The following is a 115,343-nucleotide window of genomic DNA, read 5'->3' as shown; positions in this document are numbered from 1 at the left end:
TTTCAATACAGGTGGTTGGGGATTGTATATCCAAAGTGAATCTTTGGCAAAATTCGGACTATTGTTACTGAATCATGGTATATGGGAAGGAAAGCAACTTATTCCTGCTTCTTGGGTGGAGCAAATGATGACTCATCAGATAGATATCGGTGGCAATGGTTATGGTTACCACATGTGGCTTTGTGAATATCCCGGTGCAGTGCGTGCCGATGGTGCTTTGGGGCAATATGTTTTGGTTATTCCGGATAAGGATATGGTAGTTGTTATCACTGAATGTACTTTACTAGATGGTCGTACCCAACGTAGATTGGTTTGGAACTGCCTATTACCGGAAGTGGGTGATGAGTCATTGACTCTGGGTAAGGACTATGAATTATTGCAGAAAAAGCAAAGTTCTTATCAGTTGCCGGTAGTTCAGGGTAAAGTCACTTCTTCTGATGCAAGACAATATGCGGGTAAAACTATTGTACTCGAGTCGAATAAATATGGTTGGGAGTCTCTCAATCTTCATTTTAAACGGAAAGAAATAGTGATGGCCATAAAAGAAGAAGAGATTGCGTATGATCTTCTGTTTGGATATAAGCAATGGATGAAAACTGCAATTAACGCATATCCACCTTATTCCATTTCTGCAAAAGAGCATTTTAAAGGTATAGAAGGACCGTTTTGGGTGGCGGGTAGCTATGCCTGGCTATCTGTATCTACTTTATGCTTAAAAGTACATTATGTAAACTGGATAAGTGCACTGGAACTTAGATTCCGTTTTGAGGGAAAACAGGTGTTCCTGAACGTGAAGGAAAATTTTTCTTCAGGAGAAAGTGTGACTATTAAAGGTAGTGTGAACGACTGAATAAATTATTTGTTATTATGAACCGTCTTGTTCTTGCTTTGAAGCGTCCTTTTATTTGGATATACCGTTTTCGTCACCGTTGCGGCTACGGAGTGCATTCTCCTTTTGCTTTTAATCTGATTACTCATGTAATTTATGAAAATACACCTTATTATAAATACAAGGATTTGGTGGTGGCACAGAAGAAATTGGCGTTGGAAAAAGATAAATATTGGAAGTATGAATCCAAGAAAATAAAACAACTCTTGTTCCGCCTTGTCAACTATACACAGCCGGACACAATTGTGGATGTGGGTACACTCTCAGCTTCTGCCCTTTATCTGAAAGCAGGTAAGGAAGGTGCCGATTATACTTCTGCTTCCGAACTTTCTGAGTTGTTCTTGGAAGCCGATGTACCTGTAGACTTTCTCTATCTGCACGATTATCGGTGTCCGGAATTTATGGAAGAGGTATTCCGAATCTGTATGGAACGTACAAGAAACCGGTCTGTATTTGTGATTGAAGGTATCCATTATACTCCGCAGATGAGTGCTTTGTGGAAACGTATGAAACAATATGAACAAATAGGTATTACTTTTGACCTATATGACCTTGGTATTATCTTCTTTGATAAAACTAAAATAAAACAAGACTATGTTGTAAATTTTTAAGGATTGGCTATAAAAATACAGTGATTTGAATAAGAGAAATGAAGAAGTATACTTCTTCATTTTTTTGTTTTGTAAATGAGAATGTTAGAGTACCGTTACTTTGTAGGTAACGGAATATTTTTCGGTGCAAACATAAGTGTTTTCCCATAAATGAGCAAATAATATCGTTGTTATTTTACAAAAAAACAAAAAAGAATTTATTCAATTGTGTCGATTATGCGAATTAGGATGCTTGATTCATAAAAACCTATTAAAATGAAAAAGATAATTTTACAACAAGTTATGACAATTGTCATTAGAGAACTACGTGAAAACGGACAGTGGGGGACAAGTCATATTTATCAGTCGACTTTAAATGCTTTTTCTGCATTTAATAGTTATCAGGAACAACCTATTAATAAAATAACGGTTTCGTTATTGAAACGTTTTGAACTATATCTACGACAGCGAGAATGTAGTTGGAATACGGTTTCTACTTATATGAAAACACTCCGTGCCGTCTACAATCGTGCTGTAGACAGGGGATGGGCTAAGTTTTCACCCAGATTGTTTGAACATGTATATACTGGTACACGTACAGATAGGAAGAAAGCATTGGATGTTTCGGATATTGGTGGGCTGGTACGTGATATGGAAAATAAATTGCTAAAGTCTATGTTAACTTCAAACCAACAAAAGACAGAAGCATTTTTCGTTCTTATGTTTCTGATGCGAGGTTTACCATTTGTTGATTTGGCTTATCTACATAAACAAGATCTACAAGGAAATATTTTGTCTTATCGGAGACAGAAGACAGGACGCTATTTGCGAGTGACTCTTTCGGATGAAGCTATGCAACTAGTTCGTTTGATGGCAAATAAGGATGAGACTTCTCCTTATTTATTCCCTATATTACATAGTGAAGAAGGGACTGAAGCTGCCTATCGTGAATATCAGACAGCACTACGAAGTTTTAATCATCAACTAGCAATATTAGGGAAGAAATGGGGTATAAGGTCTATCAGTAGTTACTCAGCCCGCCATACATGGGCTACAATGGCTTATTATTGCGAAATCCATCCCGGTATCATTTCGGAAGCGATGGGGCATTCTTCTATTACAGTTACTGAGACCTATTTGAAACCGTTTCATGATAAAAAGATAGATGAAGCAAACCAGTTGGTTATCTCTTTTGCAAAAAATAATGGAATGTTAGAGAAATAGTTCCAAATTAATCTCTTCAAGCGGGTAGAACTTTACTTTGTTTCTTCTTTTGCTTTTCGCATGTTTTCCAGAGTACTATCCTTTGGAACAGGATACCTTTTACCTTCAAGTTTATCTTTTAGCTATTGATCCTTCAGCTGATATTATTATCAGAACCATTCTTTTCTTACTATTTCTTTGATTTTGAGTTTCTATTCTCTGCTTTTTGGGGGAATAAACCTCTTATTAATCATTCAAATGGATCATTATCCGTTACCTACAAAGTAACAGAAAAAATATGTATATGTTTAGTAAGTTTTGAAATCGCAAATAATATGTATCTGATTTAAATTAAATGAGTTTTTAATAATATATTATTAATTTAATTGAAACAATTTTTATGAACAAAAAGTATCTCAATGTGATCCTGTTCAGTGCTTTAATGATGGGTACTGCAGGAACATTTACGTCTTGTAAGGACTATGATGATGACATCGCAAATCTGAACGAACGTGTTGATGCCGTAGAAAAGGGACTTGAAGCGTTGAAGAACGACTTTGGTGCTCTTGGGTATGTAAAAGATGTAACATTTGCAAATGGAAAGTTAACAGTTACAAATGCTAGTGGTACTCCGGTTACTTATGATATTCCGGATACCAATACTACTTATTCATTGGATGTTGCTCAGAATGGTAACTCTGTTACGATTACACTGAAAGGTAGTGATGGAACTACTACGACAAAAGAAATCAAGTTTACTGACACAGACACTAAGTTTGATGCTTCGAAGTTGACTTATGATGCAAAAACCGGTGTTATCTCTTACGACGGACAAGCAACCGGTGTTAAAATTACAATTCCTGAACCTGCAAAAGCTACAGTCGTAAAGTATGTTGAAGATGGTATTGTCTTAGGTTGGCAGATTGACGGAACCAAACTGTTGATTAGCGATGCGCTACCTATTACAAGTTTTGAATATATCCCAGAAAAGATATTGGCTGATTGGGGCGAAAGAGTAATTGTTTTTGAGGAAAACTCATATACAGAGAAAGTAATAGCTAAAGATGCTGTAACTAAAGGGAGCAAAACTCTTTATATGCCAAATCAGGCTACTCCTCAATATCATGTAAATCCGTCCAGCGCAACAATTGCTCAATTGGCTGAAGAAGGAAAACCTGAAGTGTTGAAAAAGACCGTTGAACAAGTAACGAGAACTCCGGGTAACTTCATTGAGTGGAAGAAATCTGAGATCAAAGATGGTGTAATGACTGTTACTTTGGAAGCAGATCCGACCTTGTTTGAAAAGGATAAGAACAAATTGGATGAAATTGCTCTCCAATTCACTGCTGCAGAAGCTAAAAATAAGATCACTACTGAATATGTAGGGGTCATCAACAAAACAGCCGAAATCGATTTGGTTTTGACAGATAAGGAAGTAACCGTATTGGATGCTAAAGATGACAAATGCCACTATGCTGATTCAAAAGCTGATGCTATAGCTCAGGCTGCTTTAATTGACGCGTCAAACATGCCACAAATAACCAATCATCATTTGGTACAAAATGTGGTTTATTCTCAAGCTATTGCAGGTATTGATTTGAATGAGCTTGTACATGCATGTGACATCAAGGCTGCTGCAGGTCATAAGTACTTTGATTATGCTGCTCATACTAACTTGACATTGTCGTTCAAGCCTGTTGATTATGAAGTTAATAATACTCCGCAACAACAGTATATGAAACTGGAAGGTACAAATAATGCTACTTTCAAAGCTGTGAACTATGGTGATGTAAATGAAAGCTGTATTGGTAAAGCTCCGATGGTATTGGCTGAGTTGCGTGATTCTCACAATAGCGATGCATTGGTTGCTGCTGCTTATATCAAACTGTTGATTGTTGGTGATGAAGCTGCTGAACCGGAAGAAGACATTACTATTGACGAAACAACTACAGTGGGTATTGGATGTAATAATCCTAAACTTGAATGGACAACAGATGATAGATTCATGAGTACTCAGGTTTATACATTTACATCTAACAGCAACCTGAAAGCATTGAGTAAAGAACAATTCCATACTATTTATACATTTGCGGGCGCTCCTGTTGCTGGATATGATAATAAGGGTGCTTGGACAGTGACAGAAACTATCAATAATGTGGATGGTAAAGCCAACCATGAGGTTAAATTTGTCTTGAATACACAGCCGTTGAGTGCGGGTCAGTACTATGCTTATGGTATTTATCAGAGAACTACAGCCGATGATGATCTGAATAAGGTAGATAACAGCCGTAGTTATCCGATGAACGTGGTTATCAAGTACGTTGTAAATGTAAATGCTGTGAACTTTACTGCAACTTCTGCAGAAAGAGTAAGCAATGCTTGGAACGCAGACAAGACAGCTGCTTCTATCTATTGCCAGACTCCGGGTACAGGTAATACTACACAGATTGTTGGTGATTTGAACGAACTCTTTGACGGTGGTAAGGTTGTATTTACTTATAGTAGTGAGTTTAATGCAACTATGTATCCGAGCTTCGTTAATACTAATATGGACTACAATTTCGTATTCTCTGAAAAGAATAAGAAAGCTGTCCGTGGTACTGTAACTGGCGTTGACGGCACTAAGTATCAATTGGCTTTGAATGCTGCCAAGACTGAATTGCATGCTGTAGATCCTGCTATTGTAAATGTAACTAACGCTGACTTGACTGCTGATAATTTGGTTGCAAGCTTGTCTGGTACAAACAATAAGGATGTTAAGTACGCAAATACAGAGGTGGCTAAGAACTTGCTGAATATTGCTAAACGTGATGCTGGCAGTTTCTATGCTGTAATGGATATTGAATACTTCAATGGATGTGATCAACTTGTTGAGGTTACTAACGGCGAGTTCAACCTTCTCTTCATCCGTCCGGTCAATGTATCTGCTAATGCAGACAAGCATTTCACTGACGGTTTGAACGTAGGTGATCCTGCTAATACTTTGAATTTGGCAGAATTGGTAATCTTCAATGACTGGAGATATGATAATGAGTTGAACAGCTTCGCTAAGCACTTGAATTATTATAAGTACTATGGTGTAACGAAGATTGATTGTCCTGATTTGATGAAGGTTCAGACTAACTGGGGTGGTAAAGGTAAGAGAACTCTTGCAGAAGCATTCGGTGAAGAACAAGCCAAGAAGATCCTGTCTATCAATTCAAAGGTTGCTACTCCTGACGGTACTACTTTACCCGATTATGGAACAATCTCTTATATCAAGACCAGCAAAGCTGAAATTTCAAGCTACGAACTTTACATTCCTTTGACCATCACTTATACGTGGGGTACTATTGTTGAGGAAATTACTGTAACAGTTCAGGAAACAAAATAATTCTTAGATAATACGTACCGGAGTCTTCCGGTACGTATTATCTAAGAATTAGCAAATTGAGTTCTGATAGATTTTATGAATGGAGTTCCTTCTGCGCATAGATCGGGCTTTAAGAATTCAGAACTTTTTGTTTGTTTGCTTTTGAGAAAGAGCACTTTGTGAAAAGTGCTTCTTTCTCCCTTTTCAAACAGAGAGCGAAAATTCCGGAACGAAATTTCTTTGAGTGGAATTACTTCATTTTAAAATTGATTTATGGATAGAAAATTTACTGGTTGACACATAATCCTTGATAAACCAGTTATAGACATCTGTCTGTGAAGATAGGTACATTTTCACAACCGTGAAAATAATAGTGTTGAAGAAGGAGAGTGTGATTGGTACATACTCTCCTTCTTTTTTATTAAAGTTATATATCATAAAAATATTTGATTATGGACATGAAAAAAAGTTTGCTTTTCGTGGCTTGCGGGTTCAGTGCGGTGATTGCTTTTGGACAAAGCGAGTTCCATTCCTTGGATAAAACAAAGGATGATGGTAAAATTGTTTTTAATCCACATTGGCAAATGCAGTTACAGATGGGAGCTGCACATACCATTGGTGAGGCTGGTTTTAAAGACCTGATATCTCCTGCGGCCGCTCTGTCTGCCGGATATCAGTTTACTCCTGTATGGGGATTGCGTGCCGGAGTAAGTGGATGGCAAGCCAGAGGCGCTTGGGTAACCCCTTTCAGTAAGTATAAATTCAATTATCTACAAGGTAATGTAGACGCTACGCTTGACTTGAGTAACCTGTTTTGTGGATATAATTACAAGCGTTTTTTCGACGCTTATTTGTTCTTAGGTATGGGTATCAATGGAGCTTTCAACAATGATGAGGCTGTAGCCATAAATGATGCCGGATGTCATCTGGAATATTTATGGCGTGATAATAAAATAAGCGTTGCGGGTAGAGGAGGTCTCGGTGCGAATTTACGTCTGGCAGAGCGATTATATCTCAATCTGGAAGTAAATGCTAACCTGCTTACGGATAAGTTCAACTCCAAGAAAGCAGGTAATTCTGACTGGCAATTCAATGCTTTAGCGGGATTTACCATTAAATTTGGAAAGACCCATAAAAAGATGACCCCTGTTCGTCGTGAAGAACCTGCCCCTCAACCTCCCGTAGAAACTAAACAGGTAGAAAAACCTGTAGCATTGTCAGAAAATAAAGTGGAGGAGAAAAAGGCGGAACTACAGTCTGTGAGACAGAATATTTTCTTTGCCATCAATTCGGCTGTCATTCGTCCTTCGGAAAAGAGTAAAATTGATGAATTGGTTTCTTTCTTACAAAAGAACGAAAAAACAACAGTCACTATCTGTGGATATGCAGATGCCGCGACAGGAACAGCCACCATCAATGAAAGACTTTCTAAACAACGCGCACAAATCGTAGCGGGTACTTTACAAGCTAAAGGTATTACAGGCGATAGAATAAAAGTTGACTTTAAGGGAGATAAGGAACAACCTTTCCCTGTTGTAGAAGAAAATCGTGTAACAGTCTGCGTTGCAGAGTAAGTAGTATACTGTTTAGGAAGGTTGCCTATTGCGTTGTTTTAGGCTGCACATGCAATGAAATATTGGAATATATTTTTTTAGTACAGGCAACCTTCCTTTCTCAACTTTTCTTCCCTCTTTTTGTTCATTCAGAAAGAATAAGTTACATTTGTGAATAATGTCATAATGAACAAAAGTTTTATGAAAAAAAGCCTTATATATACAAAGACCGGAGATAAAGGTATTACTTCTTTGGTGGGAGGTACACGGGTAGGTAAAACCCATATTCGGTTGGAAGCCTATGGTACGGTGGATGAGCTGAATTCCAATTTAGGACTTCTTGTCACATACCTGTCCGATGAACGTGATCGGAATTTTGTGCAGCAAGTACAGGATAAATTATTCTCTGTAGGTTCGTATCTTGCCACCGACCGTGAAAAGACCGAACTCCATCAAGCCAGTATTATCAGTTCCGAACTGGTGGAAATCATGGAACATGAAATAGACCGTCTGGATGGAATGTTGCCTCCTTTGTCTTTTTTTGTACTTCCCGGAGGGAGCCGTGGAGCGGCGGTTTGTCATATTTGCCGTACAGTCTGCCGACGTGCAGAACGTCGTATTCTTACGTTAGCCGAACAAGTAGAAATCTCCTCTGAATTATTGGCTTATATCAATCGTTTGTCTGATTATTTATTCGTTCTTTCGCGTAAAATTAACCAAGACGAGAAAAAAGGTGAAATATTTTGGAATAATAGTTGTAAGTGAGAGATTTTATTATACTTTTGCCGAAAAATAGAAGATAGGAATTAATATTCACAATTTTAATACTTAGAGACTATGTATTGGACATTGGAATTAGCATCTAAATTGGAAGATGCTCCTTGGCCGGCAACTAAGGACGAACTGATTGATTATGCCATGCGTTCAGGTGCTCCGCTTGAGGTGATAGAAAATCTGCAAGAGATGGAAGATGAAGGCGAGATTTATGAAAGCATTGAAGATATTTGGCCCGATTATCCAAGCAAAGAAGATTTCTTCTTCAACGAGGAAGAGTATTGATATGCTTTGAACGAAACTTGTTCTTGAATTCAGGAACAAGATGAAAAATAGAAGGAGGTAGTTTGAAGGCCCTTACTATGGCTGGATAACTACTTTTTTTCTTTATATACCCCCCCATAATAGTTATGATAGAAACACAAGTAGAAACGGCACGTCGCTTGCCTTTGTTAAAAGAACGGCATTTGTCCGATGATTGTCGGAACGAGATAAAAGAACTATTGAAAGATACATACGGTTACGAACAGTTTCGTAATTTGGAAATCTATGATGATTTGTTCAAAAACAAGGAGACCTTATACATTTCACAAGGCCAGTTAATTGAAAATGTGATTCGTGAAGTGGAAAAGGCGCAAAATGGTGAGACTACGGTGGATAATATACTGTTGACAGCTCCTACAGGTTCAGGAAAATCATTGCTTTTTCAACTTCCCGCCATCTACTTGGGAAATGAATATAACTTACTGACTATTGTGGTTTCTCCTCTGAAAGCCTTGATTGTAGACCAGGTGGAAAGTTTGCAGGATATAGGCTATAAGCGTGTGGCGTATGCCTCTTCCGATCTTTCACCGGAACAAAAGGCCGATGTATACAGGCAGGTACACGATGGAGAAATTGATTTGTTCTATCTTTCGCCTGAGCTGTTGCTCTCATACGATATCAAGCATTTTGTGGGTGAACGCCGTATCGGGCTGGTTGTAGTGGATGAAGCGCATACAGTGACTACATGGGGTAAAGAATTCCGTGTGGATTATTGGTTTTTGGGACGCTATCTGAACTTGTTGAAACAGAACCTCGGATATAATTTTCCTTTGTTTGCATTGACTGCTACGGCAGTATGGAACCCTAAGGGTGGTAATGATATGGTATTTGAAACCATCCGTTCATTGCAGATGGAACCCTGTGTGCTCTATGTCGGCACGGTGAAACGACGTAATATCGGTTTTGATATCCGTCAACTTACGATGGAAGAAGGTGAAACCTACGATAAAGCGAAACAACGGGCTATAGCGGCGCGTGTAGAGGGCTTTTTGGATGGACATAAAACGTTGCTTTACTATCCTTTTGCCGGGGGTATCGATATGCGGTTGAAAACATGGGTTCGTTCTACCGATTGGCATTTGGTGGCTTCTTACTATGGAAAGAAAGATAAGGAGCAGAAAGCTGCGATTGTCCAAGAGTTTAAAGAAGGCAGCAAACGGATGATTGTAGCAACAAAGGCCTTCGGTATGGGTGTGGATATCAGCGACATTGATCGTGTCTATCATGTGGCTCCTTCCAGTACTTTTGTAGATTATATCCAGGAGATAGGACGTGCCGCCCGTGATTCCGATGTGCAAGGTGTTTCGGCTGCAGATTACCATGAACGTGATTTTTACTATATGAAGCGTCTGCATCAGACGGGGAATATTGCGCAGGAACAGTTGGGACTTATCCTGAAGAAACTTATGGAAGTGCACAAGATGAAAGGTGATAAACCGGAAATGTTGGTTTCTTTGTCCGATTTTGAGTTTGTTGTAAAACTGCCGCGTACCAAGAATAAGCTTGAATATGAAGCCGAATTGGGACAGCTGATCAAGACTGCGCTACTGTGGCTGGAGGAAGACCTTGCACATCGCTACGGGGAATATCTGTTGGAGGTAAGTCCCCAAAATCTGTTGACCGAGGGATACATACAAGATAAGACGGGTGATATCTTTATCCGTGAGTTCTCTGATTATCTGACGAAAATAGAAGGTGAAGAAGGGGTGTACAGGGCACGTTTGGAGAAGATTTGGGAAGAACGTTTCCCGGAACTGGGATATAAGGAATTTAAACAAAAACTGAATAACGGAACTCTATGGGAAGGAGCCCGTGCCGTATCCGTAGGTAAACATGAAGTCTTGCTAAAAGAAGATACGGCAGTTATCCGTCAGCGTATGGATGCCCTTTTCAGTAGCTTGATTGCCATGTTGAAAACTGCCTTGCTGAAGAGTAAAGGCCGTTTTGATGAAGAAGAACTGCGTGCCGTTTTTGCCGAGCATGGCATGGACGTACCGTCTGCCAAACGTTTCATCGGTTCTCTTTTGGAGAGCCGCACGGAAGAAGGACGTAGCGTTAGTTACATTAGCAGTGTGAAGAAGAAAGACTCCAACGAACTTTCTTTTACCGTAACCAAAGGTTTTGATTTGCTTCTTTCACGCTATCAGAAGTTATTTACTCAGCGCATCGTAGGCAGTAAGGGAGATCGGTTGTTGTTCTATTGTACCCCGTTCTCCGATTTGAATATGCTGCTTAACCTGCTTTCCATGCTCGACTGTCTGTCGTTTAGCGTAGAGGGCGGTGGTACGCCTTGCGTACATATCAGTTTCTACAATCCGGAACTTTTACATCAATTGGCCGATTCCGGTGAGTATCATAATCTTATCCTGGATACCAACGAGCAAATATTTGAAGAACAGATTGAACTATTCTCTTTCTTTTTCGGTACTGACCGCCTGACTAATGAGCAACGTTGGGGTTTTGTAGAAGACTACTTTACAGGTATGAATGTGAAAGATCTGAAGAAGAAGTATTCTTGAAGTAATATCCATTTTTAGATTATTTCCTTGTAGGAATGGAATTTATTGAAGGTGAGTCTGCAGGAACTGCCGGAGAATGAGTAATATCCTTTTCCCCATGCATCATATTTCAGATACTACTTTTTCATGCCGCGAGGCTACAGACGGTCTACCAATACACGGTAGCCGTCTGTGGTCTCGGGAGTCTCATATACCCGTCTGATATTAATCTGTGTCATGACCGTTCTTTTAATTCTTTTTCCAGAAGGATGGCACGTGGAAATACGATATTTTTTCCAGATGAATATGTCGGTGTAATGCCGCTTCGAAATCCTTTAGCTGTTTGAGCACGAACCGATAGCTGTTGCAGGCATCTTCTGGGACTTTATATCCGTTAGTCAGCTTCTCGATATGGTAATAACGTTCACCTTCGGTATCATGTTCCGCCATCATTACATCAATAGGAACTTTGATACTTTCCGCATGGAAAGGAGGAATTCTTTTTTTAACTTTTATATTTCCTGCTGAGCAGTGGAACTTTTTGTTCTATCTACAATTCGGGAGCATGGAATGTCTGAAAGATTAGCATTATTTGAGTTAACTTATCCTGTCTTGGTTCTCTATTTTCTGGAAAGCCAGTCTCTCATCTCCGTTGGCGAGGAAGATGATACCACAATATTGAAAGCCATGTTTCTTCAAGATATATTGCAGTATATGATTGTCCCTGTGTGTATCGGCGCGCAAGTTAGGTATTTGTTCATAGCACCATTGCAAACAGGCGGCAGATACCCCTTTACTGTCCTCCGTGCTGGCCAGACGATGAATGACGCCGTATGGTTGTGTATCTTCCACCCATGCCCCGTCATAAATACGTGCGTAGGTAGGGTCGTTTCCTTTGATAAAAGTAAAAGTCCCGGCAATTGTTCCTTCATCAATGCATACGTAACTGTTTCCGCTCTGAATATCTTTCGTAATTAGTTCCACGGAAGGATAATTCCCTGTCCATTGTTTCATATTTCCATCTTTCCTCATGATACGTTTGGCCTGTCCGAAGATGTCCATAAGCGTACTTATTTCTGTAAGTTGCGTCTTTCTGATTGTTATCATGGCTATGTCTTTAAGCAGAATATTGGTTACTCCGTTAATTATTGCCGTAATATCCTTTTCCGGGCATGTATATCGGTTGTGTCAATCCACCTTGGTTATCCAGTTTCCCTTCGCTACGCAGGCGGCGTAGATGGCGCATGGCAGTACTCTTCGGCATTCTACACAAATCTTGAAAATCCGTTCTTCTCAAAAATTGGTGGGTTTTGAAGTACTCCGTCAGTTGCCGGTCAATTTCTTCATTTGACAGGCGTTTGAACTCTAGGCTTCCTTTCAGACATTTCACTTTTAGGATACCGAATTCACTTTTCAATGTCCGGTCTGCACGAAATTTGATAGCTTTCAACTTTACTTTTGCCAACTTTCGTTTGGTGGAAGCGGTCACCGGTTCGGTAGAGGTCAGGCAAGGATAGAAGTAGCCGATCCCGTCCAGATGTACTTGTCTGCCTTCGGCAAGTTCTTTGCCCATGATATGCGAAAGGGCATCAAGCGCTGCAGAGACATCAGTCTCAGTCAGCGAACAACGTTCCTGAATGCGATGGCGTAGTACGTCGGTTCCTACCGAACCGTTCAGTTTGATGCGCGGATGCAGTGTTTTTTCTTCTTCTTTGTTAGCGGGCTTAGGATCCTCGTACCAGTCAAATAGTATTGCCATTGTTTTTGTTTTTTAATAACATGTATTGTTAATGTCAAGTCCTGATACGAAAGGTGTCAGATCCTGTACTTTGTTCTTGTTTCACTTTAGTGAACGATCCTGTTCACTGCAGTGAACAGTTCTGTCCATTGAGGTGAATAGTTCTGTTCACTGTAGTGGAGCGTTCGTGAAGACAAAGCAAAGTTACGATAACCTTAAAGGATAAACAAATAAATTCCTGTCATTTATTCCATTATCCTTACCCTGTTGACCTTCTCCAGCCAGAAGCGGCTACGGTTCCAGTGCAGTGGTTTATATTCGTTGTTATATTTGATGATGTTATTACGGAATATCAGACCGTCCACCGACTTGGCATACAGGATGGGTGCATCGAACGTATCGAATTCGTTCGCTTCGATGAGGATACTGCCTTCCTTGCCACCGTGGAAAAAGAGCTTCTGTCCTTCCAGGTCCGGAATTTCGGGATAGATGGAAATGATGGCGTTGGTGAACTGAAACTGGTTGGTCAGCGCATTGATGAAACGGTTCTTGCGGATGAGTACGTCACGGCAAGCGCCGGTTTCATACCAACCGTTGCAATCGCCGCATAGCAGGATGGCAGCCCCTGAGGTGTGATCAAAGAGATTGTTCTCTACCACTACTTTCTGCGGGGTACTGAAGAGGGTGCCACGGGCACGGTTGTTGCGGATAGTATTTCCACTGAATTCTACTTCGGGAGTCCAGGTGAGATTTTCAATGCCGAAACCTTCCTGTGCGCTGATTGTCGGGTCGATAGCGTCGCGGAAGGTTATCTTGAATTCGCGGGCTCCTGCCACTTGTTTCCGGTCAAAAGGAACGATGGCGGTAATACGGTTGGGACGTCCGGTTATCTCCATGGTTTTGGAACGTACAAACTGGACACTGTCTCCTGCTTCACCCCATTTGAAACCCCATGACTGACTGTGCATGTAGCGGCCTACGAGAGTGTGGTTATCAATTTGTTTCACTACTTTCAGATAAGTACCGTGTACGTTGATAGCATCGTCCATCATTCCTTCGTACAGGCCGTTGCGGGAAATGATTTTTCCTTTGCAGCCCGAGAAGTGAGTGGCGTCTGCTTGCGTGGTGAAATAGCGCGGGTCGTTGTCTCCTTTCAGGCAGATGCCGAAACCTTCAAGTGTAAGGTTGTCGCATAACTGGGCGAGGAGTCCCATGCCTTCGGCATAATGTACTTTTACATTATTAATAAGAGTATTACGGTTTTCGCTGAGGAAGATACCCGGAGTGGGACGGGACCATATACGCATGGCTACTGTAGTACCCGGTATAAGGCGGCTGTCTTTCCAGCGAGGAGCGATGAGAGTGCCGTCTTTGGTGACGGAAACTCCTTTTGTAGAGAAAGACAGGTCGCTGGTATTGTAAACAATGTGACGGGTTTCCTCTTCAAAAGCAATACCGGTAGAAGGTTGCGCAGTCCAGCCATTACCATAGGACTCGAAGATCGAGTCTTTGGTGATACGCCAATTCACCCAGGGAGCAGGTTTGAAGGTGATACCTTTTTCTGCATTGTTTTCCAGTATTTGTATCTGGGTGATGTGCGGGATAGCGAAGTCGATGCTGAAGTCACGCAACGTACAGTTTTCGGAATGGAGCAAAGAGAGCGGCAGCATTCGTCCGTGGAAGATAAATTCGGCACCGTTCCCCTCCAGAGTGAAGTGTTTGAAACCTTCCAATGCAATCCCCACTCTCTTGGGATTGATCTGGTCGTGATTGGAGATGTAGTAGATGCGTTCGGCGGAACCTGTTTCGTGGAAGTTGTATTTTCCTTTGGAAAAACGTAATACGATACTATCTTCGGGAGCGCATTCAGACTGGATATGCTTGATGACTCGTTGCAGGACGGGGCTGGCATTTTTCTTACTGTCGGCTTTCAGTCCCATTCGTGAGAGGTCGTAGATACGCTCGGCGGCGTTTAGGCTGCTCATACTGCCTGCAATGACGAGACAGAGGTATAAGGCTTTCTTGAAGTTCATTTTATTTAATTGATAGTTGATAATTGGGGGACTTGTAATTAGTAACCGGTAATCTTTACGGTCTCTATGCAATCCCCTTCTTTTACAGGGGAATAGAAATTGTGTTGTAAAGTCCAGGGTTCTTCCAGCGAATAGTAATCTATTTCATGGGCGGGGTCATTGTCGGGAAGATTGTTGAGACGGTCGAGCCAGGTTTTCCAACGTAGATAATAGAAATCTTTCAGTAAACCGTTCCATTCCTTGTGGGCATAGTCGTGCAGACCTCCATCATCGGATGCCAGGCGGTTACCCCATGTGGTGATTTGTACACGGGCGTTCCACTCCAGCCAGTCTTTCTCTTCCGGAGTGTGACCCAGGTTGCGGGCTTGTTCTATCCATCGGCCTACCTTGAATTCGGGACGGGTGGCAAGCAGGCGGTCTTGCTGCAAGAGCAGTTCGAGGAAACGGTCGGAAGCCAAGCGAAGCAACGGTTTGTCTCCGGCATCGTATGCCGCTTGGATTACTTTGTAAATCAGACGTCCTTTTTCGGCTACGGCCTGGCGGGTGATGTCAATCAGATCGTATTCAAAATTATTGTTCCCTTTGAACTGTCGGGCTTCTTCCAGAAATAGGCGTGCGGCACGGAGCACGTCGTGGGGATTATAGTAGTCGGACATTTCGGACCAGCTGGAGACCTGATAAACATTCAGAGCGGGGCGGGCACAGAAGATGGATTCATGCGTGCCTTGTTGGGTGGAGCGGGGCGGGCAGTTGTAGACGGAGTTGCCCAGCAATACCCATGCTTCCAATAGCCGGGGGGTACATTTGCCATAGCGGGCGGAAATATATCCTTCCAGCCATTCGTCTTTGGAGAAACCGGAAGGCCGCCAGGGCAGTTCGCAGAGCAGTTCGTACATCACGGGGTTGTTTTCCGAGCCTTCCATGGTCATTCCTATTCCTTTCATTGTACTTCCGAAGGGGCTTTCAACGGCTTTATAGTATTCATCGATGACGTGTTGCATCTTGCCGTGCAAGCCTACATTGCCACCGTAGTTCAGCAGCATGCAATAGAGCCATTGATGGTTGTCGAAACCGTTCTTCCGATACCAGGCGGAGTTGGGGTCGCCCCATTGCGGACGGCTTTCGGAGTAAAGGTCGAGTACAAGCATATCGCCCCGGGGAATGTTCTTTATCATCTGCGCGCGTGGGTTGGCGCCCCATGCCTGTATTACCCAGATGGAATTCCGGCTGTTCTCTTTCATTGCTTGCCAGATGGCTTGTCCGGCTGCATCCAGATTGACACCCGCTACATTGCCTCCTTCGTGAAAGGGATCCATGCTGTAAAAGTCTGCTTTACCATACAGACGGTTCATTTCTTTATAGTACAAAGCGGCTATTTCCTTGAAACGGGTATCAGTAGGTTGCAGGAAAGCAGGACGGTGGTATCCGTTCCATTTACCCGGATTGGCCACGTTCACTCCTAATTTTTCTTTGGCATTGTGTGGAAGCATACCCGAATATCCCGGCAGTACGGGATGGATACCGTACTCTCGCATACGTTTCAATATTTTCTTTTGAAGGGCGATGCGGTCTTCATACCAGGAGTCGGTATTCGGTCCGCCCCATCCTTCGAGATTGTTCATCAGCCACCAGGCCTGGAAGGCGGGACCTGCCACAAACTCGTTTACTTCTTCTTTGGAGTAACCTAACTTTGAGAGTACGTTGCGCCAGACGGCATCCGTTCCTACCAGTGCCAAAGACAGGTTGATACCGTGCAAGGCCATCCAGTCAATCTCTTGTTCCCAACGCTTCCAGTCCCAGAATGCCATGGTATAAGAGAAAGTGCAATAGTTGAAGTCATAGCGGTAGATGGATTTTGTATCGTGTCTTTCTTTATGGAGGACGGGAGGGAGTATGGCGGGAAGTTCGGCAGTCATATTGTTCCAAGAAAGATGGATACCTGCATGGTATTTAAGATACCAGTTCAGCCCTACGGCTATACTGATATAGTTGTTCCCACGGATGACAACTTTTGAGCCTTTTTGATCCAGCTCAAAGAAATCTTTATCTTCGTTGTTGGAGGACGAAAAAGGGGATGTAGCCTGTTCAATGATGAATTTACCGGAAGACCCTGGCGCAATTCTTTCTAACAGCCCCTGTACAGGAGACATGGCAGAGATAATGGGAAGAAGGCAAGACAACAAAATACAAGATATGGATAATCGTTTCATAATCAATTTAGTCTCAGGGTTTATCTATTAATTAAACTATTTTTCCCTTAGGCGAAATGCTTTGAAATATACTTTCTGTTCATCGCCGGAAATGTTGGTTAATTTAATCTTTCGTATTTTCATGTCTGCCACAGCAGCTTTCAGCTGTGTGTTTCTTGCTGCTGATTGCAATTCCACGGTTTGCCATTCATTGCCGTCGGGGCTTATTTCCAGTTTGAAGCGTGAACCGATATTTTCCGTTGTCCCCAAGTCTATAGTGAGAGAGAGCAGCCGACGGGCATAGTCCATGGAGAGGGTGAGTGAACCACCGGCTTGCCAGTTGATGACTTCGTTGGACGGAGAGATATTACCCGCTTTCCCTTTTCGTTGCACCGGGAGCTGAGCCAATTGGCTTACATCACTTTCCAGGGTGTAGGGCGTATAAACGGCTTGTGTATCCAGTTGCGCGTAGTTTTGCTTGTTATAGCGTATCGTGGCGATTTCAAACAGTGCATTGAAAGTAGGCACCAGATACTTGCTGCCGCTTTTTATTCCTGATGGATAAGCGGCATCTGTTTCACTCATCAGGGTTTGTAAGGCTTGTGCATGTGCATGACTTCGGACGAAGATATCCTTCTGTTGTTGCAGGCGCATCATGTTCAGTACTTCCTCGCCGTACTCACCTACGAGTTTAAATTGCGTAAGCCAAGGTTTGATTTCGTTTATCAGCGGACGGTTCTCATCTCCGGAGGCCGTTAGCATATCGGCGGAGGTCACGATTTTCCGGCATTCCTCAGCTACCCGGTTATAGGCCGATTCATCTATTTTTCCATTCTCACGGTAAGTTCTCAGCAATGTGGAAAGTGCGGGTTGGATGTCCGCTGACTCATCACGCCGGAAGCCATGTCCGTTCTTACCCAGGTCGGAATTGTGGGAGGCAAAGATCTTAAGATACTCAGCGTGGAGTGGCATAAGGTCTTTGATGGCATGTTGCCAAGAAACATCGCTGTTATAGCTGTACATATTCCATGTGTAATCGGCTATGCTGTAGAGTGCAATCTTGGAAGCTTCGGCATGTTCCATCGGATTGGAGACGAAAGCAGCCATATCGTCTTTGATGTCGAGTCCGTTTCCGTAGACAGCCCCCAACAAAAGGTGGTCGCGTACATAGTCTGAAACAGGGAAGTTCCACCAGATGTAGGCTTTCCGTTTCAGCAGGGGAGTGATAAATTCCAAGGTCGGTTTATCGATATTAGAAACGACACTGTTACCGGTCCACATGATTTCTATACCTTTGTTCAGTTTCTCACCGAGGGTGGTGAGATAACCGCCTTTTATATTTGCCCATGATTTATTATATTCTGTAGGACACATTATCAGAGGAGCTACATCTTTCTTTACCTTTACAAAATGGTCATCGATATAATTCAGTAATTCAGCCTGTCTATCCGCTTTTGTCCCTTCCCCTGAGATATCGTCAAAGAAAACAGCGAAACCACGTACGCCGAGCTGGTACATGCTTTCGAACTTCTGCAACAAGAGTGAGCGGTCTTCTTCGTTCCATCGAATGTCTTGTCCCGGATGGATGGCCCAATAGAAGATAACATTGTTTTCTTTGGCCTTGTCTACAAGTTGTTTTAATTGTTCGGCTTCTTGAGGAGGATAAGGTTTGCGCCAATTGGGAGTGCTATGGTAAGGGTCGTCCTTAGGACCGTAAAGGTAGACATTCATTTTGTTTCGTCCATAGAAATCAAGTTGACGCATACGGGCTTCCTGGCTCCAAGGTGTGCCATAGAAGCCTTCTACTACACCACGATAGGGGATATCGGGATAATCTGTGATCTCTGCCAAAGGTAATTTGTTGAGAGTGAGCAGTTGGGCAAGCGTTTGGACACCGTAATAGGTCCCCCGTTCGTCGGCTCCGGCAATAATAATGCGGTCTTTTTCTATTTTCAGGTAATAGCCTTCCGGCTTTTGTGGAATATGGCGGTCATATTTCTTGATGATTTTATCTCCCTTTATACCTATATATAGAGAGAATGTAGCATTGGATACTTCACCCGGCATTAATGAATGTAATAATGTCAGAGTAGCCCCGCCATGAAGAGAATTGCCGGATAGTACTTGATATTGTTGGGGAATGTTGATTGAATCATCCTGAGTGATATATGCTTGGGGAAGGGGATGTAATTGAAACTCTTGCGCATGAAGCGTTGTAGTTGCCAACAGACTGGAAATTCCCAGTAATAGTAGTTGTTTTCTCATAATAGATATTTTTAAGGATAGTGAATTATGTTACAAAGATGGAGAAAATAATGAATATTATACAATTATTTTAGAATAAATAAAAAGGCCGCTTCTTCACAGGAGCGACCTTTCTTTAAGTCTAATTTCACCAATAAGAAGTATCCCTACTTCCGGTTTCTTTAGTCATGGGGCTGTGGATTAGGGTTTGTATTCTTTTCGTAGATCTTGAAATCGGCCAAATACAAAGACTCATCCTTGATGCCACTGGTAGGGAATTTTCCATTGAAATCTTCCTCTAGTTTACCACCGTAACTACGATAAATACCGAATTTGTTCCGGATATTGGTTGCACCTTTACGCCACATGTCAATATCTGTAAACTTCTTTTCTACAAGCACTTTACCGTCACTGATACGTACCATCTTGATATAATACGAACCATTGTGCGTATAGTAGATTTCAGATGTGACTTGTATCCATTCATCTTCAAAATCGCTTAATGGCAGGTTGTCAATGATCGTTCCTTTGTTGGTATCTTTATTGTCTCCGTTATGGATGACCTGCACACGCGAGTTCTTACCGTTTGTATCGCTGGCACGAGGAGTAATAGTGATGAGTGGAGAACCATTATTACCTTCCTGCGCCTTCAGCTGATGGATGTGAGTGAAACTTTTGGTGGGACGGAACCCTTTAGGTATCTTGAATTTCCATTCTATTCTTTGCCATTCTTCCCAGTTACCATTCATATGATATTTCCCGTCTCCCGTACGCGATTTCATTTCGTTACGCATACGGTCTTCTATTTTACCGCGGTCACCATCTAATATAATGATGTTGCCATTAGCATCACCTGAGGCATGAGAATTAAACTTGAAGACCCATTGCCCCAGTCCTTTGTCTTCTACCACTTCAATATGTGTATCATCGTTATGATCTTTTCCTCCACCATTGTTGGGATGTTCTGTATATTCGAAATTATATTTCTTCATATATGTATCTACGGCTTGCCATCCGATCAATGAGGCGGCAGCTTGCATTTCTGCTTTCAATTCCCAGGGGACTTCTCCGCTGGTGTTAACTGTAATCTGGGTCGGTGCGGCTTTGACTTCGTCAATGGCTCCATTGGGTAGGTAGACAGTAGTTATTTCTAATTTTCCATTTTCAGGAAATTCCTGCAGTGTTACAGTTCCTGCTTTATCAGATTCAGATGTCACCTCTTTCTGCTCACCGTTTACATTGGTATATTTCAAGATATACCTTACCACATCCTTATAGTTATCTGACCAGCTGAAGTTTAAGATATAATTTGTAGGATTCCACTCAACATTGGTTATAGCGGGATTCTTCAGGCCGGAGATATATTTATTACCATAAACATTGACAGGTGATCCTATCCATTTAGGGGAATTCATCTTTTTATCTTCAGAGTAAGCGACGAAGCTGAAAGTGAGTGTACCCTCTTCTATGTTATCGATGTAGAATTCATTGGACTTTTCTGCTTGTGAAACAGTCATTGCAACCACAGCAGACTTCTTTTCACTTCCTGCAGCCCAAGTTACTTCGCATTGTTTTGCACGTGAGTCAGAATACTTATATTCCACCTTTATCCGTTGATTTCCGGGATATACCTTAATGTCATCGAACTTCTCCAGACTGACTTTTTCTTCCTCTTTCGGGGGAGTGACCGGCTCTTCCGGTTCATTCTTCGAGTCTGAACAAGCTAGTACCAGACATCCGGCAATCCAACCTATTAACAACTTCTTGTACCAGTTTCTCATATACTATCTCCCTTTTTATGGTTATATAAAATATTGTGCAAGGTCTTAAAAAAAGAAGAGTGTCAAAAATTGATAACATTATTCCTTTTGTCTATTTTTTGACACTCTTCAAATTTATTTTACGAGTTTACTAAGGCTTTACTGCAACCGGATTGTCATTGTTCTGGTTTTTCTCAAAGATCCTTATACCGTCCAGATATACAGATTCTGTTTCAATACCGGTAGTCGGGAACATACCTTTAAAGTTATCTTTGATTTTACCTTTGAACCATCGGCGGATACCGAAGTAAGCACGCATATCGATACAGTTCTCACGCCACAATTCAACATTGGTCTTTGAATAATCTACGATAACCTTACCATCGCTGACGCGTTCCATCTTGACTTTCAATGTGCCTTGATAAGAATAAAGAACTTCAATGGTGATATGTACCCATTCATTTCTGAAATCGTCCATATTTAATTTGTCAACCAATTTTGCATTGTTTCCGTTTGCTTTCAAATTACCGTTATGCACAATCTGGAAACATGCATTCTTTCCGTTTTTATCATCTCCATTAGCGTTAAGAGCGATTACGGCATTACCTTTTCTCTCTCCACCATCTTCTTTGGGAATAAGATAGAAAAGATGATTACGTTCATTAATAGGCTTGAAATCTGCCGGTATCTTCATGTACCAATCATAAATCACAGTTTCACCATAGTTACCACAAACATCATGGTTACCGGCACCGCTTTGCGGACTAAACTGATTGACTTGGCGGTCTTGATTGTTACCTGCATCCATGGCATCATCCAAGCACTTGATACTTCCGTCTTCGTTGGCTTCTGCATGTGCTGTAAGTTTAAATACATACTTACCTCTGGCTGCATCGTTCACGAATTCAATATGGCTACCAATATCGCTAGGGCTATTTTTACTTGCATTATTTCCTTCCGGATGTTCAACATAGTCATATTTGAACTGTTTCATGTAAGTATCTGCATCTTGCCAGGTTGTCCATGTAGCAGCCTCTTGGGGTACTGTCATGTTAGCTGTTAGAGCCCAAGGCTTTTCACCTTCTGCTGCTGTACTGAACGGTTTACTGAATGGAGTGATAAACTCATCAATGGCACCTTCTGCAGGAAGATAGACTGTAGCGTATGTGAAGGAACCGAATTCGGGGAAATCAGGTAATACGGCCTTTTTTTCCTTATTTACTTCTGCTCTTACTTCACGTTCTTCACCATTTACGTCAGTATATTTAAGTATATAGGCTACTGCACCTTCATAGTTGCTGGTCCAGTACAGAGTTAGTGCCTGTTCTATCGGACTAAAACTGTAGGAACTAACGTTTGTGTTTAGTAATGTAGATACATAATTGTCTCCATAAACCGTAGCACTAACACTTGTTTTCAATGAGGGATACTCTAAATCTGCTGTACAAGTATTGAAGTCAAAACTGATGGTTGTTTCTTCCAAATTTTCTATAAAGAAAGAATTGGGTGTTTCACCGGTTGTGTTGGTTATATCCACTACTTTAGTTTCTTTACCCATATTCCAGGAGATTTGGCACTTAGCTACTTTAGGGTCAGTTACCCAATAGTCCACACGTACCCGATATCGTCCGGAGAAGATTTTTACAGAATCAAATTTCGCTGAATAAATTGTTTCTCCTTGTTGTAGATATTTGTCATGCAGATCGTTCATGTCCGAACAAGCGACAATGGCCACTCCTGAGAGGACAAACATCAACATCTTAATATACCATTTTTTCATAATGTCTTACTTTTAATTAATTTGGCTTATTCTGCACTCTCTTCGCCGTTTCCCTCGCCGTATCCTTCGGGTTGCCCCCACATTTCCAATTCGGAAATGTGGATCATTTCCGTACCGCCCCAAGTTTCAAGAATATCGAAACGAATGTAACGTACATCTGTAGCAAGTTCTACAGGAAATGTGAATTCTTCACCACCTGGGCCACGTAATTCATCCTCTTGAGAAGCCTGTTCTAAAGGAAGTCCAGAAGGTTTATATGATTCAAAATAACCTAAGAAAATCCATTGGTCATCAGGATTTGTTGCCGTCATAGATACATTTTGGCTCTTCGAACCATATACCTCGAACCGTTTCGGGTTACCATGTTCATAGGCCCAACCATTACCACGTTGGTAAACTTTCATACGGCTCAATGTATATACTTGTCTCATATCAAATGTAAATCGTACGGGGAATGGTTGACCACCTGGAGTATGGAAAAAGTTATTGCTGGCTCCTTTAGCTGCCATATTGATACCATCCCATAGTTTCGTAATAGGATAACTATTTGAATATTGCATATATGGAATATTCGGATCTCCATTCCATTTTTTCCAATATTTGGTTCCATCAATCTTTTCTTCATAAAGAGGGAGGCAATCTTGTGACAATGCGTCTGTTTTATTACCGTATTGATCAGAAATAGTTACAAAAAAAGTAACAGGCTTTGCTTCGAAGCCACGTACAGCTGCCAAACCATCAGCTCCTGAGGAATAGAAATTCTGTACATCTTCCAATACGTCACTCCCTTCAGTAATCGGGGTAGAGACAGAAACGATGATGTCCTTCATTTCCGGATTTTGCCAAGTCAGTTTGGCACCACCAAAGTCACTTGTAACTTTCAAAGTCTCGTATACATCAAAAATCGGTGCACGCTTAGGTGTGAATTTTACGGTTACCGCTTCGGATAAATTTTGACTCTTATCAATGGCATACAATATAGCTGAATGTTCCGTTGCTGAAGCGAAACCCTCCAGGGTGATCTCACGGGCATATCCGGATACCATTACTGACATTTCTTTACCAGTATCTAGTGTATATTTAGCCATTACACCCATTAAATCGGGATCATCGGGAATTGTGTAAGCTAAAGTTACACCACCGCCGAATACTTCTTTTGTAGTGACATTACTTACAGGCCCCGGAGCGATATTGTCAATTGGATATTGTCCGACACTTTCTTCATTGCATGAAGTCATAAAGGCAAGTGCCAAACCTAAAAATAATATATGTTTTTTCATCTTTCTACATTTTAAAATTTTAATAGCCAGGATTCTGAACCAAATTGGGATTGACGTTAATGTCACCCTCTTTGATGGGCCATAAATAATCACGTAAGGAGAAGGATACATTATAAACAGTACGAACCGTATAATAGGATGCATTGTCGGCTCCGTCACAGTTCCATCCTTTGATAGGTTTATTCATTTCTTGCATGATATCATAGCGGTCTACTCGTGAACCACCACTCCAACGTCTCATGTCGTAGTAATAGTGTCCCTCCAAGGCTAACTCAATACAACGTTCCTGATGAATGATATCACGCAGGCCGTTTTTAGTTCTAAATTTATCAGGTTTTGTTGAATATTTTGTCCAACTATCTGCTACACCCTCTAAACCTGCACGTTTACGGATTGGATCAATCCAATTTTCCCAAATATCGGCAGTTGGTTGATCCATAGTTTCATTTAAAGCTTCAGCATATAATAAATAAAGGTCTGCCAAACGCATGTTAGGCCATTGGTAACCAGAAATTGACCATCCGGTTTGGGCTGTATTGAGAGTGGTTTTATAGTTTATCAGCTTTTTAGTGAAATAACCAGTTACTGAATAATACTGTTCACCGCTTCGTCCTGCCGGATTACTTGCCAAATCATCAGGAGTAGACAAACAATGCAGTGTATATTGATAGTTTTCAATACATTCTCCAGAAGGAGCGGTTCCCTGGCTACCTAATCCAAGCCATTTACCACCATTAAATCCCATACTCCCATAAAAACGGGATTCACGATGCATATGTAAATTTGGTACAGTCATACCTGGTTCCATTTCCAGATAGTCTTTTTCAGGAACCGTAGTAGTCATATAGCGATTTTCGTACCAACCGTTTTCGTCCCAGTCTTTATCTTCCTCGATAGGTACTCCATTTTCAGTGTAGAAATTTTCGGCAGTAGCTAAAGTCGGTGTCAACTGTGCTCTTGGATTACGGGCACGAATGGGTAAGGTTATTGCTGGCATAACATAAGTTTGGACATTATTCGTACTGTTTTTAGGATCAGCCCAAATAATTTCCTTATTGTTTTCTTCCTCCGTTATAATCGTAGAAGTTTGTAAGATAAGACGCATCTCCTCCGAAATATTAGGTACGATAGTCAAATCTGGATTATAATCAAACAATTGATGACCTGCTTGATGACAGATATCAACAGCTTCTTTACATGCCTTGGCTGCATCTGCCCAACGTTTTTTTCTTTCTTCCTCTGAACAAGCTGGGAAAAGTTTTACACCACGTGAATCAACAAAATTTTCGTACATTGTATTCTCAGCAAAAAATGGACTGGCAACATGTACCATAATTTTGGCGCGCATAGCTGCAGCAATGGGCAGGGTAATACGTCCGGTTTGGAAGGCGTCGTCGGGGATCAACGGTAATGGAGGTTCCACTATATCCAAGTCTGGATCCTCTACAGCTTCGCCATAAACAGCTTCATTTAATAACTGTATAACATAATCGATACATTCATTTATTGGGGAACGAAATTGGAGTACCGCTTCGGGAGAGGCATCCATTGACAGGTTTTCCTTTTGTAATATGATAGGACCATAATGTTGAATTAATATCCAATGATAATAGGCCTTCAAAAATTTTACTTCAGCTATCCAACGATTGAGTTCAGAGCCGTTTAAATCACGTATTAAGTGAACATTCTCGAGAAAAGTGTTGCATGCTCGAATAGCTTTGTACATATTGTCCCACTGTGCTAGTTTAGGACTGGATACACTATTACCTTCCAAAGTGATTTTTACACCATTCTCACGATTACGGTAATAAGTCGTTACTTCTGTTCCACAAGAACGTCCTATAGAACTTGATTCACTCCCCAAATAGGGTAAATAGGAATAACAGGTAGCTAAATAATTTTCTGCACTGAGTTTGTCACGAAATGCATATTCAATAGTTCCTACCTTCTCAGGAACTACATCCAGATAATTACAGGATGTCACTGTTCCTAATAAAACTAGAATAATCAGATTTTTTATTTTCATAAAGTTTATTGTATTAGAGAGAGAAGTTTATACCTACAGAATGTGTGCGCTGGAGAGGATAGTTAAATCCGTTTCCTGCCAATTCAGGGTCCCACAACTTGAATTTGCTGAAACAAAGCAGGTTAATTCCCGAATAATAAATTCGGATTGAGCTGAAACCGATTTTCTTAAGAAACTTTTTGGGTAGAGTATAACCGAAGTCAATTTGTTTCAGACGGAGGAAAGAACCGTCACGCATAAACCATGTACTACGTTGGCTGTTGTTCTTATTTTCAGCAGTAGAAAGGCGCGGCCAGAAAGCATATGGATCGCGGTTGTTTACAGACCAGTGATCATCGGAGATGACAGTAAGTAATTGGTTTACGGCGACTGTTCCATTGGCACCTCCTGAATTATAGAATGGAGTGATAGCATTATAGTCGAGCCAGAAAGATTCACGGGCCAAACCGTTGAAGAAGAAAGAGAAATCAAAACCTTTCCATCCCATGGAATAACCAAAACCATAGTTTATTTCTGGAGAAGTAGGATATCCGATGGGCACCTGGTCGGCATTGGTAATCTGTCCGTCACCGTTGATATCTTTATATTTAATGTCTCCTGGCTTGTAGTCACCGAATGTTTGCTTGGGTGAATTGGCGATATCAGCTTCATCAATGAACAAGCGTTCGGCTACATATCCCCATGCTTGTTTCACGGATTGCCCGATACGTGAACGCCAAGGGGTACTACTATAGTCGGGTTCTTCATAAACCTTATATTTTCCACGTCCATAGGTAAAGTTCAGACGTCCGGACATCCATAAATCTTTGTTGATGGATTGGTTATAGTCCAAAGAAAGATCTATACCCTGGCTGCGGGCTTCACCTACGTTGGACTTAGGCTTGGCTTCCAAACCTAATGAACTAGGAAGGTTAGCACGTTCCATTAAGATTTTTGAACGGTCATCACGGAAAATATCTACTTGTAATTCTAATTTGTCAAATAATCCTAATTCAACACCTATATTGGTCTTTTTAGAAATTTCCCAAGTTACATTCGGATTAGCATAGCGACTGATGGACACACCATTTGCGCTATGACGGTCATTTAAACTTCCCCAAGTGTATCCCATACCCGAATCTTTCAAATTTACAACAGATAAATAATAAAAGCGATCACCAGAATCACCAATCGCATCATTACCCACTAGACCATAAGTAGCCTTGAATTTTAATTTACTGATCACTTTTTTCAAGTCTGCATTCCAAAACCGTTCGTTAGACATCAAGTAACCCACACCTGCAGAAGGGAAGAACCCCCAACGTTCTTTATCTGCAAAACGCTCCGAACCATTATAACCAAAATTGGCTTCAATAAAATAGCGATCATCATAAGCATAAGTGAAACGTCCGGATAAACTCATATTCCGCTTAGGAAGAGACTTTTGAATATTATCTGTATTAGCTGATGAACTAACTCCTTTGGATTCCAATTTATTATTCATGGTGAATACCATCAAACCACTGACAGCGTGCTTGTCTTTGAAAGTACGGTCGTAATTGACTGCTGCCTCTAAATAGGTGTTGACTTCAACCTCTTTTGTAGAGACATTTGGTGACAAAAAGTCTGTACCATCTTCTGGATTCAAAGCACTCAAAATATATGTGTCACTTAATGCATCGTAACTACCCATTGAAAAATAGAAAGGATCATATTTTCGTTGTACAGTATAGTCAGAACGTCGGTTCGTATTAAACATAAAACGAGCTTTTAAACCTTTTGTGATGAATTTTAAATCTTGGTTTAATTCAACCTGAGCCATCATTAACGAAGTGCTAGTATCTCTATATCCACGCGTCATCTCTGCATAAGGATTTAAGTAATTACCGGTATCATAATTACCATAAAGTAAATATGGAGTTGTTTCATTTATTTTATCTGGTTTATAATAGGGAGGATAAAGCACAGGAGAAGTCTGGGTAATCATCTTGTAAATCTCCTTACCGGTATAGATAGGACCTGAATAATCATCCATAGTTCCATGTAAACGTACTGTTGCTTTTGTGGTTTTAGAAACATTAACATCTACATTGGCACGCAATAAATAACGGTTAAGTTTGATATTATTATTAAAATTGTTTTGTTTAGCAGATTTCAAATTACCCGAATCGCTGGAATAAGTTCCGGCGATGTAATATTTGGCAATATTTGTACCACCCTGAACATTCATGTTGGCGCTATAGTTTACATTGGACTTCTTGAATAATTCATCATACCAATCTACAGCGGGAAATACATTAGGATTTAATCCAGCCATCGTATTGGCTATTTTCTGCTGACTGTGCATCAATCCATTGCCATCATATAAGGATGCTTCATTGTGCATGTTCATATAGGTAATAGGATCTGCCCATTCAGCAGTTTTTGTAGGGGACGAATGAGTTACTACTACACGAGCGGATATTTTTGCTGGTCCTTCAGTACCACCTTTAGTGTTTACCAGAATTACGCCGTTAGCACCACGTGAACCATAAAGTGCTGTAGCCGTTGCATCTTTCATTATGGAGAAACTGGCGATGTCATCTACCTGTAGACGAGAAAGATCGCTGGATGTCATTTCTACACCGTCAATCAAAATCAATGGATCTGTTTTGTAACCGAATGTAGTGACACCACGTACAAAGAAGTCTGCATTATCTGCTCCCGGTTCACCACTACGCTGATAGGAAATTAGACCTGCAACACGTCCAGACAAAGCTGCTGTAAGATTACTTGCAGGTGTTTTCAATTCTGCTGGTTTCACAGTTGAAACAGAAGCCAACACACTTTCTTTCTTCTGTTTGGCAAAAGCAACAATGGTAACTTCATCCAACTCATCCACTTTTTGAGCCATAGTAATAGTCAATGGTTTGGAATTTTTTACTGTGATGATTTGGTCTTCCATACCAATATACGAAATCATTAATTTCGCACCTACTTCTACGTCAATAGAAAAAGTACCATCCACATCGGTAGTAACACCTCGTGGGGTACCTTGAATCACAATTGTAACACCTGGAAGAGGTTCTCCCATTTCATCAATAACCCGTCCTGTAGCTTTGATAGGAGCGGGGACATTTATTTCTGTATTATACAGAGGAGAAGTGTTCGTCGTAACAGTGGCTTGCAATGTCCCTTGAACAATAGTTGCACATATAAGCAAACTACAAAAGCGTTTATACTTTGTGCTTGGAAGAAAAGAATGATAAATATTCTTCATCATTTAATTAGATTTAATTATTATTAGATAAACAAAAGGCCTTTGTGTCCCCAAAGATAAGAGGATAATTACTTATATAATTTTATAAATATTCTCATTTCTTTGTAAAATCGTATCAATTTTAGCTAAAAAATGGATAATGAGACTGTGGAAACAAATTAAGAGATATTATTGATAGGTATTGAGTATCAGATGTTTGTTATAGAAGAATTGTGTCGTAATTCGTGTTAAACCCATATTAATTCTACGATTCTATCATAGGAATGTATTATAAATAGGAAAAGTACAAATTTGGTATAAAGTATGGCTTAATAAAAATTAAATAAAAACTTTGCGGAAAGACAGAGATTCGAACTCTGGGAACGGTTACCCGTTCACCGCATTTCGAGTGCGGCCCGATCGACCACTCCGGCATCTTTCCTTGAAGTGATGTTGCAAAAGTAATAACTTTTATGGTTAGTTGTTCTTGTGAAAATGAACAAATGGGAATGGTGATTGTTCTTTTTAGGAATATTTTACATATATTTGTCCCGAAATTTTAAACATATTGAATTATGAAGAAGATTTTTAGTGTTTTTATGATAGCTATATGCTGTTTGGCGGTAGCTATGCCTGCACAGGCTCAATTAATTAAGTTTGGTGTAAAGGGTGGTGTTAATTTGTCAAAGATTGATTGGGATGGTGGATATAAAGGTAATAAAGATAATGCTACCGGTTTTTTCATCGGTCCGATGGCTGAAGTCACTATTCCTATCGTAGGTTTGGGAGTGGATGGTGCTTTGTTGTTTTCACAAAAAGGAAAAGATGATGGTAAGCAAACAGGTCTTGATATTCCTATTAATTTGAAATATACTATCGGTTTAGGTAGTTTGTTTGGTGTCTATGTGGCTGCCGGTCCTGATTTTTATTTTAATTTTAAGGGGGATAAGAAATACATTGATGAAGCTGTTGAATTGAAAAATAAAAAAGCTCAGGTTGGTATTAATTTAGGTGCTGGTGTGAAGTTGATTAAACACTTACAGATTGGCTTTAACTATAATATTCCATTTGGTGACTCCTATACTTTGAAAGCTGCAGGAGAAGCTTTAGGGGCTAAGAATAAAACTTGGCAAATCTCTGCTGCTTATATTTTCTAAGTAATTTAAACTATATATTATAGGAATAGCGTTACCGATTAAAATCGGCAACGCTATTTTTTTATTCTCTTTCCTCCTTCTTCTTGAAAAATACTATCTTTGTTGCCACGATGGAGAAGTTTGTTGATGTTATATTACCTTTGCCTTTGCACGGTTGTTTTACTTATTCCTTGTCTGAAGAGATTGCGGAAGAAGTACAGATTGGTTGTCGGGTAGTAGTACCTTTCGGACGAAAGAAGTATTATACGGCAATTGTGCGGAACATACATAATGCCGCTCCCACGGCGTATGAGGTGAAAGAAGTGACTGCCCTGTTGGATGCACATCCTATTTTGCTTGCTGAACAGTTTAAGTTTTGGGAATGGTTGGCTGATTATTATCTTTGTACACAAGGCGATGTGTATAAAGCGGCTTTGCCTTCAGGCTTAAAATTGGAGAGCGAGACGATGGTGGAATATAATCCTGATTTCGAATCGGACATACGGTTACCCGAACGGGAGCAAAAAGTATTAGATCTGCTTTCTGTGGAATCAGAGCAATGCGTCACGAAGTTGGAGAAGGATAGTGGTATTAAGAATATACTTTCCGTAATTAAATCTCTATTGGATAAAGAAGCTATCTTTGTCAAAGAAGAGTTGAAACGTACTTATAAACCCAAGGTTGAAACTCGTGTAAGGTTGACAATTGCTGCTCGAGATGAACAGCGATTGAAAGAGTTGTTTGAAGAGTTGGAGCGTGCACCTAAACAACTTGATTTATTAATGAAGTATATTGAACTTTCTGGAGTTTTAGGAAATCAACCTAAAGAAGTGACGAAAAAAGAGCTTTTGCATCGTGCTTCCGTATCGCCTGCGATATTCAATGGTTTGGTAGATAAAGCGATATTTGAGGTGTATCAACAAGAAATAGGCCGTCTCAATTTGATACAGTCATCCATTTCCCCCCTGCATCCGCTAAATGATCATCAGCAGAGAGCTTACCATGATATCATGGAGGTTTTTCGTGAAAAAAATGTCTGCCTGCTTCATGGAGTAACAGCCAGTGGAAAAACGGAAATCTATATTCATTTGATAGAAGAGATCATCAGTCAAGGTAAGCAAGTGCTGTATTTATTGCCGGAAATAGCCTTAACAACGCAAATCACAGAACGTTTACAACGAGTATTCGGCTCTCGGCTAGGTATCTATCATTCCAAGTTTCCCGATGCAGAACGGGTGGAAATCTGGCAGAAACAACTTTCAAGAAAAGGATATGATATTATTTTAGGGGTCCGTTCGTCTGTATTCCTGCCGTTTCGTAATTTGGGATTGGTGATTGTGGACGAGGAACATGAAAATACATATAAGCAACAAGATCCGGCTCCACGTTATCACGCACGAAATGCGGCTATTGTCTTGGCTGCTATGTATGGTGCCAAAACATTATTGGGTACCGCTACTCCGTCTATTGAAACTTGGCATAATGCCATTTCGGGTAAATATGGACTGGTAGAACTGAAAGAACGCTATAGAGAAATACAATTGCCGGAGATTATTTCAGTAGATATCAAGGAATTGCACCGTAAAAAACGGATGAATGGTCCGTTCTCGCCTTTGTTACTTCAATATATACGTGAAGCTTTAGAGCAGAAAGAGCAAGTTATTTTATTTCAGAACCGTCGTGGTTTTGCCCCTATGATTGAATGCCATACGTGTGGCTGGGTACCCAAATGTAAGAATTGTGATGTGAGTTTAACTTATCATAAAGGTTTAAATCAGTTGACGTGCCACTACTGTGGTTATAGCTATCAAGTACCCCGTGTTTGTCCGGCTTGTGAAGGGGTTGATTTACGTAACCGTGGTTTCGGTACGGAAAAGATAGAGGATGATATCAAGACGTTGTTTCCCGAGGCAACCGTTACCCGTATGGATTTGGATACTACTCGCACGCGCTCGGCATACGAGCGGATCATTGCTGATTTTGAGCAGGGAAAAACCGACATCCTTATTGGAACACAAATGGTATCCAAAGGATTGGATTTTGATCATGTCAGCGTGGTGGGTATCTTAAATGCCGATACAATGTTGAATTATCCTGATTTTCGTGCATATGAACGTGCTTTTCAGCTGATGGCACAAGTGGCCGGGCGTGCAGGACGGAAAAATAAACGAGGTAGAGTAGTATTGCAAACTAAAAATATAGATCATCCTATTATTCCACAGGTAATATTGAATGATTATGAAGGTATGGTTGGCGGGCAACTTGCCGAACGGCAGATGTTTCATTATCCTCCCTATTATCGCTTGATATATGTTTATCTGAAAAATCGTAATGAAACTTTACTTGATTTGATGGCGCAAACCATGGCGAACAAACTTCGTTCTGTTTTTGGAAGTCGTGTGTTAGGACCTGATAAACCACCTGTTGCCCGTGTGCAAACTTTGTTTATCAGAAAAATTATTGTAAAGATTGAAGTAAATGCTCCTATGGTTCGTGCACGCGAATTGTTGATGCAAGTACAAAAAGAAATGATTGCAGAAGACCGCTTTAAGTCCTTGATTGTATATTATGATGTAGATCCGATGTAAGGTATCAAATTTATGATGTAAATATATAGAATTAGTTTATATGAAGAAAATCCTTTTTGTCTGCCTCGGTAATATCTGTCGTTCCTCTTCTGCAGAAGGGGTGATGAAACGTCTGATAGAAGAGGCAGGACGTGAAGATGAATTTATGATTGATTCAGCAGGTATACTTTCTTATCACCAAGGAGAATTACCTGATAGCCGGATGCGTGCTCACGCTGCCCGTCGTGGATATAATCTGATACATCGCTCTCGTCCTGTCCATACTGAAGACTTTTATAACTTTGATCTGATAATCGGTATGGACGACAGGAATATCGATGATCTGAAAGATCGTGCCCCTTCAATTGAAGAATGGAACAAAATACATCGGATGACGGATTACTGCAAAAAATTTACTCATGCCGACCATGTACCCGATCCTTATTATGGAGGTGCCGAAGGTTTCGAGTATGTGCTTGATGTTCTTGAAGATGCCTGCTCTGGTTTATTGGAAAGCTTGGATAAAGAAACTATCGGCTAGTCATCTAATCGGTCTTGATAGAAACGTTTTTTATCGTTGAGACTACAGGTTGCATCTACTCCGACTTGTTGTAGCCGATTGGCTATTTCATTTAGTTTTTTCCGTGATACTCTGCCGATATAGAATAATCGGTAATGGTAGTCCTTGTCCAGTAATTCCATGATATGGGTAAACGTTTGTTCGCGGGCAAAATCAAAATTTACTTTCCGTAAATCCGTATAAAGATAACGGATGCTTCTACCTACGCTGTGTATGACAAGGGCATCATTAGTTAGAGTCAGATAACAGAATCGCGTCATTAGCATACTTATAAAGAAAAGGCTCAGACTGAAAGAAATGATAGCAGGAATAAATCTCCACCATACATTGCCACTCATGGAATAATAGCCCAATATCAGGAACATGAGGAAAAGCACAAAAAAATAGAACATATATAATGAGGGCCGGTGGTAGGTTTTGGTAGGAAACTCTATTACCGTTCGTACTTGCGGAATATAATTATCGAAAGATACTCCCTGAGATATCAAGAAACGTATGACGGAAGAAGGGTGGCGAAAAGGAGAGAGGTAAATGACTTTGTTTTTTCCCTCCTTCAGATGTAGGGTTAATATCCCTGGACCATATTTGTCTTTAAACATGAGGCCGTTTGAAGGGGACACTTGATGATAGCGTTCCATGAAACTGAAACTCTTGATCTGTTGTAGCCCTATCCGTTGGTTTTGGAGCAATTCTTTGGCTCTTTTCTGTTCTTTAGCGGTCACTTCCATAGCTCTTATTTTTTAAGTTCGGGATAACTGATACGAGTATGGTAAATTGTTTTCAGCTTTTCCTTGAATACTGCTTTTATGGTTGCTATGTCCTTGAAAGTAATGGGGCATTCTTTAAAATACCCTTCTTCGACTTGAGAGTCTATAATCTTATCAACAAGGTTACTGATACTTTCCTCTGTATATTCGGGTAGACTGCGTGAGGCTGCTTCCACAGAGTCTGCCATCATTAGGATGGCCTGTTCTTTAGTGGACGGATTGGGTCCCGGATAGGTAAATAATTCTTCATTAGGTTCTTCACCGGAATGTTCATTTTTCCAGGAAATATAGAAATATTTGGTTTTTCCAAGACCGTGGTGGGTTGTGATGAAATCTTTAATCACTTTAGGCAGATTATTTTTTTCGGCTAGTTTTAACCCGTCCGTCACATGGCTGATAACCACCTGGGCACTTTGTTCATAACCAAGGTTCTTATGTGGATTGACACCACCGGATTGATTTTCTGTGAAAAAAACCGGATTTTCCATTTTCCCGATATCATGATATAAAGCGCCGGTACGTACTAATTGGCTTTTGGCACCGATCCGGTTGGCGGCTTCAGCGGCAAGATTAGCCACTTGCATGGAATGTTGGAATGTACCCGGTACGGTTTCCGACATGCGGCGCAACAAGCTGTTGTTGATATTGGACAACTCTACCAGAGTGACATTGGATGTAAAACCGAATGTCTTCTCCACCAGAAAAAGAAGTGGGTATGTAAAAAGCAACAGTACTCCGTTGATGATAAAGTAGGTGTACATACTACCATTGAGTTTCGACAAGTCATTTTCTGTAATCAGTTCGAATGCAAAGTAAACAGTAACATATGTCAATATCACAAGAAATGCTGTACGGAATAGTTGTGAACGTTGTGATAGCTCTCTCAAACTGAAGATTGCAACGAGTCCGGCAGCAAGTTGCAACAAGATAAACTCATGCGGATAGCGCAGGCAGATGGAACAAATCAAAATAGTAACTACCTGGGTAAGAAATGCCGTACGCGAATCAAGGAATACCCGTATGATAATAGGCAACATAGCGTATGGCAAAATGTAAACGTTAAAGATATTGTTTGTCACCATCAGTGCCGTCACCACACAATAGAACATGATGAGTGAGAATAACAGAGATAAACTTCCTTTACGGTTATAATAATCTTTGCGGAATAAGTCCAGATAAAGCATGAAACACAACATGAAGATGCTGACATATAATATTTGCCCCCCCAGCATCAAACGCTTTTGACCAATGGATTCACTGCGTTCAATAGATTCTTTTCGCAGACTTTCTAGAATGTTATATGTCTCCTGGCTTACAATCTCACCCCGGTCAATGATTTTTTGTCCGCTCAACACAATGCCATTTGCCCATGAATAGTTGTCAAGCGCTTCTTTCTTGGCTGTTTCTGTACGTTGCTCATCGTATGTCAGGTTAGGATACAGATATTCGTTGAGTGAACATTGGCGTAGTATATCCGGACGATAATGCAGGGTGTCGGCAGTGAGCAGATAAGTATAGGCACTTTTTACGGAATAAAGTTCATTGATATTTTGTTGGTTGGCGAGCTTATCATTTATTACCATGATGGCTGATGTGCTGTCTTTTTGTAGCTTGGTCAGTTCTTCTGTCGAGAGTATTCCTGCCTGGTATATCTCCGAAAGAATTTTTTCTATATAGTGAATGTAGTCAGTAGAAGGAAGTATTCCCCGTAAATGGGTTTGATAATCAGCCTTCAATTTTTTGAATATATTATTCTCAATATTCTTATTCAACTGGAAATAAGGTTGAAAAGAAGCGAGGATGCTGTCTTGCTCCCGCTTCACAACCTCATCATTTTTATAAATTGGAAAGTCGAAAGTTGCCATCAATTGTCCATATTTCCATGGCTTGTTTATGTCAAACTGGTAATTGAACTTGCCGTCACGAGGTAAGAAATAAACGATAATTGTTACAGTCCCAATAAAAATCAGTACCTTATATAACAAATCTCTGTACGAGAACTTTTTCCTTTTTCCATTGAAATAACCCATATCCGTTGAAATTTTTGCGAAAAGTACAAAAAAAAACAGTAGTATGGAAAAAAAGGTTTAATTTTGCCATCTAATTTATTCATAAGTAAGATAGATTATGACAGAAAGAAGAGTCAGAGTCCGTTTTGCCCCAAGTCCTACGGGGGCGTTGCACATTGGTGGTGTGCGCACTGCTTTATATAATTATCTCTTTGCGCGTCAGCATGGAGGAGATTTAATTTTTCGTATAGAAGATACCGATTCTAATCGGTTTGTACCGGGTGCGGAAGAATATATTCTGGAATCTTTCAAGTGGTTGGGCATTCCTTTTGATGAGGGTGTCGGTTTCGGTGGAGAACATGGACCATATCGTCAGTCGGAACGTCGTGATATATATAAGAAATATGTACAGATATTGCTTGATGCCGGAAAGGCTTACATTGCTTTTGATACTCCGGCAGAACTTGAAGCAAAACGTACGGAAATAGCTAATTTTCAATATGACGCTTCTACCCGTATGCAGATGCGTAATTCGTTGACGTTGCCTAAGGAAGAGGTGGATGCGTTGATTGCCGAAGGTAAGCAATATGTGGTTCGTTTCAAGATTGAGCCAAATGAAGATGTACATGTAAACGATTTAATTCGCGGCGAGGTTGTGATCAACTCTTCTATCCTCGACGATAAAGTCCTTTATAAATCGGCGGACGAGTTGCCTACTTATCATCTGGCAAATATTGTGGACGACCATTTGATGGAAGTTTCTCATGTCATTCGTGGTGAAGAATGGTTGCCTTCCGCTCCGCTCCATGTGTTGTTATATCGGGCTTTTGACTGGGAAGATACTATGCCCGTTTTTGCCCATCTGCCGTTGTTGTTGAAACCAGAGGGTAATGGTAAGCTTAGTAAACGTGATGGTGACCGTCTTGGTTTTCCTGTGTTTCCGTTGGAGTGGCATGATCCTAAAACAGGTGAAGTCTCTTCCGGTTACCGTGAATCGGGTTATTTACCTGAAGCGGTAATCAATTTCCTGGCCCTGTTGGGATGGAATCCTGGTAATGACCAGGAACTTATGTCAGTGGATGAGTTGGTGCAACTCTTCAACCTGAGTCATTGTAGCAAGTCGGGTGCTAAGTTTGATTATAAAAAAGGTGTGTGGTTTAATCATGAATATATCATGATGAAACCGGATGAAGAAATTGCCAGCCTTTTTAAGCCCGTATTGAAAGCTAATGGTATAAATGTGGATCTTTATAGTGACGTGTTCCTTACGAAAGTCGTTTCTCTTGTGAAAGGTCGTGTCAATTTTGTGAAAGAATTATGGGAGCAGACTCGTTTCTTCTTTGTTGCTCCGACTGAGTATGCAGAGAAGGATGTAAAGAAACGTTGGTCTGAGGATACTCCCCGTATTATGGGTGAGTTGATGGAAGTGTTGCGTGGCATTGATGACTTCTCTTCAAAGGCTTCGGAAGACATCGTGATTGGCTGGATTACTGAAATGGGCTATCACATGGGTAATGTGATGAATGCTTTCCGCCTGTCGGTAGTGGGAGAGTGTAAAGGCCCTCACATGTTTGATATTACCGAACTGCTTGGTAAGGAAGATACATTGGCTCGTATACAGCGTGCTGTTGAAACATTGAAATAAATAATCAAGAATGAGGAATTTCCTGTTATACAGTTTTTATTTTTCATTCTTCTTTATTCATTCTTAATTAAGATAGTATGCTTTACGATTTGGCAATAGCAATCTACGATATCCTGGTGCACTTGGCTGCTCCGTTCAGTCGTAAACCCCGCAAGATGATGAAAGGGCATTGGGTGGTTTATGAGCTTCTCCGTCAGCAGTTGGAGAAGGATGTAAGGTACATCTGGTTTCATGCGGCTTCTTTGGGAGAGTTTGAGCAAGGACGTCCGTTGATTGAGAAAATCCGTGCCAGATATCCGGATTACGGTATCTTACTGACATTTTTTTCACCTTCTGGTTATGAGGTTCGTAAGAACTATCGGGGAGCTGATATCGTTTGTTATCTGCCTTTTGACAAGACGAGGAATGTGAAGAAGTTTCTTGATTTGGTAAATCCCTGCATGGCATTTTTTATTAAATACGAGTTTTGGAAAAACTATCTGGATGAGTTGCATAAACGGCGTATTCCGGTGTATAGCGTGTCTTCTATTTTCCGTCGTGGACAGATCTTTTTTAAATGGTATGGCGGTACGTATAGAAATGTGCTACGTAATTTCGATCATCTGTTTGTACAGAATGAGCGTTCCAAACGTTTTTTGTCGAAGATTAATATCAACCGGGTTACGGTGGTGGGTGATACCCGTTTCGATCGTGTGTTGCAGATACGTGAGGAAGCTAAAGACTTGCCGTTGGTAGAACTTTTTAAGAACAATACGATGACTTTCGTTGCAGGGAGTTCCTGGCAACCGGATGAAGATTTGTTTATCGAATATTTCAATCAGCATCCGGAGGTGAAGTTAATCATAGCTCCACATGTGATTGATGAAAATCATTTGGTAGAAATTATCCGGAAACTGAAGCGTACGTACGTACGTTATACCCGTGCCGACGAGAAAAATGTACGTAAAGCCGATTGTTTGATTATAGACTGTTATGGATTACTCTCGTCCATCTATCGCTATGGAGAAATCGCTTACATTGGTGGAGGTTTTGGAGTAGGTATTCACAATACTTTGGAAGCGGCGGTTTATGGAATTCCCGTTATTTTTGGTCCGAAATATCAGAAGTTCCAGGAAGCTGTTCAGTTATTGGAAGCCAAAGGTGGATTTTCTATCAAAGATTATGAGGAATTAAGGGTATTGCTCGACCGTATGCTGACGGATGAAGTTTTCTTGCGTGAAGTAGGTATAAATGCGGGGGCGTATGTAACTGACAATGCTGGAGCAACGGATAAAATATTAAATATGATAAACTTCTGAAAAAGTAATAAGGGTAAAATGATAAAGTGGTAAGGTGATAATATTCTACCACTTTATCATTATATTGTCTTTCTATTTATACCAGTTCGAGTACATCAAGTAATTGTGTGCAATTTTTTGGTTTAATTCCTTGGCTTGTTCCGGATCTACTTTTTTGATAAATTTTGCAGGTACTCCGCCCCAGATACTTCCGGGCTCTATCACTGTATTACTCAAAACTAATGAACCGGCAGCAACAATAGCTCCTTCTCCCACGATGGCATGGTCTAATATGGTGGAGCTCATTCCTATCAGGGCATAGTCTTTGATGGTAGCTCCATGGATGGTTACATTGTGCCCTACCGATACATGGTCTCCTATTTCGATCGTTGACTTCTCGTATAAAGTATGCAGTACGCTTCCATCCTGAATATTCACTCCATTTCCGATACGGATAGAATTGACATCACCACGAAGTACCGTGCTGAACCAAATACTACAATCGCATCCTATTTTCACATCTCCGATGATAACCGCATTATCTGCTAAAAAACAATTTTCTCCAAATTCGGGAGTAAAACCTCTTACTGATTTTATTAGTGCCATTTTTTTTAGATTGATTAATGTTGGATGATTGCTTCACACGCTTCTTTTAACCATTCCTGCTCTTCTTTGTTCAGGTCGGGAGCAAGTTTGTCATAAACCTTTCTGTGATATTCATTCAACCACTCTATTTCTTCTATTGTCAACATCTCTTTGATGATACCTTTTTTACAGATAGGACAGAGGGTAATTGTCTCAAATTTTAGATAATTTCCGAACATACCTTCTCCGGCAGGGATGGTTAATATCAGATTTTCAGTACGTATACCATGGTTACCTGCTTTATACACTCCCGGTTCATTAGATGTAACCATACCTGCTTGCAGGCCAACTGGGTTTTCATTCATACGAATACTTTGAGGCCCTTCGTGCACGTTCAGGAAATGCCCTACACCATGTCCGGTACCATGTAAAAAGTTCATACGGTGTTTCCATATCGGCATGCGAGCCAACACATCTAATTGTGCACCTCTGGTTCCTTCAGGAAATACTGCCATAGCGAGGGCTATATGTCCTTTCAATATCAGGGTATAGTCTATTTTTTCTTCTTCGGTCAATTTGCCTAGCGCAATGGTACGTGTGATATCGGTTGTCCCATCAAGATATTGGGCGCCCGAATCCAGTAGCAGGAAACCTTTAGGCTGTAAGGGAACATCCGTTTCGGGGGTAGCCTCATAATGTACAATAGCCCCATGTTCTTTGTAGCCGACAATAGTATCGAAACTTTCACCCATATAAAGAGGTTGTGCTGCACGGAGTTCATGTAATTTCTTATCTACGCTGATTTCTGTTTCCTTGCCTGTGTGAATAGCTTCTTCCAACCATTTCAGAAACTTTACCAGGGCTACACCATCACGTTGCATAGCCGCATGGATGCCAACAATTTCTTGTTCATTACGAATGGCTTTGAGAAGAGTTACCGGCGAAGCACCTTCGATAATCCGGCAATCCGGACGGACAGCGGAATAAACGGCATAATTTGTTTTGGAAGGATTAAGCAGGAGAGTATCGGCTGACAGACTATTCAGAAAATACTCAATATCTTCGTAGGAGTGAATGGAGACGCCAATCTCTTTTAAGTAGATAGACAATTCCTCAGTCACTTTTTGAGGATGAATGAAGAAATCTACATCGTTACTACTGATCAGTAAATAACTGACAACTACAGGATTGCAATGTACGTCATTACCACGTATATTCAGCGTCCATGCTATTTCGTCCAATGCAGAAATTAATAATGCCTCTGCACCTTTTTTTTTCATTTCTTTACGAATAGCCGTTAGTTTTTCTCCACAACTTTTTCCGGCATACTGGGTTTCGTAAATAAAAGCAGGATCTTCGGGCATGGCAGGTCGGTCTTTCCATATCTTGTTCATAGGATCGTTGATGCATTTTATGATAATCCCATTTGTTTTCAACTCATCCTGCAATTGTTTTGCTGCCTCTGTAGAAAATACTTTTCCGTCAATGCCTACTACCGCACCGGTTCCTAAATATGTTTTTATAAATGTAGAAATGCTGGGCGTTTCGGGCAACATTTCTTTGTATAAATCGATATCCTTGCCTTCCAACTGACGGGCGGCTTGGAGAAAATAACGGGAATCTGTCCATAGCCCTGCCCGCTTGGTAGTAACCACGACTGTACCTGCCGAACCGGTGAAACCTGATATCCATTCTCTTGACTGCCAGTGTGGTGCTACGTATTCACTTAGGTGCGGGTCTGTGCTGGGAATGATAAACGCATCAATACCCTCCTCTTTTAGTAATGTTCGAAGCGCGTCTATACGCTGATTGGTTGTTCGATTCATATCTTCTCTTTTATTATATAAATAAGTATATTTTCTTCTCCAAAGTTACTTACTTTCTTTTAATAACCAGCTATCTCTTATGATTTAAGTGCCTATTTTCATGAATTGTTCTGGTGGATTTCATCCCATAATATACCCATGGCTAAGGAAAATGCAGCTTAATTTTTATCCATTCTATCATGGCGAAGTTTTTGTTCCACCATGGTAGAACGAAACTTTCCCCGCGGTAGAATGAAACTTTCTCCATGGGAGAACGATTTAATATTGGGCACTTTCCCTCTTAACCTATGTAATTGAGCTGTACAAATATGCCTGCCTGTAATGATACTGCTGTAACTGTCAGCAAACAGTCATTTTAGGGTTTCAAGTGTAATATCAATCGTGTATTGTAAATTGCCAAATCGTAAATTAGATAAATTATCATTTTTTTTGCAGAAAGTTTTGTGAATAAAGAAAGTATGTGTAATTTTGCCGCTCAAATTTAATCGTGAGATTTTCAAACCATTAACATTTTAAAAATAAAAAAATGATTGTAGTTCCTGTAAAAGAAGGCGAAAACATTGAAAAAGCGCTGAAGAAATTTAAAAGAAAATTTGAAAAAACCGGTATCGTTAAAGAGTTGAGACGCAGACAGCAGTTTGATAAACCGTCTGTAACTAAAAGACTTAAGAATGAACGTGCCGTTTATGTTCAAAAGCTTCAGCAAGTAGAAGATTAATAATTCGTAAATTCCTTTGAATTATTGAATTCTTTTTCATACATTCGTTGCACGATTTAGATGTAACGATATGTTGTTGATAGATTCTTTCCTTGATTATCTTCTGCGTGAGCGGAATTATTCTGAAGGTACCGTTAGGTATTATCGGTCGGATATCCTTGAATTGCAGAAGTTCGGAGAGGGGATGTTGGGAGATTTAACTCCGTCGGATGTTGATGCTGGGCTTGTTCGTGAATGGATTGCTTCTTTGATGGACAGGGGTTGTGCTTCGAATACGATAAATCGAAAGTTGAGTTCAATCCGGGCATATTATAAGTTTCTCTTGAAGAGGGGGGAGGTTGCGATGGATCCGTTGCGAAAAATAACGGGACCTAAAAAAAAGAAACCGCTTCCTGTATTTCTGAGAGAGGGAGAAATGAATAGATTGCTGGATGATATGGACTTTGGAGAGGGGTTTGAAGGGTGTCGTGACCACATGATTATTGAAATGTTTTATGCCACCGGCATGCGGCTTTCGGAATTGATGGGGTTGGCTGATAAGGATATTGACTTTTCGGCTTCTCTTATCAAGGTGACGGGGAAACGGGACAAACAACGTTTGATACCTTTTGACGAAGAGTTAAAGCGCTCAATGCGAGAATATATCAATATGCGGAATGATGCGGTTCCGGTCAGGGCAGATGTTTTTTTTGTCCGGAAGAGTGGAAAGCAGCTTTGCCGTAGTATCGTTGCAGATATTGTGAAACGAAACCTTTCGAAGGTAGTGACTGTAAAAAAAAGAAGTCCTCACGTGTTGCGGCACACCTTTGCGACGGCTATGCTGAACAATGGTGCCGATTTGAGTTCGATAAAAGAGCTTCTTGGACACGAAAGTTTGGCGACGACGGAAGTTTATACGCATACTACTTTTGAAGAACTTAAAAAAGTGTATAATCAGGCTCATCCTCGAGCCTAAAGAAAAGGAGGTAAGTATGGATGTTAGAATTCAATCGATTCACTTTGATGCATCAGAGCAATTGCAAGCTTTTATTCAAAAAAAGGTTGTTAAATTGGAGAAGTTTTACGACGATATACAGAAAGTAGAGGTGTCATTAAAAGTTGTTAAGCCAGAGACTGCTGAAAATAAAGAAGCCGGAGTGAGGGTGTTTGCTCCTAATGCTGATTTTTATGCGAATAAAGTCTGTGATACGTTTGAAGAAGCGATAGACGTTTGTTTGGAAGCTTTGGAAAAACAGCTGGTTAAATATAAGGAAAAACAACGGAGCAAATAAAAATCCGCTAAAATTTTGCGGGTAAAAAATAAATGCCTAAATTTGCAGCCGTTTCGCTCGCACTAGAACGTTACGGTTGCATTTTTTAAGTCTGCCTCTTTAGCTCAGTTGGCCAGAGCACGTGATTTGTAATCTCGGGGTCGTTGGTTCGAATCCGACAAGAGGCTCAAGAAAAAGTGCGAGTGTGGATTAAGAGACATTCGGTGAAGTTGAAAACCGGTTAGGATAACAAAAATCCTGTAGGGGTTCAGACGGAAGATGAAAGAGCTCTTAATTTAATAGGGGCAAATACCAGAGTGGCCAAATGGGGCAGACTGTAAATCTGCTGGCTTACGCCTTCGGTGGTTCGAATCCATCTTTGCCCACTACTCTTTTTCTGCTGTTATAGCTCAGTGGTAGAGCACTTCCTTGGTAAGGAAGAGGTCCCGGGTTCAAATCCCGGTAACAGCTCATGGATATGTAAAAGCTGATTATTAATCAAATAAATAACAAGTAAAGCTATGGCTAAAGAGAAATTCGAACGTACCAAACCGCACGTAAACATTGGTACAATTGGTCACGTTGACCACGGTAAAACCACGTTGACTGCTGCTATCACTACGGTGTTAGGCAAAAAAGGTTTTTCTGAAGTAAAATCATTCGATCAAATTGACAACGCTCCTGAAGAAAAGGAAAGAGGTATTACTATTAATACTTCCCACGTTGAGTATGAAACTGCTAACCGTCACTATGCTCACGTAGACTGTCCGGGTCATGCCGACTATGTAAAGAACATGGTAACTGGTGCTGCTCAGATGGACGGTGCTATCATTGTAGTTGCTGCAACTGATGGTCCGATGCCCCAGACGCGTGAACATATTTTGCTGGCTCGTCAGGTAAACGTTCCAAGATTGGTCGTTTTCATGAACAAGTGCGATATGGTAGACGATCCCGAAATGTTGGAACTTGTTGAAATGGAAATGCGTGAGTTGCTTTCAGCCTACGAATTCGATGGTGATAATACTCCTTTCATTCAGGGTTCTGCTCTTGGTGCATTGAATGGTGTTGAAAAATGGGAAGAAAAAGTTATGGAATTGATGGATGCTGTTGATAACTGGATTCCATTACCTCCGCGTGATGTTGATAAACCATTCTTGATGCCTGTTGAGGATGTATTCTCTATTACTGGTCGTGGTACTGTAGCAACTGGCCGTATCGAAGCTGGTGTTATCCATGTAGGTGACGAAGTTGAAATCCTTGGTTTGGGTGAAGATAAGAAATCAGTTGTAACTGGTGTTGAAATGTTCCGTAAACTGTTGGATCAGGGTGAAGCTGGTGACAACGTAGGTTTGTTACTTCGTGGTATTGACAAGAACGAAATCAAACGTGGTATGGTTCTTTGTAAACCAGGTCAGATTAAACCTCATTCTAAATTCAAGGCTTCTATTTATGTTTTGAAAAAAGAAGAAGGTGGCCGTCACACTCCGTTCCATAACAAATATCGTCCTCAATTCTATCTGCGTACTATGGACTGTACAGGTGAAATTACTCTTCCGGAAGGAACTGAGATGGTAATGCCGGGCGATAACGTAGAAATCAATGTAGAACTGATCTATCCGGTAGCATTGAACGTAGGTTTGCGTTTCGCCATCCGTGAAGGTGGTCGTACAGTAGGTTCTGGTCAAATTACTGAAATTTTTGACTAATAGCCAGATATCTTATCAGTTCCCAGTAAAAGCTGGGAACTGATTATGTTCAAACGGGAGTAGCTCAGTTGGTAGAGCACCGGTCTCCAAAACCGGGTGTCGGGAGTTCGAGCCTCTCCTCCCGTGCTAATATTTTTGAAATGAAGAAGATTGTAGCTTATTTTAAAGAAACTTACGACGAACTTGTTCATAAAGTATCGTGGCCTACGTATTCTGAACTTACTAACAGTGCAGTAGTTGTTTTATATGCTTCCCTGCTTATTGCATTGGTAGTATTTGCGATGGACTTCTGTTTCCAACATTTAATGGAATTTGTTTATCCACATTAAAAAGTAAGGAGAAATGTCTGAGATTGAAAAGAAGTGGTACGTTTTGCGTGCTATTAGCGGAAAAGAATCTAAGGTAAAGGAATACCTTGAAGCTGACATTAAAAACAGCGACCTTGGCGATTACGTATCTCAGGTATTGATTCCTACCGAAAAAGTATATCAGGTTCGCAATGGTAAAAAAATTGTGAAAGAGAGAAGTTATCTTCCTGGTTACGTTTTGGTGGAGGCTGCTCTGGTGGGTGAAGTAGCTCATCATCTGAGAAATACTCCTAATGTGATTGGTTTCTTAGGTGGATCTGATAAACCCGTTCCTTTGAGACAGTCGGAAGTGAATCGCATACTTGGTACGGTTGACGAATTGCAGGATGCCGGTGAAGAGCTGAATATCCCGTATGTAGTTGGTGAGACCGTAAAGGTGAATTACGGTCCGTTTAGTGGATTTAGTGGTATCATTGAAGAAGTGAACACCGAGAAGAAGAAGCTGAAGGTTATGGTTAAGATATTTGGACGGAAGACTCCGCTCGAATTAGGCTTTATGCAAGTTGAAAAAGAATAGTACAGGTGTTACGCTGTAGTATTCTTCATTAATGTTTATATATAAATCAATTAAAAAATGGCTAAAGAAGTTGCTGGACTAATCAAATTACAGATTAAAGGAGGCGCGGCAAATCCATCACCTCCCGTTGGACCTGCTTTGGGTTCTAAGGGAATTAATATCATGGAGTTTTGCAAGCAATTCAACGCCAGAACCCAAGACAAAGCAGGAAAAGTTCTTCCTGTGATTATTACTTACTACGCAGATAAGTCTTTCGATTTTGTAATCAAGACTCCTCCCGTTGCTATTCAATTACTTGAATTGACTAAGGTAAAGAGTGGTTCTGCTGAGCCTAATCGTAAGAAGGTTGCCGAGATTACTTGGGAACAGGTTCGTACGATTGCTCAGGACAAAATGGTTGACTTGAACTGTTTTACTGTCGAAGCTGCTATGAAAATGGTTGCTGGTACAGCTCGTAGTATGGGTATCGCTGTAAAAGGGGAGTTCCCGGTTAATAACTAATAAACTTCAATTAGAATGAGTAAACTGACAAAAAATCAAAAGTTAGCTGCAGAAAAAATTGAAGCAGGGAAAGCATACTCTCTCAAAGAAGCCGCTACACTGGTAAAAGAGATTTCTTTTACTAAGTTTGATGCTTCTCTGGATATAGACGTACGTTTGGGCGTTGACCCACGTAAGGCTAACCAGATGGTGAGAGGTGTTGTATCACTTCCTCACGGTACTGGTAAAGTTGTACGCGTTTTGGTGCTTTGTACACCGGATGCTGAAGCTGCTGCAAAAGAAGCCGGAGCTGACTATGTTGGTCTTGATGAATATATTGAAAAGATCAAAGGTGGATGGACTGATATTGATGTAATTATCACTATGCCGTCTATTATGGGTAAGATTGGTGCGCTCGGTCGTGTGCTCGGTCCTCGTGGATTGATGCCGAATCCTAAGAGTGGCACTGTAACTATGGATGTTGCTAAAGCTGTAAAAGAAGTAAAACAAGGTAAGATCGACTTTAAAGTTGATAAGAGTGGTATCGTTCATACTTCTATCGGTAAAGTTTCATTTAGTGCTGATCAAATTCGCGATAATGCGAAAGAATTCATCTCTACTTTGAATAAATTGAAACCGACTGCAGCCAAGGGTACATATATTAAGAGTATTTATCTTTCTAGCACGATGAGTGCGGGTATCAAGATTGACCCGAAATCAGTAGAAGAAATCTAATAAAACGGAGTAATAATGAGAAAGGAAGATAAAAGTACGATTATTGAGCAGATTGCTGCTACAGTTAAGGAATTTGGTCACTTCTACTTAGTGGATACTACTGCTATGGACGCAGCTACAACAAGCGCGTTGAGAAGAGAATGCTTCAAGGCTGACATCAAGTTGATGGTAGTTAAGAATACATTACTCCACAAAGCACTGGAAAGCCTTGAAGAAGATTATTCTTTGCTTTATGACTCAATGAAAGGCACTACTGCCGTAATGTTTTGCAACGTTGCAAACGCTCCGGCTAAGTTGCTGAAAGATAAAGCTAAGAACGGTATTCCTGGATTAAAAGCTGCATATGCAGAAGAAAGCTTCTATGTTGGTGCTGACCAGTTGGATGCTCTCGTAAGTATCAAGAGTAAGAATGAAGTTATTGCCGATATTATCGCATTGTTGCAATCTCCGGCTAAGAATGTTATTTCTGCTCTGCAATCAGGTGGTAACACCCTTCACGGAGTTCTCAAGACTCTTGGTGAACGTGCCGAAGCGTAAATTTCGGATAAAAAATTATCAATTTATTTAGTATTTAAACAATTAAAATCATACAAAAATGGCAGATTTGAAAGCTTTTGCAGAACAATTAGTTAACTTGACAGTAAAAGAAGTTAATGAACTTGCAACAATCCTGAAAGAAGAATATGGTATTGAACCTGCTGCTGCAGCTGTTGCTGTTGCTGCTGGTCCTGCAGCCGGTGGTGCTGCTGCCGCAGAAGAGAAATCTTCTTTCGACGTAGTATTGAAGAGCGCTGGTGCAGCTAAACTTCAAGTAGTTAAAGCCGTTAAGGAAGCTTGCGGTCTTGGCTTGAAGGAAGCTAAGGACATGGTAGATGGTGCTCCTAGTGTAGTAAAAGAAGGTTTGGCTAAGGACGAAGCAGAATCATTGAAGAAAACATTGGAAGAAGCTGGAGCTGAAGTTGAACTTAAATAACATTAGCCTGTAAATCAGGTAATTCGGTTAGGAACCCTTCGTGAAAAGGGTTCTTAACCTTTTTGTGTATATATTTAAAATTAAGTTCTACAAATCCATTAACAGATGTCTTCAAATACTGTAAATCAAAGAGTTAATTTTGCTTCGACTAAGAATCCGTTGGAATATCCGGATTTTCTGGAAGTACAATTGAAGTCATTCAAAGACTTTTTACAACTGGACACTCCGCCCGAGAAGCGTAAGAACGAGGGACTGTATAAAGTATTTGCTGAAAACTTCCCCATTGCCGATACAAGAAATAATTTTGTTCTTGAGTTTTTGGACTACTATATTGATCCGCCGCGTTATACTATTGATGAGTGTATAGAGCGAGGGCTTACATATAGCGTGCCTTTAAAGGCTAAATTGAAATTATATTGTACCGACCCCGATCATGAAGATTTTGACACGGTTATTCAGGATGTGTTCCTGGGACCTATCCCATATATGACGGATAAGGCGACATTCGTCATCAATGGTGCAGAGCGTGTTGTTGTGTCACAACTCCATCGTTCGCCAGGTGTATTCTTCGGGCAAAGTGTACATGCCAACGGTACTAAGTTATACTCAGCCCGTATTATTCCTTTCAAGGGATCTTGGATTGAGTTTGCTACTGACATTAATAATGTCATGTATGCTTACATCGATCGTAAAAAGAAACTGCCGGTAACCACATTGCTGAGAGCTATTGGTTTTGAGAATGACAAGGATATTCTTGAAATCTTTAATTTGGCAGAAGACGTGAAGGTAAACAAAACGAACCTCAAGAAAATTGTGGGTCGTAAGTTGGCAGCGCGTGTTTTGAAAACATGGATTGAGGATTTTGTAGACGAAGATACCGGTGAAGTGGTTTCTATTGAACGTAACGAGGTTGTTATCGATCGTGAAACTGTAATTGAACCGGAACATGTCGATATTATTTTAGAGTCAGGTGTTCAGAATATTCTTGTGCATAAGGAAGAACCGAATCAATCTGACTATTCTATTATATATAATACTTTGCAGAAGGATCCGAGTAATTCGGAAAAAGAGGCTGTACTTTATATTTATCGTCAGTTGCGTAATGCAGATCCTGCCGATGATGCCAGTGCACGTGAAGTTATTAACAATCTGTTCTTCTCAGAAAAGAGATATGATTTAGGTGATGTAGGTCGTTATCGTATCAACAAGAAGTTGAATTTGACGACTGATATGGATGTACGTGTCCTTACCAAAGAAGATATTATTGAGATTATTAAATATCTGATTGAGTTAATAAACTCAAAAGCGGATGTTGATGATATCGACCATTTGAGTAATCGTCGTGTACGTACGGTAGGTGAACAGTTATCCAACCAGTTTGCTATTGGTTTGGCACGTATGTCGCGTACTATTCGTGAACGTATGAATGTTCGTGATAATGAGGTGTTTACTCCGATTGATTTGATTAACGCCAAGACGATTTCTTCTGTTATCAATTCTTTCTTCGGAACGAATGCTTTATCACAGTTTATGGATCAGACTAACCCGTTGGCTGAAATTACTCATAAGCGCCGTATGTCTGCCCTTGGCCCTGGTGGTTTGTCACGCGAACGTGCAGGTTTTGAGGTTCGTGATGTGCATTATACTCATTATGGTCGCCTTTGCCCGATTGAGACTCCTGAAGGTCCGAATATTGGTTTGATTTCCTCACTTTGTGTGTTTGCTAAGATTAATGATCTTGGTTTTATTGAAACTCCTTATCGTAAAGTTGCGAATGGTAAAGTAGACCTTTCTGATAATGGTTTGGTTTATTTGACGGCAGAGGAAGAAGAAGAAAAAATTATTGCACAGGGTAATGCGCCTTTGAATGAGGATGGTACTTTTGTTCGTGATAAAGTAAAATCTCGCCAGGATGCAGATTATCCGGTTGTTACTCCGGATGAGGTAGAATTGATGGATGTGTCTCCTCAGCAGATTGCTTCTATCGCAGCTTCTTTGATCCCGTTCTTGGAACATGATGACGCTAATCGTGCATTGATGGGTTCAAACATGATGCGCCAGGCTGTTCCTTTGTTGAAAAGTGAAGCTCCAATTGTAGGTACTGGTATTGAACGCCAGTTGGCGCGCGATTCTCGTACGCAGATTACTGCGGAAGGGGATGGTGTAGTTGATTTTGTAGATGCTACCACAATTCGTATTCTGTATGATCGTACGGAAGAAGAGGAGTTTGTAAGCTTTGAGCCTGCGTTGAAAGAATATAATATTCCTAAATGGCGTCGTACTAACCAGAATATGACCATTGATCTTCGTCCTATTTGTGAGAAAGGCCAACGTGTAACTTTAGGACAAATTTTGACTGAAGGTTATTCAACTGAAGCCGGTGAATTGGCTTTAGGTAAGAATCTTTTGGTTGCTTATATGCCGTGGAAGGGTTATAACTATGAGGACGCTATCGTATTGAACGAACGTGTTGTTCGTGAAGATCTTTTGACTTCTGTACATGTGGAGGAATATTCTTTGGAAGTTCGCGAAACGAAACGTGGTATGGAAGAGTTGACTTCTGATATTCCTAATGTAAGTGAGGAAGCAACAAAAGATCTCGATGAAAATGGAATTGTTCGTGTAGGTGCGCGTATTGAACCGGGTGATATCCTTATTGGTAAGATTACCCCGAAGGGAGAATCTGATCCTTCTCCTGAAGAAAAGTTGCTTCGTGCTATTTTCGGTGACAAAGCAGGTGATGTGAAAGACGCTTCACTGAAAGCTTCTCCTTCTTTGAAAGGGGTTGTTATCGGCAAGCGTTTGTTCTCTCGCGTTATCAAAACTCGTAGTTCTAAGTTGGCTGATAAGGCGTTGTTGCCTAAAATTGACGATGAGTTTGATGGTAAGGTAGCGGACCTGAAAAAGATATTGGTAAATAAGTTACTGAAACTTACTGAAAACTATACATCTGAAGGTGTAAAAGACTATATGGGTGCTGAAGTTATTTCAAAGGGGGCAAAATTCTCTGTGTCTGACTTCAGTGATATGGATTTTACAGCTATTCAGTTAAGTAATTGGACGAAAGATGAACATACCAATGGGTTGATTCGTGCATTGGTAATGAATTTTATCAAGAAATATAAAGAACTTGATGCTGAGCTGAAGCGTAAAAAATTTGCTATAACCATTGGTGATGAGTTACCAGCGGGTATTATACAGATGGCTAAAGTTTATATTGCCAAGAAACGTAAGATTGGTGTTGGTGATAAAATGGCAGGTCGTCATGGAAATAAGGGTATTGTTTCTCGTGTAGTGCGTCAGGAAGATATGCCATTTTTGGCGGATGGTACTCCGGTAGATATTGTATTGAATCCATTGGGTGTGCCTTCACGTATGAATATTGGACAGATATTTGAAGCTGTTCTTGGACGTGCTGGGAAAAAATTGGGTGTAAAGTTTGCTACTCCTATTTTTGACGGCGCTTCTTTGGATGATTTAAATGAATGGACTGATAAAGCTGGTTTGCCTCGTTATGGTAAAACAACTTTGTATGATGGTGGTACAGGTGAAGCATTTGAACAGCAGGCAACGGTGGGTGTAACCTATATGTTGAAACTTGGTCACATGGTTGAAGACAAGATGCATGCGCGTTCCATTGGTCCGTATTCACTTATTACTCAACAACCGTTAGGTGGTAAAGCGCAGTTCGGTGGTCAACGTTTCGGAGAAATGGAGGTTTGGGCACTCGAAGCATTTGGTGCCGCACACATTTTGCAGGAAATTTTGACTATCAAATCTGATGATGTTGTTGGACGTTCTAAAGCTTATGAAGCAATTGTGAAGGGTGAACCGATGCCTACTCCGGGTATTCCTGAATCTTTGAACGTATTGTTGCATGAACTTAGAGGTTTGGGCTTGAGCATCAACCTTGAATAATTTGAAAATTGGGAATTGAGAATTATTGAATAATATTTCTCAATCCTTAATTTCTCAACATCCATTTTTCAATTTTTAATTGTCAATTATCAATTATATAAAAGTATGGCTTTTAGAAAAGATAACAAGATAAAGAGTAATTTCTCGAAAATCTCTATTGGTTTGGCTTCTCCCGAAGAAATCTTAGAGAATTCGAGTGGTGAAGTTTTAAAGCCTGAAACCATCAACTATCGTACATATAAGCCTGAACGTGACGGTTTGTTCTGCGAACGTATTTTCGGTCCTATCAAGGATTATGAATGTCACTGTGGTAAATATAAACGTATCCGTTATAAAGGCATTGTTTGTGACCGTTGTGGTGTGGAAGTGACTGAAAAGAAGGTACGTCGTGAGCGTATGGGACATATTCAGTTGGTTGTTCCAGTAGCACATATTTGGTATTTCCGTTCACTTCCTAATAAAATTGGTTACTTGTTAGGATTGCCTACCAAGAAACTTGATGCTATTATTTATTACGAGCGTTACGTCGTTATTCAGCCGGGTGTGTTGGTTGATGAGGTAGCACAGTTTGATTTGCTCGAAGAAGGAGAATATTTGGATCTTCTGGAGAAGTTGCCGAAAGACAATCAGTTCCTCGAAGATTCTGATCCTAATAAGTTTATAGCCAAAATGGGTGCAGAAGCTATTTATGACTTGCTGTCCCGTTTGGATCTTGATGCTCTGTCATACGAACTGCGTCACCGTGCAGGGAGTGATGCTTCACAGCAACGTAAGAGTGAAGCTTTGAAACGTCTTCAGGTTGTCGAATCGTTCCGTGCATCGCGTGGACGTAATAAACCAGAATGGATGATTGTACGTATTGTACCGGTTATTCCACCGGAACTTCGTCCCTTGGTTCCATTGGATGGTGGACGTTTTGCCACTTCCGACTTGAATGATCTTTATCGTCGTGTTATTATTCGTAATAATCGTTTGAAGAGATTGATTGAGATAAAGGCTCCTGAAGTCATTTTGCGTAATGAAAAACGTATGTTGCAGGAAGCAGTTGATTCATTGTTTGATAACTCGCGTAAGTCTAGTGCGGTAAAAACGGATGCTAATCGTCCGTTGAAATCTCTTTCTGATAGTTTGAAAGGTAAACAAGGACGTTTCCGCCAAAACCTGTTGGGTAAGCGTGTCGACTATTCTGCTCGTTCTGTAATTGTTGTAGGTCCGGAACTGAAGATGGGTGAGTGTGGTATTCCAAAACTGATGGCAGCTGAGTTGTATAAACCGTTTATCATCCGTAAACTTATTGAGCGTGGTATCGTGAAAACGGTAAAGAGCGCCAAGAAGATTGTGGATCGTAAGGAACCTGTTATTTGGGATATTTTGGAGCATGTGATGAAAGGTCATCCGGTATTGTTGAACCGTGCGCCGACTCTTCACCGTCTGGGTATACAGGCGTTCCAACCTAAAATGATTGAAGGTAAGGCTATTCAGCTTCATCCTCTGGCTTGTACGGCATTTAATGCTGACTTCGACGGTGATCAAATGGCTGTTCACTTGCCGTTAAGTAATGAGGCTGTTTTGGAAGCTCAAATGTTGATGTTGCAGTCACACAATATTCTTAACCCTGCTAATGGTGCACCTATTACTGTGCCTGCACAAGATATGGTACTTGGGTTGTATTATATTACCAAGTTGCGTAAGGGTGCAAAAGGGGAAGGTTTGACTTTCTATGGTCCGGAGGAAGCTCTTATTGCTTACAATGAAGGCAAGTGCGATATTCACGCTCCTATTAGTGTCATTGTGAAAGATGTTGACGAGAACGGAAATATTGTGGATAAAATGATGCATGATACTTCTGTAGGCCGTGTTATTGTGAATGAGATAGTTCCGGCAGAAGCAGGTTATATCAATACGATTATATCTAAAAAATCACTTCGTGATATCATTAGCCATGTAATTAAGGTATGTGGTGTTGCTAAGGCGGCAGATTTTCTCGATGGAATTAAGAACCTTGGTTATTATATGGCATTTAAAGGTGGATTGTCGTTCAATTTGGGTGATATTATTATTCCTGAAGAGAAGGAAGCGCTGGTACAGAAGGGATATGAAGAAGTGGAACAGGTTATCAATAACTATAATATGGGTTTCATCACTAACAATGAACGTTACAATCAGGTTATTGATATATGGACACATGTAAATTCTGAGTTGTCTAATATCTTGATGAAAACAATTTCGAGTGATGATCAAGGTTTCAACTCTGTATATATGATGTTGGATTCTGGCGCTCGTGGTTCTAAAGAACAGATCCGTCAGCTTTCTGGTATGCGTGGTTTGATGGCAAAGCCTCAAAAAGCGGGTGCCGAAGGTGGTCAGATTATTGAGAACCCGATTCTTTCTAACTTTAAAGAAGGTTTGTCTGTGTTAGAATATTTTATCTCTACACACGGTGCTCGTAAAGGTTTGGCTGATACTGCATTGAAAACTGCTGATGCCGGATATCTGACTCGTCGTTTGGTTGACGTGTCGCATGATGTGATTATTAATGAAGAAGATTGTGGTACACTCCGTGGATTGGTCTGTACAGCTCTGAAGAATAACGATGAAACTATCGCTACTCTGTATGAACGTATTCTCGGTCGTGTATCTGTACATGATATTGTTCATCCTACGACAGGCGAACTTTTAGTTGCAGGGGGTGAAGAAATCACCGAAGAAATAGCCCAGAAGATTGAGGATTCTCCGATAGAGAGTGTTGAAATCCGTTCTGTATTGACTTGTGAATCCAAGAAAGGAGTTTGTGCTAAATGTTACGGACGTAACTTGGCTACAAGTCGTATGGTTCAAAAGGGTGAAGCTGTAGGCGTTATCGCGGCGCAATCTATTGGTGAGCCGGGTACACAGTTGACGTTGCGTACATTCCATGCTGGTGGTACGGCTGCTAATATTGCTGCTAATGCAAGTATTGTTGCTAAAAATCCTGCTCGTTTAGAATTTGAGGAACTTCGTACTGTAGATGTTATTGATGAAGCCGGTGAGCCTGCTAAAGTAGTGGTTGGACGTTTGGCCGAAGTACGTTTTGTAGATGTAAACACGGGTATTGTGCTTTCTACACATAATGTTCCTTATGGTTCTACACTTTATGCTGCTGATGGTGAAATGGTAGAAAAGGGTAAGCTTATTGCTCGTTGGGATCCGTTTAATGCAGTTATTATAACTGAAGCTACGGGTAAGATTGAGTTTGAAGGAGTGATTGAAAACGTAACTTATAAAGTAGAATCTGATGAATCAACAGGTTTACGTGAAATCATTATTATTGAGTCTAAGGATAAGACAAAAGTGCCTACTGCACATATCATGACAGAAGATGGAGAGCTTATTCGCACTTATAATTTACCGGTAGGAGGTCATGTAGTAGTAGAAGATGGACAGAAGGTAAAGGCTGGTGAAGTTATCGTAAAAATTCCGCGTGCTGTTGGTAAAGCGGGTGATATTACGGGTGGACTTCCTCGTGTTACTGAATTGTTTGAAGCTCGTAATCCGTCTAATCCTGCTGTTGTTTCTGAAATTGATGGTGAAATAACAATGGGTAAGGTAAAACGTGGTAATCGCGAGATTATTGTAACTTCTAAGACTGGTGAAGTTAAGAAATATCTCGTGCCATTGTCTAAGCAAATCCTTGTACAAGAGAATGATTATGTACGTGCAGGTACTCCGTTGTCGGATGGTGCTATTACTCCTGCCGATATTCTTGCTATTAAAGGTCCTACTGCTGTCCAGGAATATATCGTGAATGAGGTACAAGACGTATACCGTTTGCAAGGTGTGAAGATCAACGATAAACATTTTGAAATTATAGTTCGTCAAATGATGCGTAAGGTTGAGATTGATGAACCGGGTGATACTCGTTTCTTGGAACAACAGGTTGTGGATAAACTGGAGTTCATGGAAGAAAATGATCGTATATGGGGTAAGAAAGTGGTAATAGATGCTGGAGACTCACAAAATCTGCAACCGGGTCAGATTGTAACAGCACGTAAGTTGCGTGATGAAAATTCAATGCTGAAACGTCGTGACTTGAAACCTGTGGAAGTACGTGATGCTGTTCCTGCTACTTCTACTCAAATACTTCAAGGTATTACGCGTGCTGCTTTGCAGACCTCAAGTTTTATGTCTGCTGCTTCCTTCCAGGAAACTACGAAGGTGCTCAATGAAGCTGCTATCAATGGTAAGGTAGATAAGTTGGAAGGTATGAAGGAGAACGTTATTTGCGGTCACTTGATTCCTGCCGGTACCGGTCAACGGGAGTTTGAAAAGATTATTGTTGGCTCCAAAGAGGAATATGATCGTATGCTTGCCAATAAGAAGACTGTTCTTGACTATGCTGTTGATGAGAAGGTTGAAGAATAAATAGTGCTAATACAATCGTTTATTTTATAACTGAAAGAGGGTAGTTCGATGATTTATCGAATTGCCCTCTTTGATTATTTTTGTGATTCATATTAAGAATATTGAACAAGTCTAATAATTATAAGAATGACATACTCTTTTCTGAATAATAATACACTGACTTTTGTAGATTTGAATGAAAAAAGGTATATTTGCTCTTTATATAAATGAATGTAAAGTATGGAAAAACTAGAAAATAATAATGGTCAATTACAAATTGAGTTAAAAGAGGATGTGGCTCAGGGCACATATGTTAATCTTGCTATAATTACACATTCCAGTTCAGAATTTATTCTTGATTTCGTGCGTGTGATGCCTGGTATCCCTAAAGCAGGAGTGAAATCACGTATAGTTTTGGCGCCTGAACATGCTAAACGATTACTTCGTGCACTTGAAGAAAACATTGGTAAATATGAACGTTCTTTTGGTGCTATTCGTATGGTGGATGAACAACCTCTTCCACCATTGCCTAATATCAAGGGTGAAGCATAAAATCAAAAAAAAACTTGTAGTGCATTGATTATTCAAAACTTATTAGTATCTTTGCAGCCCAAAAGTGTATAGTTTTGAATTAATATAAACAATAATATATAAATTAAAAACAATTAAAATGCCTACAATTCAGCAATTAGTAAGAAAAGGACGTGAAGTGTTGGTAGACAAAAGTAAGTCTCCCGCCTTGGATTCATGCCCTCAAAGACGTGGCGTTTGCGTGAGAGTGTATACAACCACTCCGAAAAAACCGAATTCAGCTATGCGTAAAGTAGCTCGTGTACGTTTGACTAACGGTAAAGAGGTGAACTCTTATATTCCGGGAGAAGGTCATAATTTGCAGGAACACTCAATCGTGTTGGTACGTGGTGGCCGTGTAAAAGATCTCCCGGGTGTGCGTTATCATATCGTTCGTGGAACTTTGGATACTGCGGGTGTTGCGGGGCGTACTCAAAGACGTTCTAAATATGGTGCTAAGCGTCCAAAACCAGGACAAACTGCTCCTGCAAAGAAAAAATAATTTGTAGTTGAGTGTAAAAATATAAAAAATTAAAAGTAATAACTTACGTTTTAGTTTGTTGGAAATGCTAAAGGTTGAGTAAATTCTCCGGTGGGGGAGTTGAAGAAGACAGAAGTAACAGCCAAGAACGAAAAACATTATTTTTTCAGACAAATGAGAAAAGCAAAACCTAAAAAACGCGTTATCCTTCCGGATCCTGTGTTTAGTGATGTTAAAGTTTCTAAGTTCGTTAATCATTTGATGTACGATGGAAAGAAGAATACTTCTTATGAGATTTTCTATGCAGCTTTAGAAACGGTGAAGAATAAAATGCAGAATGAAGAAAAATCTGCTCTTGAAATCTGGAAAAAGGCTCTGGATAATGTAACTCCTCAGGTGGAAGTAAAGTCTCGCCGTGTAGGTGGTGCAACGTTTCAAGTTCCGACGGAAATCCGTCCTGATCGTAAAGAATCCATTTCTATGAAGAATTTGATCATCTTCGCTCGTAAGCGTGGTGGTAAATCAATGGCTGATAAATTGGCAGCTGAAATTATGGATGCGTTTAACGAGCAAGGTGGTGCTTACAAACGTAAAGAAGATATGCATAGAATGGCAGAAGCTAACCGTGCATTTGCTCATTTCAGATTCTAATACTGTTAAGAGATAACCAATTGAAGATTAAAAACTTAATGTAAAAGGAATTAGAAAATGGCAAAGAGTGATTTACATTTGACGCGTAATATCGGTATCATGGCTCATATTGATGCCGGCAAAACAACAACTTCTGAACGTATCCTATTTTATACGGGGTTGACCCACAAAATTGGAGAAGTACATGATGGCGCTGCTACAATGGACTGGATGGAGCAAGAACAAGAACGTGGTATTACTATCACTTCTGCTGCTACTACTACTCGTTGGAAATATGCAGGTAATACTTATAAAATCAATCTGATTGATACTCCGGGGCACGTGGACTTCACTGCTGAGGTAGAACGTTCTTTACGTATTCTTGATGGGGCTGTTGCTGCTTATTGTGCAGTAGGTGGTGTTGAACCGCAATCTGAAACGGTTTGGCGTCAAGCTGATAAGTATAATGTACCCCGTATTGCGTACGTTAATAAGATGGACCGCTCTGGTGCAGATTTCTTTGAGGTTGTTCGTCAGATGAAGGATGTCTTGGGTGCTAATCCTTGTCCTATTGTTGTGCCTATTGGTGCTGAAGAGTCTTTTAAGGGCTTGGTTGACCTTATTAAGATGAAAGCAATTTATTGGCATGACGAGACAATGGGGGCTGATTATACGGTAGAAGAAATTCCTGCAAATTTAATTGATGAGGCTACCGAGTGGAGAGATAAAATGCTTGAGAAAGTAGCTGAGTTTGATGATGCTTTAATGGAAAAATATTTCGATGATCCTTCTACTATTACAGAAGAAGAAGTGCTAAGAGCTCTTCGTAATGCAACAGTACAAATGGCTGTTGTTCCGATGTTGTGTGGCTCTTCCTTTAAAAATAAAGGTGTACAGACTTTGCTTGATTATGTTTGTGCATTTTTACCTTCTCCGTTGGATACTGAGAATGTAATTGGAACAAATCCGGAAACAGGTGCAGAAGAAGATCGTAAACCAAGTGAAGATGAAAAAACATCTGCTTTAGCATTTAAGATTGCTACAGACCCTTATGTTGGTCGTTTAACATTCTTTCGTGTATATTCTGGTAAAATTGAGGCAGGCTCTTATATTTATAACTCTCGTTCTGGTAAGAAGGAACGTGTTTCTCGTCTGTTCCAGATGCATTCAAATAAGCAAAATCCCGTTGAGGTGATTGGTGCTGGTGATATTGGTGCTGGTGTCGGTTTTAAGGATATTCATACTGGTGATACATTATGTGATGAAACAGCTCCAATCGTATTGGAATCTATGGACTTCCCGGAACCGGTAATTGGTATTGCTGTGGAACCGAAAACTCAGAAGGATATGGATAAGTTGTCCAATGGTTTGGCTAAATTGGCCGAAGAAGATCCGACGTTTACAGTGAAGACTGATGAACAGACTGGTCAGACTGTTATTTCCGGTATGGGTGAGTTGCACTTGGATATTATTATTGATCGTTTGAAACGTGAGTTTAAAGTTGAATGTAATCAAGGTAAACCTCAAGTTAACTATAAAGAGGCGATTACTAAGACTGTCAACTTGCGTGAGGTTTATAAGAAACAATCGGGTGGGCGTGGTAAGTTTGCAGATATTATTGTAAATATTGGTCCGGTTGATGACGACTTTACTCAAGGTGGTTTGCAGTTTGTTGACGAAGTGAAAGGAGGTAATATTCCTAAAGAATTTATTCCGTCTGTACAGAAGGGTTTCACTACTGCAATGAAGAATGGTGTGTTGGCTGGTTATCCGCTGGATTCACTGAAAGTAACTTTGCTTGATGGCTCTTTCCATCCGGTCGATTCTGACCAGTTGTCTTTTGAAATTTGTGCTATTCAGGCATATAAGAATGCTTGCGCTAAGGCAGGTCCTGTTTTGATGGAGCCTATTATGAAGTTGGAAGTTGTAACTCCGGAAGAAAATATGGGTGATGTTATTGGTGACTTGAACAAGCGTCGTGGACAGGTAGAAGGTATGGAATCTAGTCGTTCTGGTGCCCGTATTGTAAAAGCAATGGTTCCATTGGCAGAAATGTTCGGTTATGTAACTGCTTTGCGTACTATTACTTCAGGTCGTGCTACTTCTTCAATGGTGTATTCTCATCATGCTCAGGTCTCTAACTCTATTGCTAAGGCAGTATTGGAAGAAGTAAAAGGACGTGCTGATTTACTCTAAAATTCTTGAAGCTCGTAAGCTAGCGAATGACTCTTAGCTTACAGGGCTTCATCTTATATAACTATTTAATAATTAGAAACAGTAATGAGTCAGAAAATTAGAATTAAACTGAAATCTTACGACCACAACTTGGTTGACAAGTCGGCTGAGAAGATTGTAAGAACGGTGAAGACAACTGGTGCCATTGTTAGTGGTCCAATTCCTCTTCCTACGCATAAGCGTATCTTTACCGTAAATCGTTCGACTTTCGTTAATAAAAAGTCGCGTGAACAATTTGAACTTTCTTCTTATAAGAGATTGATCGACATCTATAGCTCAACGGCTAAGACAGTAGATGCTCTAATGAAGTTGGAGTTGCCGAGTGGTGTGGAAGTAGAAATCAAAGTGTAAGTATTAAAAATTAAGTGAAATGCCAGGATTATTAGGAAAAAAAATCGGAATGACATCCGTTTTCAGTGCCGAGGGTAAGAATGTACCATGCACTGTTATCGAAGCAGGTCCTTGTGTTGTTACTCAAGTGAAAACTGTAGAAAAGGACGGTTATGAAGCTGTTCAGTTGGGTTTCCAAGAAAAAAAAGAGAAGCACACTACAAAGCCTTTAATGGGGCACTTTAAAAAAGCTGGAGTAACTCCCAAGAAACACTTGGCTGAGTTCAAGGAATTTGAAACAGAGTTGAATCTGGGTGATACTGTTACTGTAGAGATGTTCAACGATGCGACTTTTGTTGATGTTGTAGGTACTTCTAAGGGTAAAGGCTTCCAAGGTGTAGTAAAACGTCATGGTTTCGGTGGTGTAGGTCAGACTACTCATGGTCAGCATAACCGTGCTCGTAAACCGGGTTCTATTGGTGCATGTTCTTATCCAGCAAAAGTGTTCAAGGGAATGCGCATGGGTGGACAATTAGGTGGTGACAGAGTAACTGTTCAAAATTTGCAAGTATTAAAAGTAATCGCGGAACATAATCTGCTTTTGATTAAGGGTTCTGTTCCTGGTTGCAAAGGTTCAATCGTAATAATTGAAAAATAATGGAAGTTAACGTATATAATATTAAAGGTGAAGACACTGGGAGAAAGATTACGTTAAACGAGTCTATCTTCGGAATTGAGCCCAACGACCACGCTATTTACTTGGATGTTAAACAGTTTATGGCTAACCAGCGTCAGGGTACACACAAGTCAAAAGAAAGAAGCGAAATTAGTGGCTCTACTCGTAAAATTGGTCGCCAAAAAGGTGGTGGTGGTGCACGTCGTGGTGACATGAATTCACCAGTACTCGTTGGTGGAGGACGTGTATTTGGTCCGAAACCGAGAGATTACTATTTTAAATTAAACAAGAAAGTGAAAGCTTTGGCTCGTAAGTCAGCTTTGTCATATAAGGCTCAAAACAATGGTATCGTGGTTGTGGAGGACTTCTCTTTTGACGCTCCTAAGACAAAAGATTTCATTGCAATGACAAAAAATCTTAAAGTTTCTGATAAAAAACTGCTTATGATTTTACCTGAAGCAAATAAAAACGTATATTTGTCGGCTCGTAACGTGAAGAGTGCAAACGTGCAGACTATCTCAGGGTTAAATACTTACAGAGTATTAGACGCTGGGGTTGTTGTGTTTGCAGAAAGTGCACTATCTGCTATCGACAATATCTTAATGTAAAAAGGAGGCTTAAATAATGGGAATTATTATTAAACCGTTAGTGACAGAGAAAATGACTGCAATTACTGATAAGGCGAACAATCGTTTCGGCTTTATTGTGCGTCCTGAAGCTAATAAACTGGAAATTAAGAACGAAGTTGAAGCCCTTTACAACGTTACCGTGGTTGATGTGAATACTATTCGTTATGCTGGCAAAAATAAAAGCCGTTATACGAGGGCTGGTATCATCAATGGACGTACTAATGCATATAAGAAAGCTATTGTTACGTTGAAAGAAGGAGATACTATTGATTTTTATAGTAATATTTAAAAAAAATGGCAGTACGTAAATTTAAGCCCACAACACCGGGGCAAAGACATAAAATTATTGGTACTTTCGAAGAAATTACTGCACGAGTACCAGAAAAGTCTCTTGTATTTGGTAAGAAATCTACTGGTGGTCGTAATAATACAGGTAAAATGACCATGCGCTATATTGGTGGTGGCGCTAAGAAGATTATCCGTATCGTAGACTTCAAGAGAAATAAAGATGGTGTGCCTGCAGTAGTTAGAACAATTGAGTATGATCCGAACCGTTCGGCTCGTATCGCTTTATTGTTCTATGCAGATGGAGAAAAAAGATATATTATTGCTCCCAATGGATTGCAAGTTGGTGCGACTTTGATGTCAGGTGAAAATGCTGCTCCAGAGATTGGAAATGCTCTTCCTCTTCAGAATATACCGGTTGGTACTGTAATTCACAATATTGAATTACGTCCGGGACAAGGCGCTGCTTTGGTTCGTTCAGCTGGTAATTTTGCTCAGTTGACTTCAAGAGAAGGTAAATACTGCGTTATTAAATTGCCTTCAGGTGAGGTTCGTCAGATCCTCAGTACTTGTAAAGCTACTATCGGTAGCGTTGGTAACTCAGATCATGGATTGGAAAGTTCAGGTAAGGCTGGACGTTCTCGTTGGTTAGGACGTCGTCCGCGTAACCGTGGTGTTGTTATGAACCCGGTTGACCACCCAATGGGAGGTGGTGAAGGACGTGCTTCAGGAGGACACCCGAGATCTCGTAAGGGATTGTATGCTAAGGGTCTTAAGACAAGAGCTCCGAAGAAACAATCGTCTAAGTATATTATTGAGAGAAGAAAGAAGTAATCTGATTAATTGAGTAAATTATGAGTCGTTCATTAAAAAAAGGTCCGTATATTAACGTTAAGCTTGAGAAAAAAGTGCTTGCCATGAATGAATCAGGTAAGAAAGTAGTAGTTAAGACTTGGGCCAGAGCTTCAATGATTTCGCCCGATTTTGTAGGCCATACCATTGCAGTTCACAATGGAAATAAATTTATTCCTGTATATGTTACCGAAAATATGGTAGGACACAAGTTGGGAGAATTCGCTCCAACTCGTACGTTCAGAGGACATGCTGGTAATAAGAAAAAATAATACAGGATTTATTTGAAATAATAAAGTAATAATATAATGGGAGCAAGAAAAAAAATATCGGCTGAAAAAAGAAAAGAAGCCCTTAAAACCATGTATTTTGCGAAATTGCAAAATGTTCCTACTTCCCCCCGTAAAATGCGTCTCGTGGCTGACATGATTCGTGGGATGGAGGTGAACAGAGCGCTTGGCGTTTTGAAGTTCTCTTCTAAGGAGGCTGCTGCTAGGGTGGAAAAGTTGCTGCGTTCTGCAATTGCTAATTGGGAGCAGAAAAACGAACGTAAAGCAGAAAGTGGTGAATTGTTTGTAACTAAGATTTTTGTTGATGGTGGTGCTACACTCAAAAGAATGAGACCAGCCCCGCAGGGTAGAGGTTACAGAATTCGTAAACGTTCAAATCATGTAACGTTGTTCGTCGGTTCTAAAAGTAATAACGAAGATCAAAATTAAGGTAAATGGGACAAAAAGTTAATCCAATAAGCAACCGTTTAGGAATTATCAGAGGATGGGATTCCAATTGGTATGGTGGAAAGAATTACGGCGACTCTTTGCTGGAAGATAGTAAGATTCGTAAATATTTGAATGCTCGTCTTGCAAAAGCCAGCGTTTCAAGAATTGTAATTGAACGTACACTGAAACTCGTGACTATTACCGTTTGTACAGCACGTCCGGGTATTATTATCGGTAAAGGTGGCCAAGAAGTAGATAAGTTGAAGGAAGAGTTAAAGAAGGTCACAGATAAAGATATCCAGATTAACATCTTCGAAGTTAAAAGACCTGAGTTGGACGCTGTTATCGTGGCTAATAACATCGCTCGTCAGGTGGAAGGTAAAATTGCCTATCGTCGTGCCATCAAGATGGCTATTGCCAATACCATGCGTATGGGTGCGGAAGGTATCAAAATTCAGATTTCAGGACGTTTGAATGGTGCAGAAATGGCTCGTTCTGAAATGTATAAGGAAGGAAGAACTCCGTTGCACACTTTCAGAGCAGACATTGACTATTGTCATGCAGAAGCATTGACAAAAGTTGGTCTTCTCGGTATTAAAGTTTGGATTTGTAGAGGTGAAGTTTATGGTAAGAGGGAGTTGGCTCCAAACTTTACACAAAGCAAGGAAAGTGCTCGTGGAAGCAATAGCGGAAGCAATGGCGGAAAGAACTTCAAAAGAAAGAAAAATAATCGCTAACGAATTTGATTTTTAGGAATTATGTTACAACCGAAAAAGACAAAATTCAGAAGACAACAAAAAGGCCGTCAAAAAGGTAATGCCCAAAGAGGAAACCAGTTGGCTTTCGGATCTTTTGGTATTAAGGCTTTGGAAACAAAATGGATTACAGGCCGTCAGATTGAAGCTGCACGTATTGCAGTGACAAGATATATGCAACGTCAAGGACAGATTTGGATTCGTATTTTCCCGGATAAACCTATTACTAGAAAACCTGCTGATGTACGTATGGGTAAAGGTAAGGGTAGTCCTGAGGGATTTGTTGCTCCTGTTACACCAGGTAGAATTATTATCGAAGCTGAAGGAGTATCTTATGAAATCGCAAAAGAGGCTTTGCGCTTAGCAGCACAGAAGCTTCCTATCACAACTAAGTTTGTGGTGAGACGTGATTATGATATTCAAAATCAAAATGCGTAAGGAGTATGAAAATAGCAGAAATTAAAGAAATGCCTACCAATGATTTGGTGGAAAGAGTAGAAACAGAAGTAGCTAATTACAACCAAATGGTTTTAAATCATTCTATTTCTCCTTTGGATAATCCTGCTCAGATCAAACAATTACGCAGGACTATTGCGCGTATGAAAACAGAATTACGCCAAAGAGAACTTAACAATAAATGATGAGCTTGATGGAAGCAAGAAATTTAAGAAAAGAAAGAACTGGGGTTGTGCTGAGTAACAAAATGGATAAAACCATTACAGTAGCAGCTAAGTTTAAGGAAAAACACCCCATATATGGTAAGTTCGTTAGCAAAACGAAGAAATACCATGCTCATGATGAAAAAAATGAGTGCAATATCGGTGATACTGTACGCATCATGGAAACTCGTCCTTTGAGCAAGACTAAGAGATGGAGATTGGTAGAAATAATTGAAAGAGCTAAGTAATTATGATACAAGTAGAATCCAGACTTACAGTATGTGATAATAGTGGAGCAAAAGAGGCTCTCTGTATTCGCGTTTTGGGTGGTACAGGTCGTCGCTATGCTTCAGTAGGGGACGTGATTGTTGTTTCTGTAAAGAGCGTTATCCCTTCAAGTGATATTAAAAAAGGTGCAGTGTCTAAAGCTTTGATCGTGCGTACTAAGAAAGAAATCCGTCGTGCTGATGGTTCTTATATACGTTTTGATGATAATGCTTGCGTGTTGTTGAATAATGCAGGTGAAATTAGAGGTAGTCGTATTTTCGGTCCGGTAGCTCGTGAGCTTCGTGCTACTAACATGAAAGTTGTGTCACTCGCTCCTGAAGTACTTTAATATTGTAAAAGATTTAAGTAATGAGTAAATTACATATTAAAAAAGGCGATACAGTTTACGTAAATTCTGGTGAAGACAAGGGTAAGACTGGTCGTGTATTGAAGGTTCTTGTGAAGGAAGGACGTGCAATTGTTGAAGGTATCAATATGGTATCTAAGAGCACAAAACCGAATGCAAAGAACCCACAAGGTGGTATTGTGAAGCAAGAAGCTTCTATCCATTTGTCAAATTTGAATCCGGTTGATCCAAAGACTGGTAAAGCAACGCGTGTTGGTAGAAAAGAAAGTGCTGATGGTACTTTAGTGCGTTATTCTAAAAAATCAGGAGAGGAGATTAAGTAATGAGTAATACTGCTAGCCTTAAGAAAGAATATGCAGAGCGTATTGCGCCTGCATTGAAATCACAGTTCCAATATTCTTCTTCAATGCAGATACCCGTACTTAAGAAGATTGTCATCAATCAGGGTTTGGGTATGGCTGTTGCCGATAAGAAGATTATTGAAGTGGCAATTAATGAAATGAGTGCTATTACTGGTCAGAAAGCCGTAGCAACTATTTCCCGTAAGGATATTGCAAACTTTAAGTTGCGCAAAAAAATGCCAATTGGTGTTATGGTAACTTTACGTCGTGAGAGAATGTACGAATTCCTTGAAAAATTAGTTCGTGTGGCTCTGCCTCGTATTCGTGACTTCAAAGGTATTGAAAGTAAGTTCGATGGTAAGGGTAATTATACCCTTGGTATTCAGGAACAAATCATTTTTCCTGAAATTAATATTGATAGTATTACCAGAATTCTCGGAATGAATATTACCTTTGTAACCTCTGCGCAAACAGATGAAGAAGGTTATGCCTTATTGAAAGAATTCGGTTTACCGTTTAAAAACGCTAAAAAAGATTGATAAGTTATGGCAAAGGAATCAATGAAAGCACGTGAAATTAGACGTGCCAAATTAGTAGCCAAATATGCCGAGAAAAGAGCTGCATTGAAGCAAATCGTTAGGACAGGTGATCCTGCTGACGCATTTGAAGCTGCGCAGAAATTGCAGGAACTGCCTAAAAATTCTAATCCGATTCGTATGCACAATCGTTGCAAGTTGACTGGCCGTCCGAAAGGATATATCCGTCAATTCGGTATTTCTAGAATCCAGTTCCGTGAGATGGCCTCTAATGGTCTTATTCCCGGTGTAAAGAAAGCAAGCTGGTAATTTTTAGTTTAAATATTGTCAGGGTAGTCCTGATTAATTTAATTTATTTTTATATGACTGATCCAATAGCAGATTATTTGACGAGGTTGCGGAACGCTATTCAAGCAAAGCACAGAGTTGTGGAAGTTCCGGCTTCAAATTTGAAAAAAGAAATCACTAAGATTCTTTTTGAAAAAGGCTACATCCTTAATTATAAGTTTGTAGAAGATGGTCCTCAAGGTACAATTAAGGTTGCCTTGAAGTATGATCCGGTTAATAAAGTTAACGCAATTAAGAAACTGGAAAGAATTTCTTCTCCGGGTTTGCGTCAATATACCGGTTATAAAGACATGCCGCGAGTTATTAATGGTTTGGGTATTGCTATAATATCTACTTCCAAAGGTGTAATGACCAACAAAGAAGCCGCTGAATTAAAAATTGGTGGTGAAGTTTTGTGTTATGTATATTAATAGGAGGAATTAGCAATGTCAAGAATAGGAAAATTACCCATTAGTATCCCTGCTGGAGTAACAGTTACTCTGAAAGATAATGTGGTTACCGTAAAGGGACCCAAAGGCGAAATGAGCCAATATGTAAATCCTGCTATCAATGTTTCCATTGAGGATGGTCATGTTGTTCTGACTGAGAATGAAAACGAGATGTTGGATAATCCGAAGCAGAAACATGCATTTCACGGTCTCTACCGTTCATTGGTTCACAACATGGTTGTTGGTGTATCTGAAGGATATAAGAAAGAGTTGGAACTTGTCGGTGTAGGTTACCGTGCTGCTAACCAAGGTAATATTGTTGAGTTATCTTTAGGTTATACTCATAATATTTTTATACAGTTGCCGGCTGAGGTAAAAGTTGAAACTAAGTCTGAAAGAAATAAGAACCCTCTTATTATTTTAGAATCTTGTGATAAACAGTTGCTTGGTCAAGTTTGCTCTAAAATACGTTCTTTCCGTAAGCCTGAACCGTATAAGGGTAAGGGTATTAAGTTTGTTGGCGAAGAAATTCGTAGAAAGTCTGGTAAATCAGCCGGTGCTAAATAATTATTTAAATTGATAGTATTATGACAACAAAAATAGAAAGACGGATTAAGATCAAATATAGAGTACGCAATAAAGTTTCAGGTACGACTGAATGTCCGCGTATGAGTGTATTTAGAAGCAATAAGCAAATCTATGTTCAGATTATCGACGATTTGTCTGGTAAGACACTAGCTGCTGCATCTTCTTTAGGTATAACTGAGAGTATGTCGAAGAAAGAGCAGGCTGCTAAGGTAGGTGAACTGATTGCGAAAAAAGCTCAAGAAGCAGGTATTACTACTGTTGTTTTTGACCGTAATGGTTACTTGTATCATGGGAGAGTAAAAGAGGTAGCTGATGCTGCCCGTAACGGTGGACTTAAATTTTAATCATTATGGCAGGACTTAATAATAGAGTTAAGATTACAAACGATATAGAGCTGAAAGACAGATTGGTTGCTATTAATCGTGTGACCAAAGTAACCAAGGGTGGTAGAACTTTTAGTTTCTCTGCTATTGTGGTAGTAGGTAATGAAGAAGGTATCATCGGTTGGGGCCTTGGTAAAGCTGGCGAAGTGACAGCTGCTATTGCTAAAGGTGTTGAATCTGCAAAGAAAAACTTGACTAAAGTGCCTGTTTTGAAGGGTACGGTTCCCCACGAACAGTCTGCTAAATTTGGTGGTGCTGAGGTATTTATCAAGCCGGCTTCTCACGGTACTGGTGTAGTAGCAGGTGGTGCAATGCGTGCTGTGCTTGAAAGTGTTGGTGTAACAGATGTTTTGGCAAAGTCAAAAGGTTCTTCCAACCCGCATAACTTGGTAAAAGCTACTATTCTTGCATTAAGTGAAATGCGTGATGCTCGTATGGTTGCTCAGAACAGAGGAATTAGTATGGAAAAAGTATTTAGAGGATAAGGAGGAAGAATATGTCGACTATTAAGATTAAACAAGTTAAAAGTAGAATTGGGGCTCCTGCAGATCAGAAGAGAACTCTTGATGCACTGGGACTCCATAAGTTGAATCGTGTGGTTGAACACGAATGTACTCCTTCAATTCTTGGAATGGTGGATAAGGTTAAACACTTGGTTACCATTGTTAAGTAATTATTTGTTGAATATAAAACGAATTACAATATGAACTTAAGTAATTTAAAACCTGCAGAGGGATCTACTAAAACAAGAAAAAGAATCGGACGTGGTCCGGGTTCTGGCTTGGGAGGTACTTCTACTAGAGGTCATAAGGGAGCTAAATCAAGATCTGGATACTCTAAGAAGATAGGTTTTGAAGGTGGTCAGATGCCTCTTCAACGTCGTGTTCCTAAGTTTGGCTTTAAAAACATTAATCGTGTAGAGTATAAAGCTATCAACTTGGATACAATTCAGAAATTGGCAGAAGCTAAGAATTTACAAACTGTAGGTATTAATGATTTCATTGAAGCCGGTTTCATTTCTTCCAGCCAGTTGGTAAAAGTATTAGGTAACGGAACTTTGACTGCTAAGTTGGATGTACAAGCACATGCATTTTCTAAGACTGCTGTTGCTGCCATCGAAGCTGCTGGTGGACAAGTAGTAAAACTCTGATACAATGAGAAAAGCTATTGAAACATTAAAGAATATATGGAAAATTGAGGATCTGAGACAACGGATCCTCATTACCATATTGTTTGTGGCAATTTACCGTTTTGGTTCGTATGTTGTTTTGCCGGGAATTAACCCGTCGATGTTAACACAATTGCATCAACAAACAAGCGAGGGTCTTTTAGCTTTGTTAAACATGTTTTCTGGAGGAGCATTCTCTAATGCATCTATTTTTGCATTGGGTATTATGCCTTATATCTCTGCTTCCATTGTGATTCAGTTGCTAGGTATTGCGGTACCGTATTTTCAGAAACTGCAACGCGAAGGTGAAAGTGGTAGAAGAAAAATGAATCAGTATACTCGTTATTTGACTATTATTATTTTGCTGGTTCAAGCTCCTTCTTATTTGCTCAATCTTAAAATGCAGGCTGGTCCTTCTTTAAATGCTTCATTAGATTGGACTCTGTTTATGCTTACTTCTACCATTATTTTGGCTGCAGGAAGTATGTTTATTTTGTGGCTTGGTGAGAGAATTACAGATAAAGGAATCGGTAACGGTATTTCATTGATCATCATGATTGGTATTATTGCCCGTCTGCCTCAGTCTTTGTTTCAAGAATTAATTTCTCGTATGACAGATAAAACAGGTGGTTTAGTGATGTTTTTGATTGAACTTGTTGTTTTATTGATTGTCATTGCATTTGCTATTCTTTTAGTTCAAGGAACTAGAAAAATACCAGTTCAGTATGCAAAAAAGATTGTAGGTAATAAGCAATATGGCGGTGCTAGACAATATATCCCTTTGAAGGTAAATGCTGCTAACGTGATGCCTATTATTTTTGCTCAGGCAATCATGTTTATTCCTATTACTCTTATTGGATTCTCTAATGTAAATAATGTAAGCGGTTTCGTACATGCATTAACTGATCATACAAGTTTTTGGTATAATTTGATTTTTGCAGTGTTGATTATATTGTTTACGTATTTCTATACTGCAATTACCATTAATCCGACTCAGATGGCTGAGGATATGAAGAGAAATAATGGTTTTATTCCAGGTATCAAACCGGGAAAGAAAACAGCTGAGTATATTGATGAGATTATGTCTCGTATTACTTTGCCTGGTTCTTTCTTTTTGGCTTTGGTTGCTATTATGCCTGCATTTGCTGGTATATTTGGTGTGAAAGCTGAGTTTGCTCAGTTCTTCGGTGGTACATCTTTGTTAATTCTTGTAGGTGTAGTTCTTGATACTCTCCAGCAGGTTGAAAGTCATTTGTTGATGAGACATTATGATGGTTTATTGAAATCTGGACGTATTAAAGGACGTAGTGGCAGTGTAGCTGCATATTAATCATTTTGAAGAATGATATTTCTTAAAACTGAGGATGAAATAGAACTGCTCCGCAAGAGTAATTTGCTTGTTGGAAAAACACTGGCTGAAGTCGCTAAAATATTAAAGCCGGGAGTAACAACAAAAGAGCTTGATAGGGTAGCAGAGGAGTTCATTAGAGATAATGGTGCTGTTCCTACTTTCAAAGGTTTTCCGAGTCAATGCGGTGATCCATTTCCTGCTTCAATCTGTACATCTGTAAATGATCAGGTTGTACATGGAATTCCGAGTGATGATGTAGTACTTAAAGAAGGTGATGTTGTGTCTGTTGATTGTGGTACTTACATGAATGGTTTTTGTGGTGATTCTGCTTATACGTTTTGTGTAGGTGAAGTTGATGAGGAAGTTCGTAAATTATTGAAAGTTACTAAAGAAGCATTATATATAGGAATACAGAATGCTGTTCAAGGTAAGCGGGTGGGGGATATCGGATATTCGATACAGCAACACTGCGAGTCTAATTCTTATGGTGTAGTGCGTGAGTTTGTCGGTCATGGAATTGGTATGGAAATGCATGAGGATCCACAAGTTCCTAATTATGGTAAACGTGGTTATGGAACGATGTTAAAAAAAGGTTTATGTATTGCTATTGAGCCAATGATTACTTTAGGTAGCCGACAGATAGTAATGGAGCGTGATGGATGGACAGTAAGAACCAAGGATCGGAAATGTGCTGCTCATTTTGAGCATACGATAGCGGTCGGAAATGGAGATGCTGAAATTTTATCATCTTTCAAATTCATTGAGGAAGTATTAGGAGATAAAGCAATTTAAGAGTTTAATATGGCAAAGCAATCTGCAATAGAACAAGATGGAGTTATAGTTGAAGCATTGTCTAATGCAATGTTTCGTGTTGAATTAGAAAACGGACATGAGATTACTGCGCATATTTCCGGTAAGATGCGAATGCATTATATCAAAATCCTGCCGGGTGATAAGGTAAGAGTCGAAATGTCTCCTTACGATTTATCGAAAGGAAGAATTGTATTTAGATATAAATAAAATAAGATATGAAAGTAAGAGCATCCTTAAAGAAACGTACGCCAGAGTGTAAGATCGTTAGACGTAATGGCCGTTTGTATGTTATTAACAAGAAAAATCCTAAGTATAAACAACGTCAAGGATAATATTATTATTTTTGCAAGAAAAATAATTTAGTATATGGCTATAAGAATAGTTGGTGTCGATTTACCTCAAAATAAAAGAGGTGAAGTTGCGTTGACCTATGTATATGGAATAGGTCGTAGTAGTTCAGCAAAAATTTTGGATAAAGCGGGTGTTGATAAGGACCTGAAAGTGAAAGACTGGACGGATGATCAGGCTGCCAAGATTCGTGAGATCATTGGTGCAGAGTATAAAGTTGAAGGTGATCTTCGTTCTGAAGTTCAATTGAACATTAAGCGTTTAATGGATATCGGTTGTTACCGTGGTGTACGTCATCGTATTGGTCTTCCTGTGAGAGGACAGAGCACAAAAAATAACGCTCGTACTCGTAAAGGTAGAAAGAAAACCGTTGCTAATAAGAAAAAAGCTACTAAATAATAATTGTTGATATGGCAAAAAAAACAGTTGCAGCAAAAAAGAGAAATGTAAAGGTAGATGCTAATGGACAGTTACATGTTCATTCATCTTTCAACAACATTATTGTTTCTCTGGCAAATAGTGAAGGTCAGATTATTTCATGGTCTTCTGCTGGAAAGATGGGATTTAGAGGTTCTAAGAAGAATACTCCTTATGCAGCACAGATGGCTGCGCAAGATTGTGCTAAGATAGCATATGATCTTGGATTGAGAAAGGTAAAAGCATATGTGAAAGGTCCGGGTAATGGGCGTGAATCTGCTATTAGAACTATCCATGGTGCAGGTATTGAAGTTACGGAGATTGTTGATGTAACTCCGCTTCCGCATAATGGTTGTCGTCCTCCGAAAAGACGTAGAGTTTAAGATTTACCTTTAATAAAAATGACACTTGATTTTGTTATTGGATTGTATATTCTTCTCTGCAATCGCGGCTGCAACAAATTGAGTTCATGAATAAACAATTAAATATTTAAAAGAAATGGCTAGATATACTGGACCAAAATCAAGAATAGCCCGTAAATTCGGTGAAGGAATCTTTGGAGCAGACAAGGTATTGTCAAAGAAGAATTACCCTCCTGGTCAACACGGAAATTCAAGAAAGAGAAAAACTTCTGAATATGGTGTTCAACTTCGTGAGAAACAGAAAGCCAAATACACCTATGGAGTTTTGGAAAAACAATTCCGCAACTTGTTTGAGAAGGCTGAAACCGCTAAAGGTATTACCGGTGAAATTCTTCTTCAATTGTTAGAAGGTCGTCTTGACAATATAGTATTCCGTTTGGGTATTGCTCCGACTCGTGCAGCTGCTCGTCAGTTGGTTAGTCATAAGCATATTACTGTAGATGGTGAAGTTGTAAATATACCTTCATATGCAGTAAAACCAGGGCAGGTGATTGGTGTTCGTGAAAGATCTAAATCTTTGGAAGTTATCGCTAATTCACTGGCGGGATTTAATCACAGCAAGTATCCTTGGTTGGAATGGGATGATAATGCAAAAGTAGGTAAGTTGTTGCATATACCTGAAAGAGCAGACATTCCTGAAAACATTAAAGAGCATTTGATTGTAGAATTGTATTCTAAATAATAATTAATTTCATGGCGATATTAGCATTTCAAAAACCTGATAAAGTATTAATGTTGGAAGCGGATTCAAAATTCGGAAAATTCGAATTTCGTCCGTTGGAGCCTGGTTTCGGTATTACCGTAGGTAATGCATTGCGCCGCATCCTGCTTTCTTCATTGGAAGGTTTTGCCATTACCACTATTAAGATAGACGGTGTTGAGCATGAATTCTCCAGTGTTCAGGGAGTTAAAGAGGATGTTACTAACATTATCTTGAATCTGAAACAAGTGAGATTCAAGCAAGTAGTTGAAGAATTCGAGAGCGAAAAAGTAAGTATTACAATCGAGAATTCAAGTGAATTTAAAGCAGGTGACATAGGTAAGTATTTAACTGGATTTGAAGTGTTAAATCCTGAATTAGTTATTTGTCATTTAGATTCAAAGGCAACTATGCAGATAGATATTACGATCAACAAAGGTCGTGGTTATGTTCCTGCTGACGAAAACCGCGAATATTGCACTGACGTGAACGTAATTCCTATCGATTCTATTTATACTCCGATACGTAATGTGAAGTATCAGGTAGAAAACTTCCGTGTAGAACAGAAGACTGACTATGAAAAATTGGTACTTGAGATTACTACGGACGGTTCCATTCATCCGAAAGAAGCTCTGAAAGAGGCTGCAAAAATTCTGATTTATCATTTCATGCTCTTCTCTGATGAGAAGATTACGTTAGAAAGTAACGATGTTGACGGCAATGAAGAATTTGATGAAGAAGTATTGCACATGCGTCAATTGTTGAAGACTAAGCTTGTTGATATGGATCTTTCGGTTCGTGCCCTTAACTGTTTGAAGGCTGCCGATGTAGAAACTTTGGGCGACTTGGTACAGTTCAACAAGACGGATCTGCTGAAATTCAGAAACTTCGGAAAGAAATCGCTTACCGAGCTTGATGATTTGCTGGAAAGTCTGAATCTGTCGTTTGGAACTGATATTTCTAAATATAAATTAGATAAAGAATAAAAAATGAGACATAATAAAAAATTCAACCATTTAGGTCGTACTGCCTCTCATAGAAACGCTATGTTGGCTAATATGGCGTGTTCTCTGATTAAGCACAAAAGAATCACTACGACTGTTGCAAAGGCCAAAGCTTTGAAGAAGTTTGTTGAGCCTTTGATTACAAAAGCTAAAGATGATACGACAAATTCTCGCCGTGTTGTATTTAGCAATTTGCAAGACAAGTATGCTGTAACTGAGTTGTTTAAAGAAATCTCTGTGAAGATTGCTGATCGTCCAGGTGGTTACACTCGTATCATTAAGACAGGTAATCGTTTAGGTGATAATGCAGAAATGTGCTTTATTGAACTTGTTGATTATAACGAAAACATGGCTAAGGAAAAAGTTGCTAAGAAAGCTACTCGTACCCGTCGTTCAAAGAAAGCTACTGCTGAAGTTACTCCTGCTGTAGAAACTGCTACTCCGGTTGCTGAAGTTCCTGCTACAGAAGAAACTAAAGCAGAATAATTTCAACTATTCTTTTTATATATAGAAAGCTGTCCCAGCGATTGGGACGGCTTTTTTTATTTCCTTTGTATCTTTCTCTTTCATACCTTATTATTGGGATTTAGCATATTTCATTCAACAAATATTAAAAGATGTATGCGTTAAACAAATCTATCGGTTAAACCGTTATATTTGCATATTGTTATGGCTAGATATATAAAGTTTATAGGATTTCTGGTGCTTGCATTGGCCTTATGGCAGACAGCGAGTGATACGTTTATCGGGAGTGAATCGATAAATGGAAAAAAATCTGTAGATATTCAAGCTATAACTGGTAGTCCCCAGCAAGAAGCTACATGTTTTACCACCCCTCAATTGCCTTATTTACCCGATGCAGAATTGGCAGGTGTCAATGGAGGATATACGCAGTTAGTGACCTCGTCCCGTATTCAGCGTACCATTGCTACAGAGTATGTTTTTTCTTTAAAAGATTGGATAGACAAAATAGCCCAGTATGAGGCTGTTCTGTCATTACATCGGGAGAAACTTTTTGATTCTACAGCTTATTATCGTTATCAACCTGTGTGTGAGTATTATATATTCACATTGAGACGTATTCTCATTTAGTGATTTTATTGAACTAAAACTTTATTTCTTCTGTGCAGGTTAAATATATTCTGCAAGAAGGAAAGATCTATTTTTTTATTTCAACAAATCATTAAAACAAATTATTATGGCAACTCAAACTGTTGACGCAACACTTTTTGCGTCTGAACATCCCGATATTGTAAAGCGTACAAGTGTTTCTGGCCTTATCCTTTCAGTAGCAATGCTGTTAGTAGGTATTTTGATCTTTGCATCCATCTTTGAGATGAGTGATAAATCTTCCACAGTCAGTATGGCATTAATGGTACTGGGTACGGCATTAGTTTTATTAGGTGTTTTCCGTTTGTTCTGGAAATCCAAAGAAATTGTATATCTTCCTACTGGGAGTGTAGCAAAAGAACATAGCCTTTTCTTTGACTTGAAATATATGAACCAGTTGACAGAAATGATTGAACACGGAAAGTTGGACTGTGAATCTAGTGTGAAAGGTGATGCAAGTGGAAACATACGTATGGATGTGATGCTTTCTCAAGATAATAAGTTTGCCGCCGTACAGTTATTCCAATTTGTGCCGTATACATACACACCGATAACATCCGTGCGCTATTTTACAGATAATGAGGCTGCGGCAGTATCTGCATTTTTGTTAAGATGTAAGAATATGTAAATTTACGAGGACGATTAAAGCACGTTTTTAGTAAAGATTGGGGATTAGTCGGTGACGGCAATCCCCATTTTTTTCATTAGAAAGCATGCATTCATATTTTGAGCGATACCCGGCCGGAGCTGATAAGAAAATGTTAACTCATTATCTGTTATATCCGCTTCGAAACGATAATTGCGGATATTCTTGGGAAATAAGTCAATGAGTGTACCCAATAACAAGTCATGTGTGGCAATGATACCATTGGCCTGTAACGCCATGAACTGTTTGATAAGAGCAAACGATCCTTTCTGTTTATCCATTGAATTAGTTCCCTTCAGAATTTCATCAAGAATGATAAACAATTCCTCATCTGCCTGTAATTTATCAATGATAAGTTTCAAACGTTTAAGTTCCGCAAAGAAATACGACTCGTTATCGTTTAGAGAATCGCTGGTGCGTAAACTGGTGATAAGTCGTGCTGGGTAGACCTCCATATTTAGCGCGCAGACAGGCATCCCGATACAGGCGAGCAGATAATTAATGCCCACAGTACGCAGATACGTACTTTTTCCGGCCATATTTGCTCCCGTAATAATAATAAAGAATGGTCGTTTCTCCATATCGATATCATTACGGACACAGCGGTCGCGATGCATCAGCGGGTGTCCTAAAGCTTTTGCGCGAAAACGAAATCCCTTTTCTTTCAGTATTGTCGGATAAATATAATCAGGATGATTATATGCGAAAGTAGCTAGGGAATTGAGTGCATCCATTTGTCCGATAGCAGTAAGCCAGCGGGGTAATTCGCCTGCATACTGTTCCTTCCAAGTCTCGATACGCATTATTTGTTGCAACTCCCATAAGAACAGACCATTAAGAATGATATACATAAAGACATTGTTTCGTTGGTCCAATTCATTCATCAACTTGCTTAGTTGGCTGATAGAGTGCGACGCCTTTCTTCTTTCACCACCTATTTTTTCTTTTATGTCCTTCAGTAATGTACATTGCATCGGTTGTTCTTCCATTAGTCGCAGCAATTCCGCATACGTTCCCAAAATTTGTAGTTTCTTGCCATATACAGCCTGCATCTTAGTAATTTTTCCTGTGAAGCCGAAGCTGGCAATCACAAATATCATCCAGATAACTCCCCATAATGATGCAGGCAGTATACCGGCAATCACTAAACTTATACATAACACATTTATTCCCGCAATCACTTTGGGTAACACTCGTAGAAAACGTTTTTTACGGAAAACACTTGGACTTGCTGCCCATTCTTTCAGTTCCATTTTATCAGCTACTTTCCCTTTATGCAGCAAACCTAGAATGCGGAAACGTTGGCGGAACTTCAGTTCCGGCGTTAATTCCCGTACAGCCTCTTGTCTTTGTAATATCTCCTCTTTCCTCTCCAGATGTTTTCCCAACCATTCTGCCAGTAACTCTTTCCCCAACTCCGTACATGTGCGGTTGATATATTGAAACATCGAATGTGGACCAAAAATATCCAGATCGTATGTATATAGATGCGCAGGTTCTATGAACTCTTTACCGTCGTCGAAGGCAGAAGTGTCATAATTCAGCGCAGCCAGCTCCTGCCGGTTGATTTCAACCTTCTTCTCTAGATAATCTTTTTTATAGAACAGGCGGTTGTGATATTTTATCAACAGAATAAACGGCAACAGCGTTACGAGCACAATGACTACCACTGTCATCCAGCCGTCCGACCGGAAGTAGATAATTCCCACTATACCGGCAATGAACAACAGCAACCGCAACGTACCGATACGATATATCTGCTGTTGTGTCTTATTTAGCTCTTGTTGGCCTCTTTCCGCGATACTGCGGTATGTATGGCTGACTTCCTCGATACTACCCTTCATTGTCTTCTGTCTTTTTTTATATACGAAGACAAAGATAAGATAAATATGCGACATCCCGCTTTCTCTTAAGGATAGAATGAACTGAGATAGGGTATAAAGTAAGATGCTGTTATTACCCAAAGATATGCATTCTGCGGAAAAGTTATATCTCGGCACGCGAGATATACATCTTGGCATTGAAGATGACCATCTCGGCACGCGAGATACACATCCCGGCATGCGAGATATAACTTATTCACAAGTTGGACACTTTTTCTTCCCCAATAGAAATTGTTTCGTTCTCTGACTGTGTCTTCCTCTTGCCTTATATCTTCCACTCTCGTCCGCAACAATATTTTTTCACCCTGTATTGATAGATTTTTTTCCTGTATACTTGCCGAATAACAATAAATAATGTACCTTTCGCTCAATAAAGTAAAGTTTCAAAAAGAAAGGATAGCGATATGAAAAGGCGTTGGTTGTTCGTGATTTTTGCATTATTGGCTTTGCCATGTGCGGCACAGCAGATAATGTATGCCAACTTGAAAGAACTGGTAGAAGACTGCGGTGACACAGTGTCCATTCTGAAGGTAGAGAAGCGCGCCAAAAATCAGATTTATTTGATGGGTGGTGCTGATTATCGCATTACGGCAGATGAGAATTCCGGGCTCTGCCGGTATCTGAAATCCCGTTGTTATGCCGTTCGGATAGACACGGCACTGTATGTCAATTGTCGTAAGATGCGTTATAAGCGTTTCCGTTTCGGACATTGGTATGCTCCTGCCATGTGGGTGGGCGATAAGATCTATTTTTGTGCACAACCTGTGGGACAGGTTGCAACAAGTACCGCCACGCCACCTGATGCCGCGAAGCTCGGTGGAGACGTGGGAAATGCCATCAATGCTTCCGGACTGGTTCATGCACGTGTTTATTATGAACTTAACCCCGAAACCGGACGTGCTGAGTTTGTAGGAAGAGACAAGATGATGAAATTGCTGGACGATACTCCTGCTTTGCAGCAAGCATTTTCAAAAGAAACCAGTGAATCGGCGGAGGTCATCGGAAAGTATTTGCGACAATTAACAGCCAAGTCCACCCATTCCGGTAAATGAATGACGTTATGGTCATCCGGATGTGTTAGGAATGAGTTTTGACTAAATGATAAATAATCCCGGTATTCTATTGCGAATATCGGGATTTATTTTTATATTGCGGCAGATACAGGCTATCGCATGTTGACAAATTGTAACCGTTTATACCGATATACTATGGAGATTACTTTGAGTAAGACTTTGCCCGCTTACCCTACTTTTATAGAAGGTATCCGCCGGGCGCCCGACCGTGGTTACACCCTGACCCCAGCGCAAACTGCTACAGCGTTGAAGAATGCCCTGCGTTATGTTCCTAAAGAACTGCATGAAACCCTTGCTCCCGAGTTCATGGAAGAACTTCGTACGCGTGGACGGATTTACGCTTATCGTTATCGTCCGCAAGGCGACCTTAAAGCGAAACCGATTGATGAATATGAGGGAAAATGCATTGAGGGAAGAGCCTTTCAAGTGATGATAGACAATAATTTGTGTTTCGACGTAGCCCTTTATCCGTACGAGCTGGTGACGTACGGTGAGACGGGACAGGTTTGCCAGAACTGGATGCAATACCGTCTTATCAAGCAATATCTTGAAGTCTTGACACAGGAACAGACATTGGTCATTGAAAGCGGACATCCGTTGGGGTTGTTCAAGTCCAAGCCCGAAGCACCACGTGTCATTATAACCAATGCGCTGATGGTAGGTCTTTACGACAACCAGCAAGACTGGCATACCGCCATGCAGATGGGTGTTGCCAATTATGGACAAATGACTGCTGGGGGATGGATGTATATCGGTCCGCAAGGTATCGTTCATGGTACGTTCAATACCCTTCTCAATGCCGGAAGACTGAAACTGGGTATCCCGCAGGATGGAGATTTGCGCGGGCGTCTTTTTGTATCCTCCGGTTTGGGGGGCATGAGTGGTGCACAACCCAAGGCTGCGGAAATGGCGGGAGCTGCCGCCATCATTGCAGAGGTAGATGTTTCGCGTATTGAAACCCGTCGTCGGCAGGGATGGGTGGGACATGTTACAGGGGCGCTTTCAGAAGCTTTTTTACTGGCGCAGAATGCTATGAGTGACCGTCGGCCGATTTCTATCGCCTATCATGGTAATGTGGTGGATTTACTGGAATATGCTGTCGGTAAGAATATATCCATCGATTTACTGTCCGACCAAACTTCTTGCCATGCGGTATACGATGGCGGTTATTGCCCTGTGGGGGTGACATTTGAACAACGTACACAGATGCTGCACGAAAATCCGGTAGAGTTTCGTGGTAAAGTGGATGTTACGCTGAAGCGCCATTTTCTTGCGATAAAAGCATTGGTAGATCGTGGTACCTATTTCTTTGACTACGGAAACTCTTTCATGAAAGCTGTTTACGATGCAGGTGTATCGGAGATTGCGCGTGAAGGTAATGATAAGGACGGATTTATTTTTCCCAGCTATGTGGAGGATATCATGGGACCGGAACTTTTTGATTACGGTTACGGGCCTTTCCGTTGGGTGTGTCTCAGCGGTAAACACGAAGATTTGGTGAAGACTGACCATGCGGCTATGGAATGTATCGATCGGGCACGTCGCGGACAAGATTTGGATAATTATAATTGGATTAGGGATGCGGAGAAAAACAACCTTGTAGTAGGTACACAAGCGCGTATCTTATATCAGGATGCTGAAGGACGCATGCGGATAGCGTTGCGTTTCAATGAAATGGTGCGTAACGGAGAGGTCGGCCCGATTATGCTGGGACGAGACCATCATGATGTCAGCGGTACGGATTCTCCGTTCCGGGAGACTTCCAATATCAAAGATGGCAGTAATGTGATGGCTGATATGGCGGTACAGTGCTTTGCCGGAAACTGTGCACGTGGCATGAGCCTGGTTGCATTGCACAATGGCGGTGGGGTCGGCGTCGGAAAAGCTATCAATGGCGGTTTTGGTATGGTGTGTGACGGTTCGGAACGGGTGGATGAGATACTCCGTTCGGCTATGATTTGGGATGTGATGGGCGGTGTGGCACGTCGTTCCTGGGCACGGAACGAACATGCCATGGAGACAAGTGAGGAATTTAACCGTACACATGCAAATGGGTATCATATTACGATGCCATATGTGGCGGATGAGGAACTGATAAAGAAATGCATAACCCAAAGGTCGTAAGGTGTTGATGTGGCAGGGTGATAGTGTAATCTAACAAAAATATAACAATCATGAATAAAATCGTAGAATGTGTCCCCAATTTCAGCGAAGGGCGCAATTTGCAGAAAATCGACCGGATAGTGGCTCCTTTCAGGGGCAGGCAAGGGGTAAAACTATTGGATTATAGTAACGACGAAGACCATAACCGATTAGTTGTCACTGTGGTAGGCGAGCCTGAACCGCTTCGGGATGCCGTACTCGAGGCTATCGGCGTAGCAGTGCGCTTTATCGACCTGAATGTACATCAGGGACAGCATCCCCGGATGGGGGCGGTAGATGTGGTTCCATTTATACCCATCAAGAATACGACGATGGAAGAAGCTATTGCACTTTCCAAAGAAGTGGGAGAGGAAGTGGCGAAACGATATAATCTTCCTGTTTTTCTTTATGAGAGATCTGCGTCGGCGTCTCATCGGGAGAATCTTGCGGCTGTCCGTAAGGGAGAGTTTGAGGGAATGGCAGAAAAGATTAAACTACCCGAATGGAAACCTGACTTCGGACCGGCCGAAAGACATCCCACCGCTGGAACAGTAGCTATCGGTGCACGTATGCCGCTGGTGGCATATAACATTAATCTCAACACTCCGAGCCTGGAGATTGCGCATGATATTGCCAAGAAAATCCGATATATTGGTGGCGGACTCCGCTACTGCAAGGCAATGGGAGTGGAACTGAAAGACAGGGGTATCACCCAAGTATCTATTAACATGACCGACTATACCCGTACTGCTCTTTACCGTGCTTTTGAAATGGTACGTATTGAAGCCCGTCGTTACGGTGTCAGCATTGTAGGTAGCGAAATTATCGGGCTTGTTCCGATGGAGGCATTGATCGATACGGCATCCTATTACCTCGGATTGGAAAACTTTTCGATGCAGCAGGTATTGGAAGCAAGGATTATGGAAGAATAGACGAACTGCAAAATACGTATAAATGAAAGAAAACCTGATAATATTCAATACCCGTGTTGTAACGCCTATCGGTTTTTCGGCCCGGAGGGGAACAGAAATGTCGGAATTGCTGATACAGGACAATGCTACGGTAGAGGTAACCGACGGTATCATTACATACGTCGGGCCCAATAGAGGAGAGAAACGCGATGGTTATTACCGGCGCTACTGGCATTACAACGCCCGTGGCAAATGTTTATTGCCGGGTTTTGTCGATTCGCATACACATTTTGTATTTGGCGGTGAACGTGCCGAGGAATTTTCATGGCGCCTGAAAGGTGAGAGTTATATGTCGATTATGGAACGGGGTGGCGGTATTGTGAGTACGGTGAAAGCTACTCGTGACAGTAATTTCATCCAGTTGCGTGGAAAGGCGGAAGGTTTTATTAAACAGATGTCTGCAATGGGGATTACTACCGTAGAAGGTAAAAGCGGGTACGGACTGGATAGGGAAACGGAACTTCTGCAACTCCGTGTGATGCGTAGTTTGAATAACGATGAGCACAAACGGATAGATATCGTTTCTACTTTTCTTGGGGCACATGCCGTGCCCCAAGAATATAGTGGACGGACTGACGAGTATCTCGATTTCATTATTCGTGAGGTGATGCCTGGTGTCGTTCAAAATAATTTGGCGGAATTTTGCGACGTCTTCTGCGAACAAGGTGTATTTTCCATCGGGCAGTCCCGTCGTCTTCTGCTTGCCGCTCGTGAGATGGGATTGAAATTGAAACTTCATGCTGATGAAATCGTTCCCTTGGGAGGTGCCGGATTGGCTGCTGAACTTTCCGCTGTCTCTGCCGACCATCTGTTGCACGTTTCCGACGGTGATATCCGTGCAATGGCAGACAAGGGGGTTGTGGCAACTTTACTTCCTCTGACTGCTTTCGCACTAAAAGAATCATATGCCCGTGCACGGGAGATGATTGATGCAGGATGTGCTGTGGCACTTGCTACTGATTTAAATCCGGGCAGTTGTTTCTCCGGTTCCATTCCGTTGACTTTTGCGTTGGCATGTATCTATATGAAGATGAGTATTGAAGAAGCTATTACTGCTCTTACCCTGAACGGTGCTGCTGCTTTAAGCCGTGCTGATAGTATCGGTAGTATTGAAGTAGGGAAGAAAGGTGATTTTGTAGTGCTGAATACGGATAATTATCATTTCCTGCCTTATTACGTTGGTATGAATTGTGTAAGTACAACGATAAAGGAAGGGGTACTTTATACAACATCGTGATATTATTTCTCAATCCTTTGAAAGAGAAGGGGGGTAATTGGGTGTTTTGATAGGATATCAGAAAGTATAAACAAAAGTATCTTCATTTTTCTTTTGGGGAGATGAGGAAGTAAATTTGAAAGCATATGTTAGTAGATTTAACTGTAAAAGATTTCTTGGATAAAGTAGCGGGTAGTGACCCTGTTCCAGGTGGTGGAAGTGTCGCTGCATTGAATGGTGCTATTGCTTCTGCCTTGGCAGCGATGGTCGCAAGTCTTACTATTGGAAAGAAAGGTTATGAAACTCATGAAGAACTGATGCGGCATATCTTCGATATTGCAGTACAGTCAAAAAATGTATTTGTAGAAGATATCGACCGGGATTCTGAAGCGTACGACAGTGTATTTGCCTGCTTCAAGATGCCTAAAGCCAGTGATGAGGAAAAGGCAGCCCGCAGTACTGCTATCCAGGAAGCTACCAAGTTTGCCGCTCTTATACCTATGCAGGTAGCCCGGAATGCCTATGAGCTGATGAATATCATTATGGATGTAGCTCGTTTGGGAAATAGGAATGCTGTGACAGATGCTTGTGTAGCCATGATGGCTGCCCGTTCTGCTGTGCTTGGTGCATTGATGAATGTACGCATCAATCTTGCTTCACTGAAGGATAAGGAGTTTGTGTCCAAGTTGCAAAACGAAGCTGATGCTCTGGAACAACATGCCTGTGAGAAAGAAAAAGAATTGTTGGACGAAATCAATCTGGAACTCAAAGTATGAACAATGTCTACTATGTAGGTTCGGGCGAACTTACCTTCGACCTTATCGAACGTATTATCAACGAAAACCTGAAGCTGGAGTTGGCTCCCGAAGCTAAACTGCGCATACAGAAATGCCGTGATTATCTGGATAAGAAAATTGCTTCCTCAAAAGAACCGCTTTATGGGATTACTACTGGTTTCGGATCTTTATGCAGTAAAAGTATTTCATCGGATGAACTGGGCACTTTACAGGAAAATCTAATCAAAAGCCATGCTTGCAGTGTGGGTGAGGAAATTCGTCCCGTCATTATTAAATTGATGATGTTGCTCAAGGCGCATGCCCTTTCGTTGGGACATAGCGGTGTACAGGTTATTACGGTGCAACGTATCCTCGACTTTTTTAATAACGATGTGATGCCTATCGTTTATGACCGTGGTTCACTGGGAGCCTCGGGCGATCTTGCTCCCCTTGCCAATCTTTTTCTTCCTCTTATCGGTGTAGGTGATGTGTATTATAAAGGGAAGAAACGCGAAGCTATCAGTGTACTGGATGAATTCGGTTGGGAACCTGTCAAATTGATGAGTAAAGAGGGACTTGCCTTGCTGAACGGCACACAGTTTATGAGTGCCAATGGTGTGTTTGCTATCCTTAAAGCTTTTCGCCTTTCTAAGAAGGCCGACTTGATAGCTGCTCTTTCTTTGGAAGCTTTTGATGGGCGTATTGACCCTTTTATGGATTGTATCCAGCAGATACGCCCCCATAAAGGACAGATTGAAACAGGAGATAATTTTCGTAAACTGTTGGTAGACAGTGAGATTATAACGCGTTCTGGCAAGCATGTACAAGACCCGTATTCTTTCCGCTGCATTCCTCAAGTACATGGCGCAACGAAAGATGCAATCCGTTATGTTTCTTCTGTTTTACTTACAGAGATTAATTCAGTGACGGATAATCCTACTATTTTTCCCGAAGAAGACCGTATTATTTCCGGTGGGAACTTTCATGGACAACCGCTCGCTATTTCGTATGATTTTTTGGGAATTGCGCTTGCTGAACTGGGTAATATCTCTGAGCGTCGGATTGCACAGCTCATTATGGGGTTGCGCGGTTTACCCGAGTTTCTGGTTGCCAATCCTGGTCTAAATTCGGGTTTTATGATTCCACAGTATGCTGCCGCGTCAATGGTGAGCCAGAATAAAATGTATTGTTATGCTGCTAGCAGTGACTCTATCGTTTCCAGTAACGGACAGGAAGACCATGTCAGCATGGGAGCTAATGCTGCCACAAAACTTTATCGTATCATGGACAATTTGGAACATATTCTTGCCATTGAGTTGATGAATGCAGCGCAGGGTATTGATTTTCGCCGTCCACTGAAGACTTCTCCGGTATTAGAACGTTTTTTGTACGAATATCGTAAGGAAGTACCGTTTGTGAAAGATGATATTGTGATGTATAAAGAAATCCATAAAACCGTAGCTTTTCTTAACCGAACGAAATTCGACTATTAATATTTTACTTGATAGAATAGACAAGGCACGAATTCATCCTTATAAGTAAAGGTATGAATTCGTGTCTTTTTAGTTTTTTCCAAAGAATACTTAGGAGAATACTGCATGAAACTATGTTAAAGTCCTGTTATCCTTTATCAATAAATAACCTTTGCAGCACTTCTGTTTTGTTCATTTATAAACTAAAAAATGTGGCTCTTCCTGAAAAACACTTAAACTTCTGATGATATATAATGACTTTGTGATAATTTATTGTTTATCAGCGTGATATAATTTTAATGTGAAACTCTTGATGTAGTCCTAAATGGAAGTTGAGAAAGTTTTGATGTAGTTTTATAATACTTATTATATTATAATAAGCATATATTTGCATATTCAAATGCATAAAAAATAGTTAAATCTATGCATTGTGAAGATGAATTTTTATTAAACATAAATTAACCGACATGAAAAACACCCTCTTACCTCCCCATCCCTCGTAGCTTTCTATTTAGGGAATATACATTCGTATATAATGATTTACTCTGATTATAACTCATTGAAGAAATGAGGAACATATAACAATTGAGTAAACAAAAACATTCAAAATAAAATGCAACATTTTAATTTAAAAGAAAGATAATGAAAGATGTGAAACAAGAATTGCGAAAAATCCCTTACCTGTTTCTGTTAATGTTATTTTCGTGCCTGAATTTGCAGGCGCAAGGATTACAGGTCCGGGGAGTGGTTGTCGATTCCAATGGAGAGAGTATTATTGGTGCTTCTGTCGTATTGAAAGGCAACAATTCTGTAGGTACCATTTCTGATATCGACGGTAATTTTGTCTTAACTGTCCCTAAAGAAAATTCTGTTTTGGTGGTATCGTTCATCGGCATGAAGTCGAAAGAAATTAAAGCGAACTCTAAAGGTATTATTCGTATTGTACTGGAAGATGACTCCCAACAACTGGAAGAAGTGGTAGTAGTGGGTTATGGTCAGCAAAAGAAAGCTAGTGTGGTAGGAGCTATTACTCAGACCACAGGTAAGGTACTGGAGCGTGCAGCCGGTATCACAGATATAGGCTCGGCTTTGACCGGTAATCTGCCGGGTGTTATCACAGCACAAGACAACGGTATGCCGGGTGATGAAGAGCCTAAAATTACAATCCGCGGTGCCAGCTCTTGGAACAGCAGTGATCCACTGGTGTTGGTAGATGGTGTGGAACGTCCTATGAGCAGTGTAGATATGGCTTCTGTAGAAACATTGTCTGTACTGAAGGATGCTTCTGCTACAGCTGTTTACGGAGTGAAAGGTGCTAATGGCGTTATCTTGATTACCACTAAGCGTGGAGCGGAAGGTAAAGCAAAAATCAATGTATCTGCTAATGCGGTACTTAAAACACCTTCTCGTATACCTAATAAATTGGACTCTTACGACGCTTATATGGCTCGTAATATGGTCATTGAACATGAATTGAATTTAAATCCTGACTCATGGAATGATATCCGTTCACAGGATTTTATTGATAATTTCCGTAATCAAACTACTGTGGAACAACGTGAACGGTATCCGAATGTTGATTGGAAGAATGCATTGTTCAAAGATTTTGCCATGTCTTACAATGCTAACATGAATATTAGTGGTGGTACTAAGTTCGTAAAATATTTTGCTTCCATTGACTATGTACATGAGGGTGACTTGTTCCGTGAGTTCGAAACAGGACGTGGTTATGATAACGGATATGGTTACAATCGTATCAATATGCGTAGTAATCTGGACTTCAACATCACTAAAACTACTCTTTTCAAGGTGAGTGTGGCAGGTTCCAGCGGTCAGAACGAGCGTCCTTTTTATTATAGTAGTGCTACCAGTGGTACAGCTACTAAACAGGCAGGTGCATGGGCAGGTGTATACCGTACACCCCCTGATATCTTTCTTCCACGTTACAGTGATGGTTCGTTGGGGTTCTATCCCTCTGACATCAATATGTACAACTCCATCGACTTGATTGCAACCGGTGGTGCAGCACAGCATACTACCACGCGTATTACTACCGATTTTGTGTTGGAACAGAAGTTGGATTTCATTACCAAGGGGCTGAAAATCAGAGGTATGATTGCTTGGGATAATACATTTGTAGAAAATGACCGTGGTATCGAAGAACCTCAATCCAACAATGGCTCGAATCAACGTCGTAAATATATTGATCCTGATACAGGACTTGTAACTTATCAGTTCCCGTTCGACAGTAATAATCAATTTGATATGTATCCTATTCTGGACTGGGAAACCAAAGGTGGTACAGTGGCTAATGGCTCTACTCAACGTAATTTGAACTATCAGTTACAGTTGAACTGGGCACGTGATTTCAACAAACACAGTGTTACGGCAATGGGGTTGTTCAGTCGTCAGGAAACTGCCAAAGGTAGTGAAATCCCTCACTATCGTGAAGACTGGGCTTTCCGTACAACTTATGATTGGGCCGGCCGTTATTTTGTAGAATACAACGGTGCTTACAATGGTTCGGAGAAATTTAGCAAGGATAACCGTTTTGCTTTCTTTAATTCGGGTGCCATTGGCTGGATGATTAGTGAAGAACCGTTCATGGCTTTCTTACGTGACAAGAAAATCTTGGATATGATGAAAATCAGGGCTTCTTATGGTGAAATAGGTGACGATAACGTGAGTGGTCGCTGGCTTTTTCAGGATCAGTGGGCTTATAATAAAAGTTGGCAGACCTATATGGATCCTTCAAAACGTGGTGGAAAGAGTCCTTATAGTTGGTATAGGGAGAGTGTCGTAGGAAACGAAGATGTACACTGGGAAAAGGTGAAGAAATTGAACTTCGGTATCGACTATGCCTTGTTCGAAGGCTTGTTTGCCGGTAGTGTGGAAGTATTCCGTGACAAACGGTCAGATATTCTTATCGGGGGTAGTAGCCGTTCGGTTCCTTCATATTACGGACAAAAACCTGCTACTGTCAATAAGGGTAAAGTGAATACCCGTGGTTATGAGCTTGAACTACGTTTCAATAAAAAATTCAAGAATGAAATGCGTGTGTGGGCTAACCTAAGCATGACTCATTCGGAAAATGAAGTGATTGTGAAGGATGATAAACCGCTCTTGCCAAGTTATCGTAAAGATGCCGGTTTCTCCATGGGACAAGGACGTTATTACATTGATAAAGGTTTTATCGGTTCGTATGATGAATTGTATGGTAGCCCTAAGCATGAGGCGAATAACGACAGCCGTATTCCCGGTGATTATTATATTGTGGACTTTGATGGAAATGGTATAATTGACCAGGACGACCAGGCTCCTTACGGTTATTCCGGTACTCCACAAAATACTTATAATGCAACTGTGGGCTTTGAATGGAAAGGTTTTAGCTGTTTTGCCCAGTTCTACGGTGTGACTAATGTAAACCGTACTGTAAGTCTTGATTGCTTTACCAACCGTTATAATGTAGTGTTTGATACTGGTAGTTGGTGGTCAGAAACGGGGGATGCAGCTGATTTTGTTACTCCTCGTTGGCTTTCTTCAAAAGTAGCGGCTTATAATGGTACGCAATATGTATACGATGCATCTTTTATCCGTTTGAAGAATGTGGAAGTTTCATATACTTTTAAAAATACTTTGACACGTCAATTGGGTATTTCCGGTCTACGGGTTTTCATAAGTGGAAATAACTTGTGGATGTGGTCGCGTATGCCGGATGACCGTGAAGGTAACTTCTCTGGTGCTGGTGCCAACTATGGAGCTTATCCTATTATGAAGCGTGTGAATTTGGGTGTAAAATTCTCATTATAAACAATGATTGCTATGAATGTTAAAAAAATATTAGATAATTCGTTATGTGGCTTACTACTTGTCTGCTCATCGGTTTCCTTTGGTGGATGTACCGATTATCTGGACAGGGAAGTAGATGCCATTGTGTCGAGTGATGATGCATTTAAGAATTTCTTCAACTTCCAAGGATATATAGAAGAAATGTACAATGCTATTCCCGACAAGCAAAAAGCCAATTCCGGGCCGAGTGAATATAACTTGGGCGATGATGAGATACAGAATGTGAGTTATGGAGAAGGTCGCCTTACCAACCAATTCGATTTGGGTAATTTCAAAGCTTGGTCAACAGATGGTAAAACTTGGCTTTGGAATTCGAAAGCAGATCCGACGAAACTCGATGGGCATAATAAATCTCGTATGCAAGCTTTGTGGCAGAATGCCTGGTATTGTATTCGTAAAGCTAATCTTGCTTTGGAGAATATGGATAAACTGGTTGATGCTACACAAGAGGAACGTAACCTGATAGAAGGACAGCTTTATTTTTTCCGCGCTTGGTGGCATGAGGAATTGATGCAGTGGGTAGGAGGACTACCTTATGTAGACAGAACTTTCTCTGCCAGTGAAGAGCTTACTATGCCTCGTCTCTCTTATCAAGAGTGTGCTGATCGTTGTGCCGAAGACTTTCGTCGGGCTGCCGACTTGTTGCCTATTGATTGGGATGATACAGAAGCGGGTAAAAACACTTTAGGCAAGAATGGCCTCCGTATCAATAAGATTGCCGCATTGGGCTATTTAGGTAAGGTATACCTTTGGGCTGCCAGTCCATTGATGGTACATGGCGCTCAGCTGGGTGGTTCAAAAACTTATGATTACGATAAGGAATATGCCAAGAAGGCTGCAGAGGCTTTTGGGGAGCTATTGGCGCTTGTGGAAGATGGAAAGACACAATATGCATTGGTTGAATTTAAATTCGATAATATTTATGATCATGCCAAATCGAAATCTGCTACCACTTGCTATACCGATCTCTTTTATACACTTCAGCAAGGCTGGAAACAACCTGGTTCTACTGAAGCTATTTTCAGAGGTGCGATGACAAGTAATAATACCAGCTTGTGGGGATTTGTTACACAATACGGGCCAAAGATGAATGGCTTGGGAGTAAGAGGTAATAACATTAAAATGGCTACAGCCAATTATATGAACTTTTATGGTATGGCAAATGGACTTCCATTGACTGACGACGCTTCCAAATTTGATCCTGAACATCCTTTCAAAGGACGTGATCCTCGTTTCTATCACGATGTGTTGTTTGATGGTGTTAAGTATTTGAATAAGGCACTTGAAAAGGGACATGCCGATTATGATTTCAGATATTGCACCCTCTCTTCTGGAGGTAAAATGAGAGATGTGGTAGAGGGAAGCCGTACCGGTTACTTTATCCATAAATTGGTACCGCATACTGCCAACAAGCATGACCTTGCTTATACGGATGCTCAGGCTTTCCAAAGTTATGTAGCTTATATGCGTCTGGCAGATATTTATCTGATGTATGCAGAGGCAGGTGCAGCTATCAGCGGCGCATCCTATAAATCCACGAATTTCAGTAAAACTGCCGAGGAAGCTATCAATGTACTGCGTGATCGTTGTGGAGCAGGCCATGTCGCAGCTACATATGTAGGTGATCAGCGTAAATTTATGGATGAGGTACGTCGTGAACGTGCTGTAGAACTGGCTTTTGAAGGTTTCCGCTTTAATGATTTACAACGTTGGCTGCTTCTCACGGAATATCCTTATAATGTGAAAACTTCGCAGGAGTTCGACCGTGTGGAGACTGACACTTATTATGAGAAAAATGACCCCGCAAATGCACGTGTGGCAAACTGGGATGAGAAAACCATTTTGAAGCGGATTTATGGGACCAAGCACTATTGGCTTCCGTTGCCTGACAAAGATGTATATCTCTATCCTGAGTTTGGACAAAATCCGGGTTGGTAACAGGAAGATTAACAACTAAAACGATTTAAAATGAAACATATACAGAAAAAACTTCTTTTGCTTGCCTTGGCTTCGATGTCGGTTTGGACTTCTGCTTCTGCGCAAAGCGCGAAAGAATTGATGGATTCATTATCGATATCCGGCGAACAAACGCAGGTAGCTTACCGTAAGGTGGCTTCCAAAGATATGTTAGGTGGCGTGTCTACTGTGAATGTCGAGGAACTGATGAAGAAGAATTACTATACCAGCACCCTGAACAATATGCAGGGTTATGTGGGTGGTTGGAACGGTAGTCTGCTTTGGGGACTCGATGAATATTTGGCTCTAGTGGATGGTACACCCCGTAGCCTTGATACTGTGAAGCCTGACGAAATAGAGAGTATTACTTTCCTGAAAGGTGCACAAGCCGTAGTTCTTTATGGCAGTCGGGCAGCCAAAGGTGCTGTATTGGTAACCACTAAAAGAGGTAAAATTTCTCCTCTTACGATAGATGTCAGGGCAAATACCGGTTGGGAGGTAGCGAAAGCTTATCCTGAATATCTAGGTTCTGCTGAATACATGACACTTTATAATGAGGCACTCAAAAATGATGGTCTGGATCCGAAATACGGTGCAGATGAGATTTATTATTCGAGCACCGGTCGAAATCCTTATCGTTATCCTAATGTTGACTTTTATTCATCCGATTTTATTCAGAAAGCTTATAATCGTTCGGATGTTACTGCGGAAATTTCTGCCGGAAGTGATCGTGCCCGTTTCTATGCCAATATCAGTTACTATAATGTGGGTGATCAGATGAATTTTGGTCAGGGTAAGTATAATCGTAACGATCGTTTCAGCGTACGTGGTAATGTAGACGTGAATTTAAGCAAAACGGTGTCGGCGTATGTGAATTCCAATGTTTCTTTCTACAACTCAAAAGGTACAGTAGGTGGTAATTATTGGAGCTTGGCTTCTACATTCCGTCCCAACCGGGTGGCTCCTCTGATTCCGCTCAGCATGATTGATCCTAATGCTTCTGCTGTATGGGAACTACTGAAGACATCGAATAATATCATCGATGGCCAGTATTTTCTCGCGGGTACGCAAAATGATTTGACCAATGTGTTTGCCGATTATTATGCTGCCGGTAAGAGTAGTTCAACCAAGCGTAATCTACAGTTTGATGCAGGTGTCAACATTGATTTGGGCAAAGTATTGCAAGGACTTTCTTTCCATGCGCAGTACTCTATGGATTATGCCACATCATATACTACGAAGTATGATAACAAGTATGCTACATTTATCCCGGTTTGGGGGAATTTTAATGGGTACGATATGATTGTGGATCTGACAAAGAGCGATACCAATGATGAAAAAACCGGTAAGCAGAATATCAGTGGCAGTAATTCTGACCGTACAATTTCGATGAATGCGCATTTGGATTATAACCGTGTTTTCGGTAATGCTCATCAGTTGGATGCAATGTTGTTGGTAAGTGGTTTTCAACAGACGTTTGCCGGGGAATATCATCGAACGTGTAATGCAAATATTGGTCTGCAGGCATCATATAATTACAAGCATAAGTATTATGCCGAATTCAGTGGCTCGCTTATCCATTCTGCCAGATTGGCCGAAGGACATCGTAATGCTTTTTCTCCTTCGTTTACTTTGGGATGGAATTTGGCTGAAGAGGATTTTCTGAAAGGATCTGCATTCGATGAGTTGATGGTTAGTGCCAGTGGAAGTATCTTGAATACGGATATGGGAATTGATTATTACATGTATAAAGGTGGTTACGACATGGAAGGTTCCAGTTGGGGATGGTATGATGGTGGAAGCCTGAAGACATCCAGATCGTTGCGCGGTGCCAATGAAGATCTTACATTCTTGAAGCGTAAGGAACTTTCGGCTAACATTAGAGCCTCTTTGTGGAAAAAAATGATTACAGCGGATGCTTCTTTCTTTGTGAACTCCATGGAAGGCGCTATTATAAGTTCTGGTAATCTTTTTCCGAGCTATTTCGACTATTCGGATACACAGACTTTCTTGCCTTACATCAATTACAATAATGATCGCAGAATGGGATTTGACTTTTCGTTGAACTATAATACACGTTTTGGTGAAGTAGATTTCTCTGCTGGTATTAATGGTACTTATTACGCTACTAAAGCAACCAAGCGTGATGATAGTAACTACGAGAACGTTTATCAGTATCGTCAAGGTAAAGCTATTAGTTCTATTTGGGGATACGAGTGTCTGGGCTTTTTCAATAATGAGGCTGAAATAGCTGGTGCCCCCTCACAGACTGCATTGGGGGGTGGTATTCCCAAACCTGGTGATTTGAGATATAAAGACCAGAATGGTGATAATATTATTGATTCAAAAGACCAAGTGGCATTGGGACAATTTAATTCTCCTTTTACAATGGGTATCAATTTGACTGCCAAATACAGAAACTTTACTTTATTTGTGTTGGGAACAGGTAATATAGGTGGTCAGAACCTTAAGAAAAGTAGTTATTACTGGGTTTCAGGAGAAGATAAATACTCTAAGGTAGTACGTGGACGTTGGACAGAAGAAACAGCGGCAACAGCTACTTATCCTCGTCTGACTACAGGTAATGGTAATAACAATTTTACCAATTCTGATTTCTGGATGTATAAGAACAATCGTTTTGACCTTGCCAAGGTACAGCTTACATACGATTTCCCGACAAGTATGTTACGTGGAAAATTAGTGAACTCCCTTTCTGTGTACGTAAGTGGTGCCAATCTGCTAACTATCTCAAAGGAACGTGAGCATTTTGAAACCAATGTAGGTTCTGCACCTCAGACTCGTTTTTATAATCTGGGTGTGAAAGCGACTTTCTAAATTCAAAACAAAAGAAATAAAGATATGAAAAAAGTACTGATAAAACTTCTGTTTTGCATGCCGTTGCTCACTTCTTGCGAAGACATGTTTAAACCGGAATTGGAAAACATATACGATGAGGGATATATGCATCATCAACCCGCTTTTGCGCAGAGTATTTTGGGACAGTCTTATGCCTTATTACCCTATACCACAGCACCGCAAAGTGATTTGGCTACAGATGATGCTGTATCCAATGATATCAATAACAGTTATTTGAAGATGGCTACAGGAGGTTGGGCTTCCAACAATGACCCGTTATCACGGTGGAAAAAGCATTTTTATGCTATTCAAAATATCAACCTGGTATTGGAAAACTGTGATCAGATAACTTGGGCGGAGGACAAGTCTGCCAATACTATGTTTAATATGCACTTTAAAGGTGAATGCTATGCCATGCGTGCATTACACACTTTTTTCTTGCTTCAAACTCATGCGGGGCGTACTAACGATGGTCAGTTGCTGGGAATACCTTTACATTTGGAATCAGAGAATGCAGGTTCTGACTTTAATCGTCCTCGTGATACTTACCAAAAGTGTGTGGAACAAATTTTAGCTGATATCAACCGGGCTATTGAACTGCTTCCTTTAGATTTTGGTGATGTGTCTTCTGTGGAGGAAATTCCTGCAAAATATGTTCAAGCAGGAGCTACCGCTGAAAGTTACAATCGTGCTTTCGGCCGTCACATGAGAGGTAGAATAAGTAGCCGGATTGTTGAAGCTGTACGTGCTCAGTTGTTGTTGATGTCTGCCAGTCCAGCCTTTAGTGATGGTTCTGGTGTTACTTGGCAAGATGCTGCTGACAACGCGGCAATTGTATTAGACCGCATAGGAGGGGTTACCGGTATGGATTCCAAGGGCTGGACCTGGTATACCAATGTGGATGAAATTAGCAACCTTGCTGCCGGTGAAAATCCAAAGGAAATTCTTTGGCGGGGTAAAGTGGGCGATAACAATTCACGTGAGACGGATAATTATCCTCCTTCAATCTATGGTAAAGGACGTGTAAACCCTACCCAAAATTTGGTTAATGCATTCCCGATGGCAAACGGTTATCCTATTACTGATGTACAAGGACATTTTGATTCCAACCAACCTTATGAAAATCGTGATCCTAGACTGAAAACATACATTCTTGTGAATGGTGAGAAACAGGGTGTGAAAAATAATGTGATTATTACTGGAACTTATGGTACAAATTTGGATAGATTGAATGGCGAAAACGGAAAATCTACCCGTACAGGTTACTATCTGCGTAAACAATTGCGTTCTGATTTAGATCTTACGCCCAATAAAACAAGTACACAAAGACATTATACAGCCTACATCCGCTATACGGAGATATTTCTTGCCTATGCTGAGGCAGCTAATGAAGCTTGGGGACCTACCGGAAAAGGGACACATAGTTATTCTGCCTATGATGTGATAAAAGCTATTCGTACACGTGCGGGAGTAGGCGTTTATAATGGTGATCCTTATTTGGAAAGTGTAAAAGGCAATAAGGATAAGATGCGTGAGTTAATTCATAACGAGCGCCGGTTGGAACTTTGCTTTGAGAATTTCCGTTTCTGGGATTTGCGCCGTTGGAAAGTGAATCTTGATGAACTGAACGAGACTGCAACAGGTATGGAAATAAGGAAGGTCCCTGAAGACGGTTCTTTGCTTTATTTACCGCTTGATGTGGAAATTCGTAATTATAAGGATTATATGTATTACGGTCCTATTCCTTATAGCGAGACTCAAAAGTTTGGTAACTTACAACAAAATGCAGGTTGGTAATTCTATTCTTGAATTTAAAAATAATGAATGATATGAAACTATTCAAATTATTGTCGATATTATCTATTGGAGGATTGGCTGCAACACTTACGTCCTGTAAAAATGCGGATATTTCTTTTCCTGATTACGAAGGCGGGGTGTCAGTCTATTTCCCTTATCAATATCCGGTGCGTACCATTGTACTGGGCGAGGATACTTATGATACCACGCTCGATAACCTGCATAAATGCAAGATTTTTGCTACTATGGGTGGAGCCTACAATGGTCGTGACATAAAGTTAGAGATAGCGGTAGACAACACTTTGTGCGACAATCTTTATTTTGAGGATGGTTCGGAGGTAATGCCTATGCCGGAAGGACACTACTCGCTGGCAAGTAATAACATCTTTTTTAACGGAGGGTTTCAAGGTGGTGTGGAAGTACAGTTGAGTGATGCATTCTTTGCTGATCCGGCTGCGTTGAAAAATACTTATGTGATACCTCTCGTGATAAAAAAACAGACAGGGGCTGACCGTATCCTTTCCGGTAAACCTATTATTGAAGGTGATACCCCTCAGCGTCCTAATTCTGCATATTGGGATATAAAACCCATGGACTATGTACTTTATTGTGTGAAATATATCAATCCTTATCATGCTTACTATCTTCGTAGAGGTATAGATGTCGTTACAGAAAATGGGGTGACTACTACAGAAGTACGCCATAAACAAAGTGTGGAAGAAGATGAGATTTGTTCTACTACTACCAAAACTTTGAATTCTGTGATTTTCCCGTTAACCACTAAGTATACCGATGAGAATGGAACTCCAAAGAACCTGAAATGTGATTTGCTTCTTACTTTCAATGAAAAGGGAGAATGTACTATCACGTCTGATACGGAAGGTGTTACAGCCACTGGAACAGGAAAGTATTTAAAGAAATCGGAGATAAAGGCATGGGGGAATAAAGACCGTGACGGACTCTATATGGATTATCGGGTAGATTTTGGTGTAAAACAGCTTCAAACTAAAGATACTTTGGTATGGCAGAGACGGGGTGTGAAACCGGAAGAATTTACACCTAAATATGTAGAATGATTCAACAGTGAAAGATATGAAAAATTATAAATCTATTTTATTCACAATTTCTGCACTTGCGATGTTAACCGCTTGCGCGGAGAATAACCTTGCCGATTTCAAAGTGGAAAAACCGGAGGATATAGCGAAATACGAATATCTCAACGAATACTCTACTTTGAATGTTTATATGGAAGGTAGCGCAAATCAGACTTTCAAGTTAGGAGCTGCCGTTAATGCTGCAGATTTTATTAATGGAGGGCAGAATTATAGTCTGGTGAGTTCTAACTTCAATGAAATAACTCCCAAAGATGCGATGTGGTACTCAGCTTGTGTACAAAGCAATGGTAATATAGACTTCCAAAACGTGAAGAAACTGTTGGCTGCGGCACAGAAAACCAATACATTTGTTTATGGAGGTGCTCTTTGCAGTCATAAGAAACAGAATAATGATTATTTGAATGGTTTGTTGGCAGACAAACCGTTACCTGAAGAAAATGCTATCAGATCTCGTGCTTCGGGAATGAAGAAAGTATATCTGGTGAATACTGACTTTGAAAATGGACTTACGGTACAAGGTGGTAAATGGAGTGCTTGGGGGGATGCGATAAAAAATCATGGAAATTATTGGAAAGTTGTGTCTGGTGAAGGATACAATGCTTCCAAAGGTTATAAGATTGAAGTAGGTAGCGGTTATGCAGCTTCTAAAGGCCAGACCGTGGTTGAGTTCTCTCCGGAAATTGCAGCGGTGGAGAATACTACTTATTATCTTACCATGAGAGTAAAGGCTAGTCGTAAATGTTCCATTACTTCAGAATTCAGAGCGAAAGGTAGTTCTGCTGCCATCGGTAAGTTTCCCTCTATTGACGTTACTACAGAATGGAAACAAATTACAGTATCTTGTCCAAGCGTATCTGGTAATATCTATCGTTTTTATCTGAATGTTGGTACTGTTGGGGGAACTATTTGGTTCGATGATCTTTCTGTTTACTACGAAATTCCTACCGGAATACCTCAGACTCCCGAAGAGAAGGCTGATACACTGACTTGGGCGATGGACAACTGGTTGAACGGAATGATGGAAGCTTGTGGTGGAACGGTTACAAACTGGAATGTACTGGATGAGCCGTTGGCAACGGTAGATGCAAACGGTGACGGGTATTATGACCTTTGCTCGGCATCCAATGGTGATGCGGAAACATATTTCTACTGGGGAGATTACCTGGGCGAAAATTATCCGCGTCTGGTAGTGGAACTGGCTCGTAAGTATAGTTCTGCGGACTTGAAACTTTATGTGAACGAAACGAATTTGATAACTGATATTGATAAGTTGAAAAGTTTGGTTCATTGGATAGGACAGTGGGAAAATGATGGGAAAACAGTAATTGACGGTATAGCCACAACTATGCACCTGTCATTTATTACCGATGAGACTGAGCAGAGTAAACAAGAAGAAAATATTAAAAAGGCATTTATTCAACTGGCTGCTACCGGAAAACTGATACGTATTTCTGGACTCGATATGAATATTATAAATGAATCGGGAATGGAAATATCAACTATTGATTTGACGTTTGAACAAGAACAGAAAATGGCTGATTTCTATACGTTTGTTCTTTCTGCTTATGCAGAATTGATTCCTGCTGCGCAGCAGGGAGGTATCACTCAATGGACGATAGCTGACAGTAACAATGTTCCCAATGGTCTATGGTCTGATGATTATATTCGTAAACCTGCTTATGCGGGATTTGCTGAAGGATTGAAAACCATTAGTGGTCGTTAATCTTTTCTGTTGATTATTAGAGGATGTACTGAATGGTTTTCCGGTTTTGGTACATCCTCTTTTTATTTTTAAACAGGTGACTTAGGGGTAAATTCCTGAATTACAATTAATAAATATTGTTACTTATGAATAATATTCTACCAAAGATAAGACGTTGGAATATAGGCTTTTTCCTTTTGGAGTATGTGTTGGCGTTTTTTATATCTGTGGCATTATTTGCCTGTTCTGATGACAGTAAAGAGGGTATTTCTTTACAATTGAGTGAGGCAAAATTATTTTTTACTCCAACAACTTCGTCGCAGGAGGTGGGTGTAACTTCTTCTGAGAGCTGGACTTGTAAGGTGACTACCGGCTCCGATTGGTGTAGCTGTGAAAATATGGGCACTGTGGCCAAAATAACAGTAAAAACGAATGATACAGGTAAAAAGCGTTTGGCCAAAATTGTTATTTCCTGTGGTACCCAGAAAGCAGAGTTGGAGGTGGAACAAGAAAGTGTGGAGCCGGAACTTGAAGTGTCTGCCAAGGCTTTGTCATTTAAAGCGGCAAGTAGTGTACAAGAAATAAAAGTGACCACTAATGTGGAGTGGCGGGCTGAAGTGATTACTTCTATGACTGATTGGGTAACTTGCGAGGTCAAGGAGGGGACGGATAATATACTTTTAGTAACTGTGAATACTAACCTTACAACTCGCAGGCGCGTGGCTATGCTTCGTGTTATAGCTGCTGGACTGAATGAAGAAATTACTGTTTCGCAGGATTTCTCTTCCCCTTCTGTCATTTATCCGCAAGTTGAAACCAACTTCGATATTGCATTATTGGAGGATGTTTATGGTACTACTTTACCAGATTTCAGCCATGTAGGTTATATGGGTAGTGAACTTGATATACCTGATGTCCCCGTGAGAAAGATACTGACTTCTCCAGGAGAAGATGAGGATGCTACTACAATGATACAACAGGCAATTGACGAAGTGGCAACTATGCCATTGAACGGAAAAGTTCGTGGCGCTATTCTGTTAAAGAGCGGAACTTACAAAATACAGAATGAGTTGCATATAAATACTGATGGTATAGTGCTTCGTGGTGAGGGGCAAGGTGATAATGGTACAAAATTGATTGCAGCCGGTGTGAAAGGTGGAGAGTCTGCCCATCATAGACTCATAAAGATTGCCGGTGAAGGTAACTTAACTCCTTCTAAACCTTCTACATATAATATCAAAGATGACTATGTGCCCGTAGGGCGTTTTTGGGTGACTGTAAATAATGCATCGGATTTTCATGAGGGTGATCATGTTACGGTGTTTCGTCCGGGGACTGATAATTGGATTCATGATTTGAAGATGGATCAGATATATAAACCTGGTGATACAGCGGGAGTCAACTGGACGGCTTCGGGTTATAACCTTGATTATGAACGTGTAGTTACTCAGATTATCGGAGACACTCTTCATCTTGATAATCCTATTTTGATGGCTATGGAGACTAAATATGGCGGTGGTGCAATATACAAGTCAAGCTTCTTGGGGCGAATTAGTCATTGTGGAATAGAGAATATGCAGATTGTCAGTGAGTTTGATGAAACAAAGAAGGACGGTAGCGGTTATTATAACGATGAAAATCATAGTTGGACAGCTATTGATATAACCAAGGCTGAACATAGTTGGATACGTAATGTGACTTCACGTTATTTTGCATATGGGTTGGCGGAAATAAGAAGTAAATCTCTTTTTATTACAGTAAAAGACTGTAAGTGTCTTGACGGTGTGGCAAAACGTGAAGGTGGACGACTTTACTCTTTCTTAATAGCTGATGCTTCAGCTTGTCTGGTACGTGATTGTGAGACGTCTCATGGTCGTCACGATTGTGTGACAGGTTCAAAAGGAGTAGGACCTAATGTATTTGTGAATGTAAAGATACGTAATTCACATGCTGATGCTGGTCCTCATCAGCGCTGGAATGTAGGAACACTTTATGACAATATTGACAGTGATGGTGACATCCTGGTACAAGATCGTGGAAATTGGGGTACAGGGCACGGATGGGCTGGTGCCAACCAGTACCTATGGAACTGTACGGCCAAGAGGATTTGTGTTCAGTCTCCTTGGGTTTCTGCCAAGAATTATAGTATTGGAAGTAAAGGTACAAAAAGTAGTGGTACACATAATAATGCCGACCGTCCGAATGGCGAATGGATCGAACAAGGTAAGACTGTATCTCCTGTATCACTTTTTGAAGCGCAGTTAGATTTACGTATCAAGAATGGCCGATTATATCATTTGCAAGGTAACTAATTTTTTAACAAATATAAAAAACAGCGGAACATTTCTTTGTTGAATGTTCCGCTGTTTTATTGTTGCATACTTGACTTTTAGTTTCAATCGGTATCTTCCCAATAAATCTGCTATAAATATAATATTTATTAATCGTTTAACAAAAGAAAGAAAACTTAATTGAGTAATTTAGTTTTCTTTCTATATTTGCTCCGTTTTATTCTGATAATGAATAAAAAGAGTTTTAAACTAAGAAAGGAAGAAGATGGGCGAAAACACAAAGCATCCGGTATTCCGTCCGGAACTTAGAGAGCGGATCATTGAGACAGCAGTTGAGGCATTTACTATACATGGTATTAAAAGTATCACGATGGATGATATCGCAAATTCATTGGGCATTTCTAAACGTACTCTTTATGAGGTTTTCTCAGATAAGGAAACATTGTTGGAAGAGTGTATTTTGAGAGGGCAGAAAGAGGCGGATGAATTTGTTAAGGAAGTATTGGCCACTGCTGAGAATGTATTGGAAGTTTTATTGAAGTGCTATCTGCGTAGTATTGAAAAGTTTCATGCTACGAACAAAAAATTTTTTGAAGATATTAAGAAATATCCTAAAGCTTATGAATTATTAAGAAGTCGTAGCGATCAGGATTCAGAAGAAACGATACAGTTTTTTAAAGACGGTGTGAAACAAGGTATCTTTCGTGCTGATGTGAACTTTGCTATTGTCAACTTGCTGGTTAGAGAACAGATTGATTTACTGATGAATACAGATATTTGCAAGAGGTATTCCTTTCTGGAAGTTTATGAATCCATAATGTTTACTTATTTACGGGGAATTTCGACGGAGAAGGGGGCTCAAGAGTTGGAAGCCTTTATCCAAGAGTATCGCAAAAAACAGTAACGGGAAAACGAGAGATAGAAAAAATAGAGAAACGGTTAATTATTAAAAGAAGATGCAGAAAATTTTTGTGGGCAAGAGGTTGGCATTGGTTACCGCTATATTATTGGTGGGTGGCCATGTACAGGCACAGGAAGTAAAAGACACTTTAACCCTGAATCTTGATAGAGCCTTGGAAATTGCCTTGAGTGACAATCCTACCATCAAAGTAGCGGAGGAGGAGATTGCTTTGAAAAAAGTAAGCCATAAAGAAACCTGGCAGAATTTGTTGCCAGAGGCAAGTATTTCGGGGACGATGAATTATACAATTACGGCTCCTCAGTTTAGTATCGGTGACGAAACTATCAAAATGGGTAAAGATAAATCGAATACTGCAAGTGGAGCATTGAATGTCAGTTTACCGATTTTTGCACCAGCTGTATATCGGGCTATGTCGATGACAAAAACTGATCTTGAGCTTGCTGTTGAAAAATCGCGTGCTTCCAAACAAGATTTGGTAAATCAAGTGACAAAAGCTTATTATCAGTTGATGTTGACACAAGACTCTTACGGAGTGTTACAAAAAAGTTATAATCTAGCAGAGGAAAATTTTAATATTGTGAATGCAAAGTATCAGCAAGGTGTAGTGAGCGAATTTGATAAGATTAGTGCTGAGGTACAAATGCGCAGTATAAAGCCTAATGTGATATCTGCTGCCAATGCAGTGACCTTATCCAAACTACAGTTAAGAGTTTTGATGGGTATTACTGTTGATGTGGATATTAAAATAGACGATAGTTTGGCAAGTTATGAAACTGTAGTTTTTGCCAATCAGCTGGAAAACTCAGGACACGAAGGTTTGATAAATAATACGACTATGAAACAATTGGAGTTGAGTATGAAGACTCTTCAGCAGAATATCAAATCTTTGCGTACTAACTTTATACCTACACTGGCTATGAGTTATTCTTATCAGTATCAATCTATGAATAACGATAGTTGGAATATTTTCAATTATAATTGGGCAGGGAGTTCTTCATTGGTGTTTAGCCTGAGTGTCCCTTTATATAAAGCAAGTAATTTCACAAAGTTGAAGTCCAATCGCATCCAGATGCGCCAGTTGGATCAGAATCGTATTGATACCGAACGAAAATTGAATATGCAAATTACAAGTTATCAGGATAATATGGCGGCCAGTTCTGAGCAAGTATCCAGTAATAAAGAGAATGTGAGACAAGCTGAAAAAGCGGTTCAGATTGCTGGTAAACGCTACGAAGTAGGTAAGGGAACAGTACTTGAGTTGAATACGTCACAGGTACAACTTACTGAGGCTGAATTAACTTACAACCAATCTATTTACGACTATCTGGTGGCTAAGGCCGATCTTGACCAGGTTTTGGGAAGAGATTATGTAATCAAAAAATAGAAATGAAAAAGTATAATGATATGAAGAAAAATATTCAATTGATTGCCCTGCTTGCAGTTGCACTGTTGGGCGCTTGTAGTGGAGATAAAGATAAAACTACCGCTGAAAAAGTGGATGAAAAGCCACGGGTGAAGCTTGCTGAGGTGAAAGCCCGTCCGGTAGAGCAAATTCAAGAGTACACGGCTACTGTGGAAGCTGAAGTAAGAAACAATATTGCTCCTTCGTCTCCAGTACGTATTGATCGTATTTTGGTAGAAGTGGGTGATCGTGTATCTAAAGGTCAAAAACTGGTAAGTATGGATGAAGCTAGCCTGAAACAAACAAAATTTCAGTTAGACAATCAAAAAATTGAATTTAAACGTATGGATGAATTATATAAAGTGGGCGGTACTTCTAAATCTGAATGGGATGCGGCGAAAATGGCTTTGGATATAAAGGAAACAGCTTACAAAAATTTGCTTGAGAATACATCTTTACTCAGCCCGATAAATGGAGTGGTAACGGCACGTAACTATGATAATGGCGATATGTATAGTGGTGGGGAACCTGTTCTGGTAGTGGAACAAATCACTCCGGTTAAGCTGCTAATCAATGTATCGGAGACATATTTTACTCGTGTAAAGAAAGGTTCTTCTGTATCCGTGAAATTAGATGTATATGGTGATGAACCGTTTGAAGGTATCATCAGCTTAATTTATCCTACTATTGATCCGAATACTCGTACTTTCCCTGTAGAAATAAAATTATCCAACAAAGACCAGCGTGTACGTCCCGGTATGTTTGCCCGTGCTACACTTAACTTTGGAACGAAAGACAATGTAGTTGTACCCGATTTGGCTATTGTGAAGCAGGCTGGTTCTGGCGATCGTTATGTATACGTGTATAATGAGGGTAAGGTCTCCTATAATAAAGTAGAACTGGGACGCCGTATGGGTACAGAATACGAATTGATTTCTGGTGTGTCTGATAATTCACAAGTTGTCATTGCTGGACAGACGAAGTTGGCTAACGGTATGGAGGTAGAAGTAGAAAAATAATTTAATTGTAAATTAAAAGATGAGTTTATACGAAGGTGCGGTTAAGAAACCGATTATGACCTCGCTCTGCTTTCTTGCAGTAGTGATATTTGGACTATTCTCTTTATCCAAATTACCTATCGATTTGTATCCGGATATCGATACAAATACGATTATGGTGATGACGGCTTATCCAGGAGCAAGTGCTTCGGATATTGAGAATAATGTGACCCGTCCATTGGAGAATGTACTGAACGCTGTCAGTAATTTGAAGCATATCACTTCTCGTTCTTCGGAGAATATGTCTCTGATTACGCTGGAGTTTGAGTTCGGAAACGATATTGACGTGTTGACAAACGATGTACGTGATAAACTGGATATGGTAAGTTCTGAATTGCCTGATGATGTGGAAAATCCTATCATTTTCAAGTTTAGTACAGATATGATTCCCATCGTACTGTTATCTGTACAGGCTAACGAAAGCCAGTCGGCACTTTATAAAATTCTGGATGACCGCGTGGTAAACCCTTTGGCACGTATTCCTGGTGTAGGTACAGTGTCTATCAGTGGTGCGCCACAACGTGAAATTCAGGTCTACTGTGATCCTTATAAACTGGAAGCGTATAATTTGAGTATCGAAACTATCAGTTCTATCATTGGAGCGGAAAATAAGAATATCCCAGGTGGTAATTTCGATATCGGTAATGAAACTTATTCATTGCGTGTGGAAGGTGAGTTTGATGACTCTCGTCAGTTGGATAATGTTGTAGTGGGTACTCACAATGGCGCTACAGTGTATCTACGTGATGTTGCCAAAGTGGTAGATACCGTAGAGGAACGTGCGCAGGAGACTTATAATAATGGTGTGCAAGGTGCCATGATTGTTGTTCAAAAACAGTCTGGTGCCAATTCTGTAGAGATCTCCAAAAAAGTGCAACAAGCGCTTCCTCGTTTGCAAAAGAATTTGCCGAGTGATGTGAAGTTGGGCATTATTGTAGATACATCCGATAATATCTTGAATACCATAGATAGTTTGACGGAGACGGTAATGTACGCTTTGTTGTTCGTGGTTATTGTGGTGTTCCTCTTTTTGGGGCGTTGGCGTGCCACATTGATTATCTGTATTACGATTCCACTTTCCTTGATTGCTTCATTCATTTATTTGGCTATCTCGGGAAATACGATTAACATCATTTCGCTTTCATCACTTTCTATTGCTATAGGTATGGTGGTGGACGATGCTATTGTGGTACTAGAGAATGTCACTACGCATATTGAACGTGGTTCCGATCCCAAGCAAGCTGCTGTTCATGGAACGAATGAGGTGGCTATTTCTGTAGTTGCGTCTACATTGACCATGATTGCCGTATTCTTTCCATTGACTATGGTTAGTGGTATGTCAGGCGTGTTGTTTAAGCAGTTAGGTTGGATGATGTGTGCCATTATGTTTATCTCTACAGTAGCAGCATTATCTTTGACTCCGATGCTTTGTTCACAGTTGCTTCGTCTACAGAAGACACAGTCGCGTGCATTCAAGACATTCTTCGGACCGATTGAACGCGTATTGGACGGGTTGGATAACTGGTATGCCCGTATGCTGAATTGGGCAGTTCGTCATCGTAAGGTAGTGCTCATCGGTTGTGTGCTATTCTTTATTCTGAGTTTGTTTTGCGCCAAAACAATTGGTACGGAGTTCTTTCCAGCACAAGATAATGCTCGTATTGCAGTACAATTGGAGTTACCTATCGGAACCCGTAAAGAAGTAGCACAGCAACTTTCGGAAAAGTTGACTAATCAGTGGCTGGAGAAATATAAGGGAGTTATGAAGATATGTAATTATACTGTAGGCCAGGCTGATTCGGATAATACGTGGGCATCTATGCAGGATAACGGTTCTCATATTATTTCTTTCAATATCAGTTTAGTCGATCCAGGTGATCGTGATATCACTTTGGAGAAAGTTTGTGATGAGATGCGTGAAGATTTGAAAGCCTATCCGGAATTTAGCAAGGCGCAGGTTATTCTTGGTGGTAGCAATACAGGTATGTCAGCTCAAGCTTCTGCCGACTTTGAAGTCTATGGTTACAGTATGGCAGAAACTGACAGTGTTGCCGCTAAACTGAAACGCGAGTTGTTCAAAGTGAAAGGTGTATCTGAAGTAAATATTAGCCGTAGTGATTATCAGCCGGAGTATCAGGTCGATTTTGATCGTGAGAAGTTGGCTTTGCACGGATTAAACTTGTCTACTGCAGCTACTTATCTGCGTAATCGTATTAACGGTGCGACGGCATCGAAATATCGTGAAGATGGTGATGAATACGATATCAAGGTTCGTTATGCTCCCGAGTTTCGTACCAGTTTGGAGGCTATTGAGAATATTCTTGTTTATAATAACAAGGGAGAAGGTGTTCGAATTAAAGATCTTGGAACGGTAGTTGAACGTTTTGCGCCACCTACTATTGAACGTAAAGATCGTGAACGTATAGTTACGGTATCTGCTGTAATTTCTGGTGCTCCATTAGGTGATGTCGTTAATGCGGGTAATGACATCATAGACAGAATGGAAATTCCATCGGATATTACTATTCAGGTAGCTGGTTCGTTTGAAGACCAACAAGATTCGTTCCGTGATTTGGGAACATTGGGTATATTGATTATCATCCTTGTGTTTATTGTAATGGCAGCCCAGTTCGAATCGTTGACTTATCCGTTTATTCTGATCCTTTCTGTTCCGTTTGCAATGAGTGGTGTGTTGATGGCGTTGTTTATTACCAATACCACATTGAGTGTAATGAGCTTATTGGGCAGTATCATGTTGATTGGTATTGTAGTGAAGAACGGTATTGTACTTATCGACTATACCATCCTTTGCCGTGAGCGTGGGCAGTCAGTACTGAATGCCGTTGTCACAGCAGGTAAGAGCCGTCTCCGTCCGGTATTAATGACGACAATGACAACTATTCTCGGTATGATTCCGATGGCAATCAGTACTGGACAAGGTGCTGAAATGTGGAGCCCGATGGCGATTGCTGTAATCGGTGGTCTGACGGTTTCTACCATTCTTACTTTGATTTACGTTCCAACGATGTACTGTATCTTTGGTGGCGTCGGCATCAAGCGTCAACGCCGTAAAATGCAGAAACAACTGAATGTTTATTTTAAAAAACAAAAGAAGGGATAAAAAATGATAGTTGATAAGTTAATTATCGACTATCAATTATCAACTATCAATAAAATAATTATGAAATCTGTATTAATCACATTCGACCAGGCGTACTACGAACGCATTATCGCAACTCTCGACAGACTGAATTGTCGTGGTTTCACTTATTGGGAGCAAGTACGCGGACGCGGTTCTAAGACCGGAGAACCTCATTATGGAAGTCATGCATGGCCTTCCATGTGTTCTGCCATCCTTACGATGGTAGAAGATGAAAGGGTAGCCCCGTTGCTGGAAGTTCTGCACAACATGGATAAGCAGACCGAGCAATTAGGGCTTCGAGCATTCGTTTGGAATATTGAAAAGACTATTTAAGAACTTTATTCATTAAATAGAGGTAATCCCCGGAGGAAATATCTTTCCTTTCCGGGGATTATTTTATTCTCTGTGATGAAAAAATCATATCTTTGCGCCTTGATTAGTTATGGAAAAGAATGTATTGAAATATACGGGTTTGTTGATGTGCATCGTGGTGGTTGCACTTTTGTTGATGTACATTTTGCCAGGAATCACAATAGGTGGTCGTGTGTTGAGGCGTGTGGATATACTTGCTGATGTGCGCCCTTTATTACAATCGGCGAGTGAGCCGGACAGCCTGTTACCACTGCCGCCTAAGGTAAAACCGGCTTTTGTAGATACCTGCCGTTCTGGAATGACCTGCATTGAGGATTATAGCGATTCCACGATGCGTGGTATGACACCTTTCTATCGGGCGCTGGATGAATTGTCTCAGAAGTCTCGTCTAGTGCGTATTGCTTATTTTGGCGATTCTTTCATTGAAGCCGATATTCTTACTGCCGATTTGCGCGAAATGTTACAGAAACGTTATGGAGGTTGTGGAGTAGGTTTCGTGACGATTACTTCCATGACCAGTAGTTTCAGACCTACGGTACGACACAGTTTTGGCGATTGGCAGAGTCATTCCATCATGGACTCTGTTTTCTTTGACCGCAACAAACAGGGAATTTCAGGGCATTATTTCATTCCTCATGCTGGTGCGTATGTCGAACTTCGGGGACAAAAAAATTATGCTTCTCGTCTGGATACCTGTGACCATGCTTCTATTTTCTTTTATAATAAAGGAGAAGTAACTCTCTCGGTCAGTGTTAATCGGGAAAGTAAGTATACTGAAATGTTTCCGGTTACAGGAGAATTACAGCAGATGGATGTAAAAGGACATATCGGTTCCGTATGCTGGACAGTGGAAAATGCCGATTCTACGTTGTTCTATGGTTTGGCTATGGATGGCACTCAAGGCATCATTGTAGATAACTTTTCATTGCGTGGTAGTTCCGGCTTGTCCCTACGTTCTGTCCCTATATGGATGATGCGCGAGTTTAACGAACAGCGTCCTTACGATCTAATAATTCTTCAGTATGGACTTAATGTCGCTACTGAACGAGGGCGTAATTACGATCGGTATAGTGATGGTATGGCTATGGCCATCACCCGTCTTAAAGAAGCTTTTCCACAGGCGGGTATTTTGGTTGTCAGTGTGGGAGACCGTGATTATAAGACCGAGGAGGGAGATTTGCGGACTATGCCTGGTATTAAGAATTTGGTTCGCTATCAGCAAAATCTGGCGGCCGAGAGTGGTGTTGCTTTCTGGAATATGTTCGAAGCAATGGGAGGTGAGGGTAGTATGGCAAAAATGGTGCATGCCAAGCCATCCATGGCAAATTATGATTATACGCATATTAACTTTCGGGGTGGAAAATATCTTGCGGGTTTACTTTATGAAGCATTGATATACGGTAAAGAAAAATACGATAGGAGACGTGCTTATGAAACGGAACCATAGGGGAAATTTGCAGTTGGACGATTTACGATTTATGATTTGTTGCACAGTGCTTGTGCTGTTTTCGAGTTTGCAGCAACTTCGTGCACAAGATGAGCTGCCGAGTTGCCCTCTGTTGGACAAAGTTATGGTAGGTTGCGACACCCTTTTTTGTTACTCACAGCGTACGGATACAATATCACTCCCTTTTATCGCGTTACCTAAAGTTTTTGCGCAACTTGGAAATAATGAGTTGATAGACAGTGTAGGTATCCTCAAACCCTTTTGGGAAAAATTACGTTTGCTCCATTTAGGGGTATCTGTCGATTCTCTCCATATTGTCCATATGGGAGATAGTCATATCCGTGGACATATCTTTCCTCGAACTACCGGTGTACGTTTACAAGAGACTTTTGGTAAGATTTCGTATACGGATGTGGGTATCAACGGTGCCTTTTGTACTACATTTACTCGTTCTGACCGTATAGCGGAAATTGCTGCCCTGCATCCCGACCTTTTGATCCTTTCATTTGGAACTAACGAAAGTCATAATCGCCGTTATAGCTCTCTGTTGCATTATCGACAAATGGATGAGTTAGTACGTATGCTTCGAGACAGTCTGCCCGATGTTCCGATAGTGATGACGACTCCTCCGGGCTCATATGAGAGTTTTCGTCAGCGCCGTCGTCGTACTTATAAGATAAATTCACGTGCAGCCGTTGCCGTACAGACTATCTGTCGTTTTGCTGATGCTAACGGGATTGCTGTGTGGGATATGTATAATGTCTTCGGCGGTTCACGTCGTGCCTGTCTGAACTGGCAAGAAGCCGGATTGATGCGCCCCGATCACGTGCACTATATGCCCGATGGTTATCGTTTGCAGGGTGAAATGTTCTATTGTGCTTTCTTGAAATCATATAACGACTATTGTCAATGAATGGACTAAATATTGATCTTATCCGTTTGCGTGATGTTTTCGTGTACGACCCGCAAGCGCCGATGATATTCAGTAGCGGCATTTTCCTGTGGCTGTTTGCTGCTTTCATTCTGTTCTATCTGTTTTTGCAGCGTCGCACTACTGCCCGTTTGATGTTCGTGACGTTGTTCTCCTATTATTTCTATTATAAAAGTAGTGGAACTTATTTCTTCTTGCTTGCCTTTGTCACGGTATCCGACTTCCTCATCGCCCGTATGATGGAGCGTGCCACCGTCCGCTGGCAACGCAAAACATGGGTGGTAGTTAGTTTGTTACTGAACTTAGGGTTGTTATGCTATTTTAAATATACAAATTTCCTTTTGGACTTTTTCGCATCCTTGACGGGGGACACGTTTATCGCTATGGATATCTTCCTTCCTGTAGGTATTTCATTCTTCACCTTCCAGTCGTTGAGTTATACAATTGATGTGTATCGAAAGGAAATTAAGCCACTTACAAATCTATTAGACTATGCTTTTTATGTTTCTTTCTTTCCGCAGCTGGTGGCGGGTCCCATTGTCCGTGCACGTGACTTTATTCCGCAAATCCGCCGTCCGTTGTTTGTTTCCAATGAAATGTTCGGGCGAGGTATCTTTCTTATTGTCAGTGGACTTTTCAAGAAAACGATTATTTCAGATTATATCAGTATTAATTTTGTAGAGCGTATTTTTGATAACCCTACGCTCTATTCGGGTGTGGAAAATCTGATGGGAGTTTATGGTTATGCCTTGCAAATCTATTGTGATTTCTCCGGATATAGTGATATGGCGATAGGTATAGCGCTATTGCTGGGATTTCATTTCAATATGAATTTCGATTCACCTTATAAGTCAGCATCCATTACGGAATTTTGGCGTCGTTGGCATATCTCTTTATCCAGTTGGTTACGTGATTATCTGTATGTCTCCTTGGGTGGTAATCGTAAAGGTAAAATTCGCCAGTATGCCAATCTCATTATTACCATGTTTTTAGGTGGTTTGTGGCATGGCGCTTCCTGGAACTTTGTCCTTTGGGGGATGTTTCACGGAATAGCATTGGCTTTACACAAATTTTGGATGGGACTCATCGGGAGAAAGAAAGGAGAACGTAGTCATGGTATCCGACGTTTCTTCGGTATACTTATTACTTTCCATTTTGTCTGCTTTTGCTGGATATTTTTCCGTAATGCTCAATTCTCGACTTCGTTGGATATGCTGGAACAGATATTCACAACTTTCCGTCCGCAACTTTTCCCGCAACTGATATCTGGTTATAGGGAAGTATTCGTGTTGATGGGATTGGGATATTTCCTGCATTTTTTGCCTGATAGTTGGGAACAGACCTGTTGCAAAGTAGTTATCCGGCTCCCTCTTTTTGGAAAAGCGTTGTTGATTATCGGCATGATATATTTGATTATCCAGATGAAGAGCTCGGAGATACAGCCATTCATTTACTTTCAATTCTAATTAAGGAAGTGGAAACTGCCTTTCATCTGCCCATCACGTTGGGAGGTACGATAAGTTGGATTAATATTGCCAGAAATATGATTATCAATCCCAGAAAGTTTCTTTTTTCAGCTCTAGGGGTATTGATACAACTTTTATTAATAAAGGTCTGAACATGATGTAACTGAAGATTACCAAAACGGAGTAGGAAGAAACTAAGTATTTTTCCCAGTAAACTCTACTCAACATCGGTAGTGAGGTTAACAACGCTCTTACTTAGGTATAGACGATCCATGGAAAAATAGAACTGTGTACCGGACAGATTAATTCCTAGGAAAACGTAGTTTATAGTATATAACTCTTGATACAACATGGTACATTGACTTATCAGGAGATCTTCACTGCGCGGCAATTCTTGCTTTCTGTTCAACTGACACAGATAATTAACTACTTTGTAAGATACAAGGTATTATCAATTCACATCAGGCGTTTGACAGTGGTAGAGAATAGATATTCGCTCGTTTTTATTCACTCTTTATATCTTTGATTTCTTCTTTTCAAGAAATTTCCAGAGGTGAAGAGTCCTTTTTTAGGGGTGATTATATTGTTTCTGTAGTGTTTGAACTCTTCTGTGTACATTTTGGGAGAAAGTTTACTGAATTTATTTTTCAAGTCTTCGTGTTTTTTTATGACTTGCACTATTGGTTTTCCTTTGATATCTTTTTCTTATCGGACTGTTTCTTGTTGAAATTAGAAGTAGTCAGGAGGATAGATACTTCTTCTGTGAATGCGTAAAACTCTTAAGTATAGATGTTTCAGTATTATTTCTTTGCAATTATGATTAACGGGTAAAGGGTAGAAAAGTGGACAGATTATTAGAATTTTCATCCATAGTATGATATAAACATTATCTGGATATGAATGTATGAATACGGCTCCTCACATCTTTACATCTAACCCAAGAAAGTTATTCTATTTACCGAAATTGTCTGGCTCCCAACCGTAATTCCGATCTACTAAAATAATATTTTTAGATAATTCTTGTCTTTGCTGGATATTTAAGGATAATATTGGTCCAGATTACAGGTCGTTTACCTATTTCTTTGACAAGATCATATATTACTTTAACGTAATCAACAAATAAGTGCGACTTGTTTACTTTTGTTTATTGTTGATATATATCAAAATAGAAAATCTTTTTTACTTTTTGTCAATATAAAGATTAATCTATACATTTGTAAGATTGAAAACTCTTTATTGAGAACTATAATTGTATGAAAACAAAATTATTATTCTGTTTTATAGTTGCCTGTTTTTCATTTTTCTTGGCTCTTTCCGCTCAGCAGAAAATAAAAGTTTCCATTCTTGGAGATTCTTATTCAACTTTTTATGGTTATGTCACCCCTGAAACCAATCGCTGTTGGTATGGAGTGCCCGAAGAGAAAAAAGAAAATGATGTAAAGAGAGTGGAAGAAACTTGGTGGACGCTTTTTTTACGTAGTAACGGTTGGCAATTGGAACGTAACAATTCTTATTCAGGCGCTACCATTTGTAATACAGGCTATAGGAAAGTAGATTCTTCTGATTGTTCCTTTATAACTCGCATGAATAATTTGGGTAGTCCTGATGTAATCTTTGTCTTCGGGGGTACAAATGATAGTTGGGCAGGTGTACCAATTGGTGAGTATCAGTATAATAATTGGGTGAAAGCCGATTTGTATAATTTTCGTCCTGCATTTTGTTATTTGCTAGATTTTCTCATTAATGAATATCCTAATGCAAAGATTTATAATATTACAAACACTGAACTATCTGAAGAGATAACTAACTCTATGATTGAGATTTGTTGCCATTACGGAGTTACAAATATTTGTTTACATGATATTAGTAAACAATGGGGACACCCCTCTGTTTCGGGAATGAGAAGTATCAGTGAACAAATAAATGTTTATGTTATTGGTAAAAATCCGTCCTACTCTCACGAGCAAGACGGAAAAACGACAAAAATTGAATAGACTTTTAGAGTCTTCCAAATATGTTATCTATTAATAATACTTAAAAAGACACCAAAGCGAAGGAAATAAAAGCCCTCGGCTTGTTAGTAGGAAACCACTCGCATACTAACATAAAATGCGATATAGTGCACAGCCGAGGGCCAAAGCCTTCTGTTGCACTATATCGCATTTGCTGTATGTGAGTGGTTGCGCAAAAGTAATAATTTTTATTTGATTGTAGAAAAAGTAGCTGTTTATTTCATTTGTTTCCTTTTATTTTTCCGAAAATGATCGTAGTAATGTTATGGTGAATATAAATTTGCCTTTCTTTATATCACTTTCTCGCCTTTTTTTCTTTTTCTTTCCGTTCCTGTTTTTTCTTTTTCTCTTTCTCCGCTCGTGCGTATATATAATAATGTGTTTTCTTTCCGTGTTTTTTCCTCTTCCCTTTGGAAATATGTTTTATAACATCCTTATTTTTCAGCATGTTACAGAAAAGTTTCATTTTTTTTTAAAAAAAAGAGTCATATATATTTGCGTGTTATTATCAAATGCCCTACTTTTGCATCCGCTTTCGGGAACGAGA

Annotated in this window: 99 protein-coding genes, 5 tRNA genes and 1 pseudogene (1 of these 105 running past the window's edge); 87 read left to right on the top strand and 18 right to left on the bottom strand. The window is 40.4% G+C overall.

Going from position 1 to position 115,343, the window contains the following annotated elements; all coding sequences use genetic code 11:
* The 8 genes from bas-suc to C1A09_RS00485 all read left to right on the top strand — a co-directional run.
* Nucleotides 1-850, top strand: the 3' portion of a protein-coding gene (bas-suc, locus tag C1A09_RS00520) for a 3-succinylated cholic acid synthase (protein WP_101541806.1). Its footprint begins 656 nt before the window's first position; 850 of the gene's 1,506 nt are visible here — the last part of the coding sequence; the start codon falls outside the window, past its left edge; its stop codon occupies nt 848-850.
* Nucleotides 851-867: 17 nt separating this feature from the next.
* Nucleotides 868-1,500: a hypothetical protein gene (locus C1A09_RS00515; protein WP_101541805.1), complete on the top strand. Its 633-nt coding sequence runs from the start codon at nt 868-870 to the stop codon at nt 1,498-1,500.
* 255 nt (nt 1,501-1,755) lie between these two features.
* A complete protein-coding gene (locus C1A09_RS00510) occupies nt 1,756-2,703 on the top strand; it encodes a tyrosine-type recombinase/integrase (protein WP_101541804.1) in 948 nt (315 codons plus the stop codon).
* A gap of 379 nt (nt 2,704-3,082) precedes the next feature.
* Nucleotides 3,083-6,055 (top strand): hypothetical protein, encoded by a 2,973-nt coding sequence (locus C1A09_RS00505; RefSeq protein WP_101541803.1) that lies wholly within the window; start codon nt 3,083-3,085, stop codon nt 6,053-6,055.
* Between the two features lie 431 nt (nt 6,056-6,486).
* Entirely contained in the window at nt 6,487-7,608 is a 1,122-nt protein-coding gene (locus tag C1A09_RS00500) for an OmpA family protein (protein ID WP_101541802.1), read from the top strand.
* 180 nt (nt 7,609-7,788) lie between these two features.
* A complete protein-coding gene (locus C1A09_RS00495) occupies nt 7,789-8,352 on the top strand; it encodes a cob(I)yrinic acid a,c-diamide adenosyltransferase (protein WP_101542399.1) in 564 nt (187 codons plus the stop codon).
* A gap of 72 nt (nt 8,353-8,424) precedes the next feature.
* The gene (locus tag C1A09_RS00490; RefSeq protein ID WP_002558131.1) at nt 8,425-8,646 is read left to right on the top strand and encodes a DUF2795 domain-containing protein; all 222 of its coding nucleotides are present in this window, start codon (nt 8,425-8,427) and stop codon (nt 8,644-8,646) included.
* Between the two features lie 125 nt (nt 8,647-8,771).
* On the top strand, nt 8,772-11,204 hold the full coding sequence (locus C1A09_RS00485; RefSeq protein WP_101541801.1) for a DEAD/DEAH box helicase: 2,433 nt from the start codon (nt 8,772-8,774) through the stop codon (nt 11,202-11,204).
* 119 nt (nt 11,205-11,323) lie between these two features.
* Here the strand turns inward: C1A09_RS00485 and C1A09_RS16445 are convergent.
* The 13 genes and pseudogenes from C1A09_RS16445 to C1A09_RS00425 form a co-directional block, all read right to left on the bottom strand.
* Nucleotides 11,324-11,422 (bottom strand): annotated as a pseudogene (locus tag C1A09_RS16445) (DUF488 family protein, N3 subclade); the annotation flags it as partial.
* Nucleotides 11,423-11,432: 10 nt separating this feature from the next.
* Nucleotides 11,433-11,636, bottom strand: coding sequence for a hypothetical protein (locus tag C1A09_RS00480; RefSeq protein ID WP_233519835.1), 204 nt, complete (start codon nt 11,634-11,636; stop codon nt 11,433-11,435).
* A 144-nt stretch (nt 11,637-11,780) separates the two neighbouring features.
* Nucleotides 11,781-12,290, bottom strand: coding sequence for a GNAT family N-acetyltransferase (locus tag C1A09_RS00475; protein WP_101541800.1), 510 nt, complete (start codon nt 12,288-12,290; stop codon nt 11,781-11,783).
* A 34-nt stretch (nt 12,291-12,324) separates the two neighbouring features.
* Entirely contained in the window at nt 12,325-12,942 is a 618-nt protein-coding gene (locus C1A09_RS00470; RefSeq protein WP_101541799.1) for an HU family DNA-binding protein, read from the bottom strand.
* Between the two features lie 224 nt (nt 12,943-13,166).
* On the bottom strand, nt 13,167-14,954 hold the full coding sequence (locus tag C1A09_RS00465) for a right-handed parallel beta-helix repeat-containing protein (protein ID WP_101541798.1): 1,788 nt from the start codon (nt 14,952-14,954) through the stop codon (nt 13,167-13,169).
* Nucleotides 14,955-14,992: 38 nt separating this feature from the next.
* Nucleotides 14,993-17,164, bottom strand: a complete 2,172-nt coding sequence (locus C1A09_RS00460) for an alpha-N-acetylglucosaminidase (protein ID WP_101541797.1) — start codon at nt 17,162-17,164, stop codon at nt 14,993-14,995.
* 36 nt (nt 17,165-17,200) lie between these two features.
* Nucleotides 17,201-19,408 (bottom strand): beta-N-acetylglucosaminidase, encoded by a 2,208-nt coding sequence (locus C1A09_RS00455; RefSeq protein ID WP_101541796.1) that lies wholly within the window; start codon nt 19,406-19,408, stop codon nt 17,201-17,203.
* Nucleotides 19,409-19,569: 161 nt separating this feature from the next.
* The gene (locus C1A09_RS00450; RefSeq protein WP_101541795.1) at nt 19,570-21,168 is read right to left on the bottom strand and encodes a DUF4998 domain-containing protein; all 1,599 of its coding nucleotides are present in this window, start codon (nt 21,166-21,168) and stop codon (nt 19,570-19,572) included.
* 130 nt (nt 21,169-21,298) lie between these two features.
* Entirely contained in the window at nt 21,299-22,927 is a 1,629-nt protein-coding gene (locus C1A09_RS00445; protein WP_101541794.1) for a DUF4998 domain-containing protein, read from the bottom strand.
* A 26-nt stretch (nt 22,928-22,953) separates the two neighbouring features.
* Nucleotides 22,954-24,207, bottom strand: coding sequence for a DUF5000 domain-containing lipoprotein (locus tag C1A09_RS00440; protein WP_180949152.1), 1,254 nt, complete (start codon nt 24,205-24,207; stop codon nt 22,954-22,956).
* Nucleotides 24,208-24,226: 19 nt separating this feature from the next.
* Entirely contained in the window at nt 24,227-26,233 is a 2,007-nt protein-coding gene (locus C1A09_RS00435) for a RagB/SusD family nutrient uptake outer membrane protein (protein WP_101541792.1), read from the bottom strand.
* Between the two features lie 13 nt (nt 26,234-26,246).
* Entirely contained in the window at nt 26,247-29,474 is a 3,228-nt protein-coding gene (locus C1A09_RS00430; RefSeq protein WP_245874944.1) for a SusC/RagA family TonB-linked outer membrane protein, read from the bottom strand.
* A 331-nt stretch (nt 29,475-29,805) separates the two neighbouring features.
* Nucleotides 29,806-29,892: transfer RNA gene (locus tag C1A09_RS00425), tRNA-Ser, on the bottom strand.
* 133 nt (nt 29,893-30,025) lie between these two features.
* On the opposite strand from C1A09_RS00425, the gene C1A09_RS00420 reads away from it, so the two are divergent.
* From C1A09_RS00420 to C1A09_RS00410, 3 genes are all read left to right on the top strand, one after another.
* Entirely contained in the window at nt 30,026-30,607 is a 582-nt protein-coding gene (locus tag C1A09_RS00420) for a porin family protein (protein ID WP_101541791.1), read from the top strand.
* 110 nt (nt 30,608-30,717) lie between these two features.
* A complete protein-coding gene (gene priA / locus C1A09_RS00415; RefSeq protein ID WP_101541790.1) occupies nt 30,718-33,174 on the top strand; it encodes a replication restart helicase PriA in 2,457 nt (818 codons plus the stop codon).
* A gap of 40 nt (nt 33,175-33,214) precedes the next feature.
* A complete protein-coding gene (locus C1A09_RS00410; RefSeq protein ID WP_101541789.1) occupies nt 33,215-33,694 on the top strand; it encodes a low molecular weight protein-tyrosine-phosphatase in 480 nt (159 codons plus the stop codon).
* Here the strand turns inward: C1A09_RS00410 and C1A09_RS00405 are convergent.
* Both C1A09_RS00405 and C1A09_RS00400 read right to left on the bottom strand, forming a co-directional pair.
* The gene (locus C1A09_RS00405; protein WP_101541788.1) at nt 33,691-34,461 is read right to left on the bottom strand and encodes a hypothetical protein; all 771 of its coding nucleotides are present in this window, start codon (nt 34,459-34,461) and stop codon (nt 33,691-33,693) included. The two genes, C1A09_RS00410 and C1A09_RS00405, sit on opposite strands and share 4 nt — an antisense overlap.
* A 5-nt stretch (nt 34,462-34,466) precedes the next feature.
* Nucleotides 34,467-36,530 carry an HD family phosphohydrolase gene (locus C1A09_RS00400; protein ID WP_101541787.1) on the bottom strand — a complete coding sequence of 688 codons (2,064 nt, stop codon included), beginning with the start codon at nt 36,528-36,530 and terminating at the stop codon, nt 34,467-34,469.
* Nucleotides 36,531-36,627: 97 nt separating this feature from the next.
* Here C1A09_RS00400 and gltX point away from each other — a divergent pair, with 97 nt between their 5' ends.
* The gene (gene gltX, locus C1A09_RS00395; protein ID WP_101541786.1) at nt 36,628-38,154 is read left to right on the top strand and encodes a glutamate--tRNA ligase; all 1,527 of its coding nucleotides are present in this window, start codon (nt 36,628-36,630) and stop codon (nt 38,152-38,154) included.
* Between the two features lie 77 nt (nt 38,155-38,231).
* A complete protein-coding gene (locus C1A09_RS00390; protein ID WP_101541785.1) occupies nt 38,232-39,452 on the top strand; it encodes a 3-deoxy-D-manno-octulosonic acid transferase in 1,221 nt (406 codons plus the stop codon).
* Nucleotides 39,453-39,524: 72 nt separating this feature from the next.
* On the opposite strand, the gene C1A09_RS00385 is transcribed toward C1A09_RS00390, so the two are convergent.
* The gene (locus tag C1A09_RS00385) at nt 39,525-40,037 is read right to left on the bottom strand and encodes a gamma carbonic anhydrase family protein (RefSeq protein WP_101541784.1); all 513 of its coding nucleotides are present in this window, start codon (nt 40,035-40,037) and stop codon (nt 39,525-39,527) included.
* Nucleotides 40,038-40,051: 14 nt separating this feature from the next.
* Nucleotides 40,052-41,842, bottom strand: a complete 1,791-nt coding sequence (locus C1A09_RS00380) for an aminopeptidase P family protein (protein ID WP_101541783.1) — start codon at nt 41,840-41,842, stop codon at nt 40,052-40,054.
* A gap of 526 nt (nt 41,843-42,368) precedes the next feature.
* Here C1A09_RS00380 and rpsU point away from each other — a divergent pair.
* The 52 genes from rpsU to C1A09_RS00120 all read left to right on the top strand — a co-directional run bounded on the left by rpsU (nt 42,369) and on the right by C1A09_RS00120 (nt 76,927).
* Nucleotides 42,369-42,560 (top strand): 30S ribosomal protein S21, encoded by a 192-nt coding sequence (gene rpsU / locus C1A09_RS00375; protein ID WP_101541782.1) that lies wholly within the window; start codon nt 42,369-42,371, stop codon nt 42,558-42,560.
* A gap of 70 nt (nt 42,561-42,630) precedes the next feature.
* Nucleotides 42,631-43,515: a site-specific tyrosine recombinase/integron integrase gene (gene xerA / locus C1A09_RS00370; protein ID WP_101541781.1), complete on the top strand. Its 885-nt coding sequence runs from the start codon at nt 42,631-42,633 to the stop codon at nt 43,513-43,515.
* 16 nt (nt 43,516-43,531) lie between these two features.
* A complete protein-coding gene (gene hpf, locus C1A09_RS00365) occupies nt 43,532-43,831 on the top strand; it encodes a ribosome hibernation-promoting factor, HPF/YfiA family (protein WP_101542397.1) in 300 nt (99 codons plus the stop codon).
* 93 nt (nt 43,832-43,924) lie between these two features.
* Nucleotides 43,925-43,998, top strand: a tRNA-Thr gene (locus tag C1A09_RS00360).
* A gap of 115 nt (nt 43,999-44,113) precedes the next feature.
* Nucleotides 44,114-44,196: transfer RNA gene (locus tag C1A09_RS00355), tRNA-Tyr, on the top strand.
* Nucleotides 44,197-44,209: 13 nt separating this feature from the next.
* Nucleotides 44,210-44,281: transfer RNA gene (locus C1A09_RS00350), tRNA-Thr, on the top strand.
* Between the two features lie 50 nt (nt 44,282-44,331).
* The gene (gene tuf, locus C1A09_RS00345) at nt 44,332-45,516 is read left to right on the top strand and encodes an elongation factor Tu (RefSeq protein ID WP_101541780.1); all 1,185 of its coding nucleotides are present in this window, start codon (nt 44,332-44,334) and stop codon (nt 45,514-45,516) included.
* Between the two features lie 53 nt (nt 45,517-45,569).
* Nucleotides 45,570-45,642: transfer RNA gene (locus C1A09_RS00340), tRNA-Trp, on the top strand.
* Nucleotides 45,643-45,656: 14 nt separating this feature from the next.
* Nucleotides 45,657-45,845: a preprotein translocase subunit SecE gene (gene secE / locus C1A09_RS00335; protein WP_004291288.1), complete on the top strand. Its 189-nt coding sequence runs from the start codon at nt 45,657-45,659 to the stop codon at nt 45,843-45,845.
* Nucleotides 45,846-45,858: 13 nt separating this feature from the next.
* Complete coding sequence (nusG, locus tag C1A09_RS00330) at nt 45,859-46,401, top strand: transcription termination/antitermination protein NusG (RefSeq protein ID WP_101541779.1); 543 nt, start codon at nt 45,859-45,861, stop codon at nt 46,399-46,401.
* 57 nt (nt 46,402-46,458) lie between these two features.
* Nucleotides 46,459-46,902 (top strand): 50S ribosomal protein L11, encoded by a 444-nt coding sequence (rplK, locus tag C1A09_RS00325; RefSeq protein WP_101541778.1) that lies wholly within the window; start codon nt 46,459-46,461, stop codon nt 46,900-46,902.
* 15 nt (nt 46,903-46,917) lie between these two features.
* Entirely contained in the window at nt 46,918-47,616 is a 699-nt protein-coding gene (gene rplA / locus C1A09_RS00320) for a 50S ribosomal protein L1 (protein ID WP_101541777.1), read from the top strand.
* Between the two features lie 15 nt (nt 47,617-47,631).
* Nucleotides 47,632-48,153: a 50S ribosomal protein L10 gene (rplJ, locus tag C1A09_RS00315; protein WP_101541776.1), complete on the top strand. Its 522-nt coding sequence runs from the start codon at nt 47,632-47,634 to the stop codon at nt 48,151-48,153.
* A gap of 58 nt (nt 48,154-48,211) precedes the next feature.
* On the top strand, nt 48,212-48,589 hold the full coding sequence (gene rplL / locus C1A09_RS00310) for a 50S ribosomal protein L7/L12 (RefSeq protein WP_101541775.1): 378 nt from the start codon (nt 48,212-48,214) through the stop codon (nt 48,587-48,589).
* Between the two features lie 105 nt (nt 48,590-48,694).
* Nucleotides 48,695-52,507, top strand: a complete 3,813-nt coding sequence (rpoB, locus tag C1A09_RS00305) for a DNA-directed RNA polymerase subunit beta (protein WP_101541774.1) — start codon at nt 48,695-48,697, stop codon at nt 52,505-52,507.
* Nucleotides 52,508-52,612: 105 nt separating this feature from the next.
* Nucleotides 52,613-56,908, top strand: a complete 4,296-nt coding sequence (gene rpoC, locus C1A09_RS00300) for a DNA-directed RNA polymerase subunit beta' (RefSeq protein WP_101541773.1) — start codon at nt 52,613-52,615, stop codon at nt 56,906-56,908.
* Nucleotides 56,909-57,127: 219 nt separating this feature from the next.
* Complete coding sequence (locus tag C1A09_RS00295; RefSeq protein WP_101541772.1) at nt 57,128-57,439, top strand: DUF3467 domain-containing protein; 312 nt, start codon at nt 57,128-57,130, stop codon at nt 57,437-57,439.
* A 118-nt stretch (nt 57,440-57,557) separates the two neighbouring features.
* A complete protein-coding gene (gene rpsL / locus C1A09_RS00290) occupies nt 57,558-57,959 on the top strand; it encodes a 30S ribosomal protein S12 (protein WP_101541771.1) in 402 nt (133 codons plus the stop codon).
* A gap of 153 nt (nt 57,960-58,112) precedes the next feature.
* The gene (gene rpsG / locus C1A09_RS00285) at nt 58,113-58,589 is read left to right on the top strand and encodes a 30S ribosomal protein S7 (protein WP_101542396.1); all 477 of its coding nucleotides are present in this window, start codon (nt 58,113-58,115) and stop codon (nt 58,587-58,589) included.
* 57 nt (nt 58,590-58,646) lie between these two features.
* Complete coding sequence (fusA, locus tag C1A09_RS00280; protein ID WP_101541770.1) at nt 58,647-60,764, top strand: elongation factor G; 2,118 nt, start codon at nt 58,647-58,649, stop codon at nt 60,762-60,764.
* A gap of 84 nt (nt 60,765-60,848) precedes the next feature.
* A complete protein-coding gene (rpsJ, locus tag C1A09_RS00275) occupies nt 60,849-61,154 on the top strand; it encodes a 30S ribosomal protein S10 (protein WP_004291244.1) in 306 nt (101 codons plus the stop codon).
* Between the two features lie 19 nt (nt 61,155-61,173).
* Nucleotides 61,174-61,791 (top strand): 50S ribosomal protein L3, encoded by a 618-nt coding sequence (gene rplC / locus C1A09_RS00270; protein WP_101541769.1) that lies wholly within the window; start codon nt 61,174-61,176, stop codon nt 61,789-61,791.
* Nucleotides 61,791-62,417, top strand: coding sequence for a 50S ribosomal protein L4 (gene rplD, locus C1A09_RS00265; RefSeq protein WP_101541768.1), 627 nt, complete (start codon nt 61,791-61,793; stop codon nt 62,415-62,417). The genes rplC and rplD overlap by 1 nt, the downstream gene beginning before the upstream one ends.
* A gap of 16 nt (nt 62,418-62,433) precedes the next feature.
* Nucleotides 62,434-62,727 carry a 50S ribosomal protein L23 gene (gene rplW / locus C1A09_RS00260; protein ID WP_087412064.1) on the top strand — a complete coding sequence of 98 codons (294 nt, stop codon included), beginning with the start codon at nt 62,434-62,436 and terminating at the stop codon, nt 62,725-62,727.
* 5 nt (nt 62,728-62,732) lie between these two features.
* Entirely contained in the window at nt 62,733-63,557 is an 825-nt protein-coding gene (rplB, locus tag C1A09_RS00255) for a 50S ribosomal protein L2 (RefSeq protein ID WP_101541767.1), read from the top strand.
* Between the two features lie 20 nt (nt 63,558-63,577).
* On the top strand, nt 63,578-63,847 hold the full coding sequence (rpsS, locus tag C1A09_RS00250; protein ID WP_101541766.1) for a 30S ribosomal protein S19: 270 nt from the start codon (nt 63,578-63,580) through the stop codon (nt 63,845-63,847).
* A 36-nt stretch (nt 63,848-63,883) separates the two neighbouring features.
* Nucleotides 63,884-64,294, top strand: a complete 411-nt coding sequence (gene rplV / locus C1A09_RS00245) for a 50S ribosomal protein L22 (RefSeq protein ID WP_004291236.1) — start codon at nt 63,884-63,886, stop codon at nt 64,292-64,294.
* 5 nt (nt 64,295-64,299) lie between these two features.
* Nucleotides 64,300-65,031: a 30S ribosomal protein S3 gene (gene rpsC, locus C1A09_RS00240; protein ID WP_101541765.1), complete on the top strand. Its 732-nt coding sequence runs from the start codon at nt 64,300-64,302 to the stop codon at nt 65,029-65,031.
* Nucleotides 65,032-65,052: 21 nt separating this feature from the next.
* Entirely contained in the window at nt 65,053-65,487 is a 435-nt protein-coding gene (rplP, locus tag C1A09_RS00235) for a 50S ribosomal protein L16 (protein ID WP_005656538.1), read from the top strand.
* Nucleotides 65,488-65,492: 5 nt separating this feature from the next.
* The gene (rpmC, locus tag C1A09_RS00230) at nt 65,493-65,690 is read left to right on the top strand and encodes a 50S ribosomal protein L29 (RefSeq protein WP_101541764.1); all 198 of its coding nucleotides are present in this window, start codon (nt 65,493-65,495) and stop codon (nt 65,688-65,690) included.
* Entirely contained in the window at nt 65,687-65,956 is a 270-nt protein-coding gene (gene rpsQ, locus C1A09_RS00225) for a 30S ribosomal protein S17 (RefSeq protein ID WP_101541763.1), read from the top strand. Before rpmC ends, rpsQ begins: the two co-directional genes overlap by 4 nt.
* Nucleotides 65,957-65,958: 2 nt before the next feature.
* A complete protein-coding gene (gene rplN / locus C1A09_RS00220; RefSeq protein WP_005825700.1) occupies nt 65,959-66,324 on the top strand; it encodes a 50S ribosomal protein L14 in 366 nt (121 codons plus the stop codon).
* Nucleotides 66,325-66,344: 20 nt separating this feature from the next.
* Nucleotides 66,345-66,665 carry a 50S ribosomal protein L24 gene (rplX, locus tag C1A09_RS00215; RefSeq protein WP_101541762.1) on the top strand — a complete coding sequence of 107 codons (321 nt, stop codon included), beginning with the start codon at nt 66,345-66,347 and terminating at the stop codon, nt 66,663-66,665.
* Nucleotides 66,665-67,222: a 50S ribosomal protein L5 gene (gene rplE / locus C1A09_RS00210; protein ID WP_101541761.1), complete on the top strand. Its 558-nt coding sequence runs from the start codon at nt 66,665-66,667 to the stop codon at nt 67,220-67,222. Before rplX ends, rplE begins: the two co-directional genes overlap by 1 nt.
* A 6-nt stretch (nt 67,223-67,228) precedes the next feature.
* A complete protein-coding gene (gene rpsN, locus C1A09_RS00205; protein WP_101541760.1) occupies nt 67,229-67,528 on the top strand; it encodes a 30S ribosomal protein S14 in 300 nt (99 codons plus the stop codon).
* A gap of 53 nt (nt 67,529-67,581) precedes the next feature.
* Complete coding sequence (rpsH, locus tag C1A09_RS00200; RefSeq protein ID WP_004291226.1) at nt 67,582-67,977, top strand: 30S ribosomal protein S8; 396 nt, start codon at nt 67,582-67,584, stop codon at nt 67,975-67,977.
* A gap of 15 nt (nt 67,978-67,992) precedes the next feature.
* Nucleotides 67,993-68,562 carry a 50S ribosomal protein L6 gene (gene rplF / locus C1A09_RS00195; protein WP_101541759.1) on the top strand — a complete coding sequence of 190 codons (570 nt, stop codon included), beginning with the start codon at nt 67,993-67,995 and terminating at the stop codon, nt 68,560-68,562.
* A gap of 20 nt (nt 68,563-68,582) precedes the next feature.
* The gene (gene rplR, locus C1A09_RS00190; RefSeq protein ID WP_101541758.1) at nt 68,583-68,927 is read left to right on the top strand and encodes a 50S ribosomal protein L18; all 345 of its coding nucleotides are present in this window, start codon (nt 68,583-68,585) and stop codon (nt 68,925-68,927) included.
* A 5-nt stretch (nt 68,928-68,932) separates the two neighbouring features.
* Nucleotides 68,933-69,451, top strand: a complete 519-nt coding sequence (gene rpsE / locus C1A09_RS00185) for a 30S ribosomal protein S5 (RefSeq protein ID WP_009125145.1) — start codon at nt 68,933-68,935, stop codon at nt 69,449-69,451.
* 11 nt (nt 69,452-69,462) lie between these two features.
* A complete protein-coding gene (gene rpmD, locus C1A09_RS00180; RefSeq protein ID WP_004291222.1) occupies nt 69,463-69,639 on the top strand; it encodes a 50S ribosomal protein L30 in 177 nt (58 codons plus the stop codon).
* A 30-nt stretch (nt 69,640-69,669) separates the two neighbouring features.
* A complete protein-coding gene (gene rplO / locus C1A09_RS00175) occupies nt 69,670-70,116 on the top strand; it encodes a 50S ribosomal protein L15 (protein WP_101541757.1) in 447 nt (148 codons plus the stop codon).
* A 4-nt stretch (nt 70,117-70,120) separates the two neighbouring features.
* Nucleotides 70,121-71,464, top strand: coding sequence for a preprotein translocase subunit SecY (gene secY / locus C1A09_RS00170; RefSeq protein ID WP_101541756.1), 1,344 nt, complete (start codon nt 70,121-70,123; stop codon nt 71,462-71,464).
* A gap of 12 nt (nt 71,465-71,476) precedes the next feature.
* Complete coding sequence (gene map / locus C1A09_RS00165; RefSeq protein ID WP_101541755.1) at nt 71,477-72,277, top strand: type I methionyl aminopeptidase; 801 nt, start codon at nt 71,477-71,479, stop codon at nt 72,275-72,277.
* 9 nt (nt 72,278-72,286) lie between these two features.
* Nucleotides 72,287-72,505 carry a translation initiation factor IF-1 gene (infA, locus tag C1A09_RS00160; protein ID WP_002558052.1) on the top strand — a complete coding sequence of 73 codons (219 nt, stop codon included), beginning with the start codon at nt 72,287-72,289 and terminating at the stop codon, nt 72,503-72,505.
* A gap of 8 nt (nt 72,506-72,513) precedes the next feature.
* On the top strand, nt 72,514-72,630 hold the full coding sequence (gene ykgO / locus C1A09_RS00155) for a type B 50S ribosomal protein L36 (RefSeq protein WP_002558051.1): 117 nt from the start codon (nt 72,514-72,516) through the stop codon (nt 72,628-72,630).
* A 34-nt stretch (nt 72,631-72,664) separates the two neighbouring features.
* Complete coding sequence (gene rpsM, locus C1A09_RS00150) at nt 72,665-73,045, top strand: 30S ribosomal protein S13 (RefSeq protein WP_009122263.1); 381 nt, start codon at nt 72,665-72,667, stop codon at nt 73,043-73,045.
* An 11-nt stretch (nt 73,046-73,056) separates the two neighbouring features.
* Nucleotides 73,057-73,446 carry a 30S ribosomal protein S11 gene (gene rpsK / locus C1A09_RS00145; protein ID WP_073402471.1) on the top strand — a complete coding sequence of 130 codons (390 nt, stop codon included), beginning with the start codon at nt 73,057-73,059 and terminating at the stop codon, nt 73,444-73,446.
* 115 nt (nt 73,447-73,561) lie between these two features.
* Nucleotides 73,562-74,167, top strand: coding sequence for a 30S ribosomal protein S4 (rpsD, locus tag C1A09_RS00140; protein WP_101541754.1), 606 nt, complete (start codon nt 73,562-73,564; stop codon nt 74,165-74,167).
* 11 nt (nt 74,168-74,178) lie between these two features.
* Nucleotides 74,179-75,171: a DNA-directed RNA polymerase subunit alpha gene (locus C1A09_RS00135; protein WP_101541753.1), complete on the top strand. Its 993-nt coding sequence runs from the start codon at nt 74,179-74,181 to the stop codon at nt 75,169-75,171.
* A gap of 3 nt (nt 75,172-75,174) precedes the next feature.
* The gene (gene rplQ / locus C1A09_RS00130) at nt 75,175-75,675 is read left to right on the top strand and encodes a 50S ribosomal protein L17 (RefSeq protein ID WP_101541752.1); all 501 of its coding nucleotides are present in this window, start codon (nt 75,175-75,177) and stop codon (nt 75,673-75,675) included.
* 183 nt (nt 75,676-75,858) lie between these two features.
* A complete protein-coding gene (locus C1A09_RS00125) occupies nt 75,859-76,281 on the top strand; it encodes a DUF8440 family protein (protein WP_101541751.1) in 423 nt (140 codons plus the stop codon).
* Between the two features lie 106 nt (nt 76,282-76,387).
* Nucleotides 76,388-76,927 (top strand): DUF8460 domain-containing protein, encoded by a 540-nt coding sequence (locus C1A09_RS00120; protein WP_101541750.1) that lies wholly within the window; start codon nt 76,388-76,390, stop codon nt 76,925-76,927.
* A gap of 44 nt (nt 76,928-76,971) precedes the next feature.
* Here C1A09_RS00120 and C1A09_RS00115 read toward each other — a convergent pair whose 3' ends face one another.
* Entirely contained in the window at nt 76,972-78,789 is a 1,818-nt protein-coding gene (locus C1A09_RS00115; protein WP_101541749.1) for a MutS family DNA mismatch repair protein, read from the bottom strand.
* 443 nt (nt 78,790-79,232) lie between these two features.
* On the opposite strand from C1A09_RS00115, the gene C1A09_RS00110 reads away from it, so the two are divergent.
* From C1A09_RS00110 to C1A09_RS00005, 22 genes are all read left to right on the top strand, one after another.
* The gene (locus C1A09_RS00110) at nt 79,233-79,880 is read left to right on the top strand and encodes a DUF6563 family protein (protein ID WP_101541748.1); all 648 of its coding nucleotides are present in this window, start codon (nt 79,233-79,235) and stop codon (nt 79,878-79,880) included.
* A 156-nt stretch (nt 79,881-80,036) separates the two neighbouring features.
* The gene (hutU, locus tag C1A09_RS00105) at nt 80,037-82,025 is read left to right on the top strand and encodes a urocanate hydratase (protein ID WP_101541747.1); all 1,989 of its coding nucleotides are present in this window, start codon (nt 80,037-80,039) and stop codon (nt 82,023-82,025) included.
* A 50-nt stretch (nt 82,026-82,075) separates the two neighbouring features.
* Complete coding sequence (gene ftcD, locus C1A09_RS00100; protein WP_101541746.1) at nt 82,076-82,975, top strand: glutamate formimidoyltransferase; 900 nt, start codon at nt 82,076-82,078, stop codon at nt 82,973-82,975.
* A gap of 22 nt (nt 82,976-82,997) precedes the next feature.
* Nucleotides 82,998-84,251, top strand: a complete 1,254-nt coding sequence (gene hutI / locus C1A09_RS00095) for an imidazolonepropionase (RefSeq protein ID WP_101541745.1) — start codon at nt 82,998-83,000, stop codon at nt 84,249-84,251.
* A gap of 125 nt (nt 84,252-84,376) precedes the next feature.
* Nucleotides 84,377-85,006, top strand: coding sequence for a cyclodeaminase/cyclohydrolase family protein (locus C1A09_RS00090; RefSeq protein WP_101541744.1), 630 nt, complete (start codon nt 84,377-84,379; stop codon nt 85,004-85,006).
* Nucleotides 85,003-86,499: a histidine ammonia-lyase gene (hutH, locus tag C1A09_RS00085; protein WP_101541743.1), complete on the top strand. Its 1,497-nt coding sequence runs from the start codon at nt 85,003-85,005 to the stop codon at nt 86,497-86,499. The genes C1A09_RS00090 and hutH overlap by 4 nt, the downstream gene beginning before the upstream one ends.
* Nucleotides 86,500-87,120: 621 nt before the next feature.
* Nucleotides 87,121-90,288: a SusC/RagA family TonB-linked outer membrane protein gene (locus C1A09_RS00080; protein WP_101541742.1), complete on the top strand. Its 3,168-nt coding sequence runs from the start codon at nt 87,121-87,123 to the stop codon at nt 90,286-90,288.
* A gap of 12 nt (nt 90,289-90,300) precedes the next feature.
* Nucleotides 90,301-92,265, top strand: coding sequence for a RagB/SusD family nutrient uptake outer membrane protein (locus C1A09_RS00075; protein ID WP_101542395.1), 1,965 nt, complete (start codon nt 90,301-90,303; stop codon nt 92,263-92,265).
* A gap of 30 nt (nt 92,266-92,295) precedes the next feature.
* Entirely contained in the window at nt 92,296-95,118 is a 2,823-nt protein-coding gene (locus C1A09_RS00070) for a SusC/RagA family TonB-linked outer membrane protein (RefSeq protein WP_101541741.1), read from the top strand.
* 24 nt (nt 95,119-95,142) lie between these two features.
* Nucleotides 95,143-96,936 carry a RagB/SusD family nutrient uptake outer membrane protein gene (locus C1A09_RS00065; RefSeq protein WP_101541740.1) on the top strand — a complete coding sequence of 598 codons (1,794 nt, stop codon included), beginning with the start codon at nt 95,143-95,145 and terminating at the stop codon, nt 96,934-96,936.
* A gap of 32 nt (nt 96,937-96,968) precedes the next feature.
* Nucleotides 96,969-98,012, top strand: a complete 1,044-nt coding sequence (locus C1A09_RS00060) for a DUF5627 domain-containing protein (protein WP_101542394.1) — start codon at nt 96,969-96,971, stop codon at nt 98,010-98,012.
* A gap of 16 nt (nt 98,013-98,028) precedes the next feature.
* Nucleotides 98,029-99,774 (top strand): endo-1,4-beta-xylanase, encoded by a 1,746-nt coding sequence (locus tag C1A09_RS00055; RefSeq protein WP_145998959.1) that lies wholly within the window; start codon nt 98,029-98,031, stop codon nt 99,772-99,774.
* Between the two features lie 125 nt (nt 99,775-99,899).
* Entirely contained in the window at nt 99,900-102,065 is a 2,166-nt protein-coding gene (locus C1A09_RS00050; RefSeq protein WP_101541738.1) for a BACON domain-containing protein, read from the top strand.
* Between the two features lie 244 nt (nt 102,066-102,309).
* Entirely contained in the window at nt 102,310-102,948 is a 639-nt protein-coding gene (locus C1A09_RS00045; RefSeq protein ID WP_101541737.1) for a TetR/AcrR family transcriptional regulator, read from the top strand.
* Nucleotides 102,949-103,000: 52 nt separating this feature from the next.
* On the top strand, nt 103,001-104,350 hold the full coding sequence (locus tag C1A09_RS00040) for a TolC family protein (protein ID WP_101541736.1): 1,350 nt from the start codon (nt 103,001-103,003) through the stop codon (nt 104,348-104,350).
* Nucleotides 104,351-104,370: 20 nt separating this feature from the next.
* Nucleotides 104,371-105,387 carry an efflux RND transporter periplasmic adaptor subunit gene (locus C1A09_RS00035; RefSeq protein WP_101542393.1) on the top strand — a complete coding sequence of 339 codons (1,017 nt, stop codon included), beginning with the start codon at nt 104,371-104,373 and terminating at the stop codon, nt 105,385-105,387.
* A gap of 19 nt (nt 105,388-105,406) precedes the next feature.
* On the top strand, nt 105,407-108,547 hold the full coding sequence (locus C1A09_RS00030) for an efflux RND transporter permease subunit (RefSeq protein WP_101541735.1): 3,141 nt from the start codon (nt 105,407-105,409) through the stop codon (nt 108,545-108,547).
* Between the two features lie 60 nt (nt 108,548-108,607).
* Nucleotides 108,608-108,901, top strand: coding sequence for a PG0541 family transporter-associated protein (locus C1A09_RS00025; RefSeq protein ID WP_101542392.1), 294 nt, complete (start codon nt 108,608-108,610; stop codon nt 108,899-108,901).
* Between the two features lie 109 nt (nt 108,902-109,010).
* Nucleotides 109,011-110,387, top strand: a complete 1,377-nt coding sequence (locus C1A09_RS00020; RefSeq protein ID WP_101541734.1) for an SGNH/GDSL hydrolase family protein — start codon at nt 109,011-109,013, stop codon at nt 110,385-110,387.
* Nucleotides 110,371-111,300, top strand: coding sequence for an SGNH/GDSL hydrolase family protein (locus C1A09_RS00015; protein ID WP_180949151.1), 930 nt, complete (start codon nt 110,371-110,373; stop codon nt 111,298-111,300). Before C1A09_RS00020 ends, C1A09_RS00015 begins: the two co-directional genes overlap by 17 nt.
* Nucleotides 111,297-112,784 (top strand): MBOAT family O-acyltransferase, encoded by a 1,488-nt coding sequence (locus tag C1A09_RS00010; RefSeq protein WP_101541733.1) that lies wholly within the window; start codon nt 111,297-111,299, stop codon nt 112,782-112,784. Before C1A09_RS00015 ends, C1A09_RS00010 begins: the two co-directional genes overlap by 4 nt.
* A gap of 1,253 nt (nt 112,785-114,037) precedes the next feature.
* The gene (locus tag C1A09_RS00005; RefSeq protein ID WP_101541732.1) at nt 114,038-114,778 is read left to right on the top strand and encodes an SGNH/GDSL hydrolase family protein; all 741 of its coding nucleotides are present in this window, start codon (nt 114,038-114,040) and stop codon (nt 114,776-114,778) included.
* Nucleotides 114,779-115,343: the final 565 nt, after the last annotated feature.

The sequence above is a fragment of the Bacteroides cutis genome, assembly GCF_900241005.1.
GTDB lineage: Bacteria > Bacteroidota > Bacteroidia > Bacteroidales > Bacteroidaceae > Bacteroides > Bacteroides cutis.
Note: the sequence above shows the minus strand (reverse complement) of the source record. Positions and strands in the feature narration are given on the sequence as shown.

What these genes read in the sequence shown, in the direction of transcription:
- C1A09_RS00515 (WP_101541805.1), top strand. Translation starts at nt 868, where the DNA reads ATGAACCGTCTTGTTCTTGCTTTGAAGCGTCCTTTTATTTGGATATAC.
- C1A09_RS00510 (WP_101541804.1), top strand. Translation starts at nt 1,756, where the DNA reads ATGAAAAAGATAATTTTACAACAAGTTATGACAATTGTCATTAGAGAA.
- C1A09_RS00505 (WP_101541803.1), top strand. Translation starts at nt 3,083, where the DNA reads ATGAACAAAAAGTATCTCAATGTGATCCTGTTCAGTGCTTTAATGATG.
- C1A09_RS00500 (WP_101541802.1), top strand. Translation starts at nt 6,487, where the DNA reads ATGGACATGAAAAAAAGTTTGCTTTTCGTGGCTTGCGGGTTCAGTGCG.
- C1A09_RS00495 (WP_101542399.1), top strand. Translation starts at nt 7,789, where the DNA reads ATGAAAAAAAGCCTTATATATACAAAGACCGGAGATAAAGGTATTACT.
- C1A09_RS00490 (WP_002558131.1), top strand. Translation starts at nt 8,425, where the DNA reads ATGTATTGGACATTGGAATTAGCATCTAAATTGGAAGATGCTCCTTGG.
- C1A09_RS00485 (WP_101541801.1), top strand. Translation starts at nt 8,772, where the DNA reads ATGATAGAAACACAAGTAGAAACGGCACGTCGCTTGCCTTTGTTAAAA.
- C1A09_RS00480 (WP_233519835.1), bottom strand. Translation starts at nt 11,636, where the DNA reads ATGATGGCGGAACATGATACCGAAGGTGAACGTTATTACCATATCGAG.
- C1A09_RS00475 (WP_101541800.1), bottom strand. Translation starts at nt 12,290, where the DNA reads ATGATAACAATCAGAAAGACGCAACTTACAGAAATAAGTACGCTTATG.
- C1A09_RS00470 (WP_101541799.1), bottom strand. Translation starts at nt 12,942, where the DNA reads ATGGCAATACTATTTGACTGGTACGAGGATCCTAAGCCCGCTAACAAA.
- C1A09_RS00465 (WP_101541798.1), bottom strand. Translation starts at nt 14,954, where the DNA reads ATGAACTTCAAGAAAGCCTTATACCTCTGTCTCGTCATTGCAGGCAGT.
- C1A09_RS00460 (WP_101541797.1), bottom strand. Translation starts at nt 17,164, where the DNA reads ATGAAACGATTATCCATATCTTGTATTTTGTTGTCTTGCCTTCTTCCC.
- C1A09_RS00455 (WP_101541796.1), bottom strand. Translation starts at nt 19,408, where the DNA reads ATGAGAAAACAACTACTATTACTGGGAATTTCCAGTCTGTTGGCAACT.
- C1A09_RS00450 (WP_101541795.1), bottom strand. Translation starts at nt 21,168, where the DNA reads ATGAGAAACTGGTACAAGAAGTTGTTAATAGGTTGGATTGCCGGATGT.
- C1A09_RS00445 (WP_101541794.1), bottom strand. Translation starts at nt 22,927, where the DNA reads ATGAAAAAATGGTATATTAAGATGTTGATGTTTGTCCTCTCAGGAGTG.
- C1A09_RS00440 (WP_180949152.1), bottom strand. Translation starts at nt 24,207, where the DNA reads ATGAAAAAACATATATTATTTTTAGGTTTGGCACTTGCCTTTATGACT.
- C1A09_RS00435 (WP_101541792.1), bottom strand. Translation starts at nt 26,233, where the DNA reads ATGAAAATAAAAAATCTGATTATTCTAGTTTTATTAGGAACAGTGACA.
- C1A09_RS00430 (WP_245874944.1), bottom strand. Translation starts at nt 29,474, where the DNA reads ATGATGAAGAATATTTATCATTCTTTTCTTCCAAGCACAAAGTATAAA.
- C1A09_RS00420 (WP_101541791.1), top strand. Translation starts at nt 30,026, where the DNA reads ATGAAGAAGATTTTTAGTGTTTTTATGATAGCTATATGCTGTTTGGCG.
- priA (WP_101541790.1), top strand. Translation starts at nt 30,718, where the DNA reads ATGGAGAAGTTTGTTGATGTTATATTACCTTTGCCTTTGCACGGTTGT.
- C1A09_RS00410 (WP_101541789.1), top strand. Translation starts at nt 33,215, where the DNA reads ATGAAGAAAATCCTTTTTGTCTGCCTCGGTAATATCTGTCGTTCCTCT.
- C1A09_RS00405 (WP_101541788.1), bottom strand. Translation starts at nt 34,461, where the DNA reads ATGGAAGTGACCGCTAAAGAACAGAAAAGAGCCAAAGAATTGCTCCAA.
- C1A09_RS00400 (WP_101541787.1), bottom strand. Translation starts at nt 36,530, where the DNA reads ATGGGTTATTTCAATGGAAAAAGGAAAAAGTTCTCGTACAGAGATTTG.
- gltX (WP_101541786.1), top strand. Translation starts at nt 36,628, where the DNA reads ATGACAGAAAGAAGAGTCAGAGTCCGTTTTGCCCCAAGTCCTACGGGG.
- C1A09_RS00390 (WP_101541785.1), top strand. Translation starts at nt 38,232, where the DNA reads ATGCTTTACGATTTGGCAATAGCAATCTACGATATCCTGGTGCACTTG.
- C1A09_RS00385 (WP_101541784.1), bottom strand. Translation starts at nt 40,037, where the DNA reads ATGGCACTAATAAAATCAGTAAGAGGTTTTACTCCCGAATTTGGAGAA.
- C1A09_RS00380 (WP_101541783.1), bottom strand. Translation starts at nt 41,842, where the DNA reads ATGAATCGAACAACCAATCAGCGTATAGACGCGCTTCGAACATTACTA.
- rpsU (WP_101541782.1), top strand. Translation starts at nt 42,369, where the DNA reads ATGATTGTAGTTCCTGTAAAAGAAGGCGAAAACATTGAAAAAGCGCTG.
- xerA (WP_101541781.1), top strand. Translation starts at nt 42,631, where the DNA reads ATGTTGTTGATAGATTCTTTCCTTGATTATCTTCTGCGTGAGCGGAAT.
- hpf (WP_101542397.1), top strand. Translation starts at nt 43,532, where the DNA reads ATGGATGTTAGAATTCAATCGATTCACTTTGATGCATCAGAGCAATTG.
- tuf (WP_101541780.1), top strand. Translation starts at nt 44,332, where the DNA reads ATGGCTAAAGAGAAATTCGAACGTACCAAACCGCACGTAAACATTGGT.
- secE (WP_004291288.1), top strand. Translation starts at nt 45,657, where the DNA reads ATGAAGAAGATTGTAGCTTATTTTAAAGAAACTTACGACGAACTTGTT.
- nusG (WP_101541779.1), top strand. Translation starts at nt 45,859, where the DNA reads ATGTCTGAGATTGAAAAGAAGTGGTACGTTTTGCGTGCTATTAGCGGA.
- rplK (WP_101541778.1), top strand. Translation starts at nt 46,459, where the DNA reads ATGGCTAAAGAAGTTGCTGGACTAATCAAATTACAGATTAAAGGAGGC.
- rplA (WP_101541777.1), top strand. Translation starts at nt 46,918, where the DNA reads ATGAGTAAACTGACAAAAAATCAAAAGTTAGCTGCAGAAAAAATTGAA.
- rplJ (WP_101541776.1), top strand. Translation starts at nt 47,632, where the DNA reads ATGAGAAAGGAAGATAAAAGTACGATTATTGAGCAGATTGCTGCTACA.
- rplL (WP_101541775.1), top strand. Translation starts at nt 48,212, where the DNA reads ATGGCAGATTTGAAAGCTTTTGCAGAACAATTAGTTAACTTGACAGTA.
- rpoB (WP_101541774.1), top strand. Translation starts at nt 48,695, where the DNA reads ATGTCTTCAAATACTGTAAATCAAAGAGTTAATTTTGCTTCGACTAAG.
- rpoC (WP_101541773.1), top strand. Translation starts at nt 52,613, where the DNA reads ATGGCTTTTAGAAAAGATAACAAGATAAAGAGTAATTTCTCGAAAATC.
- C1A09_RS00295 (WP_101541772.1), top strand. Translation starts at nt 57,128, where the DNA reads ATGGAAAAACTAGAAAATAATAATGGTCAATTACAAATTGAGTTAAAA.
- rpsL (WP_101541771.1), top strand. Translation starts at nt 57,558, where the DNA reads ATGCCTACAATTCAGCAATTAGTAAGAAAAGGACGTGAAGTGTTGGTA.
- rpsG (WP_101542396.1), top strand. Translation starts at nt 58,113, where the DNA reads ATGAGAAAAGCAAAACCTAAAAAACGCGTTATCCTTCCGGATCCTGTG.
- fusA (WP_101541770.1), top strand. Translation starts at nt 58,647, where the DNA reads ATGGCAAAGAGTGATTTACATTTGACGCGTAATATCGGTATCATGGCT.
- rpsJ (WP_004291244.1), top strand. Translation starts at nt 60,849, where the DNA reads ATGAGTCAGAAAATTAGAATTAAACTGAAATCTTACGACCACAACTTG.
- rplC (WP_101541769.1), top strand. Translation starts at nt 61,174, where the DNA reads ATGCCAGGATTATTAGGAAAAAAAATCGGAATGACATCCGTTTTCAGT.
- rplD (WP_101541768.1), top strand. Translation starts at nt 61,791, where the DNA reads ATGGAAGTTAACGTATATAATATTAAAGGTGAAGACACTGGGAGAAAG.
- rplW (WP_087412064.1), top strand. Translation starts at nt 62,434, where the DNA reads ATGGGAATTATTATTAAACCGTTAGTGACAGAGAAAATGACTGCAATT.
- rplB (WP_101541767.1), top strand. Translation starts at nt 62,733, where the DNA reads ATGGCAGTACGTAAATTTAAGCCCACAACACCGGGGCAAAGACATAAA.
- rpsS (WP_101541766.1), top strand. Translation starts at nt 63,578, where the DNA reads ATGAGTCGTTCATTAAAAAAAGGTCCGTATATTAACGTTAAGCTTGAG.
- rplV (WP_004291236.1), top strand. Translation starts at nt 63,884, where the DNA reads ATGGGAGCAAGAAAAAAAATATCGGCTGAAAAAAGAAAAGAAGCCCTT.
- rpsC (WP_101541765.1), top strand. Translation starts at nt 64,300, where the DNA reads ATGGGACAAAAAGTTAATCCAATAAGCAACCGTTTAGGAATTATCAGA.
- rplP (WP_005656538.1), top strand. Translation starts at nt 65,053, where the DNA reads ATGTTACAACCGAAAAAGACAAAATTCAGAAGACAACAAAAAGGCCGT.
- rpmC (WP_101541764.1), top strand. Translation starts at nt 65,493, where the DNA reads ATGAAAATAGCAGAAATTAAAGAAATGCCTACCAATGATTTGGTGGAA.
- rpsQ (WP_101541763.1), top strand. Translation starts at nt 65,687, where the DNA reads ATGATGAGCTTGATGGAAGCAAGAAATTTAAGAAAAGAAAGAACTGGG.
- rplN (WP_005825700.1), top strand. Translation starts at nt 65,959, where the DNA reads ATGATACAAGTAGAATCCAGACTTACAGTATGTGATAATAGTGGAGCA.
- rplX (WP_101541762.1), top strand. Translation starts at nt 66,345, where the DNA reads ATGAGTAAATTACATATTAAAAAAGGCGATACAGTTTACGTAAATTCT.
- rplE (WP_101541761.1), top strand. Translation starts at nt 66,665, where the DNA reads ATGAGTAATACTGCTAGCCTTAAGAAAGAATATGCAGAGCGTATTGCG.
- rpsN (WP_101541760.1), top strand. Translation starts at nt 67,229, where the DNA reads ATGGCAAAGGAATCAATGAAAGCACGTGAAATTAGACGTGCCAAATTA.
- rpsH (WP_004291226.1), top strand. Translation starts at nt 67,582, where the DNA reads ATGACTGATCCAATAGCAGATTATTTGACGAGGTTGCGGAACGCTATT.
- rplF (WP_101541759.1), top strand. Translation starts at nt 67,993, where the DNA reads ATGTCAAGAATAGGAAAATTACCCATTAGTATCCCTGCTGGAGTAACA.
- rplR (WP_101541758.1), top strand. Translation starts at nt 68,583, where the DNA reads ATGACAACAAAAATAGAAAGACGGATTAAGATCAAATATAGAGTACGC.
- rpsE (WP_009125145.1), top strand. Translation starts at nt 68,933, where the DNA reads ATGGCAGGACTTAATAATAGAGTTAAGATTACAAACGATATAGAGCTG.
- rpmD (WP_004291222.1), top strand. Translation starts at nt 69,463, where the DNA reads ATGTCGACTATTAAGATTAAACAAGTTAAAAGTAGAATTGGGGCTCCT.
- rplO (WP_101541757.1), top strand. Translation starts at nt 69,670, where the DNA reads ATGAACTTAAGTAATTTAAAACCTGCAGAGGGATCTACTAAAACAAGA.
- secY (WP_101541756.1), top strand. Translation starts at nt 70,121, where the DNA reads ATGAGAAAAGCTATTGAAACATTAAAGAATATATGGAAAATTGAGGAT.
- map (WP_101541755.1), top strand. Translation starts at nt 71,477, where the DNA reads ATGATATTTCTTAAAACTGAGGATGAAATAGAACTGCTCCGCAAGAGT.
- infA (WP_002558052.1), top strand. Translation starts at nt 72,287, where the DNA reads ATGGCAAAGCAATCTGCAATAGAACAAGATGGAGTTATAGTTGAAGCA.
- ykgO (WP_002558051.1), top strand. Translation starts at nt 72,514, where the DNA reads ATGAAAGTAAGAGCATCCTTAAAGAAACGTACGCCAGAGTGTAAGATC.
- rpsM (WP_009122263.1), top strand. Translation starts at nt 72,665, where the DNA reads ATGGCTATAAGAATAGTTGGTGTCGATTTACCTCAAAATAAAAGAGGT.
- rpsK (WP_073402471.1), top strand. Translation starts at nt 73,057, where the DNA reads ATGGCAAAAAAAACAGTTGCAGCAAAAAAGAGAAATGTAAAGGTAGAT.
- rpsD (WP_101541754.1), top strand. Translation starts at nt 73,562, where the DNA reads ATGGCTAGATATACTGGACCAAAATCAAGAATAGCCCGTAAATTCGGT.
- C1A09_RS00135 (WP_101541753.1), top strand. Translation starts at nt 74,179, where the DNA reads ATGGCGATATTAGCATTTCAAAAACCTGATAAAGTATTAATGTTGGAA.
- rplQ (WP_101541752.1), top strand. Translation starts at nt 75,175, where the DNA reads ATGAGACATAATAAAAAATTCAACCATTTAGGTCGTACTGCCTCTCAT.
- C1A09_RS00125 (WP_101541751.1), top strand. Translation starts at nt 75,859, where the DNA reads ATGGCTAGATATATAAAGTTTATAGGATTTCTGGTGCTTGCATTGGCC.
- C1A09_RS00120 (WP_101541750.1), top strand. Translation starts at nt 76,388, where the DNA reads ATGGCAACTCAAACTGTTGACGCAACACTTTTTGCGTCTGAACATCCC.
- C1A09_RS00115 (WP_101541749.1), bottom strand. Translation starts at nt 78,789, where the DNA reads ATGAAGGGTAGTATCGAGGAAGTCAGCCATACATACCGCAGTATCGCG.
- C1A09_RS00110 (WP_101541748.1), top strand. Translation starts at nt 79,233, where the DNA reads ATGAAAAGGCGTTGGTTGTTCGTGATTTTTGCATTATTGGCTTTGCCA.
- hutU (WP_101541747.1), top strand. Translation starts at nt 80,037, where the DNA reads ATGGAGATTACTTTGAGTAAGACTTTGCCCGCTTACCCTACTTTTATA.
- ftcD (WP_101541746.1), top strand. Translation starts at nt 82,076, where the DNA reads ATGAATAAAATCGTAGAATGTGTCCCCAATTTCAGCGAAGGGCGCAAT.
- hutI (WP_101541745.1), top strand. Translation starts at nt 82,998, where the DNA reads ATGAAAGAAAACCTGATAATATTCAATACCCGTGTTGTAACGCCTATC.
- C1A09_RS00090 (WP_101541744.1), top strand. Translation starts at nt 84,377, where the DNA reads ATGTTAGTAGATTTAACTGTAAAAGATTTCTTGGATAAAGTAGCGGGT.
- hutH (WP_101541743.1), top strand. Translation starts at nt 85,003, where the DNA reads ATGAACAATGTCTACTATGTAGGTTCGGGCGAACTTACCTTCGACCTT.
- C1A09_RS00080 (WP_101541742.1), top strand. Translation starts at nt 87,121, where the DNA reads ATGAAAGATGTGAAACAAGAATTGCGAAAAATCCCTTACCTGTTTCTG.
- C1A09_RS00075 (WP_101542395.1), top strand. Translation starts at nt 90,301, where the DNA reads ATGAATGTTAAAAAAATATTAGATAATTCGTTATGTGGCTTACTACTT.
- C1A09_RS00070 (WP_101541741.1), top strand. Translation starts at nt 92,296, where the DNA reads ATGAAACATATACAGAAAAAACTTCTTTTGCTTGCCTTGGCTTCGATG.
- C1A09_RS00065 (WP_101541740.1), top strand. Translation starts at nt 95,143, where the DNA reads ATGAAAAAAGTACTGATAAAACTTCTGTTTTGCATGCCGTTGCTCACT.
- C1A09_RS00060 (WP_101542394.1), top strand. Translation starts at nt 96,969, where the DNA reads ATGAAACTATTCAAATTATTGTCGATATTATCTATTGGAGGATTGGCT.
- C1A09_RS00055 (WP_145998959.1), top strand. Translation starts at nt 98,029, where the DNA reads ATGAAAAATTATAAATCTATTTTATTCACAATTTCTGCACTTGCGATG.
- C1A09_RS00050 (WP_101541738.1), top strand. Translation starts at nt 99,900, where the DNA reads ATGAATAATATTCTACCAAAGATAAGACGTTGGAATATAGGCTTTTTC.
- C1A09_RS00045 (WP_101541737.1), top strand. Translation starts at nt 102,310, where the DNA reads ATGGGCGAAAACACAAAGCATCCGGTATTCCGTCCGGAACTTAGAGAG.
- C1A09_RS00040 (WP_101541736.1), top strand. Translation starts at nt 103,001, where the DNA reads ATGCAGAAAATTTTTGTGGGCAAGAGGTTGGCATTGGTTACCGCTATA.
- C1A09_RS00035 (WP_101542393.1), top strand. Translation starts at nt 104,371, where the DNA reads ATGAAGAAAAATATTCAATTGATTGCCCTGCTTGCAGTTGCACTGTTG.
- C1A09_RS00030 (WP_101541735.1), top strand. Translation starts at nt 105,407, where the DNA reads ATGAGTTTATACGAAGGTGCGGTTAAGAAACCGATTATGACCTCGCTC.
- C1A09_RS00025 (WP_101542392.1), top strand. Translation starts at nt 108,608, where the DNA reads ATGAAATCTGTATTAATCACATTCGACCAGGCGTACTACGAACGCATT.
- C1A09_RS00020 (WP_101541734.1), top strand. Translation starts at nt 109,011, where the DNA reads ATGGAAAAGAATGTATTGAAATATACGGGTTTGTTGATGTGCATCGTG.
- C1A09_RS00015 (WP_180949151.1), top strand. Translation starts at nt 110,371, where the DNA reads ATGAAACGGAACCATAGGGGAAATTTGCAGTTGGACGATTTACGATTT.
- C1A09_RS00010 (WP_101541733.1), top strand. Translation starts at nt 111,297, where the DNA reads ATGAATGGACTAAATATTGATCTTATCCGTTTGCGTGATGTTTTCGTG.
- C1A09_RS00005 (WP_101541732.1), top strand. Translation starts at nt 114,038, where the DNA reads ATGAAAACAAAATTATTATTCTGTTTTATAGTTGCCTGTTTTTCATTT.